This is a genomic window from Brevibacillus sp. SYP-B805, assembly GCF_011059135.1.
Taxonomy (GTDB): domain Bacteria; phylum Bacillota; class Bacilli; order Brevibacillales; family Brevibacillaceae; genus Brevibacillus_F.
Map to the genome: position 1 here is coordinate 286371 of NZ_JAALGD010000001.1, position 112712 is coordinate 399082.

The following is a 112712-nucleotide window of genomic DNA, read 5'->3' on the forward strand; positions in this document are numbered from 1 at the left end:
ACCTGATCGGCGGCTATGTCGTTCACCCGGTGCAGCTGCTGCTGGACTATCCGCTTGCGTTTGCCGCCTTGGGGCTGGCAGGGGTGGCGCGCCTCTCCCGCATGGACCGGCAGGGAAAGCGCATCGCTGCCTTGTGGGGCGGGCTGCTGCTTGCGGTAGGGGTTCGCTTCGCGTGCCATTTCATTTCCGGTGTGGTCTGGTTTGGCGAATATGCGCCGGCCGGCATGCCCGTTCCGCTCTATTCTTTCCTCTATAACATCACGTACCTGCTGCCGGAGATGATCATCACCGGCGTTGTGCTCACCTTTATGGTGACGAGCGCGCCGCAGCTTTTCTTCCTGAATCGGGCGGCCCAAAGCCGGTTCTCCTGATATTCCGGCGGTTCCATAGAGAAACAGGAACATCAGAATAAGAGGCACATATACTATTCAGGTAGCAACACGGCTGCCTGATTTTTTTTACTCGACATCCAGACACATGTTTGACCCTCCTGAGAATAAGATGTAATACCGACGTTTCACGGAACTTTCCTGGAGGAGGTGCATGATGAGATGGCTTTGCGCTCCTTTCGCATGAGGCAGGGAGCGGCCTTCAGGCGTGCGCTCGGAATCGGACTGGCGGTTGGAGGGGTCACCATTCTCCTGTACACGGCACCTCCATGGGTGTGGAGCACTCTGTTAGGAATTGCGCTTGCGGGGGCTGGCTGGTATTTGTTCCATCTAAAGTAATTCCGGTGAGGAGGGGTCGAAATGCGTTTTTATACCATAAAGCTGCCAAAATTCCTGGGTGGCATGGTTCGCGCGGTCATTGAGGCATTCAATCGGAAAAAATAAATAAAAAAAGCACCTGAGCGGGTGCTTTTTTTCGCGTGAACAGGGAAAAATGACGTTACACGCGGGTGACGAGACCGGACTTCAGTGCTCTTGTGCTGACGTATACACGTTTCGGTTTGCCATCCACCAGGATGCGCACTTTTTGTACGTTAACACCCCATTTGCGGCGAGTAGCGCGCATGGAGTGGGAGCGAGCATTGCCTGCTTTCCCTTGCTTGCCGGTTACAAAGCAGCGACGTGCCATGATCAATCCACCTCCCTTGCTGCTTGTCAGACGTTTAACCCAATCGGATAATCAAACACTTGACTATATTAGCATACCCCCTTGTCAATTGCAACACTTGACAGCAATTTCAGCCCTGCGTTCGACAAAACGCTTCAATTTCCCCCAGCGTTAGTGTAGAATGGTGTGCAGCATGGTAGTACGATGAACGGTCCAAGACGTTTTGACTAAGGAGGAGTCCTGCATGTCAGTGGTAATGAGCACACCTCTTGGGAAAATCGACGTGGCGGAGGAAGTGATTGCGCGAATCGCAGGCGGCGCTGCGATGGAAGTGTTCGGCCTGGTCGGAATGGCTTCGCGGAAAGCTTTGAAAGACGGGATCGCCGAGCTGCTGGGACGGGAAAATCTGAGCAAGGGCGTTGTCGTACATAACCAGAATGGAGAGGTCAGCTTGGATATGCACATCATCGTTAGCTACGGAACCAAAATCTCCGAAGTGGCTGGAAATGTGCAGCGGCGCGTTCGTTATACCGTTGAACAGATGGTGGGCATTGATCTGGCTGGCATCAATATCTATGTACAGGGAGTCCGTACAGACAGAGAAACGTAACATAAGGGGGAACATCAGTGGTACATACGCGTCTCGATGGCTTGTTGTTCAGCCAGATGATTTACCTGGGCGCCAAACAGCTACATAACAATGTGAGAGCGGTGGACGCTCTCAATGTCTTTCCCGTGCCGGACGGCGATACAGGCACCAATATGAATCTTACGCTCACATCGGGCGTGGAAGAACTGACCCGCATGGAATCGGTCAAAATCAGCGACTCGGCTGCCGCGCTGGCCAAAGGGCTGCTGATGGGCGCGCGCGGCAATTCGGGCGTGATTCTCTCCCAACTGTTTCGCGGATTCAGCAAAGCGGTAGCGGGCAAGGAGAGCATCAATGCCCGCCAGTTCGCCCACGCGCTGAAAGCGGGAGTGGAGTCCGCTTACCAGGCCGTCATGAAGCCGGTGGAGGGGACCATTTTGACGGTTGCCCGCGAGGCGGCGGAAATGGCGGTGCGGGTCGCCCGCGCGACGGATGACCTCGTGCAGCTGATGGAAAAAACCTATGAACAGGCCAGGGCATCCCTGCAGCGAACCCCCGAACTGCTGCCCGTGCTGAAAGAAGTGGGTGTGGTCGATTCGGGTGGACAAGGATTGGTCTTTATCTATGAAGGCTTCCTGCGTGCCCTGCGCGGGGAGGCAGCAGCCGAGCGGGAAGAAAGGCTGGCCTCAACCGCTGCACGGGTGGATCTCGACGCCATGGTGCAGGAGCATCACCAGGCGCAGCTGCATTTGAAGACGGAGGATATTCGCTATGGCTACTGTACGGAGTTCATGATTCGCCTCAAGAACAGCACGGAGCCAAACAAGAAAGCGTTTTCCGAGGCGGTATTCCGCAATCAGCTGGATCAGATGGGCGATTCGCTGCTGGTGATCTCTGACGATGAACTGGTGAAGGTGCACATCCATGCGGAAGAACCGGGAAACGTGCTCAATTACGCCCAGCAGTTCGGCAGTCTCCACCGCCTGAAAATCGAGAACATGCGCGAGCAGCACGCCAACATCCTGCAGGAAGGCGGGCACAAGGCGGAGACAGACGCATCCTCTGCCGCGCCCAAACGGGTTCCGTACGGGCTGATCGCGGTGGCGGCTGGCGAAGGGATCGCGGAGATTTTCCGCAGCCTGGGCGTGCAGGCGATCGTGGAAGGCGGCCAAACGATGAATCCCAGCACGGAAGATTTCGTCAACACCATCGCGGAGCTTCCTGCGGACAACATCATCATCCTGCCGAACAACAGCAACATTATCATGGCGGCACAGCAGGCGGCCATGCTCGCGGACAAACCGGTGGCGGTGATTCCGACGAAGAGCGTGCCGCAGGGGATGGCCGCGCTGGTGGCATTCAACGGCGGTGAAGATCTGGAAAACAACCGGCAAACCATGACCGAGGCGATCGCCGCGGTGAAAACGGGGCTTGTCACCTGCGCCGTGCGCGATACGAAAATGAACGATGTCGAGATCAAGGAAGGAGATTACATCGGCATCGCAGAAAAAGAGATTGTCACGTCCCAGGCGGACATGATGGGGGCAGCCAAAACTCTCCTGCGCCAGCTCGTGGACGACGAGACGGGCATCGTCACCATCATTTACGGAGAAGGCGCGACGGAGGAGCAGGCAAAAGCCTTGGCCCTGCTGCTTTCCGCCGACTATCCCGACACGGACGTGGAAGTGTTGAACGGCGGACAGCCTCTCTACCCGTTTATTTTTGCCGTTGAATAGATTTGCAGGAGAGGAGGAATGAAGATTGCCACCCATTGTCATAGTCACGGACAGCGCGTCGGATATCGATGCCTCCTTGCGGCAGTCGCTGGACATCATCGCTGTGCCGCTGAAGGTGATGTTCGGATCGGAAACGTTTGTGGATGGCGTAAACCTGACGTCTCGCGCTTTTTTTGAGAAGCTGGAACATTCGGACGTGCTGCCCACCACCTCCCAGCCGTCTCCCCTGGATTTCGCGGAAGCGTACAAGATGATCGTGGAAAAACACGGCAAGGATGTGCAGATCATCGCCATCATCCTGTCGGCAGCCTTGTCGGGCACCTACCAATCCGCCCTCATCGCCAAATCGATGATGGAGGAAGAGATCGACATCACGGTGATCGACTCCCGCAAAGCCTCGTTCGTCCATGGCTTTGTCGCCGTCGAAGCGGCCCGTGCGGCCAGGGAAGGACAGTCCAAGCAGCAAATCCTCGATCTGATCGAGCGGCTGTTGAATGAGGTGCAGGTCTATTTTATCGTCGATACGCTAACCTACCTGCAAAAAGGGGGGCGGATCGGCAAGGCCGCTGCGCTGGTGGGATCGCTGCTCAACATCAAACCGATCCTCACCCTGGAGCAGAGCGGGATGATTGCGCCCTTTGACAAGGTGCGCGGGACCAAAAAGGCGCTCGCTCGCGTGCTGGAAGCGTTGAAGGAATATGCCGGCAGCGCACCGGTGAAGGTGGCCGTGCTGCACAGCAATGTTCCCGATGATGCCGCCGCCTTGCTGGCACAGGTAAAAGCGGATTTCAACGTGGTCGAGGAGTATCTGGAAGAGATCGGCCCGGTGATCGGGGCCCATGCCGGCCCAGGACTGCTCGGCATCATGATGGTAAAAGCATAGCGATGAGGAAAAACTCCCTTTGCCGGGGAGTTTTTTGCGTATTCATACTGCGCCCATCGCTGCCCCACTTTCTGCCGACGTATCCTGTATGCCTTGGCTTCGGGAGAAAATGCTACGTCGTAATGGATATACCCCTCTGCCGTACGGGCGATCAGTTCATACGACATGTCCAGCAGCTGACCATTTTTTTCATATTCGGCCCTGAAATCTTCGAGATGCGCATCCGGTTCGATCTGCATCTCCTCCCGCATCCTGCTCCAATCCTCCGTGAATCGCAGCTGATAGATGTTGTCGCTTGATACGGGGAGTTCATGTGTTCGCTCGTACAGATACTTCTCTGCCGCCGGAACGATCAGCTGGATGAAAAAGACGGCCAAGCCGAGAAAGGCGGCGCGATGCTTGGCAGTCACGTTCCGGGTCGGGCGCAAAAAAAGGAGAAACAACAGAAAGCCGGCAGGCAGCGGAAAGATTGGCTCTCACCATCCGATCTGGTTGCTTTCATGATACCACAATCTTCCATGCTTGTTGTCCCTATTAGCAGCGTGGAAATGGTGTAGCGCTTTCATCATGCGTGCGTTACAATAAAGGGTAGCGCTTTTTTGCCATCGTCCAAGGCTCGGCGCTCGCCGAGTTTGCTAAACACGAGGAGGAACACCGGATGAAATACAAGAGCGTGTTCGATATCATCGGTCCCGTCATGGTGGGGCCCTCCAGTTCGCATACGGCCGGGGCAGCCCGCATCGGCCGCGTCGCACGCATGCTGTTGGGGGGACAGCCGACCAGAGCGGAGATCACCTTCTATGGCTCCTTTGCCAAAACCTATAAAGGGCACGGTTCCGATGTCGCCACAGTAGCCGGCATTCTCGATTTCGACACGCATGACCTGCGGCTGAAGGATTCGCTCCGCATCGCCAAGGATCTGGGGATCGAGGTGGTGCTGCGCACGTCCGAGCAGGTTACCGAACACCCCAATACCTCCCGCATCTGCCTGTCCGACGGGGAGAAGACCGTGGAAGTGGTAGGCGTCTCCATCGGGGGCGGAAAAATCGAGATCATTGAGATCAACGGTTTCGATTTCCAGCTGGCGTTTCACGCTCCGACGCTGATGGTACTGCACGAAGACCGCTTCGGCATGATTGCCGGCGTGGCCGAGGTGCTGACCCGGCATCGGATCAATGTGGGCCACATGGAGGTGTCCCGCCGCGTGCGCGGGGCGGAGGCGCTGATGGCGATCGAGACGGATGCCGAGATTTCTCCGCAGGTGCTTGAAGAGATACGGCAAATCCCGCATATTATGAATGTGGCGTTGATTTCGCCAGCGTAAGAGAACCCTCGCAAGGAGTGGACATCATGTTTCGCAATGTGGCAGAACTGGTTGAACGGGCAGAGTCACAGGGGAAGAAAATCTCCCAGGTGATGATCGAAGCGGAAATAGAGGTATCCGGGCGCACGCGCGAACAAATCATGGCCGAGATGCATCGCAATCTCGACGTGATGGAAAAAGCGGTGCGGCGTGGCTTGACAGAAGATATCCAATCGCACAGTGGCTTGACCGGCGGCGATGCCAAAAAGCTGCAAACCTACATGAACGAAAAACCGTTTCTCTCCGGCGCGACGCTGTTGAATGCGGTCAGCATGTCCATCGCTGTCAATGAAGTGAACGCCGCGATGGGCACCATCGTGGCCACCCCGACCGCCGGGGCGTGCGGCATCGTGCCGGGTACGCTGTTTGCCATGGCGGACAAGTTGCAGCCGACGCGGGAAGAGATGGTGAATTATCTGTTTACCGCCGGCGCGATCGGATACTGCATTGCCAACAACGCCTTCATTTCCGGGGCTGCCGGCGGGTGCCAGGCAGAGGTGGGTTCCGCCACAGCCATGGCAGCGGCAGCGATCGTGGAGATGGCCGGGGGCACCCCGGAGCAATCTTCGCAGGCGGTCGGCATTGCCTTGAAAAACATGCTTGGTCTGGTCTGTGACCCCGTGGCCGGACTGGTGGAAGTCCCCTGTGTGAAACGCAACGCGATGGGGGCGGCGATCGCGACGGTGGCGGCCGACATGGCTCTGGCCGGGATCCGCAGCGTCATTCCGACGGACGAAGTGATCGAAGCGATGTACCGGATTGGCTGCGCGATGCCGAACACGTTGAAAGAAACCGCGCAGGGAGGCTTGGCGGCAACGCGGACGGGACGCCAGATCGAGGCGAAAGTGTTCGGCGTGCCGCTGACGTAATCGATGCAGGATGTATGGAACGCGCCCGTCTCCCAAGTGTACGGGGTTGGAGAAGAGCGGGCGAAAGATTTGGCAGCGGTCGGGATCACCACGGTTGGCGACCTGCTGGAATACTTTCCCATTCGTTATGAGGATTACCGCGTACGCGACCTGACGGAAGTGCGGGACGGAGAGAGGGTGACGCTGGCAGGAACGGTCTACGGCGAACCCTCTGTCCGTTTTTACGGCAAGCGCAAATCCCGCATTGCCGTGCGCATGGTGATTGACCGCGTGGTGGTCACGGCCGTCTGGTTCAACCAGCCGTATATCCGAAAGCAGCTGGCTCCCGGCAAGGAGATCCTCGTCACGGGCAAATGGGACAAGCACAAGCTGCAGATCGTGGTCAGCGAAATGACGGAGGTGGATTCCGCCCGTGCCCGGAACCGGGGAGAGCTTGTTCCCGTCTATCCGCTGGGCGGCGACTTGACGCATGCGTTTCTGCGCAAAACGATCGAGCGCGCCCTGCAGCAGTTCGGCCAGCATCTCGGGGAGCTGCTGCCGGAGGAACTGGTGGCGCGCTATCGGCTGATGCCCCGGGCGGAAGCGATCCGCACCATCCACTTTCCGGACAATGCGGAGGCGGGGAAGCAGGCGCGCAGGCGGATCATGTTTGAAGAGCTGTTTTTGTTCCAGCTGAAGATGCAGGCGTATCGCAGGATCAGCCGCCAGCAGATCAAAGGGGTGGCGCAGGAGGTGCCGCTGGAGGAGGTGCGCCGCTTCGTCCGATCCCTGCCGTATCCCCTGACCGGTGCGCAAAAGCGCGTGGTAAAGGAGATTCTGGATGATCTGCAGGCGCCGTATGCCATGAACCGTCTGCTGCAGGGGGATGTGGGTTCCGGCAAGACCGTGGTGGCGGCCATTGCGCTCTTTGCGACGGTCAAGGCGGGGTTTCAGGGAGCGCTGATGGTGCCGACGGAGATTCTGGCGGAACAGCACGTGCAGTCCCTTGCGGCCATGTTGGAGCCGCATGGGATACAGGTGGCGCTGCTGTCCGGGTCCTTGACCGCGAAAAAGCGGCGGGAGATGATCGGGGCGCTGCAGATGGGCCTGATCGACGTGGTGGTCGGGACGCACGCCCTGATCCAGGAGGACGTCTTTTTCCGCCGTCTCGGGCTGGTCATCACGGACGAGCAGCACCGGTTCGGCGTGGAGCAGCGGCGCATCCTGCGCAGCAAAGGCTTGTCGCCCGACGTGCTCTTCATGACGGCCACGCCGATCCCGCGCACCCTGGCCATCACCGCGTTCGGCGATATGGACGTCTCCACCATCGACGAGATGCCCGCCGGCCGCAAGCCGGTGGAGACGAGCTGGGCGAAGCATGAACAGTTCCACCATGTGCTGGAACGCATGCGGGTGGAGCTGCGCAAGGGTCGCCAGGCCTATGTTATCTGTCCGTTAATCGAGGAGTCGGACAAGCTGGATGTGCAGAATGCGATCGATGTCCACGCCCAGCTCACCCAGTACTTCCCGGAGTATCGGGTAGGGCTGATGCACGGACGCCTCTCCCCCAAAGAGAAGGATGACGTGATGCAGGCGTTCAGCAGGGGAGAGGTCCATGTGCTGGTGTCCACGACGGTGGTCGAAGTGGGCGTCAACGTGCCCAACGCTACGTTCATGGTGATTTATGACGCGGAGCGCTTCGGCCTCGCGCAGCTGCATCAGCTGCGCGGCCGGGTGGGGCGCGGGGCGGAGCAGTCGTACTGCGTGCTGATCGCCGATCCCAAGACGGAGATCGGCAGGGAGCGGATGCGCATCATGTGCGAGACCAACGACGGCTTCGAGCTGTCCCGGCGCGATCTGGAACTGCGGGGGCCCGGCGACTTTTTCGGCACGAAGCAGAGCGGCCTGCCCGAATTCAAGGTGGCCGACCTGCTGAGCGACTACAAGGCGCTGGAAGTGGCCAGACAGGAAGCCGCCAGCCTGGTGGCCCAGGAGGCCTTCTGGCAGGAAGCGCGCTTTGCGCCGCTGCGCGACTATTTGCGGCGTGAGGGCATCCTTGACGGCGTGGTGTTTGACTAGCGAATGGAAAAAGCAAGGGGGAGATCCCTTGCTTTTTTGTTCGAGCATGCGCATCTATCTCATGGACGGGGCGGCATGTTCAGATCCGCATAGCTTTTTACATAGATCCACTTCCCATCCGGGCTGGTGCCGATGAGGCTGGTATCCTGATACAGCTTGGCCGCGAGGGTGCGCGTGGTCCGGCGGTCAGCGTCGTACAACCTGATTTGCTCTTTGTATCTGGACGTGTCCGGCGCTTGCCGGTCGTAATCGTGATATACGAAAGCATGGGTGCCGTTTAACCAGCAACCAAAGCTGGGCTGACCGTCGACCTGCTGTGTCCCTTTGTACAGTCCGCCGTTGGTATAAAGCTGATACACCCCGTCGCTGGAAGACGTGAAACTCGCCCAGGCTTCCGCCGGAACCGGCGGGGTCCAGGTCGTCACGGTTTTCGTCTCCCATGAATATTTGTAACGCAGCTCCTTGTATGCGTTTTTATCCCGCATCTGGAAGTATACATAGCGGCCATCATCGTCAAAGCTTACCGGAATTCTGCCGGTGCTTACTTCGCTGTAGGGCGCACCGCCGCGCAGCGCTTGCCTGATCCGCTGCTCCTCGCCAGTAGCAAGCCTGCGGATCACCAGGTCAAAGTCGCCCTCCTGCCCTTCCGTCCCCACTGCCATGATCAGGTAAGCGTGATCCTTGCTAAAGTTCGCCCCATGGACATACCCGTCCGTTTGAACCTTCACGACCGTTTCGCCTGTCGGCTTCTGTTCGTCGGTCCCGGGTCCCTTGTAGAAAAAGCCGCGCTTGTCGGCATAAAACGTTCCCGCTCCCATGTAGGTTGTCGTCAACGGAACCGGATAGGGGATCAGACGCTTTTCCTGCATGTCAAACAGGGCGTACAGCATCTCGTAATCGGCATCGCACTCGCAGTATTTCTGATAGCGGCCGAGCAGCAGATAGCGATTGTCGCCGCCCAGGGACTCAAAGGAAACGTAAGGTTTGTCAAACGCGTAGATGCGCTCCCTTTCCTTGCCATCCGCTGAGATGCGCCAAATCTGCGGCGGCGCATGGACGACCGCCGTGAAGGTGGGCGGATCCTGCAGCTGTGTGCCTGCTGCCGTTGTCGCGCCATTGACGTCCAGCAGATAGGAACGCCCGGCTGTATCAGGAGTGTCTGCCTCCGGGATTGTCACGGTAAGATGAAGCTGGCGGTCGTTCACCCACTTGAAGGCAAAGTGCGGAACGACGGCGCGCTCCTCTTCCCTGGCCCGTTCTGCGGCACGGCGTGCCAGCGCCTGTTCCACCGAAGCGCGGTCCATCGCTTCGCGGAAAAACAGCGTATACGCCTGCGGGGCGGGGGTGACCACGGTGGCAATCGGGGAGTGCAGCTGCGGCTCTTCGTCCAATCGGATCAGCACCGGTTCGGTCACCGCCTCATTGGCAGCGGACGGCTTCGTTGGGGGTTCGCTGCTGGCAGGGAGCAATGGCGGTTCGGTCGGCTGAACGGCAGACAGCGGTTGGGTTTCGGCAGGTTTCGGTTGAACGGCAGACAGCGGTTGGGTTTCGACAGGTTTCGGCCGAGCGGTTGTTGTCTCTTGGGGAGGTGCTTCTTCAGAAGTGCAAGCGGCAAGAGAAAGGGCAAGCAGTATCCAGCAAACAATCATGAACCTCCGTTTCATTCCCACGTTCCCCTTACGATATGGATTTATCTGTAAGACGCGCTTTTCCTCCCTGTCGTTTCTTTCTACGGCTCAAACGTAATGGTCAGGTTGCTTCCCGTGTGTTTCAGCCACTCATCCAGAGCTGGTTTCGGGAACAGATGGGAGTTGTTGATGGTGATATACGGGATATCCGTCTTTTCCATCAGCGCTTGCAGACCGCGTTCGGTAATGCCCAGATACACCATCGTTTCCCCGAATGTCAGCAGCTGTTTCTGCTGCCCAATGTTCCCGTTTGGTTCCTCGCTTTTGGCGGGCAGTTCCCGGATGGCGTTCCCGCTCGCGGCGGTATTGACGGAAGGCGCCTGTTCGGCAATCTTGCTCAACCCGTGATAGATGAATACAGAGCCGGCCAGTATGCAGGCTCCCAGGACCAGCAACGCTCGGCTTGTTTGGTCGGCTAACACCCTATCCCTCCTGTTTGATTGGAATTCCACGAAAATTTTACCAGATGCATTTTTGGTGCTCAAGGGTATAAACGGGAACATATGTTCTGTATAATATATAAGAGAACAAATGTTCTTGTTCAGGAGGATGCCCATGAAGAGCAAGCGAATCGTTTTCCTTGCCGACATGCAGAGTTTCTTTGCCAGCATTGAAAAGGCGGCCAATCCTTCTCTTCGCGACAAGCCCGTCGTGGTCGCGGGCGATCCCGAGCGGCGCAGCGGGGTGGTGCTCGCCGCCTGCCCGCTTGCCAAAGCGTACGGCGTCACGACGGCGGAAGCGCTGTGGCAGGCGCAGCAGAAATGTCGGCATCTGGTTGTGGTGAAGCCGCGCATGGAGACTTATTTGCGGGCCTCCCTGCAGATTACGCGCATTTTCGAATCCTTTACCGACCTGGTGGAGCCGTATTCGATTGACGAACAGTTTCTCGACGTGACCGGCAGCGTATCGCTGTTTGGCGATGCCTGGCGGATGGCGGAAGCGATCCGGGAGAGGGTGCGGCTGGAGACGGGAGTGATCTGTCGCATCGGCATCGGCGAGAACAAGGTGCTGGCCAAGATGGCCTGCGACAACTTCGCAAAAAAGCGGGAGCAGGGCATTTTTTGGCTGAAAACAGAGGAGCTGGGCGAGACGCTGTGGCCGCTGCCGGTGGAAAAGCTGTTCGGCGTCGGCTCGCGCATGAAACGGCACCTGCACCTGATGGGCATTTACCGGATCGGCCAGCTGGCCCAGATGCCCCCAGCTGTCCTGACGCGCCGCTGGGGAGTGAACGGCGAAATCCTGTGGCGAACGGCCCGGGGCATCGACGATTCCCCCGTCTCGCCGAAAACCCATGACATGCAGAAAGGAATCGGCCACCATATGACCCTGCCCCGCGATTTTCATACGGCCAGGGAGATCAAGGTGGTGCTGTTGGAGCTGTGCGAAGAGGTATGCCGCCGCAGCCGCAGCAAAGGGTTGATGGGCTCCGTCGCCTCCGTGGGCTGCCGGGGAGCGGACCTGGATGCGGCCTCCGGATTCTGGCGGCAACTGAAGCTGGCGGAGCCGACCAACGACGCCATGACCCTCTATCAAGCCGTTTGCCGGCTGTTTGAGCGCCACTGGCAGCATACGCCCGTGCGCAGCGTGGGGGTTCACCTGGGGCAGCTCGTGGAGGACAGCGTCTGCCAGCTGAACCTCTTCGAAGACAAGGAGAGACAGCGCTCGCTTGCCTATGTGATGGATCACATCCGGGCCAAATACGGCAATGATGCGATTCTGCGGGCCGTCTCGCTGCTGCCGGCGGGGCAGGCCCGCGAGCGGGCGCGTAAAATCGGAGGGCATTACAAGTGAGCGGCAGGGAAAGCGCCATTTCGGCCGAGACCGGCGATTGCCCCGAGCTGCTGCGGGAATGCATCCTGTACGGCATCCTGTTCAAGGCGATCATGAAGGATGCGGGGGAAATGGAGCAGCAGGTGTTGAAAATGTCCTACCACCGCGTGCTGGAAGGGCTGTCCCGCCGGGCGGAGCGGGAGCATTACCGGCTGCGGCAGCTGCTGCGGCAGCACGGCTGTGAGCTTTTGTCCAGCGAGAAGGAGGGAAGCATGTACATCGTCCGCTACCGCCAGCGCGGCTACTACCGGGAAGCGATTTATTCGATCGAGGTGCTGCGGGCGGAATGCCAGCAGCGCCTGGACAAATGGGCAGAACAGCAAGGAGAGGGATGATTTGATGCGCAATCGATCGGTGTCCAAGAAAGAGAATTTGTTTGCAGCCAGCCGCTTCGTCCTGCCCGAACATCGGGAGCTTTATCTGCGGCTGAAGGAAGAGCAGCGTCGGTATGTACCGCCCGTGTTGGATGAGGAGCAGCGGGCGGAGCTGAGCGAACGGTTATGGAGGGCCCTGCAGGAGAAGCGGGAAGCCATCCTGACCTATTACGACGGCGTGGCCGCCCGCCGGCAAAAAGGGCTCATCCTGCATGTGGATCAGGCCGCCCGCCGGTTCAAGCTGAAGACGGAAAGCGATACCCTGTGGATCGCGTTCGCCGCCGTGCTGGATGTCCAACCGGCATGATCAGCAGCACAGAGGGCGTCTGCCGGCAAACGCAAGCGGCAAAAAAAGAAGCCCAGCGGTGAAAAGCGATGAGCCGTCACGTGCGGCAGCCAGGAGCGCGATCGCGATGGGGGAATTCACTGTTTTTCGCGGATTCCGGCGAAAATTGCTTTTTGCTTGAAAAGGATGTTTCGCTGTAATGTAAGGGTATCGTTCGGCGCTGCCGCAGAACGGGGAGAAGAGACAAAAAGGGGAACCATACATGTTGGCACAAGAAATGGGCGCAATCTTGACGAAGCATGCGGAGCTGATGACCGCCAAGCACTGGACGGACATTGTGCAGCAGCTGGAGAACAAAGGCTTGTATGTGGTGATCGAAACGGATACGAACGGCCGGATGATGAGCCCGCTGGGAGGATTGATGCCGATGCCGTGCAAGAGCGAAACCTTTGCCATCCTGACCGCCGAGGAATTGGCGGCGCGGGGCTTGCCGGTCGGGCACCACATCCTTTGCAAAACCAAAGCAAAAACAGCCATGGCGTAAGCAGCGGCAAAAGCGGAGCCCTTTCCCGCAAACAGCGGGATCGGGCTTTTTCCATGAAATGGCAAGCGTTTTTTGCTTTCTATTTTTTGCTTTATAATGAAGAGCGTGTAAGTACAATTTGGAAACAGGAGGTTCTGACATGCTGAAAACGCCGCTTGGGCGTCTGCGGGCCGCCGGTCTGATGGAGGGCATCTCGTATCTGGCCCTGCTTGGCATCGCCATGCCCTTGAAGTACTGGGCCGATCTTCCGGGTGCCGTCAAGATCGTCGGCTCTCTGCACGGCCTGTTTTTTATCCTTTACCTGTTCGCGCTTGCCCATGTGACCATCGCGCTGCGCTGGTCCATCGTGCGCGTGTTGGGAGCCTTCGTCGCTTCCTTGATTCCGTTCGGCACCCTGATCCTCGATGCCCGCTTGCGCCGCGAGCAGGAAGAGGATTCCAGCCGCCGCGCAGCATAGTTCATGGCCCGCCCCAACGCACCCACAGGCTTGCTTTCGGGCGGGCGATCAAGGCGCATTGGCATTCAGGGATGCGGATAAGATTCTTCCTCCAGACGGATCAGTTCTTTTACAGCCTTGTACTGCCGCAGCCGCAAATGCGGAAACACGATCGCCAATTCCCCTTCCCGAAGCGGCAGTTCGTCGCCGGGAGCTTCAATCGCATAGGGAATCTCCATCGCGCCCAGCACCCGGCTGTAATCGGCGGCGTCATCCCAGTTCGTCACGAAATAAAAGGATTTGTTATCCATTCTCACCACTCCTCCCAAGTAGTATGACCAGACGGGGCGGGAGACATGAACAGAAGCGGGGAGAACGGACCCGGACGGATGGCGGGAAGATGAAATTGGAATTCACAGAATTTTAACAATAAACTATACAAAAGAGGGGAGTCTAATGATATACTGGTTCTTGCAAGTGTGATTTTTTGGACATTTGGGGTGAGAGAGATGAACCTTGTACTGACAGACAAAACATGCAAGGTATGTCAGGCAAAATTGACGGAATACGAAGAGAAGAACCATGACGGCCTATGCATGGAATGCTACAAGGAAGAAAAAGAGAAAAACCATTGAGACGAACCAAAAACGTCACGGCAAACGCTTCCGTTCATGATGACGGAGGCGTTTCGTTTGATGCGGCCAGCCGGTACAAAACGGGTTGGCCCTTTTTTATTTCTCCCGGCCATTTCATTCAATAATTTTGAACCTTAGCATCATTTATTCAAATATGCAAATACTCCTCTCACAGGTACAATGAGTTTACAGGAGGGGGTACTTGCATTGGCAGAGCTACCTCGGTCATTACCTGCTGCATCAAGGAGACCCCGGAAAAACGAGCGCCTTTCTGGTTAACCGGACGATTGCAGACAAGACGCTCTCACACAAATAGGAAAGAAGGAATGCTTGTGTCTCGTTCGCTATATTTCGTGCTGTTTTTGCTGAGCCTCATCTGGGGTGGTTCCTTTTTCTTTATCAAGGTGCTGCTGGGGGATTTTGGCCCGTGGACGATCGCTTTTCTTCGGTCTTCCTTCGGATTGGCGGCCATCGTGATCATTATGCTGGTGATGAGGAAGCCGTTTGAACTGAAAAAAATTCCTTGGGTGCCGATGGCTGCGGTCGCTTTGGTCAATACGGCGATTCCCTGGGCATTCATCGGATTCAGCGAGACGAGAATCACGAGCAGCATGGCATCCGTGTTGAACGCGACAACGCCGCTGTGGACGATGATTGTGGGAATGCTGTTCTTTCGGACGGTAACGAACAGGATGCAATGGCTGGGCATGGGGATTGCTTTCATGGGGCTGATCGTGCTGTTGGGCGTAAATCCTGTTTCGATCATATCCGTGGATCTGTCGGGGTTCATCGGGATGCTGGCAGCCACCTTCTGCTACGCGGTTGGCTCTCAGCTGTCCAAACATCTGCTCAAGGGACTGTCGATGTATCAGATTACCTTTGGCACACTGCTCTGCTGCATGGTGGGCAGCGGCGTGGCTGCTTGTGCGATGGAGCCGCTCTCGCTTGCGCCGCTTGTCTCTCCGGTAAATATCGCCATGCTGATTGGGTTGGGCGTATTTGGTTCGGGCGTCGCCTACATTCTCTTTTATTTCCTGATTCAAAAAGGGAGCCCTGAATTTGCCACCATGGTTACCTACCTGGTGCCGGCAACCGCCATATGCTGGGGATATCTCCTGCTGCATGAGACGATCGGATGGAAGCTGCTGGCGGGTCTGGCGCTCATTCTGGGAGGCGTATACCTGGCAGGCAAAAGTCACAACACGTCCCATGAAAAGCTGGAACGCCATGCATGACGGCCAGCGCCTCGCCGGGTGGGGGGAGCGTTCGCTTTAAGTCGGCAGGGGTTTCTTTCATGAACAAGAAGCGGCAGGAATTTTATAAAAATACAGGCAAATGGTGTATAATATCAGGTGATTCAAAAAACGAGTGGAGGTTTCCTGCATGATGGCGTGGCCGCAAAAGCCGATGAGTGTGGGCCAGATCCTGGACCGCACCTTCAGCGTTTACCGCAAGCATTTTGGCAAGCTTTTTCTGTTAACCCTGATCTTGTTTGCTCCCTTGTACCTGATTCAGGAGGTAGCCTTGAATGATGCGGGCAATATGCCGTTTTGGCCGACGTTTGATACGGATGTGCCGTTTTCCGAGCGGTTCCTCGAATCATACAGCGAGTCCGGGGAGGAACCGAGCGTCGGGCTGCTGATCCTGTTTTTCGTCGTGGCTCTCCTCACGGGACTGGTCAGCACGCCGATATCCATGGCGGCGGTTGTGTTCATGGTTCAGTCCGTCATGAGGGGAGAGACGGTTGAACTGGGAAAAGCCCTGAAGCAATCATTTCGCCGGTATTGGCCGCTGTTGGGCAGCTGCCTGGTCTACGGTCTGATCGTGTTTTTGATGTGCATCGGCTTCTTCATGGTGCTGATGCTGGTTATCTTTGGGGTTGCTGCCATCGGATCAGGAGGCGATGAGAGCATTCAGCAGTTTTTTGCCAATCCCCTCTCCGCGCTCCTGGGGGGAGTCTCCGTTTTGCTCTTTTTCCTGGTGCTGCTCGTCCCCTTCTGTTATTTCCTGCTGCGCTGGGGCTTTTTCCTGCCGGCCGTGGCGGTGGAAAAGGTGGCGCCCGGTATCGACAAGAGCTGGAAGCTCACGAAAGGCAATTTTTGGCGCATTCTGGGCGTCTATCTGGTCATGATGACCATCGCCGTCGTATTCACCATGATGATTGAGCTGCTGGTTCTGGTATCGCTTGGGCAATCGATCCTGGGGCTGCTGGTGCAGAATCTTCTCACCCTCATGCTGATGCCGCTGTCATCGGTCGCCTATGCCGTCACCTTCTTCGATCTGCGCATCCGCACGGAAGGAACGGATCTGGAAGCGCTGCTGGCGGAACCGGCGAGGGAGCACGCGGCAGGGGAGCCGGAAGCGACCAATGAATAATCCTGCCACCATCACGGAAGAGAGACAGAAGCTGGAAGAGATTCTCTCCAGCGAGGAATTTGCCCGCTACCATCGGCAGGGGGGAAATCCACTGTCCGAACTGCTCGACCGGTTTTTCGACTGGTTGAGCCGCCGGTTCGATTGGCCCGAGATGCCGAGTGGAACCAGCAGCGTCATTTCCTATGCGATCATCGGGGCGGGGATTATCGCCCTGCTCCTGCTGATCATCTGGTTGTCCCGCCAGGCTGTCCGCGTGCAGAAACAGAAGGCTGTGCTGCCCGGGAACGTGGAGCCAAACGGCACGGTGGCGGATTATCTGGAGCGGGCCCGGCGCTTGGGCGACCAGGGCAACTGGAAGGAAGGCATCCGCCAGGCGTTTTTGGCGCTCCTTTTTTTTCTGCAGGAAAAGGAATGGATCCGGGTGGAAAAGTGGAAAACCAACTGGGAGTATCTGGATGAGCTGACGGACAGCAGCCCGGCGTGGGTTCCGTTTTTCCGCCGCCAGGCCCTGCTGTTTGAGCGGGTCTGGTATGGGAAGCGAATGGTCGATGAGGCCGGTTTCCGGGAGTACCTGGAGGCCACGGAGAAGATATTGCGCGGGGGGACAAGCGATGTATCGACGGAATAGCTGGCTGCTTGCCCTCATGGGAGCGATTCTGCTGTTTCTCGCATTGGGGTATGTGCTGGTGAAGCCGCAGGCGCCCAACTATCCGCCGTACCTGTCCTTTTCGCCCGATGTGGATGGCGTGAAAGGAATCGTGCAGCTGCTGAAGGAGAACGGCAGGCCGGTGAAGGAGTGGCGGCAATCGTGGCGGTTTCTGCCGCAGCAGGAGAAGCAGGCCCTGCTCGTGATTGAACCCGGAGGTCTGCAGCCCGGAGAGCGGAAAGCGATACAGGAATGGGTGGAGCAAGGCAACGATCTGCTGCTTTTCCAAAAGGTTCCGGAGGATTGGGATGACCTTCGTGTGCGGGAGGTCGACCAGCGCAAGCCGGGAGAAACACGGATCGAACAGGCCGACTTGCCGGAGGCTGCGGCGCTCACGGGATATGTGGATGCCGCGTACCGGCTTAGGGAGGCACCGGGAGTGACCGCGCTGCTGCGGGATGAACTGGGAATCCTGGCGGCCCGTAAGAAGCTGGGAAAAGGGAGCATCAGCGTGTTTCTGACGCCCGAATGGCTGACGAACGGGCAGATCCTGTCCCACTCCCATTTCGAGCTGCTCTGGCCCTATCTGCAGAAAAACTGGCAGGCCATCTGGTTCGACGAATACCATCATGGCATCGAGCAGCGGCCCGGGCTGTTGGCGGTCTATCCGGAGTGGCTGACCACGCTTGTCCTGCAGTTGGCCTTGGCCGCGCTGCTGTGGCTGTGGTGGAAAGGGAAGCGTTTTGGCCCGGTCTACACCCTGCGGGAATGGGTGGTGCGGCGCGGCGACGAGAGCCTGCTGGCGGTGGCCGGCTGGTATGAGCACCGGCGGTTGGCCAGGGAGGCCCTCCTGCATCAGGAACGGTATCTGCGCCGGCTTCTCCAGGAACGGTGGGGGCTTCATCCGATGGCCTCCGACCGGGAGATTGCCGCCATGGCCAGGGCCAAGTGGACGGCAGCGGAAGCGGAGCGGCTGCTTCAGCTGCTGCAGCATCTGCAGGCAGTGAAAGAGGCAAGACGCTATACGCCGAAACAACTGCTGCAAGACAGCGCGCGCATCGACGAGATGATCGCACGCATGGAGAAGGAGTGACAGAGATGGAACAATTGCTGGTGGAGATGGAAAAGCATGTGCTTGGTCAGGGACGGAACATTCGCCTGCTCGTCACGGCGCTGCTTGCGGGCGGACACGTCCTGCTGGAGGGAGTGCCCGGCATCGGCAAGACCAAGATGGTGCGCACGCTGGCGGCGCTCATCGACGGCGAATACCGAAGGATCCAGTTTACCCCCGACCTGATGCCGAGCGATATTACCGGCAACGTGGTGTTTAACATGAAGCAGCAGGAGTTCGAGACGATCAAAGGGCCGGTCTTTGCCAACCTGCTGCTGGCGGATGAGATCAACCGCACCCCTCCGCGGACGCAGGCGGCCCTGCTGGAAGCCATGGAGGAAAGACAGGTGACGATCCACGACAAAACCTATCCGCTGCCCGATCCGTTTTTTGTGATCGCCACCCAGAACCCGGTGGATTACGAAGGGACCTATCCGCTGCCCGAAGCACAGCTGGACCGTTTTTTGTTCAAATTGAACCTTACCTATCCGAGTCATGAAGAGGAACGGAACGTGATGAAAGCGCACAGCCCGTTTTTTGCGGGAGAGGCGGAAATCCTGCAGCCGGTTCTGACGCTGCAGCAGCTGCGCGAGAAGCGGAGGCAGCTGGCGGATGTGGTGATCGACGACGCGATCATCGACTATATCACGACGCTGATCCGGAAGACGAGAGAGACGAAGCGGCTGCAGCTGGGCGCAAGCACCCGTGCCGGCATCGCCATCATGATGGCCTCCAAGGCGTGGGCGCTGCTGGAAGGCAGGCAGTATGTAACCCCGGACGATGTGAAGGTGGTGGCGGGACCGGCGCTGCGGCACCGGCTGATCCTCGCGCCGCAGGTGGAATTGGAGGGGGGAACCAGTGACCACATCATCCAGGAAACGTTGGCCGCTGTTCCGGTTCCTCGCTGACAAACTGATCAGGGACGGCGTGCTGCCCACCCCGAGGCTGATCCGCTGGGCGCTGTACGGGTCCGGGGTGATCGCGGCCGGCTGTTTTGCCGGTCTCGGCGCTTTTTTCCTGTGGACGGTAAACGGACTCCTGCTGCTTCTCAGCCTCATTGACTGGATCACCCTGCCGAAACGCAGACAGCTGGAAGTGATCCGCCATCTGCCGGAAGAGGCCGACATCCGTCAACCCTTTGAGGTGCGGATCGAACTGCGCAATCGCAGCGGCCACCCCATCCGGTTTGCGGTGACGGATGATCTGCCGCTGTCGTTTGAACCGATCGAGCCGATCACCGGGCGGTCAGAGGGAGCGGGAACTTTCGTCACCTATGTCACGGCCGGCAGGGAACGGGGGAAATACCGTTTCTCCACACTGTACCTGCGCTATTCCGGCTGGCTCGGGCTGTGGCAGAAACAAGCGACCATCCCCGCCGAACAGGAGATCAAGATCCTGCCCGATCTCTCGGCCGTCAGGGGATACCTGTCGTCGCTGCAGGACAGCCTGGTGCTGGACGGGCAGCGCATCCACAAGCGGCGTGCTTCCGGCTCGGAGTTTCACGCGATCCGGGAGTACATGCCGGACGATGATCCCCGCCGCATCAACTGGCAGGCAACCGCGCGGACGGGGAAACTGATGACCAATCTGTATTGCCCCGAACGGGGGAAGATCGTCACCCTGCTTCTGGATTGCGGCCGGATGATGGGCGTCGAGCAGGACAACCGGACCAGGCTGGATCTGTCGCTGGAAGCCGGGCTGCTGCTGGCCGCGGTCGCTTTGCGGCAGGGGGATCAGGTGGCGGTCCTCGCCTATTCCAGCGGCATCAAGGTGTATGTGCCGCCGGGCAGAGGGCTTGCGCATCTGCAGACGATCATCGAGGCCGTCTATGATCTCCAGAGCGATTTCGCAGAGTCCAATCACGGCGTGGCGCTGACATTTCTGCACCGCAGCCTGAAGAAAAGAAGCCTGGTGGTGCTCTTTTCCGACATGGAGAGCTATCTGCTGGAGGATCAGCTTCAGGCGTATCTCATGCGGCTGCGCCGCAGCCATGTCCTGCTGCTGCTGTCACTGGAGGACCCGCTGCTGTTTGCCTGGAACCGGGTGAGCGTGACGGACAGCAAGCGGGCCTATATCAAGAGCATCGCGCGCAAAACGCTGCAGGAGCGGACAGCCTATCGGCAAAAAATGATCGGCCAGGGCATCCAGGTGCTGGACGTGCCGGCCGATCGTCTGGCGTTGACGGCGGTAAATGCCTATTTGGAGATGAAAGCAAGGGACGTCTTGTGAGAGCCGCGCAGCAGACCGTACAGGTAAGCGGCGAGCAGCAGCAGGAGGGTGAGGAGCGCCACGCCATACTTCGCCCAGAACGGCAGCGCGGACGGCGTGACATATCCCTCGATGATCCCGGCGACGACGAAAAGGGGCAGGGTGCCCAAAAGGAGTTGGGCCGACTCCTTGGCGGCGAGAAGCAGCTGAAATTTTCGCGAATACCGGCCCGGCACCAGCATGCGGTACCCCATGTAGAGCCCGGCGCCGCCCGCGATAAAGATTGCGGTCAGCTCAATGACGCCGTGGGGCAGGATGTATGCCCAGAAGGCAGCGCTTTTGTCGGCCTGCCAAAACACGGCGGCGAGGGCGCCGATGATCAGCCCGTTGTACACCAGCAGATAAATGGTCCACGTGCCAAAGGTGATGCCGCTGACGAAGGCCAGCATGGCCACCTTGATGTTGTTGGTCATGATCATGGCCGAAACGATGGCGCTGTCCTGATCCGCATGCCCTTCGCCCAGCCTGGACGGATCGACGTTCTCCGCGATCTGGGGCGGCAGAATCACGTAGAGGTTGAGCGGATCGCTCATCACCGAGGCGAAGCCGAACAGGCCCCCCAGCAGGAAGAGGAGGCAGGCGATCCCGATAAAGGGGAGGCGTGCGCGGATGAGCGCCGTAAAATACGTGTAAAAGAAGCGGGAGAGCTGATGGCCGCTGGCAAACTGCTTCTTGTACGTCACGTTGTGCGCGCGTGCCACCAGTTGGTTCAGATATTGGGTGATGTCGTCCTGCGGGTGGTAGGTGCGCATGTAGGCAAGATGGGCGGACGCCTTCTTGTACAGCAGGACGATCCGGTCGATCTCTTCTGCGCGGATTCGGTTCGGATGTTTGCGGAAGCGCTCCAGAAGCTGCTCCAGCTCGCTCCATGCCGCGCGGTTTTCTTTCAGAAACGAAGCGATTTCCATGCCAGGTCTCCTTTCAGGCCAACATCAATCAAGAAAGTGGGGGTATTGCATGAACGAAACGATCGATCGGCAGGTTTCCGTCGTGACACCCGAACAGGTGCGGCTGCAGTTTCAAACGGCGGGCCTGGGCAGCAGGGCGGCCGCCCAACTGATCGACGGCGTTATCCTTCTTGTGGTTAATATTACGTTATTGGTCCTGTTTCGTATAGTCGCTTTTGGCGCTCCCGATCCATTGCGGGAGGCAGGCGGCTTTGCGCTGGCCGTACTGATCATTCTCTTTTTTCTGTTGAATTCCGCCTACTATATTGTACTGGAATACTGGCTGGGCGGCCAAACCCTCGGCAAACGGTGGATGGGCATCAGGGTGATCCAAGAAAACGGGCAGGGGATCACCTTCTTGGCCGCGCTGATTCGCAATCTGTTTCGCATCATCGATAACCTGCCGGCTGGGTATTTTCTGGGGGCGCTGGTCTGCTTCTTCCATCCCCGCGACAAGCGGCTCGGCGACATGGTGGCTGGCACCATCGTGGTGCAGGAGAGCGGCTCTGCAGGCCGGGCGGGGAAAAAACGTCTGGAGAAGGAACTGCAGCGCTGGAATCCGCAGCAGTTGGGAATCCGGCTGCATGTGGAGGAAAAGGGGCGGATGGATCGGAAGGATTGGCACATGCTCGCGGCGTTCATCGAGCGTCTGCCGTTGTTGGCGGATGAGCGCAAGCGGGAATTGGGGAGACGGCTTGCGACCCATCTAGTGGAGAAAGGCATCATCCGCGACAGGGAGCTGGCCGCGCGCGAGCCTGTCCGCCTGCTGATCGCCGTGTATGAAGAGGTAAAAGAAGAGTGGCAGTTGTAGCTTTATCCCCGTCGGTGGCGGGGATTTTGTTTTTTGGCGCGGGCTGCGCGAACGCCCCCCTTCAATCGACGCGGTCGATAAACAATTTGGTCACCGGGGTGTAGTCGCCGCGCGCGATTTCTTCCTCGGTTGCGGGCTCATCCAGTTCATCCATGTCGAGACCGGGGGCGATGCTGGGGGCGGGATGATGCGCCGGTTGATTGTTCTGCTCTCGTTTCGCCACAAAGACAGCCTCCCTTGTCAATGTATTATGTATAGCATGCATGGTTCCCGCGCATTTATGCATACGGGATCTCTCTGATCAGAAAACGAACCGGCAAAAAAATCTGTTTACAAAACGAACCGGTTGGGCGTATGATGAAGCCAGAGAATTTTGCCTGTGTGCAAAAAAATGTCGTCAGGCAAACATGCTTTTTTTTAACCTTAAAAGTTGTATTAGAGAAACAAATATAACTTTATGCAAATCTGTTGGAGGAGGGAATTATGGATGGCGAACGAGAAAATCCAGCGCCGTGAAATTCTCAAAATGGGCATGCTTGGTACGCTGGGCGCATTAGGGGCCGGCATTTTGGCCCCGTTGGAGCGCGTATTTGGTTCGGAGCAGCAAGCGGCTGCTGCCGTCCAAACCACCATGAACCATGCGCGGATGGGGCATGGGTATGATCCGGGGAACGAGATAACGGAAGGGTTGAAGATGGCGCATCGGGTTCTGACCGAATTCGATTACGGGAAGGCATCCGTGCTGCCGAACGGGCAAACCCTGCGTGAATACGAATTGGTCGCCGCGGAACAAACGGTTGAGGTAGCAAAAGGGTTGATGTTCCCGGGGTGGGCGTATAACGGGCGCATCCCCGGACCGACCATCCGCTGCACGGAAGGAGACATCATTCGCGTCACGTTCAAAAACTATACGAGCCATCCGCACTCCATTCACTTTCACGGCATGCATCCCACGAACATGGATGGATTGGAACCGGTTCAACCGGGCGGGACATTTGTCTACGAATTTGAGGCAAAACCGCATGGGGTACACGTGTACCACTGCCACGTGCCGCCTTTGGCGAAACACATCCACAAAGGGATGTACGGAAACCTGATCGTAGATCCCCGGAAGCCGAGGGAGAAAGCGCTTGAGCTCAACATGGTGATGAACGGCTTCGATCTTGACCTGGATGGGGAAAACGACGTGTATACGGTAAACGGCTACGCCTTTGCCTACCATAACCATCCGATCCAGGTAAAAGCGGGCGAGCTGGTGCGCATTTATGTCAGCAACATGACGGAGTTTGACCTGTTAAACTCGTTTCATCTTCACGCCAACTTCTTCCATTACACGCCGAACGGACACGACTCCAATCCCCGCATATTTACCGACACCATCTCCCAGATCCAGGGAGAGCGCGGCATGCTGGAAATCGTGTTTCCGCAGCCGGGGCGATATATGTTTCACGCCCATCAAAGCGAGTTTGCCGAGTTGGGCTGGATGGGATTTTTTGAGGCGAAATAAGGGGAGGGAGAACGATGAGCCAGCTTCAGATGGAAGCAAAAACAAAGCCGAAAAGCCGCATGTTATGGACGGCACTGCTGCCTGCGGGGTTATTGATCGGCGTTCTGCTGCTGTTTTTCACGGCAGGGATCGGGATTGAACAACAGCCTGCAGCGCCGATTGAAAACCTGGCGATTAATCGGGTGGAGGTTACGGACAACGGCTTCGTGCTGGACGTAAGGAACGTGGGGCCGGAAGAACTGACCATTGCCATGGTTACCGTGGATGATGCCATTTGGAACGCCTCGTTTGAACCTTCCGCCACCTTAGCGAGATTTGCGTCCGGGAAAGTGTACATTCCGTATCCCTGGTTGTACGGGGAGCCGCATACGATCAAGCTGATGACGGCCAATGCCATCGCCTTTGAAGCGGAGGTTCCGGCTGCGCAGAAGACACCGGCTCCAACCTTCGAATTATTTGCAAAATATGCGATGATCGGACTGTATGTCGGCGTCATTCCGGTTGGATTAGGTCTCATGTGGTACCCGTTCATGCGCCGCTTTCACCGGAAAGGAATACATGCCATGCTGGCCCTGACGATCGGGCTGCTGCTATTCCTGGTGGTGGACACGTTCGAAGAAGGACTGGAGCTTGCCGGTGAGGCGGCCGGCATCTATCAAGGCGTCAGTATCGTCTTCCTCGGAGCGCTCATGAGCTTTTTGGCTTTGGTTGCGTTTGACCAATACAGCGCAAGCAAGCAGCGAGGACGCAGCAATGGCATCAGGACATCATTTCTGCTGGCTGCGGGCATCGGCCTTCACAACCTGGGGGAAGGGCTGGCCATTGGCTCGGCGTTCGCCCTGGGGGAAGGGGCGCTGGGAACATTTCTTGTCATCGGATTTACCCTGCACAATATGACAGAAGGGATTGGTATCGCCGCGCCGCTGCTTGGTGAAAAGCCAAAGGCAGGCACGTTCCTGTCGTTGGCTGCGATTGCCGGGGCACCGGCGATTGTGGGAACATGGATTGGCGGATTCGCTTTTTCGCCTGTTTTGTCCACCCTGTTCCTGGGGATCGGTGCCGGAGCGATACTGCAAGTGGTCTACGTCATCGCGAAACACTTGTTGCAGGAAAGCCAGGAGAATCGCCTTCCCGCCGTATCATGGCTCAATGTGGGAAGCATGTTTGCGGGGATCGTCATCATGTACGCGACAGCCTTCCTCATACAAATCTAAGGAGGAGAATGACATGATATCCGGTATCGGCATACCCGGGTTGATTCTGATTCTGCTGATCGCACTGGTGGTATTCGGGCCGAGCAAGCTCCCGCAAATCGGGAAAGCGATTGGGGATTCCATCCGGGAGTTTAAAAAATCGACGAAAGACGTTTTCGAAGAGGGAACAAAATAGGGAAAAGCTTCCTCCACTGGCGGAGGAAGCTTTTCCCGCTATTTGGTGTCGATATACTGCGACAGCAGGGCAAAAACGTCAGCGAGGCCTTGAATTCCCTCAAACGTTTGAAAGGCGATCAGCGGCAAACTGATGGCGAACAGCAGCGTTTCCCCGATCCAGGTAAAGACGTGCATGCCAATTCCTCCCCATGAATGGAATCTGTTGTCTGTTCATGAAAGCGGGAGGAAAGGTTCTTCCTGATCGGTGTTTGCTATTTTCATCCTGCGTCCCAACACGGATCGACGGCGCGGAATAACCCCGATCGGGTACGTTTCCAGCAGCAGGCCATCGCTGCACGGCACACGGAGCTGACCGGCGGCCGCGCACGTTGTGAAGACCGCGGGCGGTTTGGCCGGCACCAGGTACAGACAGGCGCCAACCAGCCCGGTGAGCAGATAGAACAGGGGTGAGAGATCGTCAATTTGCATAAACAGCAAGTCTTCCATCAACGAGCCTTCCCCCTTTCCAAAGAAAAACGGGTGGTAGATGAAGCATAGCCGCGGACAAGCTATGATGTCAACAACAGATAGGGCGTTAGCAGAAAAAGGTAGCACACCAGCGTCAAACCGCCGATCAGCAGGGCGGCCTTCGTCCAACGCCACAGTGCCTGTTTGATCCGTGCAGTGCGTACATCTTTCTGCATCATGAACCTCCGGCTGCCATCCTCTTTAAAAGTTATACGGATGACAAGAGGAAAGAGTTTCATCCATCCTGCCTCCCCATAAAAACAGCTCTTGACATGATCGGCTTCCTCCCTTATTATCAGGGCACATTTTCCAAGGCTTTTCCAACTTATCCATTCTGTTGAACGAGGAGGAACGGCAATTGAAGGCGGATCGGGAGCAGAAACCTTTGAACCAGTGTTATATCTGCGCCAAACATCGCGGTGACATTGCTTTCCCAGGCGACACCATTTATGAGGATGAGTTTGTCAAAGTGGTGCATGCCTCCATGCTCGATGGAGCCGACACCATGTATCTGGGATATCTCATGGTAGAGACGAAGCGACATGCGCTTGGATGGGCGGAGCTGAGCGTAGAGGAAGCGCAGGCGGTGGGACGGGCAACGGCGCTGCTCGGTCGGGCGCTGAAGGCGGTTGCGCCGGTCGAGCATGTGTATTCGTTTGTATTGGGCCACCATGTTCCCCATTTTCATCTGCAAATCGTTCCCCGATACGAGGGTGCGCCGCGGGAATATTGGGGCGTGAAGGTGACGGACTGGCCGGAAGCGCCGCAGGGAAATGAGGAGGATATCCGGCGATTGTGCGAAAGATTGCGGGAGTTTTTGGCGGATCACGCATGTGAGTGACGAGCGGGCCCCTCAACCTGCTTTGCATCGGCTGACGGGTCGGGCGCATGCCAAAAACCGCTGGCTAAAAACGGCAAGGCAAGCGCATACTAAGAAAACCCCGCCGACTTGAGCTATGCTTACCCCCAAAAAGTGACGCTGACCTTCGAAGCTTAATCCGAGTACTTTTTGGGGACCCCTAAACATGCTGTTGTCGGCTGGGCCCCCAACCTTTCTTGCTTCGCTTTATCGCTTTAAAGAAACTAAACTTTCCAATATACAATTTAGGAAAGAAAGGAGGGCTCCTCTTGGACAGGCATGGGCAGCGATCAAACACGGACCCACAAGAAACGGATCTCCCCGACTTTTTTACCCAGGGCGTAGCGCTTACCCGGCAGCAGGTAAGCGATGCCTACGGAATGGGGACGGTGGATGACAGAATGAACCGGCGGGCGGACGATCAGGAAGCGGACACAACCGGCTGAAATACCCGAAGGGCCCCTCTCCGTCAGAAACGATGGAGAGGCGTTTTTATTAAAAAATTTTTATTGACTGAATTGTATTGAAAGCGGAAAATGAAATGGAATGATATTCAGATTCAGAATATTTCGGCTGATTGGAGGCATGCCTATGAAAGATCCGCGTTTGCAAAAGCTGGCGAATCTTCTTGTCACCTATTCGACCCGGGTGCAGCCCGGAGAAAACGTCCTGATCAAAGTGGTGGGCCGGGTGCCGCACTTTGTAAATACGCTTATCCGGGAAGTGTATCAAGCAGGCGGAAGACCGTATGTGCAGGCGGTTGACCCGCTTATCCTGCGGGGGGTGGAAAAGGAGCAGCTTGATTTGATGCGGGAATCGGAGATCGCCTTCATGCAGCAGATGGATTGTTTTATCGAAATCTCTGCCGAGGAGAACATCAACGAGCTGGCGGATGTGCCGGATGACAAGCGCAAAATGTACAGCCAGCTTTTGCGTGGACCTGTCACCGATGTGCGCGTAAGGGGGACGAAATGGGTGGTGCTCAATTATCCCAATCCGTCCCTGGCGCAGCTCGCCAACATGAGTACGGAAAGCTTTGAAAACTTCTACTTCCAGGTGTGCACGATGGATTACTCGAAAATGTCAAAAGCGATGGATCGCCTGGTGGAGCTGATGAATCAGACGGATCAGGTGCGAATCACCGGGCCTGGAACCGACTTGACCTTCTCCATCAAAGGCATCCCGGCCGTGAAATGCGACGGGCTCTTCAACATTCCGGACGGCGAAGTATATACGGCTCCTGTGCGGGATTCGGTGAACGGCGTCATCACCTTCAACACCCCGTCCCCCTACGAAGGCTTTACGTATGACAATGTGCGGCTGACGTTCAAGGACGGCAAAATCGTGGAGGCTTCCGCCAATGACACGGCTCGCATCAACGGGGTGTTCGACACGGATGAAGGGGCCCGCTACATCGGCGAATTCTCGCTTGGCTTGAATCCGTACATCCAGCATCCGATGAAAGACATTCTGTTCGACGAGAAGATCGACGGCAGCTTCCATTTCACCCCCGGCTCCTGCTACGAGGATGCCGACAACGGCAACCATTCCTCCATCCATTGGGACATGGTCTGCATCCAGCGGAAAGAGTGGGGAGGCGGCGAGATTTTCTTTGACGGGCGCCTGATCCGCAAAGACGGCCGCTTCGTTATTCCCGAGCTGGCCTGTCTGAATCCGGAGAATCTGCGCTAAGCCTGCTGTACGCCTGGGCAAGTGCCTGTTCTTCGGAGGGAATGCGCAGGCGCAGAAGCAGCCACGCGTTCAGGCAGGAAAAGAGGCAGGCGGTCGCGTAGGCGCCGAACGTAAGCGGCAGGGTGAGCAGCTCCACCGCGACAATGAGGTAATTGGGGTGGCGCAGGAAGCGGTATGGCCCGCGTTTTACCAGGGAGGCTCCCGGCAACAGGTAGATCCGGGTATTCCAGAAGCGGCCGAGACTGCGGATGCACCAATAGCGGCCGGCCTGCGCGAGCAGAAAGAGGCCGAAGGGAAACCACCACCACCCGGGAAGCGTCCGTCTCGTCAGCAGGACTTCAAGCGTCAGGCTGAGCAAAAAGAGGACGTGAAGCATCACGATATACTTGTAATGTTCCTGTCCCGCTTCATATCCCCCTTGTGCGCGGAGATAACGGCTGTTCCGGCTGGCAAGGCGCAGTTCCAGGAGACGCTGCAGCAGCACGGCGGCAAGAACGATGGGAAAGAACAGCGTCAAGGCGGATCACTCCTGCTCCAACAGAATCAATTCACAGCTGAATCCGGGGCCCAGTGCAGCCGCCAATCCGCGCTCACTGGGCTGCCATGCGTGTTGCAGGCTGCGCTCCAGCACAAAGAGAACGGTGGGGGAAGACATGTTGCCATACTCCGCCAGCACCTCTTCCGAAGGCTTCAGCTGATCCGCCGCCATCCCCAGCGCGTCCTGATAGGCCGTCAGCACTTTCGCACCGCCGGGATGGAGGATGAACCGGCTGAGCTGCGGCAGTTCCGTCCGGTGCTGCGTCAAAAAAGTGTCGACACACCCGCGCATCCGCTGCTTCACAAGCGTCGGAATATCCCGGGAGAAAATCACCTTCAGCCCGTCATTGGTGACCTCCCAGCCCATCACATCCAGGGAGTCCTTCCAGGTGACGGTGCGCGTGCCAAGCACCCGGGGGGCAGTGCGCGTCACGCCATGGGTCTGCGCGTATGCGTCTCCCGCAATCAGCACGGCTGCCGCGCCGTCGCCAAACAGCGAAGTGGCGATCAAATTGCTCTTCGACATGTCCTGCCGGATAAACGTCAGGCCGCACAGCTCCACCGCCAGCATCAGCACGAGCGCATGCGGATAAGCCCGGGCATATTCGGCGGCACGTGCGAGCCCCATCGCTCCGCCGGCACAACCCAGCCCCCAGAGCGGAATGCGGGTAATCTCTTCCCGAAATGGCAGCCGGTTCAACAGCCGGGCATCGATGCTGGGCGTGGCGAGGCCGGTGCTGGAAACAAAAAGGAGGCAATCGATGTCGGCGGGGGAGAGGTTCACCTTTTGCAGACACGCGCCGATGGCTTCAGCCCCCAACGCGCAGGCATGTTCCACATACAATCGATTTTTTTCTGCGGGGGTGTGGTCGGATTCAAACCAGGAGAGAGGGACGCAGAAGTGGCGTTTGGTCACCCGGCTGTTGGCAAAGACATCGAGAAGACGGTCAATATCGGCAAACGCCTCCTGAAAAAACAATCTGGACAGATGTCTGGAGGTCTCCTGGGAAACGGTGAAGGGAGGAACGGCGGTACCAACGGAAAGGATATACGGCATCCAAAACCCCTCCGGCATGGCTGACATTATTTGTATGATGCCCCCGCCTTCATGCGATCATGTATAATGGAGAAGAAAATGAAAAGACGCGGAGGGACAGGAATGACGGAAGATCAAACGCCGGTGATACCGGAATTGGAAGGATTGGTGGAAAAGTTTACCGAGCTGTTGACCGGGGAAGCGACACCGGAAAGAATCGAAATGGTGAAGATCTGGTGCCTGTACAGCCACATGCAAAAAGTGATGCCGCCCCTTGTCCAGCACTGGGGAAGTGAACCGGAGCATCAGGAGGCCAAGGAAAAGATCAGACAGATCATCGACCAGTTGAAGCGGTGGAATCAGGAAAAAAACGCGAAATAACCGCGGCGAGCACCATAATACGCTGCGCTGACGGGTGACAAGCCTGCTTGCCGGCGGATCAAACGCATGCAGCCTGCTTCGGCAGGATGCGAGGCTGCATGCATGATGGGCCGTCAGGATTGCAGGTGGAAACGAATCCACCTTCCAGAAACGAGCCGGCTCTCCCGATCAGACAGCCGAGGTTTCCGCAGGCTGCGCTTCCCCTTGAAGCGGCTGCTCCCTGCGCATGGCGATGGAGACAAGCCGATACTGGAAGAGACCCGCGAAGAACAGGAGCAACCCGACGACGGAAAACCAGTAGCTGCCGCCGATATGCGTAAACGCGAAGGCGCCCAGGGGAGGCCCAAAGGTGCCGGTGATGCCCCAGTTGGCTCCGAAGATGGAGAAGTAACGGCCCCGGTACTCAGGCGGTGCAAGCACCGACACGGCTTTTTGGATCTGCGGGCCATACAGCATCTCGCCACAGGTAAAGATCGCTTCGGTGACAACCAGGAGGAGAAAGCTGGGTGCCCATCCATAGCCGAAGCCGACACAGGCAAAAAAGGCGTAGGCGAGCAGAATCACTTTCTGGGCCGCAAAACGCTCCGCGAAGCGGGCAAGCAGCATCTGGCAGCTGACAACCAGAATCCCGTTGATCGTCAGGAGCGTCGCATAAACGGTCAGAAAATCGGCAAAGCGCGTCTTCAGCTGCTGCGGCAAAATCACTTCCACCTGCGAGTACAAGAGGGAAACGGGGATGGCCGCCAGCGTGATCAGGAAGATCGTGGGGTGCTCGCGCAGGGCCAGTTTGGGCTGCCGCTCCTTCGGTGAGGCGGCTGCTTTTGCATCACGGCTCGCGTGCGGAAGGGTTTCCGGCACTTTCCAGATGATCAGCAGACAGTACAGGAAAAGCGCATACGAACAGAACGCAAAGACGATGTCCGGGTTGATCCTGTAGATGGCAACCCCGATCAGCGGTCCTGCCGCCGCTCCGATATTCAGCGCGGTATGCAGGAGCGCAAACACCTCGCTTCGCCTCTCTTCGGGCACCACATCCGTCACCTGCGCACTGGCGGCGGGCCAGAACAGCGATGCCCCGATGCCGTTCAGCACCGTCAACAGCGCGAATGAATAAAGAGAATCCGCCCACAGATAGCCAAGCATGGAAACGGATTCGATCAGCAGGGCGGCGATCATCATCGGTTTGCGCCCGTAGCGATCCGACAATCCGCCCGAAAACAGGCCGGAGATCATGCCCGTCAGCGGCTGCAGTCCAACGACCACGGCGGAGAGAAGCAGGTCGCCCTCCAGTTTGTTGTACAGGTAGATGGCCAGAAACGGCCGGAGCATGAAGCCGGCAAACGTGGTCAGAATCGTGCCGATCACCCGGATCCAGATAGCCGTATCATAACGGGCGATGATGTTTTGCAGCCAAAGCATGCAACGATCCTCTCTCTTTCATACGAATATATGTTCTGAAGTATACAGCAAAAAATTTTTAAATAAAAGAGGGTTTATAAAAATCGTAATTATCAGTCTGGATAAAATCCGGCAAGCAGCACACCAGATTTCGGGAAGAGATGTACAAAGGAGGGCTTGTATTGGAAGTAGCGTCGACGGCCAAGCACGGCCAGACGAACCAGGAGATGATCAACGCCCTCAAAAAGAGATACCGGGTCTATGACAGCGATATTGAGCTGATCGAGGGATATGCCAGCCAATGCAAGCGGTTCCGCGTCACCTTGCGCGAATAGCATGTCCATTCAAAATCATTTTACTTGAAGAGCGTCTTTTCGGTATGTACAATGTCCTTATAGGTAACTTACAAATGTTGTAAACCACACCAAAAGTGAGAAATATTACAAGGAAAGTCTCTGCGGCTGCGATATGGACAAGGAATCATCGAGCGTTTGGGTGGCTGGAAATACCGGAGGGGAAAACGATTGGGATACCGGTGGATCGGGTTGGGTACTTCGATGTTGCTATCCATTTTGTGGCTGAAGCTGTTCGATGCAGCGTTCACATTGGATGCCCTGCACAAGACGATTTTCATGTTCTGCCTGCAATCGGCGGCAGGATATTGGGTGGGTGAACGCATGGACAAGCTGCGGTCGCTCGCTTTCCTCGACTCGCTGACGGGCGTGTTGGTGAACCGCCGTTTTTGTGAAAAATTGGAAAAAGAGATTGAACGGGCGCGGCGCAACCGCTACGAGGTGACCCTGATGTTTATTGATCTGGACAATTTTAAAAAATACAACGATCAGCATGGTCACCTTGCAGGCGATCGGGTGCTGTGTCAGTTTGCCCTTCTGCTGCAGAGAGCGGTGCGCGCGCATGATATCGTGGGCCGTTGGGGAGGGGAAGAGTTCGTTGTGCTGCTCCCCCACACCGGCACGGCGCAGGGCATGGCGGTTGGGGAGCGGATCCAGACAGAGGTTCGGCGGGAATTGAAAGGCGTGACGGTCAGCATCGGATTGGCAACCTTCCCGTATCATGCCGGTTCGGCGCTCGACTTGACAGCGAGGGCAGATGCGCTGATGTATGAAGCAAAAAAGAAACGGGATTGCATGCTGACCGCGATGCATTAAGAAAAACGTTCGGGAAAACGATCACACTCGTATCCCCTGACAGGGGAGGCGAGTGTTTTTTATATGATCTTTACAAAAACTTAATAATTTCTTTACCAAAAAAACATACAATAACCCTGCCACTTAAATTTACCTTTACAAAGATGTTCGGTATAATCGGTGAGGCGCATAATTCCTGAAGGAGTGACCTGACAGATGTTTAAGTCCAAAAAGAACATCTTCTTTGATCTGTTTGAACAGCAAGTGGCGATCGTCCACAAGGGGTCTCATCTTTTTTTTGAAATGATCGGCAATTATCAGGATTTGGAATCCAAAGTGGCGGAGATCAAAGCGGTGGAAAAAGAAGGAGACGAAATCGTTCGCCGCATCATGAACGAATTGAACTCCACCTTCATCACCCCGCTCGAGCGGGAGGACATCCATGCGCTTGCCCATACCCTGGATTCGGTGATCGATTATATCGACGGTGTGGCTGACCGCATGTTCTTGTATCAAGTCAAGCAACCCGATCCGCGCGTGCTCGCGCAGGCCAACATCATCATGAAATGCACGGCCAAATTGACTGAGCTGATCCGCACCCTGCGCAAGCTGGATCACAAGGTTGTCGCCGAAATCGCCCGCGATATCAAGGAGCTGGAGCGGGAATCGGATGCCAACTACCGGAAGATGGTGTCGGATTTGTTGAATGCGCCGGACGCCAATCCGATTGAGGCCATCAAATTGAAGGAACTCTATGACAAACTGGAAGACTGTGCGGACTTTGCGGAGGACGTATCCAATCTGGTGGAAGGGATTGTGCTGAAAAATGCTTAATGTTTCGCCGGATTTGATCGTCCTGATCCTCGTGGTCATCATGGCTCTCAGCTTTGACTTCATCAACGGTTTCCACGATACGGCCAATGCCATCGCCACATCCGTCTCGACCCGGGCGCTGAGCCCCCGTACGGCGGTGCTGATGGCAGCCTTTTTCAACCTGATCGGCGCCCTTACCTATACGGGCGTGGCGAAAACCATCGGAGGCAAAATCGCCGATCCGTTCCAGCTGCAGAATGGGTTGATCATTGTGTTGGCAGCGCTGACATCCGCGATTTTGTGGAACATCATTACCTGGTGGTTCGGGATTCCAAGTTCTTCGTCCCATGCCCTGATCGGCGGGGTGAGTGGGGCGGTTGTCGGGGCGGCTGGCTTCGGCGCGATTAATCTGGAAGGGTTTGTCAGCATCGTGCAGGCGCTGATCATCTCTCCGCTCGTTGCATTCGGCGTTGGCTTCATCGTGATCAAGGTGATTTCCGCGCTTGTGGCCAATTTCAGCTATCACCGGACCAACCGGACATTCCGCGGCATGCAGGTGCTGGCGGCTGCCTGGCAATCGTTCAGCCACGGGGCCAATGACGCGCAGAAAACCATGGGGATCATCTCCTTTGCGCTGATCTCCGGCGGCTTTATGCATTCCACGACAGGCGAGATCACCATCCCGCTGTGGGTAAAGCTCTCCGCCGCACTGGCGATGGCGCTCGGCACGGCTGTCGGGGGATGGCGCATTATTGCGACGATGGGACGCAAAATCATGAAGATCAAGCCGCTGAGCGGATTCTCGGCTGACCTCTCCTCCGCGCTGATTATCACCCTGTTTACGATGTTCAAGCTGCCGGTCAGCACGACCCATGTGATTACCTCATCCATTCTGGGTGTCGGGGCTTCCCAGAAGTTCTCGGCGGTAAAATGGGGAGTGGCCGGCCGCATTGTCGTCACCTGGATCATTACCCTGCCTGCCACGGCATTGTTGGCGGCGGCATGCTATGTGGTGTTTGATGTGATCTTGTAGTGGGCAGGCTGTTTCCGGCTTGCCGGTGATAGGGTTCGGACCTGTGGGAGGGTTGAGACCCCCGCTGACTCGAGCAAGGGCCCTACTCGGCGCAGCGATCGCGATCGCCGAGTGGGTGGCGTTCGCTGATGTCGGCGGGGGTTTAAATCGTTCCCGTCAAGCGCTGCCACAAGGTGGGCTTCGGTTGGATGCGAATCGAACGGACAGCCGCCATCGGGATAAAGAGACGGGCGCCGCCGTCCTGTTCCAGGATGACGCCGGACGGTCCGCAATCGAAGAGCTTCCCTTCCTCCGTCGCGTGCAGACCGGCTGAGGACGGCACCAGAAACACCTCTACCTCCCGTTCGAGATAATCCGCTAACAGCTCATGCTCCATGCAATCACCTCCCGGACCGGCATGTTATTATCCAGCATCGCCAGAATTTCAATCTTTCAATCTTTCCAAATAGCGAAGCCCCTTCTGCGCGGAAGCAGAAGGGGCTTTTTCCGCATTAGATGTTGCGTCTGCGGGCGGTGATGATCATCAGGATGACCCCCGCTGCAGCAAGGGTGAGGCTCACCAGCTGGGCGACGCGAATGCTGCCCAGGTAGAGGCTGTCCGTCCGCAGTCCTTCAATGAAGAATCGGCCGATGGAGTACAGGATCATGTAGCTGAACAGGACTTGTCCGTCAAACTTCTTGAAGCGGTACAGCATCGTCAGCAACACGATGAAGACAACCAGATTCCACAGCGATTCATAGAGAAATGTCGGGTGATAATATTGGCCGTTGATCAGCATTTGATCCCGGATGAAGGCGGGGAAATGGGACATGAATGCCGCCGAAACAGGGCCGCCGTGCGCTTCCTGGTTGATGAAATTTCCCCAGCGGCCAATGGCCTGTCCCAGAATAACGCTGGGCATCAGCACATCGCCCATCAGCAAAAAGGGCAAGCCGTGTTTTCGGACGTACAGCGTACCGGCGAGCACGCCGCCGATCAGGCCGCCGTGGATGGCGAGACCGCCTTTCCAGACGGCAAAGATATCCCACAGGTTATTCTGGTAGCTTTCCCACTCGAAGATGACATAATAGGCCCGGGCGCAGACGATGGCGGAGGGGATGATCCATACCACCATGTTCAGGATATGGTCCGGATCAATCCCCACCCGTTTGCTGTGATAGCGGGCCAGGTAGGTCCCCACAAAAAAGGCGAGTCCCATGATGATGCCGTACCAGTGCACCTGCAGCGGACCGATTGATAGCGCGATCGGATCGATCAAGATCAGCTCCTCCTCTGAAGTATTTGTTTGGGGACAGTATAGCATATCTTCCGGTTACTTTCCTGTGTTTACCGGGATTTCGCCTTCAGAAAGGAGAGTATCGGATCAAGCGAAGCGCGATCGTCTGCGGAAAGGAGGGGACGGAACAGATCCCCCCGCTCTTGCAGCCTGGCCGGCAGATGATGCACGGTAAACTGGGTGGGATGGATCTGCGGCACTTCCTCCCAGGTGAGCGGCGTGGAGACGGTCGCTTCCGGTTTGGCGCGGGTGGAGTAGGGAGCCGGCAAGGTTTTGCCCCGCCAGTGCTGGAGATAATCGATGTACAGCTTGGTCCCCCTGTTTTTGATCAGGCGCTCGATGGTCAGTTCCCGGGGATATCGCGCCGTCAGGTATCGGGCAACGAATTCCCCCACCAGGCGGGTCTGCGCAAACGAATAGCGCCGCTCGATCGGGACATACACTTGCAAACCGCTTGCGCCGGACGTTTTGACGTAAGAAGGCAGTTGCAGTTCGTCCAGCAGTTCTTTCAGCCGCAGGGCCGCCTGCTGGACCGGACCGAACTCGGGCGTGGAAGGGTCAAGGTCAAAGACAAGCTCGGTGGGGATTTCATTGCCCGCTTCGTGAAAGGAGACATGCCATTCCAGCGCCGCTTGATTGGCCAGCCAGACCAGTGTCGGCAGATCATTCAGCAGGGGATAGCGGGTGGATTCCCATGTATGGGTAGGGATCCATTCCGGCGCATATGCCGGCAAATTTTTTTGGTAAAAGGATTTGTCATGGATGCCGTGGGGATAGCGAATCACGGTCAGCAGCCGGTTGCGGGTATAGGGAAGAAGAACCGGCGCCACCGTCATCAGGTATTGAATGTAAGCCAGCTTGGTCACACCCGCTTCCGGCCACAGCGGTTTGTCCGGATTGCTGATCGACAGCTGTTTGTCCTCCACGGTAAGCGTGTACTCGTGTACAGCCGTTCCCAAAGCGTTCACCCTCTTTTCCGGCATGTCGTTCTTCCGGTATCCTTACTATGCCCAAGGGAAGCGCCGACTTATCGTCTCATACCTATAGTAACTAGACAAAAGTAAGTTGCGGGTTGTATAATGCTTGCGAAAGGCAAGCGCGATATCGAAAGCGGGGAGATCCGGCATGAGCAAGGCAGCGAAACAGCAGCGCGGCATTCGCCGTGTGTGGAACGTTTCCCACAGAACCGGGGAGGGAACGCACCTCCGCATGGGCTTCGTTCTGGAACCGGGGCATTGGGAAGAGTTTGATCCGTTTCTGGCCATGATGGAAGACTGGTTTCAAAAGGGCACATTCGATTTCCACCCTCATCGCGGCCTGGAGACCGTCACCTATGTGATTGAAGGCAGGCTGGAACATCAGGACAATCACGGGGGAAAAGGACTCCTGCAGCCGGGGGATGTGCAGTGGATGACGGCGGGCCGCGGCATCATACACGCCGAGGAGCCGCTGGAAGGAGAGACCGTGCACAGCTTGCAGCTTTGGCTCAACCTTCCCCGTTCCAAGAAAATGACCGAGCCCCGCTATCAGGATCTGCACGCGGCAGACGTGCCGGTGCGCCGTGAACCGGGAGCCCTGATCAAGGTTTTTTCCGGTTCGTCTGCGGGGATCACCGCCAAGACGCTGAATCATGTGCCGGTCACCATGGTGGAGATCCAATTGGAACCGGGGACTTCCGTTGTTCAGGATCTGCCGGGCAGCTATAACGGGTTTTGCTATGTGCTGGAGGGGAGCGGCTATTTTGGCGCAGAGGAAACGCCCGGACAGAAGCAGCAGGTGCTGTGGCTCGGGCCGGCGGACGGCTCCCCGGAAAGTGAAGTCACGATAAGGGCGGATCAGGCGCTGCGTGTCCTGCTGTACGCGGGAGAGCCTGTGCGCGAACCGGTAGTGGCACGCGGCCCGTTCGTGATGAATACGGAAGACGAGATACGGCAGGCTTATGCCGACTACTTTGCAGGGAAATTCAACCCTTGAGCATGCTCTTTGTTTTTGCGCGGACCCGGGTAGATCGCCGGGCCGCTGTTTTTTTGGTTCAAACAAGCGCCCCACCGCTCAACTTTCATGGCTGCATCGTGCATTCCTCGGGAGGCACGTCGACGAACGCCTGGATGCTAGGCTGGCGCAGGGTATGTCCCTCGGTCCATTCGGCGAACTTGATTTTCACCGTATGCGTCGGCTTTACCCAGAAGGCATCGCGATGCCGGGCGGGCAGCTGAACGAACGGGCATGCTGTGGTTACGAGCGGATGCAATTTCTCTGTCAATTCCCGCCATTCCGCCGTCGTCAATCTGCCGGTTCCGGCGTGGCCGATATACCACAGCTTCCCTGCCTGGTCATACAGCCCGAGCAAGATGGCATTGACGATGCCTCCGCTTAGTGTGAAACCGCCGATGACCGCGATGAGGTCCCGGTAATTTTTGCACTTTTGCCACCGTCTGTCTTTTCCGTTGATGATGTACCTGCTGGTCAGGTCTTTCATGACGATTCCTTCCATGCCATGCTGTTTGATGACTTCGAACAGCGCCCGGCCGTCCGGATGGGAAGAAACCAGTTGCACGCGCTCGTTGGGCGTGATGATGCGGGAAAGCGCGTCAATCCGATCGGCGAGAGGCTGATTGTTCAGCCACAGGCCGTCCTGGTAGATGCAGTCGAAAATCATGTACGTCACTGGCACCTCATTCCGGATGTGCGCCACTTTCTCCATTCTCCGGAGCCCGTCTCTGCGCATCACCTCATGAAAGGAAGGTTTTCCGTCCTCGCCAAGGGCGATGATCTCGCCGTCCAATATGACGGATCCGGCATGGCAGTAGGAATGAAGATCGGTGATTTCAGGGTAGTGATGCGTCCGTTCGTTGCCTTTCCGATTATACAGCCGGACTTCCTTGCCGTCGTAATAGGTTAACACCCGCACCCCATCCCATTTCACTTGGGCGATCCATTCGCGCCCGGACGGAATCAGTTCGGTGCTTACCGGCTCCATGGGAATGATCGGTTTCATGGGCGACCTCCGCAGCAGAAATGGCGTCTCTTCTGGGTTATTATCGACATTCATAGACGGGGAAATTCTGCAGATAGTAAGGAGAGCGAATGGCTGGGAGGAGGGAAAGGGTTATGAAGCGTCTCGGCTTGGCATGCCTGCTGCTGCTGGCAAGCGTCTGCGGACTTCCTCGCGCATCCGCAAGCGGGAGCATCTGGATGCCCATTCACGTGCTGATCGATGCCGGTCACGGTGGAGTGGACGGGGGAGCCAGCTATGGCAGCCTGCTTGAAAAAGAGGTGAATCTGCAGATCGCCCGGATCCTGTACCGGCAGCTTACCGAAAAGGGATACCGGGTCATTTTGAACCGGACGGGCGACTATGCGCTGAGCGATGAGAACAAGTGGCTGAACAGCCCATCCCGCCATCTGCGGGATTTGGCGCAGCGCAAGCATCTTGCGGCGGAATTGCCCGTGGAGATGATGATCAGCATTCATGCGAACTGGTCGAAGAATGCTTCCAAGCACGGGCCGCTTGTGCTGTACCAGCGGAACAACCAGAGCTTCATGCTGGCCGATCTGATCCAGCATGCCTTGAATCAGCTGTATCACACCTCGGCAGAGCCGAGAGCTGCCGGGAGCTATTATTTGCTGAAGCACTCCCTGTGCCCGACGATCATTGTGGAAGTGGGGTTTTTGAGCAACCGGGAAGACCGCGAGCGCATGACGGATCCGAACGGGCAGGAAAAGATCGCACAGGCGATTGCAACGGCCGTCCACGAATATCTCCTGTTGGTCGGAGAGATGCAGGAGATGTCCGAGTGACTGACGAAATAAGAGGGGCCGCAAGCACGGCTCCTCTTATTTCGTAAAGATATGCTGCCCGATTTTCTTGATTTGCGGACGCGACCAGATCCAGGAGGACGTCGCCGTCTTTGGATTGAAATAGTACAGGGCGCCTCCGCTCGGGTCCCAGCCGCGGGCGGCATCCCAGGCGGCCTGATAAGCCGTTTTATCGGGAGTCATCCAATACTGGCCATCAGCCAAGGATGTGAACGCGCCCGGTTGGAAGATCGTACCCTTTACCGTTTTGGGGAAGCCCGCCGTCTGCAGCCGGTTCATGACGACAGCGGCGACAGCCACTTTTCCGATGTAGGGTTCACCGCGCGCCTCCGAATGCACCACTTTCGCCAGCATGGTGAGTTCGTTAGCGTTGACGGAAAACTTGCGCAGCGTATTCCACGTCTTGGTTCCTGCGATCCCATCGGCAGGAAGACCGTAATCACGCTGGAACGACGCAACCGCTTTGGTGGTTCTCCACCCGTAGATGCCGTCTATTTTGGAGGGATAGTACCCCAGCAGTTGCAGGCGGTATTGCAGATCCCACACGTCTCCGCTGACCGCTCCGGGCTTTAGTACGGCAGCAGCTTGCGCCTGCAAGGGGGGCAGCATGAATGAGACGGCCAGCAGCGCCACCAGGATGGCGTACATACTCCATTTCTTCATGATGCGGTACCTCCTTTCTCCCAGCCATTGTAAAAGGCAGAATAGGGAGGTTCAATGCCAGTTTTCTGGAAATGGAAGAGAATGATGGAAGGTTATTCCGCTTTCTTCCTTTTCAGCTTTCTGGTCGTTGTACGCGTGGCGGCCTTCTCTTCCGTCTCAGGTTCCACGGCTGTTGACACAGCCGGTGTGCGTTCCGGCTCAGCCTTGACGGGTACGCCTACCTCCGCCGAAGTGGCCGCCAGACTTTCCTTCAGGGCTTGCATCAGATCGATGACGTTGGCGCGCGGAGCGGCCGGGGAGACGGCCACTTCCTTGCCTTCCAGCTTCCGCTCGATCAGCTCCTGCAGGTCGGCCCGGTACCGGTCGGTATATTTGGCGGGATCAAAGGGGGAGGACATGCGGGAGATCAGCTCCTCCGCCATTTTCCGCTCATTCTCCGTCAGCTTGAGGGTCTCGGCGGGAAGGTCGGGTACGAGTGATACAGAACGCACCTCATCGGGATAATAGAGGGTGGCCAGCATGATGCAGTTTTCATGGATGCGCACCGCCGCCAGGCTCTGCCGGTTGCGCATGGTGATGCGGGCGATGGCGATTTTGCCGGTTTCGTGCATGGCGGCGCGCAGCAGGGCATAGGCTTTCTCCCCGGTTTCCTGGGGCGCGAGATAGTAGCTTTTGTCAAAATAGACCGGATCTATCTCCGACAGATCGACGAAGTCCAGAATTTCAATGGCGCGGCGGGTTTCTGGGGCAATGCTTTCCAGCTCTTCATCCTGGATGATGACAAAATTGCCTTTCTCATACTCGAAGCCGCGAACGATCTCGCTTGCCTCCACCTCGCGATCGCAGTGGGGGCACATTTTGGCGTAGCGGATCGGGGTGTTGCACGCCTTGTGCAGCTGCCGGAAGCGAATGTCGCGCTCCTCCGTTGCCGTAAACATGCGCACGGGTATATTGACAAGGCCAAAGCTGATGGAGCCTTTCCATACGGTATGCATGACTGAAACCTCCTGTCCGGCATGCGTTTTGCTTCGTATCCGCGGAGTTCGTTTGGCCCCATCGCGCCTTGACTCCAGCGGAAGTTCGCCATCATGTTAAAACCGGTCCCCATGGACAGACCGGTTACCGACCGTGCTTGGTGATATCCTTCTGATCCGCATCCGACTGCATCTCGCGGGCCAGCTCGACAGCTTGGCCGGTGCGGTCAGCCAGCGACTGCATGGCGGCCGCCGCCTGCTTGCGTTGGGAAGGGCGTTTCTTCGCCATAAGTACCTCCTTGCCTTGCGTGTTACTGGCTAGTTTCTCCCGCGCCGCCCGATCCATGCGCAAAAAAAAGCCCCACTGTTTCCAGTGAGGCAGCGGTTTCATGCGTTCCCGCGCGGGGAACCATCGGCACGCATGCTCCTATCAGACATGTCGTGCGCCACCCAAAACCGCCTTTCAATTATGGGAGAGGAGAAACCGGAGGAAGAGCTTATGGGGAAACGTAAGTCTTCTCCGCGGTTGTCAGCGACACCCTTGCGTCGCTAGTCCTATTCTTTGCCAAATGTTTCTGGTTTATACACGCAGGGATGCAAAATTTGCTCCGCTGTTTTACGTTTCTTTCCGGATTGTGTTAGTATGAAATCATCATTGGGTATCGACAGGTGAGGATATGCGCGTTATCGCGGGAGAGCTCAAGGGGCGGCCCCTGTCCGCCGTACCGGGCAAAGGGACGAGGCCGACCACCGATAAAGTGAAAGAATCCATTTTCAATATGATTGGCCCCTATTTCGACGGGGGAGTTGCCCTCGATCTGTACGCCGGAACCGGTGGTTTGGGGATTGAGGCGCTGAGCCGGGGAATGGAAAAGGCGATTTTCGTCGAGGTGGACAGCCGGGCTTTCGCCGTGGTCAAGGAGAACATCGAGAGGCTGGGGTTGGCGGATCGGGCCGAACTGTACCGCAATGATGCGGCACGTGCGTTAAAGGCGCTGGCGAAGCGGGGAATCCCGTTCGATGCCGTCTTTCTGGATCCGCCGTACGCCAAGCAGAAAATCGCTGACGAAATCGCTTACCTGCAAGAGGCCAACCTGCTTGCGGATGAGGCATGGATCGTGGCGGAGCATGCGGCCGCCGATTCCCTGCCGACGGCGGTGGGACGCTGTACCGTGGACCGGACCGCCACCTATGGCGATACGACCGTTACCATTTATCGGCACAGGAGAGAGGGAGGAACCTGATATGCACATTGCAGTTTGTCCAGGCAGCTTTGACCCGGTTACATACGGACATCTTGACATTATTACACGGGGGGCGAAGATTTTTGACAAAGTGATCGTCGCCGTCCTGATCAATTCCAAGAAAAATTCGCTGTTCAGCGTGGAAGAGCGGGTGGAACTGCTGCGGCAGGTGACAGCCGAGCTGCCCAACGTCGAGGTGGATTCCTTCAACGGCCTCCTGATCGACTACATGACCGAACGGCAGGCCAAGGTCGTGATCCGGGGGCTGCGAGCCGTCTCCGATTTTGAGTATGAGATGCAGGTGGCCTCCATTAACAAAAAATTAAAGGACGATGTGGAAACGTTCTTTATGATGACCAACAACCAATACTCCTTTCTGAGTTCCAGCATCGTGAAGGAAGTGGCGAAATACAAGGCGAGCGTCGGTGATCTTGTGCCGCCTGTCGTGGAAAAGGCGCTGCGCGAAAAATTCGCCGCGCTGTAAAGCTTACCGGTATGATTTGCGCCAGGTGCCGACGACAAGCATCCGCACCAGGAAGCAGAGGGCCCCGAGACCCAGCGCGGTGATCCAGGACTGCCCAAACAGATGCCACCAATGGGCCGTCGGGCTCGCCAGCTCCTGCGCCGAAAAGACGGGAACGCTGTCGGTGATGCCTGCAGCCAGCATCGTCAAGGGCTGCCACAGCACGAACGTGCTCAGCAGGGCCAGGACGGCATGGAGGGCGCGGGCAAAAAGATAGGGTGTCACCCGGATATCCGTTTGGCTCAGGATGCTCGCCACCTGCGCATGGACGCTGAAGCCTCCCCAGGAGACGAGCGCGCTGGCGATCGCCGCTTTCCAGATCAGCGGGATATCGTTCGGCATCTCGCTGACCGCCTGGGCGCCGAGGGTTACTTCAAACGTCCCCGCCACCAATGCTTTCGCAAACGCCGTCGGGAGGCCGAGCGGACCCAGCAGGACGGACAGCGCACCGCTGAGAAACCGGGTCACGTGGATGGCGGAAAGAAGCTGGATCACGACGGAAAAGACGACGAGAAATCCGCCGATCATCAACTGCATTTGCAGGGCCGACTGAACCGCTTCCCCCATCAGCTTGCCGAAGGGGCGCCCGTCCCTGATCCGCGCCCGGTGCATGGCCTGGAGCGCGCGGATGGCAAGCGGCAGTTGGTTGTTCGGCAGCTTCTTGCTGGACGGGTCGAACGCCGCGTGGAACCGGTAGACGATGCCAAGCAAGAGGGCGGACAGATAGTGGGTGACGGCCAGCACGAAGCCAAGCTCCTCGCTGTGAAAAAAACCGACGGCAACCGCGCCGATCACAAAGAGCGGATCGCCCGTCGTGGCAAAGGAGACCAACCGCTCTCCTTCCGCGCGGGTGAGACTTCCGTTCTCCCGCAGCCGCGTCGTCAGTTTGGCCGCCACGGGATAGCCGGATGAGAACCCCATGGTCAGCACAAAGCCGCCCGTGCCCGGGACGTTAAACAAGGGCCTCATCAACGGCTCCAATAATACCCCGACGAAATGGACCACGCCGACGCCCATCAAAATCTCGGAGACGACAATAAATGGCAGCAGGGCCGGGAAGACGACCTCCCACCAGATGTCCAATCCTTTGATGGCTGCGCGAAACGATATCTCCGGATGGGAGACGAGCGTGATGACCAGGCCAATGGAAAAAAGGGCAAGGAGCAGTGTCAAGAGTGGAGAACGACGTGTCATAGGTTCCTCCTGGGCATGCAGGTTAGTACATGTCTACGTCCGACCAAAGAAAACTATGCGCCCAAGCTTGCAGCCGGACGCATGCGAGCGGCGGGGACGGATGCAGCGTTTTGGAGGGGAGGGAGCGCGTTGAAAACGACAGTGAAGCCAAAGGTGGGGCTGGCCCTGGGAGCGGGCGGTGCCAGAGGGCTTGCGCACATCGGCGTGTTAAAAGCGTTTGAGTCCCACGGCATCGAGGTGGATCTGCTGGCGGGCAGCAGCATGGGCAGCCTGATCGCCGCCCTCTATGCCAACGGGATTGAACCCCGCATGATGGAAAAGCTGGCGGTCAATTTGAAGCGGAAGCATTGGCTGGATGTGATCGTGCCCAACCTGGGATTTGTCGCCGGGGAGAAAATCAAGGAGCTGATCCGGCTGCTTACGCACGGCAAGCATATCGAACAGCTGAACAAGGAACTGGCGATCGTCGCGACCGATATCGAAACCGGGGAACGGGTTGTTTTCCGCGAAGGGCCGATTGACAGGGCGGTGCGGGCCAGCATCTCCATTCCCGGCATATTCGTGCCGGAGCGCGTCGACGGCCGCCTCCTGGTGGACGGCGGGGTGATCGACCGGGTGCCGATCACGGTGACCAGGGAGATGGGGGCGGACATCGTGATTGCGGTGGATGTCGCCCAGTTTGACACCCGGATGAAGGTAACGTCCATTTTCGATGTGATCGCCCAGACCATCGATGTCATGGAGCGGGAAATCCTGCGCCATCGGATGCTGGCGGCCGATCTGGTAATCCGTCCGAATGTTGGACATTATAGCAGTATCGCCTACGCCGCCATCGAGGAGATCATCGCCGAGGGCGAGAGAACGGCGCTTGCATACGTGGAACAGGTGAAAGAATTGATTGACAAGTGGGAGGCAACGACATGACGGAGGAGTACCGGACCCCTCAGAACCGCGCAGCCAGACGCATCCGGCTGCTGCTGTGGCTGTTTGTCCTGCTGATGGCGTTGATGCTTGCGGGGTTCTATCTGCCGACACCCTATTATGTCGAACGGCCGGGCTCGGCCGTCGAACTGGCCCCCATCGTCGAGGTGGAGGGGGGCAAAAAGGATGCGGCCGGGGTGTTTATGCTGACGACGGTCCGGATGGGAGAAGCCACGCCGGCTTGGGTGTTGTATGCCAAGCTGTTTCCGGATGCCGAGTTGATCGACAAGGATCTGGTGCTCAATCAGGGGGAATCGGACGAGGATTTCACGAGGCGCGAGCAGGCCGTGATGCAGAACTCGCAGAAAATTGCAGAAGCGGTTGCTTTCCGTCTGGCAGGCTACGAGGTGAAAATCGAAAACCACGGCGTGATCGTGATGGGCACCATTCCCGGCATGCCGGCCAAAAACATCTTTCAGGTCGGGGATATCATCACCGCCGTCGATCATCATGCGACGCCGGAACAGCAGGCGCTGCGGAACTACCTGGCGAAAAAGAAGGTGGGAGATACCGTACAGATCACCTTCCAGCGCGACGGCGAGGAGCGGACGGTTCCCGTCACGTTGGGCGAACTGCCCGGAGAGGAAGCGCATCGGCCGGGACTCGGCATCAGCCTGGACAACAACCAGGTGATCGAGGTACCCGAAGAGGTTACCATCACGGCGCGCAATATCGGCGGGCCGTCTGCCGGACTGATGTTTACGCTGGAGATCTACAATCAGCTGCGCAAGGACCTGGACCTGACGCGCGGCTACCGGATCGCAGGCACCGGGACGATCAACGCGGACGGGACGGTGGGGCGCATCGGCGGAATCAATCACAAGGTGGTAGCGGCCGACAAGGCAGGCGCCGAAATCTTTTTTGCGCCGGATGACGCCGGATCGGAATCCTCCAATTATGAGGAAGCGGTCGCCACGGCGAAACGCATCGGGACAAAAATGAAAATCGTGCCGGTGAAAACCGTTGACGACGCGATCGCCTTCTTGACATCCCTGCCGCCCAAGCGCTCCTAAACTTCAGGGAAGGCTGTCAAGGAAAATAGGTTGACAAAGGTGTATGGCTACCGCTATAATCATCCTTGTTGCGCTTGAGGTGATAGAACGTTGAATATCAAACTTGTTGATTTGGATCACCGCAAAGGAGAGCCGCTCGCTTTCCAGGTCACGCTTGATCCGGCCGAGCTGAAAGAGAGGCATCAGGAGATCAGGGGCTTGACGACGGTGGAGACGAAGGGCGAGGCGGCCAAATTGGGCAACCTGTATCACGTGAAAGGCGCCATGGAGGCGAATGTCGATTTCGTCTGCGCGCGCTGCCTCAAGCCGTTCACCGAGCACATGATCGTCCCGTTTGCCGAGACCTTTGCCACCCCCGAAGCCGGGAGCGAGGTGGATGAGGAGAGCGATATCCATCTTTTGGAGGGGGAAGTGATCGAGCTCAATCCCCTTTTGCAGGAAGATTTTCTCCTGGCCATGCCCTCCTTTCCGCTGTGTGCGGAAGATTGCGAGGGGCTGTGCCCGGTATGCGGCATCAACCGCAATGAAGGGAGATGCAGCTGCGATACCCGGCGCATCGATCCGCGGTTGGCGGCGCTGGCCGATTTCTTCGGCAAGGACGAAGAGTAACGAGAATTGTTTTCAAGATGGAGCTTCACATCAGCTTCATTTTTGAACGGATGGCCGAAGCGGTTTCCCCTTCCCATCCGGATACACAAGGGATGTTAAACCTCTTTCTCATAGAGGCCCTAACAGACACAGAACCAGTTGAAGGAGGTGTAAGCAAGATGGCAGTACCTCAGCGGAGAACTTCCAAAACCCGTAAAAGAATGCGCCGTACGCACTTCAAATTAGAGATCCCCGGCATGGTAAAATGCGATCATTGTGGCGAACACAAACTCGCACACCGCGTTTGCCCAAGCTGCGGACACTATAAAGGGGTAAAAGTAGCGAAGTAAGAAAAAGCAGGGTGAGTCTTTCACCTTGCTTTTTCTTATTTCGGAAGACCGGTTGACGGGGCTGGAAAAAATTGTGTACAATGATGCTCCGATTTGTTTGCCGGAAGAGAGGTAGCGGCATGGTTTATTGGGAAATCATCCGGAAAAGTTATCGTCAGAATCTTCAATATCGTTTGTCTCATCTGATCAGCAATGGGGCCAGCGCCATATTCGGCCTGATCTATATCGCGATCTGGTTCGGGGTGATGAGCGGCAAAGAAGGGACAAGCCCCTACGCCATGCGGGAGATGGGCCACTATTTAACCTTCACGCAATGCACGCTCTGGATCACCACCTTTCTGACGCCGGGTCTCGGCATTTCCAACAGCGTCCGAACCGGAGCGGTCAGCTTCGACCTCATGCGGCCAGTCAATTATTTTCTCTATGTGATCAGCCATGAAATCGGACGCATCGCCTACAATCTGCTTCATCGTTCCGTGCCGATCGGCATCACCCTTTCCCTCCTGGTCGGACTGGCCCTGCCGGCCAACCCCGCGACATTCGTGTGGACGCTCCTCTCCCTGGCGCTCGCCGTCTATCTCGGCCTGCTGCTGTTTTACCTGGTGGGCATCTCTTCCTTCTGGACGACGGAGATTCGTTGGGCCCACCAAACAATCGTCGCCATGATGCTGGGATTGGGCGGACAGATGATTCCGGTAAACCTGCTGCCGGACATGTTGGGAAAGATCGCGGCGGCTCTGCCGTTTGCCTGCATTCTGTATGATCCCGCCGCCATCTACATGGAGAAAATCCCGCCAACGGCCATCGGGCTGCAGGCGGGATGGGCATTGGTGCTCACCGCAGCCGCCCTGACCGTCACACGGCTGGCGCGCCAAAAAGTGGAGATTCAGGGAGGGTAGCATGTTTTTCTTGTATCGCAAGCTGCTTGCGGCCAGCATCCGGGCGCAGATGCAGTACAAGCTCAATTTCATCGCCACGGCCGTAACCACCGCCATGCTGTCGTCCATCGATTTTCTGATCCTCTCGGCCATCCTGCACCGCTTCGACCATGTGAAAGGGTGGAATCTGTACGAAGTGGGGCTCCTTTACGGCCTGGCCTCCATCGCCGTCTCCCTCTACCGGGTGCTGGCCCCGGAGATCCATGATTTTGAACGGTATATCGTGTTCGGGGAGCTTGACCAGCTGCTGACGCGGCCCGTCTCCCCGCTCCTCCTGCTTTTGACCCGCAACCTGGAGCTGTCCCGGATCGGCGGGGCGGTGCAGGGTCTTGTCATTCTCATCGTCTCTCTTGGAGGACTGGCCGGGCAGGGGCGGGTCACCTGGCTCCTCCTGTCCTATCTGCCGATTGCCGTGCTGACGGGGCTGATGATCTTTTTTGCGATCGGGCTGGCGACCGCGACGACCGCTTTCTGGACGGGGCAGTTGAAGGAGCTGCAAACCTTTACGATATTTGCACCGGCCACGGCCGCCAACTTTCCGATCAGCCTCTATCCGGGGTGGCTGAAGCTGCTGTTCTACTCCGTTGTTCCGGTCGCGTTTCTCAATTATGTCCCCATGCTGTACCTGCTGGACAAAGGGGGAGCGTGGCCCCTGCTGCTGGTCGCGCCGCTTGTGGGCGGCGTGTTCTGCTGGCTTTCCATCCGGTTTTGGCAGTTCGGCATCCGCCATTATCACAGTACGGGCAGTTAAGGAGGAATTTCCATGATCGAAGCATCGGGGCTGGTCAAGACGTTTCGCCTGGCAAGGGGCGGAAATGGGACCCTGGGTGCCCTGAAGGGGCTGTTCACCCGCGCGTATACGGAGGTACAGGCCGTCAAAGGGATTTCGTTTACCATCCGGGAAGGAGAATTTGTCGGTTATATCGGCCCCAACGGCGCGGGGAAATCGACGACGATCAAGATGCTTGCAGGCATCCTTCATCCGACCGAAGGGGAAGTGACGGTCGCCGGCTGCAGTCCGCAAAGGGAGCGGAAAGAAGTGGCGAAGCGCATCGGGGTGGTTTTCGGACAGCGGACCCAGCTCTGGTGGGATCTGCCCGTGCGCGACTCCATGGAAATCCTGCAGGCGATGTACAAGATCGATGACCGGTCGTTCCGGGACGCGATGGAACGGTTCAATGCGCTGCTGGACCTGCATGAATTCCTGGACATCCCCGTGCGCAAGCTCTCGCTCGGGCAGCGGATGCGCGCGGATTTGGCGGCAGCGCTGCTGCATGACCCGCCGGTGCTGTTTCTGGATGAACCGACGATCGGCCTCGATGTTGTGGCCAAAAACAAGATCCGGCAGTTCCTCCGGGAGATCAACCGGACCGATCGAAAAACCATCCTCCTGACCACCCATGACATGGATGATATCGAACAGCTGTGCAGCCGGATCATCCTGATCAACCACGGGCAGGTGATGTTGGACGGCACGCTCGACCAACTGCGGGCCCAAATCGGGCTGCCCAGCGTGATCGTGGCCGAATACCGGGAACCGCCTGCGATCACGGGGGTGTTGGACGGGGTGGAACAGGTGGAGCAGATCGGCAACCGGCTGGTGATCCACTATGACAAGCGAAAAACCCCCACTCCCCGGCTGCTGGCGGAAATCGGGCGTTGGGGCGAACCGGTTGACATCCAGATGAAGGAACCCGATATTGAAGAAATCATCCGACTCCTGTACGGAAGGGTTGCCAATCCGGCACGGTTATCCTATACTAGCTTTAGTACCTGGTATTAAAAACTACCCGCAAACATACATATGGTAGCAAGGCTTTTGCGGCAATTGGGGGGTGCCCGCTATCGCCCGTTTAGCAAAAAGGGAACGCCAGTCCCGTCTCGTCCAGACGCTGACGGACAACCCGTTTACCACCGACGAGGATCTGGCTGAGCTGTTTGACGTCAGTATACAAACCATCCGCTTGGACCGACTGGAATTGGGAATTCCGGAATTGCGCGAGCGGATCAAATCGGTTGCAGAACGCAGCTTCGACACCGTGAAATCGCTCGGGATCGACGAGGTGATCGGGGAGATCATCGACCTGCAGCTGGATGCCCAAGCCATCTCCGTCCTGGAAATAAAAGAAGAGCATGTGTTTGCCCGGACGCAGATTGCCCGCGGCCACTACATCTTTGCCCAGGCCAACTCCCTGGCTGTCGCGGTGATTGACGCGGACGTGGCGCTGACGGCAACGGCCCGCATCCGCTTCATCCGCCCGGTGCGCCTTGGCGAAAAACTGGTTGCCAAAGCCACGGTGCGCAGTCAGGATCGGGAGTCATGCAAGGTGCGGGTAGAGACGAAGGTGCAGGGAGAACCCGTATTTACCGCAACGTTCCGGGTATACCGGATGTCGGAAGCGAAGGATGCGAAAAAACGCCCTGACGGAAGAGAGAACGCACCATCTTAGAGGAGGAAAAACCTTGCGTATAGCGATCGATGCAATGGGAGGGGATCATGCGCCGGCCAGCACCGTGGCCGGGGCGCTGGAAGCAGTCAAATCGGACCCCTCTCTTACTGTTGTCTTGGTTGGGGATGAGAACGAGATCAGGCGGCATCTTCCTCCCCAGGTTCCCGCGGGCATAGAGATCTACCACGCGTCCGATGTGATCGGACCGGAGGAAGAGCCGGTCAAGGCTGTCCGCCGCAAAAAAGATGCCTCCTTGGTCGTGGCTGTGCGGCTGGCGCGGGACGAACAGGTGGCGGCTGCCATCTCGGCAGGCAACACGGGCGCGCTGATGACGGCCGGGCTGCTGGTCGCCGGCCGGATGAAGGGCATTGAGCGGCCGGCGTTGGCCGCGTTTATCCCCACCATGAAGGGGAAGGTTACCCTTGCGCTCGATGTGGGGGCCAACATGGACGCCAAGCCGGTCCATCTGCTGCAGTATGCGATCATGGGCAGCATGTACGTGGAGAAGGTGCTCGGCTTTGAGCAGCCAACCGTCGGGCTGTTGAATGTAGGCACCGAGGAGGCGAAGGGGAACGAGCTGACCAAACTGGCCTTCCCGCTGCTTGCCAAAGCCAACATCCGTTTTGCCGGCAATGTGGAGGCGCGGGATATTTTGCAAGGGGTCAGCGATGTGGTGGTTTGTGACGGTTTCGTCGGCAATGTCATGCTGAAATCGATGGAAGGCGCGGTCGCCACGATATTTGGTCAATTGAAGCAGGAGTTTACTTCCAGCTTCTTGAATAAGTTGGCAGCGGCTGTTCTCAAGCCAAGCATGCTCCGTTTCAAGAGACGGATGGATTACGAAGAGTACGGCGGGGCGCCGCTGTTGGGTTTGCAGGTTCCGATATTTAAAGCACACGGTTCCTCCGATGCCCGGGCCATCAAGAATGCGATTCTGGCGGCAGGCCGCTTCGTGAGACAGGATGTGAACCGTTTTATCCAGGACGAACTGGAAAAAGAGATCTATCAGGAAAGCGAGTGAGACCGATGAAGGGAATGCGTTCGGTAGGAATCTTGGCCACGGGTTCGTATACTCCCGAGAAAGTGCTGACCAACGCCGATCTGGAAAAAATGGTGGAGACGTCCGACGAATGGATCGTGACGCGGACAGGGATTCGGGAGCGGCGCATCAGTTCGGAGGAACAGGCGTCGTCCGATCTGGCCTATGAAGCGGCGAAGAAGGCGCTGGCCAAGGCGAACATCAGCGCGGATCAGCTGGATATGATCATCGTGGCGACCGTGACGCCCGATAACATGTTCCCTTCCACCGCCTGCCTGCTGCAGGAGAAGCTGGGCGCGACCAAGGCGGCCGCGCTGGACGTATCGGCGGCCTGCACCGGCTTTCTTTACGGCATTGCGGTCGGCAGCCAATTCATTGCCAACGGGATGTATCGGTACGTCCTGGTCATCGGGGTGGAGACACTCTCCAAAATCACCAACTACGAAGACCGCAACACCTGCGTGCTGTTCGGGGACGGAGCGGGCGCGGCGCTGCTCGGCCCGGTGGCGGACGGCTTCGGGTTCCTGGCGTTTGAACTGGGGGCGGACGGCTCCGGCGGCCCGCTGCTCTCCCTGCCGGCCGGCGGTTCGCGCATTCCGGCGAGCCGCGAATCGGTGGAGCAAAAGCTGCATTACATCTCCATGGCGGGCAGCGAAGTGTTCAAGTTCGCCGTGCGCGTGATGAATACCGCAACGGAAACCGTGCTGGAAAAAGCGGGGCTGGCCAAGGAGCAGATCGACCTGCTGGTGCCGCATCAGGCCAACCTGCGGATCATTGATTCGGCGATCAAGCGCTTTGGCTTGTCGGAAGAGAAAGTGGTGGTCAACCTGGACCGCTACGGCAACATGTCTTCGGCCTCCATTCCGGTTGCCCTGGATGAAGCGCTGGCGGAAGGCCGCCTGAAGGAAGGGGACAATGTGGTTCTCGTCGGCTTCGGGGGCGGCCTGACATGGGGGGCTACCTTGCTGCGCTGGAGCACCCGAGAGGCATAAGTTTTTCGAGAGGGGTTATGGAACCAATGGGTAAAATCGCTTTTGTCTTCCCGGGACAAGGATCGCAATTCGTGGGGATGGGCGCAGAGTTGGCCCAAACGCACGCGGCCGCCCGCGAGATTTTTGCCAAGGCGGACAGCGCGCTGGGCTTCCCGTTGTCCACGCTGTGCTTTGAAGGCCCGGAAGAAGAACTGCGCCTGACTGCCAATACGCAGCCGGCCATTCTGACAGCCAGCATGGCGGTCTATGCGGTGCTGAAAGAGAAGCTTCCGGCGTTTCAACCCGATTTTGTGGCGGGACACAGCTTGGGCGAGTATTCCGCGCTGTGTGCGGCGGGCGCGCTGTCGTTTGAAGACGCGGTCAAAACCGTGCGGGCGCGCGGGCAGTTCATGGAAGAAGCCGTCCCGGCGGGCCGCGGCGCGATGGCGGCGGTGCTGGGGATGGACCGTTCCCTGCTGCAGCGGGTATGCGAAGAGGTAAGCGCCTCCGGCCATCCGGTCCAGCTGGCCAATCTGAACTCTCCGGGACAGATCGTCATCTCCGGCAGCGCGGAAGGGGTTCGGCTGGCGGGGGAAAAGGCCAAGGCGGAGGGCGCGAAGCGGGTGATGCCGCTGAATGTGAGCGGTCCGTTCCATTCGGCCCTCATGAAGCCGGCGGCCGACAAGCTGCAGCCTGTGCTGGCCGGCATCGCGGTGCAGGACGCGGCGGTGCCGGTTGTCGCCAATGTGAGCGCCCGTCCGGTGACGAAGGCGGACGAGATCGTCGCGAGCCTGGTGCAGCAGGTGGCTTCCCCCGTGCTTTGGGAAGATTCCGTTCAGTGGATGGTAGCCGAGGGCGTGACCACGTTCGTCGAGATCGGCCCGGGCAAGGTGCTTTCCGGCCTGATCAAGAAGATTGCGCCCTCAGAGACGCAGATCTATGCGGTGCAGGACAGCCAATCGCTGGAAGAACTGGTGAACGGAGGGGTATTATGCTGACAGGCAAAGTGGCGCTGGTCACCGGCGCATCCCGCGGGATCGGGCGGGCGATCGCCCTGCGCCTGGCGGAAGCGGGAGCGGATGTGATCGTCAACTATTCCGGCAGTGAGGCTGCGGCTGCGGAGACGGTGGCCAAGGTGAAGGAATTGGGCCGGCGCGCCATCATGATTCGGGCCAACGTGGGCAGCAGCGAAGAAGTGGAAGCGATGTTCAAAACCGCCCTGGACGAGTTCGGCCGCATCGATATTCTGGTGAACAACGCGGGGATCACGCGCGACAACCTGATCATGCGGATGAAGGAAGAAGAATGGGACGACGTGCTGGCGGTCAATCTGAAAGGCGTGTTCAACTGCATCAAGGCCGCGACGCGCCCCATGATGAAACAGCGCTCGGGCCGGATCATCAACATCACGTCCGTGGTCGGCGTCCTGGGCAATCCGGGACAGGCCAACTACGTGGCGGCCAAGGCAGGGGTGATCGGGCTGACCAAAACGACGGCGCGTGAGCTTGCCTCCCGCAACATCACGGTCAATGCCGTTGCCCCCGGCTTTATCGATACCGACATGACGGCGGGTCTGCCGGAAGAGGTCAAGGCGTCCATGCTGGCGCAAATCCCGCTCGGCCGCCTGGGGCAGGCGGACGAGATCGCCAAGGTGGTCGTGTTCCTCGCCTCCGATGCGGCCAGCTACATGACCGGCCAGACCCTGCACGTCGACGGCGGCATGTACATGTAACGGAACGATTTCGTCCAAAACTGGTTTTTGTCAGGGTCATCCACTATAATACTGGAGAGGGGGTGAAGCAAGATGGCAGATACGTTTGAACGTGTGAAGAAAATCATCGTCGACCGTCTGGGTGTTGACGAATCCAAAATCACGCTGGATGCTTCCTTCAAGGAAGATCTGGGCGCTGATTCGCTGGATGTCGTTGAACTCGTGATGGAGCTCGAGGACGAGTTCGATATGGAGATTTCCGACGAAGACGCTGAAAAAATCTCGACTGTGGGGGAAGTAGTCAATTACATAGATTCCCACAAATAAACATGTGCACGATGGCTGCAGGAGTCCCGTACCCTACGGGACTCCTCCCTTCACATGGAAACATCCTGCCGTGCCCACACGCCCTTATCTGTTTTTCATCCCGCAAGGAACGGAAGCGCAAAGCTGATTTCACATAGAGGTGATCGATCATGAAAAGACGAGTGGTGATTACCGGTGTGGGAGTAATCTCCCCGGTCGGAAACGATGCCGACACGTTCTGGAAAAACTTGCTCGAAGGCAAATCCGGGATCGGGAAAATTACCGCCTTTGACGCATCGGAGTATCCGACGCAGATCGCGGGGGAAGTGAAAAACTTCGATCCGGAACAGTTTATGGATAAAAAAGAGGTGCGCCGGACCGACCGTTATGTCCAGTTTGCCCTGGCGGCCGCGAAGATGGCTGTTGCCCAGTCCAAGCTGGAGATCACGGAGGGGAATGCCGAGCGCGTCGGGGTGTATATCGGTTCGGGGATCGGTGGCCTTGCCACATGGGAGGAGCAGCATTCGCTGCTGCTGGAGAAAGGGCCTCGCCGCGTCAGCCCGTTCTTCATTCCGATGATGATCGCCAACATGGCGTCCGGCCTCATCTCCATCGAGTTCGGGGCCAAAGGGCCGACGTCCAGCGCCATTACCGCCTGCGCCACCGGGACCAATGCCATCGGGGATGCTTTCCGCCTGATCCGGTACGGGGACGCCGATGTGATGATTACCGGCGGCGCCGAAGCTACCATCCGCCCCATGGCGATGGCGGGCTTCTGTGCCATGAAAGCCATGTCCACCCGCAATGATGAGCCCGAAAAGGCAAGCCGTCCGTTTGACAAGGACCGCGACGGTTTCGTGATGGGCGAAGGGGCGGGCATACTGGTGCTCGAGGAACTGGAGCACGCCAAGAAACGGGGGGCCACCATCCTCGCCGAAGTGATCGGGTACGGGATGAGCGCCGATGCCCATCATATCACCGCGCCGGCGCCCGGCGGCGAAGGAGCGGCCCGCTGCATGAAAAACGCGTTGCGCGACGCCGGTGTGGAACCGGATGAAGTGGGTTACATCAATGCGCACGGAACCTCCACGGATCTGGGGGACATCGCCGAGACGCTGGCGATCAAGCAGGTCTTTGGCGACCACGCTTACAAGCTCGCGGTCAGCTCGACCAAATCGATGACCGGCCATCTGCTGGGCGCAACCGGCGGCATTGAAGCGATTGCGACGGCCTTTGCGCTGCGCGATCAAATGCTGCCGCCCACCATCAATCTGGAGAATCCTGATCCGGAATGCGATCTCGATTATGTGCCCAATGTTGCGCGGCCGGCACATGTCCAGGTGGCGATTTCCAATACCTTCGGGTTCGGCGGACACAATGCCACCATTGTGCTGAAACGGTACGAGGCATAATTTTTTTCTGCTGACCGATGATAAAGGACGTAGGAAGTATGGAGAATGGTGGTGAGGGTGTTGGATTTTGCGGAGCTGCAAGAGACGATCGGTGTGCGCTTTCGCGACGAAAGCGTTTTGCGGCAGGCATTCACCCATTCCTCCTATGTGAACGAGCAAAAAGGGAAACGCATGCAGGATAACGAACGGCTTGAGTTCCTGGGAGATGCCGTCCTCGAGCTGACGGTGTCCCAATTTCTGTACAAGATGTTTCCCAAGATGAGCGAAGGGGAGATGACCAAGCTGCGCGCCGCCATCGTATGCGAACCGTCGCTGGTCAAATTTGCGGAACTCCTTCATTTTGGAGATCTGGTGCTATTGGGAAAAGGGGAAGAGCTGACGGGGGGCAGACAGCGGCCCGCCCTTCTTGCCGACGTGTTTGAAGCGTTCATCGGCGCCCTTTACCTGGATCAGGGGCTTGAGGCGGTGTTTTCCTTCATGGAAAAATACGTATACCCCCGCATTGACAAGGGAGAGTTTGCGCAGGTCACCGACTTCAAGAGCCAGCTCCAGGAGTTTGTCCAACAGGATAATCTTGGCGAGCTTCAGTACCGGATCGTACAGGAGAAGGGACCCGCCCACAATCGGGAATTCGTCTCTGAAGTGCTGTTGAACAACCGCTCACTGGGAATAGGCTCCGGCCGCTCCAAGAAAGAAGCCGAGCAGCAGGCGGCTGCCCGTGCCCTGATCAGTCTGGGAGCCATGTAAACGATAGATGGAAGCGAGAGGAAGATAGGTTTCTCTCGCTTTTTTCTTTTCACCCAGTGCGGATGTGCAGCCATGGCGCCAGGTGAGATGAAACGGCAGCGGATCCGGGTGTATAATGAAAGATACATGTACAGGCTTCATTGTTTGCTCTTTTCGTCAGCAACGCATGCAGATTGGGAGGGATAAACAATGAAACGCTATATTACATTGTTAAATTTTGACGGGACATTGACGCAGCAGAAGCTGCTCTCGCGTTATCCCGGCGAATGGATCGATCTGTCCGACATCCGGGGTTCACAAGGGTACTGCGAGATGCCTTCCCTGCAAACGATCAAAAAAAGGTTGCAGTCCAGAAAATACAAAGGCATTACGCTGATCGGAAACGGCAATTACCACTACGTTTCCTATCTGCTGCTCTCTGAATTGAAACAGCCATTCTCCCTCGTGCTGTTCGACCATCACACCGATCTTGCGCTGCATGAGGATGGATCCATGATCTCGTGCGGATCCTGGGTGACATTCGCGCTGAACACATATCCGCTGCTGCAGCATGTCGTCATTATTGGAGCCAACACGTCGAACGGCCGTTTCGACGCAGGGAAAATGCCCGGGAATGTGACGGTGATTTCCGAAAACGAAGTGAAACAATCCTCCGTGATCAGGATGGAGGCGAAGCTTCGGGCCCTTCTGAAGGACCAACCGGTTTATATCAGTGTGGATAAGGATGTTCTCGACAAGAACCATGCAACCACCAATTGGGATCAGGGAAGCATGACCTTGTTGCAGCTGCTGGAACTGATTCGGGATTTGAAACAGAGCAACCCCGTTCTGGGGGTGGATATCTGCGGTGAACTGCCCCTCTCGCCGGTTGATGTGTTATCGCCTGAGCTGGTCCGGCATATGAAAAAGAACGAAAAGGCCAACAGAGCCATCGTCGATGTTGTCTCCGCCAGCTAATATCGAAAAAAGCAAATGCAGCCTGCTTCATAAGGAGCAAGGCTGCATTTTTTGATGCCGCCGGCAACAAAAGAGCACCATTGCAGGGGTCAGGCTATTTTTGGGGGCAACCGGGCGTCATCAGATTGACGGAAGCATTTGCGTATGGTAATTTACATCTAAACGATATATATCGATTCGATGTAAAAAGGAGAATCATACCATGCGGAAACGATTGCAGACAGTTCCACCTTCCGTGCTGATGCTGGCGGCAGGCGCGATGATCAACATGATGGGTTTTTCCTTCGTCTGGCCGCTTACCATGATTTATATTACCCGGGGATGGCACGAGTCGGCGACGACAGCCGGCTGGGTCATGATGCTGGAGGCGGGAGCAGGCGCGCTAGGCAGCATGTCCGGCGGGCTGATTTATGATAAAATAGGGGGAAAACGGACCATTGCGGCGGGGGCGCTGCTTGCTTCTGCTACGGCGTTTGTGCTGGCCTTCTCACCTGGCTGGGCGGTTTTCGTCCTCGCGCTGTCGCTGCTGCATCTCTTTCTGGGTATGATCCTTCCGGGGATCATGGCGATGGCTGGTGCGATGTGGCCCGACGGAGGCCGCCGACCGTTCAATCTGATCTATCTCGCCCAGAATGTTGGGGTGGCGGCAGGGACCGCCCTGGGCGGCATGCTTGCTGCCGTTTCGTTTTCCTGCTCGTTTTTGGCCAATGGCGCGACGTTTTTCCTGTTTGCCCTGCTCTTGCTCGTTGCTCTGCCAAGGGTGAAGGCGGCGGAGACAAACACCGCGTCAATGAAGAGAGATTCCCCCCCAACCGTGAATGAAAATCCGGGCAATGTGCCTGCGCTTCTTCTCCTGTGTGCGGGGATGATGTGCAGCATCATTCCCTATACGCAGTGGCAGGTCAGCATTCCCGCCCACATGCTTCGGCATGGCTACAGCTTGTCGGCGTACAGCGTGCTCTGGACGCTGAACGGCCTGCTGATCCTCCTCCTCCAGCCTGTCGGCTCACGCATGATCAACCGCTATCTCCCGGATGTATCCAGCCAATTGCGGACTGGGGCGGCGATTTATGCAGGCAGTTTCCTCCTGCTTCTTTTTTACCCGCAGTATGCGGGTTTCGTGGCCGCCATGATTCTTTTGACCGTCGGGGAGGTGCTGGTCTGGCCGGGGATTCCCGCTGCCGCACATTCCGTTTCTCCGGAGGGGCGCAGAGGTTTTTACCAGGGCCTGGTGACCGCAAGCAATTATATGGGCCGTATAATCTCACCGCTCATGGGGGGCATGCTGTCAGACCGCTTCTCCCCTTTTCAGATGATGCTTGTCTTCCTGCTTTTTTGCCTGGCCGCCTGGGGCTGTTTCAGCCTGTTCGCGATTGTGAGGAAAAGGGAGCGGGGGAGCTGGCGGAAAGCCCATACCGTTTCATGGGAGTGAATCGAGATGCTGGAACTGGCGATCCTTGGCTTTTTGCGCGAGGAACCGATGCACGGATACGAGTTGAAACAAAGACTGACGATGCTGACCGGCCATTTTCGGCCTGTCAGCGACGGCGCCCTTTATCCGGCGATTGCCCGTCTGGAAAAGCACGGATGGGTGGTCAAGCGGCAGGAGCAGGGAAAAGCCGCCTCGGTCCGACTGGTGCTTACGCTGACGGAGAGCGGCGAAAAGGAACTGCTCGACCGTTTGGCTCATCCCGATGACGTCGATATCTCGGACCGAAACCGTTTTTTTACCTTTTTGGCCTTTTTGAAATATCTGCCCAAGGATCAGCAGCGTAACATCCTGGCGCGGCGCCTCTCGTTCCTCGAAGCGGGGCGCAGCTTTTTTTCCGCGGGCGGCAATCCTGTCGGCATGAGGCAGGAGGAAGATCCTTTCCGCCGCGGCATGCTCCACATTGCCCGGGAGACGAGCCGGGTGGAGAAGGAATGGCTGCGCGCGCAGATCGCCCTGCTTGCGGACGAGGCACTGCAGTGACAGAGCCTTCGCCAATCGGCGCGGCTGTGGTAAGATAGAACAGTTAGGGTTGACGTGGCGGACCGGAATGTGCAGCTGTTTTCCGAAGACATAGGGGGTCGACGTTAACGCCTCGTCCTGAGGCATTGTCGACACTAGCACATCCTGTGCGTCGCAGCTGCGGCTCCGCCTTCGCCCATCGGCGCTCGCCGTGTTTTCTAAGGAGGAACGCATACATGTATTTGAAACGCTTGGAGTTGGCCGGCTTTAAATCGTTTGCCGATCGCACGGAGATGGAGTTTGTCCCCGGCGTTACCGCGGTTGTGGGACCGAACGGCAGCGGCAAAAGCAACGTCTCCGATTCGATCCGTTGGGTGCTTGGCGAACAGAGCGCCAAGTCGCTGCGCGGGGCGAAGATGGAAGACGTGATCTTCGCGGGAAGCGATACCCGCAAGCCCGTCAATTTCGCGGAAGTAACCCTGACGCTGGACAACAGCGACCGGGCGCTCAATCTGGAATACAGCGAGGTATCCGTTACCCGTCGGGTCTACCGGTCCGGCGAGAGCGAATACTTTATCAATAAACGGCCCTGCCGCCTGAAAGACATCACCGAGCTGTTCATGGATACGGGGCTGGGAAAAGAAGCCTATTCCATTATTGGACAGGGAAAAATCGAGGAGATCCTCAGCACCAAGGCGGAGGATCGCCGCGGCATTTTCGAAGAGGCGGCCGGCATCGTCAAATACAAGACCCGCAAGCGGGAAGCGGAGAAAAAGCTGGAAGAAACCGAGCAGAATCTGGTGCGCATCCACGATATCGTGAATGAAATCAACGAACAGATCGGCCCGCTGCGCGAACAGGCCGAAACCGCCAGAACCTACAAGGAATTGCGCCGGCAGCTTACGGAACACGAGGTGGCGCTCTACGTGCAGCAGATCGAAACGACGCATGCCAAATGGGGAGAAGCAAGCCGCCAGGTGGAACTGCTGCGGGAAGAGCTGCTGCGCTACGGGACGGAGGCGAGCAAGCGCGAAGCCGACCTGGAGCAGGCCAAACACCGCGTCAACGAGATCGATCAGTCGATCGAAGAGCTGCAGCAGGTGCTGCTTTCCGTCAGCGAAGAAGTGGAAAAAATGGAAGGGCAGCGCGAGGTTTGGAAGGAGCGGATGCGCAACCTGGCGGCCAACCGGCAGCAGACCATGGAGCAGATGCACCGGATCACCGAGAAGCAGCATGCGACGGACGCGCAGTTGGCGGAAGAGATGCGCCGCGCGGAAGAGACGAAACGGCGCATGGAGGAGGCGCAGTCGGCGCTGGCCGCCGCCGAAAACCAATTCGCCGCTGCCGTCCAGACCTTGACCGACGATGTGGACCGGCTGAAAGGCGACTACTTTGAAAAATTGAACGAGATGGCCAATCTGCGCAACGAGATGCGCCATCACGAGCAGCAGATCCAAACCAACCAGGCGCGGCTTGCGCGCCTGACGCAGGAGAAGGAGCGGCTCGATGCGGAGGAGGCCGCCCGTCAGGAGAAGCTGGCCGGGTACCATGCGGCGCTGCAGGAGATCGACGCTGCCATCCAGGCCGCGCTGGATGAGTACAAGCAGCTGCTGGAAGCCGTCAAGGACGGACAAGCCCGGCTGGAGGCGGCCCGCCAGGAGCAGCGCCGGCTCGAGCAGAAGCGGGAAGCCTGCAAATCGCGCCTGGATCTGCTTAGGGAGATGCAGCACGAGTTTGCCGGATTCCAGCAGGGGGTCAAAGAGATCCTGAAAGCCCGGGAAAACGGTTTTCACGGGATTCACGGGGCGGTAGCCGAACTGGTGACGGTGCCGGAAAAATATGAGACCGCCGTGGAAGTGGCGCTGGGCGGAGCCCTGCAAAACGTGGTCGTGGAAAACGAAGCCGCCGGCCGGGACGCCATCGCGTATCTGAAGAAGCACAACGCCGGGCGCGCCACCTTTCTGCCCCTCGACGTGATCCGGCCCCGTCAGCTTCAGCCGGAGGACCGCCGGCTGATCGAACGGGAAGCCGGTGTCGTCGGGGTAGCCAGCGCGCTGGTCAGCTTCGAGGAGCGGTATCGGTCCATCATCGAATCGCTCCTCGGCAACGTGATCGTGACGGAGAACCTGGAGCAGGCGAACAAGGTGGCGCGGGCATGCGGCTACCGCTATCGGGTGGTGACACTGGAAGGGGATATCGTCAATGCCGGCGGCTCCATGACAGGGGGGGCCCTGAAGAAAAATACGGCCAATCTGCTGGGACGCGGCCGGCAGGCGGAAGAGCTGGAGGCGGAAATGGCCTCCCTCGAGGAGCAGATCGCGGCCATCAGCGATGCGCTCGTCCGCATGCAGGCGGAACTGCGGGAGCAGGAGCAGAAGCAGGATGGACTCCGCACGCAGGGGGAGACGCTGCGGTTGAAGGAACAGGAGATAAAAGGCCATCTCCAGCAGGCGGAAGCGGAAGGGCGCTCCCTCGCCGACCGGCTGCAGCTGGTCAGCCAGGATATGGATGGCCTGGCCCGGGAGATCGAAGAAGCGAACGGCAAGCTGTCCGAACTGGCTGAACGGCTGGTGGAGCTGGAAGCGGAGGAGAAGGGACTGCATGATGCCATTGCAGCCGCAGAAGCCAGACGGCAGGAGCAGCTCACCCACAAGGAAGAGATCAACGAACGGATCACCAGCCTGAAGGTGCTGGATGCCCAGACGACCCAAGAACATCAGTCGCGCCTCGAACAGATCGAGCGGCTGAAGGAACAGCGGCAGGCCCTGCAGCGGGAATGGGAAGAGCTGAACAGCACGCTGACAGAGTTGGATCAGCTGGAGGCCGGCAATGATTCGGTCGGCCAGCAGCTGGAGGCCAAGATCAATGAGCTGCGGCAGGACAAGGAGCGCGTGGCCGGGCTGATCCAGGAACGCCGCGTCGACCGGGCCCATTTGTACAACCAGCAGGAACAGGCGGAGCTGGAAACCAAGGAGATCCGCAGGCAGGTCAAAATGGTGGAAGAGAAGCTGCATCAGGAAGAAGTGAAGGTGAACCGCTTCGATGTCGAGCTGGACAACCTGCTCAACAAGCTCTCCGAGGAATACGAGTTGAGCTACGACCTGGCGAAAGCCAAATATCCGCCCAAAGGGGAGATCGCCAGCGAGCAGCAGATCGTCGCCAGCCTGAAAAGGGAGATCGTCGCCCTCGGCACGGTCAACCTGGGCGCGATTGAGGAATATGAACGCCTGGCGGAGCGGCAGCAGTTTCTAAGCAGTCAGGAAGCCGACCTGAATGAAGCCAAGGCCATGCTTTACCAGGTGATCGCGGAGATGGACGTGGAGATGTCCCGCCGCTTCAAGGAGACGTTTGAGCAGATCCAGGTGCAGTTCCGGGATGTGTTTGTCCAGCTGTTCGGCGGCGGACGGGCCGATCTGATCCTGACCGATCCCGACAAGCTGCTGGAGACGGGAATCGAGATCGTCGCCCAGCCGCCCGGCAAGAAGCTGCAAAACCTGGCTCTGCTGTCCGGCGGCGAACGGGCGCTGACCGCGATGGCGCTGTTGTTTGCCATTCTGCGGGTCAAGCCGGTGCCGTTTTGCGTGCTGGACGAGGTGGAGGCGGCGCTGGACGAGGCCAATGTCGTCCGCTTTGCGGAATACATGCGCGCCTTCAGCAAGGAGACGCAGTTCATCTGCGTCACCCACCGCAAAGGAACCATGGAAAGCGCGGACGTGTTGTACGGGATTACCATGCAGGAAGGCGGCGTCTCGAAAATCGTGTCCGTCCGCCTGGAAGATACGCATAAACTGATCGAAAATGCATCGTAGCAAGCAGGAGGGAGCACCCCCATGAGTTTTTTCAAAAAGCTGCGCGAGGCCATCGTGCAGAAATCCGAAGCGGTTACCCAGAAATTTACCCAGGGGCTGACCAAGACACGGGATCTCCTGGTGGAAAAAGTGGAAGATCTGGTGCGCCGTTACAAGAAGATCGACGAATCGTTTTTTGAAGAGCTGGAAGAGATCCTGATTGCAGCCGACGTGGGCGTAAACACCGTCATGGAGCTGATCGACGAGCTGCGCGGGGAAGTGCGCAAGCATAAGATCGAGAATGCCCTCGACCTGCAGCCGATCCTGTCCGAGAAGCTGGTCGGGCTGCTGAAGAACGACGAGGCGGCCGACACCGCGCTGCGCGTGGAGGACGGCCGGTTAAACGTCATTCTGTTCGTCGGCGTCAACGGCGTCGGGAAGACGACCACCATCGGGAAAATGGCCCATATGTTCAAACAGCAGGGGAAAAAGGTGCTGCTGGCGGCGGGGGATACGTTCCGCGCGGCGGCCATCGAACAGCTGGAAGTATGGGGCCAGCGCGTGGGCGTTGAGGTGATCAAGCATCAGCAGGGGGCTGATCCGGCTGCGGTGATCTTCGACGCCATCCAGGCGGCCAAGTCGCGGGGCGTCGACGTCCTGCTCTGCGATACGGCAGGCCGGCTGCAGAACAAAGTGAACCTGATGGAAGAACTGAACAAGGTATACCGCGTCGTCCAGCGGGAGGTTCCCGACGGCCCGCACGAGGTGCTGCTGGTGCTCGACGCCACCACCGGGCAAAATGCGCTGTCGCAGGCGCGCACCTTCAGCCAGTCGGCGGGGGTGACGGGCATCGTGCTGACCAAGCTGGACGGTACGGCCAAAGGCGGCATCGTGATCGCGATCCGCAACGAACTGCGCATTCCGGTCAAGTACGTGGGACTGGGAGAGAAGATGGATGATCTGCAGCCATTTGATCCCGAGCAGTTTGTCCATGCGCTGTTTGCCGGCCTGATCGAGAAAGAGGCGGCCGAGGAGAAGGCGGAGTAGAAGGGAACCGTCGGACAGCCGTCGCGCCTTGTCCACAGTACGTTTTTGAGACACGAAAAACCCTGCAGCTCTTGGGGAGCCGCAGGGTTTCTATCAGTTGCGGGAGCGGATTTCCTGCCGCATGAACAGGATATAGGACAGCGCGAAGCAGACAGCCGTTGCGGCAAGCAAGCCGACGGACTGCGGCCAGATGAGCAGCAGGCTTTGGCCGAGCGGCAGCGGGCTCGGGATCGCCCCGTAGATCTGCTCCATGGTCAGCGGACCGAGGCTGCGCACGGACGGCGTCAGCATGGTGGTCGTCGCCTCGCTGAACAGCTGGCTGGGCGACAGACGCGTCAATGCCTGCACGAACTGCTGGTGAGACAGCACGCTGTCGGGCGTAACCGCCTCTTTGGGAAACGTCGCATTGGCGATCAGGTTGACGATCAGCGGATAAAAGACGCTGAAAAACAGCCAGACCGCGATGGCGGCAAGGGCGGAGGTGGACGCCTGCCGGAAGCGGGTGGAGAAAAGAATGGCCATGTTCAGCCAGAAGGACACATACAGGACGCTGACGATCAGGAAGAAGACCAGGCGGCCGAACTCCTCCGGCGTCGGCGGAATCCCGATGGCGATCAGGCCCATGCCCATGACCAGGAAGCCCAGGGCAAACAGCAGGGCGCTGATCACGATCAGCGCCGCTACGAATTTGGCGTTGATCACATAATCCCGGTAAATGGGCTGGGACAGCAGACGGCTCAGCGTCCCCTTGTTCCGTTCCGCATTGATGGCGTCAAAGCCCATGGCGATGCCAAAGAGCGGCCCCAGAAAGCCGACGAAGGTGATGAAGGGAGGCAGCGTGCCGTCCGAGACGGTGAACAGTTTCAGGAACAGAAACGCGGCCTGTGCGTCATCTTTGGAGACGGCTTCGCGCAGGGTGGACATCGCCGTGTACAGCGAGCCGATGCAGGTCAGAAACAACAGCGCCACCAGAATCAGAAAGCGCCAGCTGCGCAGGTGGTCGGCAATCTCTTTTTGCACGATGACCCAAAACGGATGCATTTACATCCCCCCTTCGAAATAGCGGTGATAGATCTCGTCCAGGCCGTACTCCTGCTGCGCCAGGTAGTGCAGGGATTCCCCGGCGGAGACGGCCAGTCTGGCGATGTCGGCGCTGACATCCCGCCGGGCATGGATCTTGAGCGTATTGGCTGTTTTGTCCACCCCCGTCACCCCGTCCATGGCGGCGAGGCTCTCCAGAAACGAATCGCTGCAAGGGGAGACCCTGGTTTCAATCAGGACGGCTTCCTGGCCGAATAACTGGCGTGACAGGCCGGGCACATCGCCCACCGCGAGGAGCCGGCCGGCAACGAACAGGCCGACCCGATCGCAAATTTGCTGAACCTGGTGCAGATGATGAGAAGAGAGAAGAACGGTGAGCCCCTCTTCCTTGCTCAGCTGCCGGATCAGCTTGAGAAATTCGCGCACCCCTTCTGGGTCAATGCCCAGCGTCGGTTCATCCAGAATGATCACTTCCGGCTCCTTGATCAGCACATCGGCCAGACCCAACCGCTGCCGCATCCCGCGGGAATAGGTCCCCGCCTTTTTGCCGGCGTGTTCCTCAAGGCCAACCCGCGCTAACAGGGCTTGTGCCCGGGCTGTGCCTTCCTCTCTCGACAGGCCGTTCAGCCGGGCGGTAAACAGCAGGTTTTCCAGACCGGTCAAATCATCGTAGAACCCGACGTCATCGGGAAGGTAACCCACCTTCCGTTTGACTTCAATCGCTTCCCGCGTCGAGTTGTGCCCGCAGACATGGACGCTGCCGGAGGTTGGTTCGGTCAGACCCAGCATCATCAGAATGGTGGTCGACTTGCCGGCTCCGTTGGGTCCCAGCAGGCCGAATATTTCCCCGCGCGGGATGGTGAGCGACAGATGGTCAACGGCGACATGATCGCCGTACTGCTTGGTCAGTTCCTCCAGGACGATCACTGGCTCACGCATTCCTTACCTCCTCCCGTACTGCCGGAACAGGTAATAGACGCCTCCGATAACGGCGAGAATGATGATGACGCCCAGCCACCCCCACAGCACCGATGTTTTCACAGCCACGCGGAATTCGGCATCGGCGGACTTTTCCGGAGCGCTGGCGCTCATGCTGACCACGTAGTCGCCGGCGATCGCCTTGCTGTCGGCCTTGATGGTGGCGGTCACCTCAGCGGATTTGCCGGCGTCCAGCTTGGTGATTTTCTTCGGGTCGAAGGTAACTTCCCAGTTGACCGGCGTGTTGGCGGACAGCTCGATGTCATGCAGGGGAGCCGTCCCCGTGTTGGTTACTTTCAGCTGCACCGTTTTCTGGTCGCCGGCGGTGATATCTGTACTCAGCAGGCCGCTTGGCGTGCTTAACTCCAGGTCATAGGAGCCGGTGATCACCACTTCCAGCTCCATCTGGGAGGAGGTGGAGCCGGACGAGGCTTTTACCGGGATTTTATACGTCCCCGATTTCACTTTTTCCGCCGGGTGGATCTCAATATCGATATCCTTGGTGGCATTGGCATCCACGCTGACGGACGTGACGCTCTTGCCATCCGCCTTGAACTGCACATCCCAGCCCTGCGGCGCTTCCGCCGTCATCGCGTACAGCTGCTTTTCCGCCGTGCGGTTGCGCAGCGTCGCTCGATACTGGAAGGTGGAATCGGCGTGTCCCTCCATGTTCGGCTGCTCGGAAGTCAGCTCCGTCTTGAACGTGCCCTGCTCCGAGACCGTCACGGTAAGTGGAAGCGATCCTTTGCCCTTCGCGGTCAGCTGGAAGCGGTACGTCCCTTTGTTGGCGTCCAGCGGGACATCCACCTGCAGGGAGATGTTGCGGGAATCGTTTGGTTTCACCGCCACCTGCTGCACGCTCATGCCGTCAGCCGTCAGCTTGGCTTCCCATTTGGGCGGCAGGTTGGTGACGGCCAGATCGGCCACGTCGATGGCGCCGCCCTGGTTGATGATGTCGACGGAATACTGGATCGATTCTCCCGGGGTTACCGAGACCGTGGGATAAGGAGTGTACAAGGACAATCCTGCGGCGTAGACGCTGCCGCCGCCAAAGGAGGCCAGGCAGATCAGCAGCGCCAACAGCCAGATGATGCGTCTGTTTCCTGCGTTCATGAGATTTCCCCCTCGTGTTGGTGATTTTTTCATTGGGTGATACGCAGCAGAGGGATGGATCGGATTTATGCCCCGCGAAAAGTGCATCCGATTTTTCAGGGGAGCAATTGCAAGAAACGGTGGTTTTTGTTACTTGTAAAGATAGAAAGCATACAGGAGCGGGGAGGGGCAGAGAGTGACGGACCATCATGAGCAGTCGCTGCGCTTGCTGCGCGAGATCGGGCAGGGCTCCGCAGCTGCCTTTGAACAGTTTTACGAGCAATATGCGGCGCTTGTGTACCAGATCGCCCAGCGAATGATGGGCGATCCGATGGAGGCGGAAGATCTTTGCCACGATATTTTTCTGGAAGTGTACCGCACGGCCGGCCAGTATGACCCCGCTCGGGGGAGCATCGAAGCGTGGCTGGCCGTCAAGACGAGATCCCGCTGCCTGGATCGGCTGCGCCGGATGAAGCGGGACCGTTTGCACGATTGGGATGCCGCCGGGCTGCCGTGGACGGCTTCGGAGAGCAGCCCGGAGGAGCAGGTGCTGAAGAAGCTGGAGCGGGAAACGGTGCGAGAAGTGCTCGACACCATCCCGCAGGCCCAGCGGGAGGCCGTCTATGGCATGTACTTTCAGGCGAAATCGCACCGTGAGCTGGCAGAGAAGCTGGAGAGGCCGCTCGGCACGGTGAAATCGCTGATCCGGTACGGGTTGATCAATGTGCGCAAACAGCTGAATCAACTGGGCTGGCTCGCCCCTTCGGGAGGTGCAAAGGAACGTGAATAAGGCTGTCTGCGGCTGGCTGGAAGAGGATGCCGTCGATTTTGCGCAGGGCAGATTGGCGGAAGGGAAGCGGCTTGCCTACCGTCAACATCTGGAAGAATGCGGCCGCTGCGCCTCCCTGGTGGCGGAATGGCGAGCGATCCTGGGGGAGAATGAGGCCCGGCCTGTCCCCCATCCGCGCGTCAAGCGGCGCCTGCTCCGGCGCTACCGGCTCATGGCGGCGCTGGCGTTCGCGGCACGCCGTTTCCGTCCTGCAATCGCGCTTCCGGCTGCAATCGCCGCGGCCTCCCTTCTGCTTGCGGTGACGATGGTTCCGGAGGCGATCCCGGAGCAGCAGCTACGGGAGGAACTGTTCAACCAGAACGCCATGGTTAATCACCCGCGCACCATCATGCATCAGATGGTGCCGGTGGCTTCCACGCCCATCAAGGGGTATGTCTGGACGAACGATGAATCCAACGAAATGTTTATCCTGACCGAAGGGTTGGAGAAACTGGCGGAAAAGGATTACCAGGTCTGGTTCGTTGCGGGCCATACCCGGTCGAACGTGGGTGTGCTGCAGTGGAGAGGGCGGATGGCCCATCTTTATTTTCACGGGATGGAGATGCGGCGGGTGGAAAACATTGCGGTCAGCATCGAACCGAAGGGCGGCAGCCTGTTTCCGACGGGCCCCGACGCGATCGTCGTGAAAATCCGGCACAATCCCCCGCAATCCCCGCTGTCCGAGCAGTGATTCATGTCAACAAAAAAGCTTGACAGTGAGGTGCGAATTGGGTAGTATAGTTATCGTGCTGTAAAGGAAAATGCTTTACAGGGTGGAGCCGAGTACCTCAGCAAAGGATTGGTTCAATGCTCGAAAAAACCAATCAGGTCAATCTCTTGTTTGATTTCTACGCACCGCTTCTGAAAGGCAAGCAGCGCGAATATCTCGAGCTGTACTACCTGGATGATCTGTCGCTCGGCGAGATTGCGGAAATGCATGAGGTCAGCCGTCAGGCCGTTTACGATCATATCAAACGTGCGGAGAAACAGCTTTTCGAGTATGAAGAGAAGCTCCAGTTGGCCAAGAAGCATGAAGAACGGCAGGCGATCTTCACGCAGATGGGCGGTTTGCTTGCGAAGCTTGAGCCAAGCGAGACAAGCCGGACGCTGCAGGCGATGCTGAAGCAATTGACAGAGATGGATTAGGAGGGCTCGCATGGCATTTGAAAGTCTGGCAAGTCGGCTCCAGAACGCTTTCGACAAGCTGCGCGGACGCGGCAAGATCGACGAAACCGCGGTCAACGAAGCGATGCGTGAAGTGCGCCTGGCGCTGTTGGAAGCCGACGTTAACTTTAAGGTAGTCAAAGATTTCATCGCGCGCGTCAAGGAGCGGGCCATTGGCCAGGAGGTGCTGAAAAGCCTCACGCCGGGCCAGATGGTGATCAAGATCGTCAACGAAGAGCTGACCGAGCTGATGGGCGGCAATGTCGCCAGGCTCGCTGCCTCCAACCGGCCGCCTACCGTCGTCATGATGGTCGGTCTGCAGGGGGCGGGGAAAACCACGACGACCGGCAAACTGGCCAAATTTCTGCAGAAGCAGAACCGCAAGCCGCTCCTGGTGGCTGCCGACATTTACCGTCCTGCCGCGATCAAACAGCTGCAGGTCCTGGGCGAACAGGTGAAGGCGCCTGTCTTTACCCTCGGCGACCAGGTCAGTCCGGTCGAGATCGCGCAAAAAGCGATTGAGCACGCCAAGGAAAACCACCTGGACTACGTGCTGATCGACACCGCCGGCCGCCTGCACATCGACGAGGCGCTGATGGAAGAGCTGAAGCAGATCCGCGATGCGGTCAAGCCCGACGAGATTCTGCTGGTGGTGGACGCGATGACCGGTCAGGATGCCGTCAACGTGGCGGAGAACTTCAACGGTCAGCTGGAACTCACCGGCGTGATCCTCACCAAGCTGGACGGCGATACCCGCGGCGGTGCCGCGCTCTCCGTCAAGGCCGTGACGGGCAAGCCGATCAAGTTCGCGGCCATGGGCGAGAAGCTGGACGCGCTGGAGCCGTTCCATCCGGACCGCATGGCGTCGCGCATTCTCGGCATGGGCGATGTGCTGAGCCTCATCGAGAAGGCGCAGGAAGCGGTTGACGAGGAAAAGGCCAAGCAGATGGAGAAGCAGATGCGTCAAGGGGAGTTTACCTTTGACATGTTTCTCGACTCCATGCAGCAGATGCGCAAGCTGGGACCTTTCCAGGACATCCTCGGCATGCTGCCCGGCATGAACAAGATGAAGGACAAGATCCAGATCGACGAGAAGCAGATCGCCCGCGTGGAAGCGATTGTCAAGTCGATGACGAAGGCGGAGCGCGCCAATCCCGATATCCTGAATGCCAGCCGCCGCAGACGGATCGCGGCCGGAAGCGGGACGACGATCCAGGAAGTGAACCGGTTCATCAAGCAGTTTGAAGAGATGAAGAAAATGATGAAGCAGTTCAGCGGCATGGCAAACAAGATGCAGAAGAAACAAAAGAAAAAAGGGATAGGCTTTCCTTTCATGGGAAAGGGCAATCCGGGCGGGAACAACTTCCCGTTTAACTTCAAACCGCCCTTCAAGTGATCCAACCATGTTGAACTCTCTTCGCGCCCGGCTTTCCCGCCGGCTGCGCGATGGTTCAGATATAGCAACAAGCTTCTGCTTTGCATAAATAGGAGGTGAACAAGATGGCAGTGAAAATTCGCTTGAAACGCATGGGGTCCAAAAAAGCACCGTTCTATCGCGTGGTTGTTGCTGACTCCCGTTCTCCGCGTGACGGACGTTTCATTGAGGAAATCGGCTACTACAATCCGGTAGCACAGCCGGCTGTGGTCAACATCGACACAGAAAAAGCGGTAAAATGGATGCTGAACGGTGCGGCTCCGACCGATACGGTCCGCAATCTGCTCTCTTCCGTTGGCGTTCTCGCCAAAGTGAACGAAGCCAAATTCGGCAAGTAAGCTTCTCATCGGGGGGCAATCACATGAAAGCGCTGGTCGAAACGATCGCAAAAGCTCTCGTTGATCATCCTGATGAGGTACGCGTGAACGCGGTGGAGCATGAGCGGGCGCTCGTCTATGAATTGTCGGTGCATCCCGATGATATGGGGAAGATCATCGGCAAGCAGGGACGCATCGCCAAAGCGCTGCGCACCGTGGTGACAGCCGCTTCGGGGGAAACCGGCAAGCGGGTCACGGTTGAAATTGTGTAAAAAAGGCTGGGAGCTGTCCCGGCCTTTTTCGCTTGGAGCGTTGGCTTAGGTTGTCTGGGCTTGGTTGGAGGTCCCACGCGGCACGGCAAGGGCACCGCTCCGCTCGGCGTTAGCAAACGCTGTGCCGAGTGGGCGGAGCTCCGAGCGGGTTTTCACGAAGGGATGTGAGCGGATGCTGACCATTCATCGTCCGGTGAAGGTCAAGGTGATCTTGACCGAGGCTTCGCGCGAGACGCTGCTTGCCGACTACCGGGAACAGGCGAGACGCCTTGCCCTGGAACTGAAGCAGTGGCAGTTTGAAGGCAGGAAGCTGCTGGCGGAAGCCCGCAAAAAATCAGGCGATGCCGAGAAGCTGGTGCGGGAGCGGGTCGCCCGGGAAGAGCGGCTGCGCAAAGAGAAGCTGGAAATGCTCGAGTTTCAGATCAGGCAGGTCGAGAATCTGCCAGACGGCAGCGAGATCTATCACACCACCGTCGAAAGCAGCATCCAGGTCAAAGTAGGCGATGTCTGGGATGAAATCATGACGGGAACGGAAATCATTCTAAAAGACGGTGTGATCCACGAGATTCGGCAGGGAGGAACATAAAGTGGGCCAAAAATTTTACACGGTAGGCAAAGTGGTCAACACGCAGGGTCTGCGCGGCGAATTGCGCATTGTCTCCACCACCGACTTCCCGGATGAGCGCTTTCGGGTGGGGAACCAATTGTATCTGTTTCATCCGACCCTACCGGCGCCCATCAAGATGGAGATCGCGTCCCGACGGAGCCACAAAGGCTTCGAACTGCTGTCGTTCAAGGGATATCCCACGATCAATGACGTGGAGAAGTTTAAGGGCGGCGAGCTGAAGATCTCGGAGGACGAGCTGATGGAGCTGGAAGAGGATGAGTTTTACATCCATCAGCTGGTCGGCTGCGAAGTGGTGACCGACGAAGGGGAAGAGCTGGGCAGGATCGTGGAGGTTTTGCAGCCGGGGGCCAACGACGTCTGGGTGGTCAAAGGGAAACGCGGCGAAATTTTGCTGCCGTTTATCGATGACTGCATCAAGCATGTGGACGTCAAAAACAAGCGCGTCGTCTGCCATCTGATGGAAGGATTGGTGGAATGATGCGGATTGATATCCTGACGCTGTTTCCGGAGATGTTTCCCGGCGTGCTCGGCTCCAGCATCCTGGGGAAGGCTGCGGAAAAAGGGATCGTGGAATTTCATGTGACCAATTTTCGCGAATACTCCGAGAGCAAGCACGGCACTGTTGATGATACCCCGTACGGAGGCGGAGGCGGCATGGTGTTGAAGCCGGAGCCGCTGTTCCGGGCAGTGGAAGCCATTGCGGGCGACACCAGGCCGCGTGTCATCCTGATGTGTCCGCAGGGCAGGCCCTATACCCAAAAGATCGCGGAGGAGCTGGCGAAGGAAGAGCATCTGGTCTTGATCTGCGGCCATTACGAAGGATACGATGAGCGCATCCGCCAGCATCTTGCGACCGATGAGATTTCGATCGGGGACTATGTGCTGACCGGCGGCGAGCTGGCGGCGATGGTGGTGATCGACAGCATCGTCCGGCTGCAGCCGGGGGCGCTCGGCAACGAAACGTCGGCGGTGACCGACTCGTACACCACCGGCCTGCTGGAACATCCCCACTATACCCGACCGGCGGAGTTCCGCGGCTGGAAAGTGCCGGATGTTCTGCTGTCCGGCCATCATGCCAACATCGAGCGGTGGCGGTTGAAGGAATCGCTCCGCCGCACGCTGGAGCGGCGGCCGGAGCTGCTGGCGCGGATCGAGCTGACGGAGGAGATGCGCAGGCTGCTGCAGGAGATCGAACAGGAAAAAAACACGGGCGGTCACCCGGATTGACTCTTGTAGTCAGGCTGCCATTGTGTTAATATACATCTTGTGGCATTTTTGCCTGCTGACTAAGGCGGTCCGCTACCCGCATATCGGCGATTCGCAGCCGACGCTGCCAAGAGGCGGGTATGAACGTCTGATCGGAAGGAGGGAATTGAGATGAACCAAGTGATCCGTGAATTGGAAAAGGAACAAATGAGACAGGATATTCCTGCATTCCGTCCCGGGGATACGGTACGCGTACACGTAAAGGTTATCGAGGGTCAGCGCGAACGGATTCAGCTGTTTGAAGGCATTGTGATCCGCCGCCGCGGTACCGGTGTCAGCGAGACCTTTACCGTGCGTAAAGTGTCTTACGGTGTAGGGGTGGAGCGTACGTTCCTGCTTCACTCTCCGAAGTTTGACAAGATCGAAGTGGTGCGCCATGGTCGCGTACGCCGTGCGAAGCTGTACTATCTGCGTGAGCGCGTTGGCAAAGCTGCACGTATCAAGGAAATTCGTCGCTAATCAACCGATGAAGATAGAAGAAGGGGGCCTGGATTCCAGTCCTCCTTTTTTCAAATCCATCGGTTTTTCCGGGATAACAGCGCACGAAGCGGGAGGAAAATAGGGATGAGCGAAGAGGTAACCGCGCGCCAGGGCAAGAACGAAGCCTGGGAATGGATCAAAGCCCTGGGGATCGCCATCGTCTTGGCCGTTTTGATTCGCAGCTTTTTATTCGCCCCCTTCATCGTGGAAGGAGAGTCAATGGAGACCACCTTACATAACGCAGAGAAACTGGTCGTCAACAAGGCGATCTATTACTTGGAAAAACCAAAGCGCGGCGATATCATCGTCTTTCACGCGGAACCCAAGAAAGATTACATCAAGCGTGTGATCGGGGTGGGCGGAGATACGATCCAGGTGAAAGATGACGTGCTGTACATAAACGGGAAGCGGGTGGATGAGCCGTACCTGGCCCAGAACCGGGAAGAGGCGAAAGCGCAGGGCGTCCCGCTGACAGAGGATTTCGGGCCGGTCACCGTTCCGGAAGGGCAGCTCTTTGTGATGGGGGACAACCGCCTGAACAGCCACGACAGCCGGGCGATCGGGCCGGTCAGCCTCGACAAGGTGGTGGGCCGTTCCGAATTCGTTTTCTGGCCGTACGATCACATCCGCATGACACGCTGACCGATTCGGACATGCATGTGCGCAACATTCGAACCGGAAGACCAAAGGCAGGTGATTGAGATGAACATCCAGTGGTTTCCGGGGCATATGGCAAAAGCCCGCCGGCAGGTCACGGAGAAGCTGAAGCAGATCGACGTGGTGATCGAGCTGTTGGATGCCAGGCTGCCGCTCTCCAGCCGCAACCCGATGATCGATGACATCGTTTCCGGCAAGCCGAGGCTGATTCTGCTGAACAAGGCGGACCTGGCCGATGTCGAGGTAACGGAGCAGTGGATCCGTTATTTTAAAGAGAGCGGCATGCGCACCCTGCCGATCGATGCCCTGAGCGGCAAGGGGGTAAACAAGCTGCCGGCATACTGTCAGGAGCTTGCCGCAGACATGCTGAACAAACGGAAAGAGAAGGGCATGCAGGCAAGAGCCGTCCGCGTGATGATCCTCGGGATTCCCAATGTGGGCAAATCCTCCCTGATCAACCGGCTGGCCAAACGCGCGGTGGCGCAAACCGGCGACCGCCCGGCCGTCACGAAGGCGCAGCAATGGGTGAAAATGGGGGACAGCCTGGAGCTGTTGGATACGCCGGGGATTTTGTGGCCCAAGTTTGAGGATCAGATGGTGGGACTGCGCCTGGCCGCGAGCGGCGCCATCAAGGATGAGCTGCTCGATTTTACGGAAGTGGCGCTGTATGCCTTGAGCTATCTGATGCACTATTACCCGGACCGGCTGCTGGAGCGCTACAAGCTCGCCTCGCTGCCGGCAGATCGCGTGGAAATGCTGGAAGAGGTGGCGAAGAAGCGCGGCTGTGTGATGGGCCGGGGAGAGATCGACTACGACAAGGCGGCGGAGCTGTTCCTGCGCGAACTGCGCTCCGGCAAGCTCGGCCCCATCTCGTTGGAAAGACCGGTTGACTGGGAGATGGAACACCCGATCGGGAAGCCGGTAAGCCTCTCAGAGACTGAATAACCAGGAAATCCGTCTGTCTGTCCGGATAGGCGGGTTTTTTTCCATAAGGAGAGAAAACGGTCAATGAATATCGCCGGAATGTCGATAACGGAAATACGGGAACTGATCGAAAAATTGGACGACATCCCCAAAGATTTTTTAGAATGTTTACGAAAGGATACCCGCAAAGGGGTTATGGCGCTGACGCGGCAGCTTCAGGCGCGGCAGGAGCGGCAGGCGAGGCTTACCGCCATGTGGGACGAGATGAGCCGGACGGAGCTGATGCTGTATGCACAAGGGAAACGGCATCTGTTCGGGATAGACGAGGTGGGCCGGGGGCCGCTGGCGGGTCCTGTGGTGGCCGCTGCCGTATGCCTGCCGCCTGATTTCCGGCTGCTCGGGCTGAACGACTCCAAAAAGCTGCCGCCAGACGTCCGGGAAGCGTATTACGACGTGATCATGCGCGATGCGCTGGCCGTCGGGATCGGCATGGTGGACGCACCGCGCATCGATGAGATCAACATCCTGGAAGCGACGCGCGAAGCGATGCGGCAAGCGGTGGAAGCGGCCGGGATCACGCCCGATGTCTGCCTGATCGATGCCGTCCATGTGCCGGGGCTTGCCTGCGAGCAGCTCCCGATTATCGGCGGAGACGGGAAAAGCGTCTCCATCGCGGCCGCCTCCGTCATAGCCAAAGTGACCCGCGACCGGCTGATGGCCGAATACGCCCGCATCTACCCGGAATACGGCTTCGAGAAACATGCAGGCTACGCGACGGAAGAACATTTGCAGGCGTTGGAGAGATTCGGCCCGACGCCCATTCATCGCCTGACCTTCGGCAGAGTGAAGGAGCGGGCATAAACGGACCCAGAAAGGGGATGGGAAACGTGTTGCAAACCACACCGTTGATGAGCGCGCTGCTGAACCGCAATGTTGCTTCTTCGCCCAGACAGGTGGAGCTGTCGCCGGGACAGGTGTTTAAGGGAACCGTTCTGAAGCTGTATCCGGACAAGATGGCGCTTGTCCAGATCGGTGGCATGCAGGTGCACGCCAGGCTGGAAACCAGCCTGGAAGAAGGGCAGCAGGCATGGCTGCAGGTGCAGCCCTCAGACGGCGCGGTCACGCTGAAAGTGATCAGCGCCCATCCCCAGGAAACGGCGGATGCCTCCTGGCAGGGGCTCCTCCGTTCGCTTGGGCTGCCGGATACGCCGGAGAACAGAAGCCTGGTCAAAGCGTTGGTGAATCAGAACCTGCCTGTCACCAAAGACGTGCTGCAGGCATTTGCCTCCATCTCCAAGGAGCTGGGAGGAAGCGATGGCACCATCGACGCATTTATCCTGGCCATGCGGCGCCATCTGCCGCTGACCCCGGAGACGGTGGGCGCGCTGAAAACATTTCTCTCCGATCAGCCGCTTACATGGGCAATCCGCCGCTTCCTGACCGAAGCGGAGCGGTTTTTGCAGCAATCGGCTCCCCAACCCGGGAACGGACAGAAGCCGCACAGTTCGCAGGCCGTGCCCGCCAACGTCAGGGATGCCGTTCTGGCGCTGACCAAGGAAGTGAGCAGATTGCCGCTTGCCTTCGGTGACGAAGTATCGGGCGAGCTTACTCCGCAGCCATCCTGGGGAGGCCCCCCTGTGCAGGAAGACGGGCAGCCTCTCCCTCCAGGAGCGGGACAGGCGGGAAGTCCGCAGGCCGATACCCGGACGCTCCTGCAGCCGCCCCGACCGGCGGACGGGCAGCCGCAGCCCGGACAGCCGGCAGCCACAGCCGCTCGGCCTGCGCAATCAACCGATGGACAAAGCCATCCAGCAGGATTTGGAACGCGGCCGATGCCGACTGCCCCCTCCGCCTTCCCCGATGTACAGGGCGATGCCGGGACGCCATCCCCGGACAACACTGGAACGGCATCCGGGAGACATGTGCCGCAGCCAAGCCCGGGACAGGGCGGGGAGCGGATGGCATGGGCCGTGACGAACCATCCGGCAGCGGCTGTGGTTCAGGGGATGAGCGGAGGCCCCGTCACGCCTGCGGAAGGGACCACCACACACGCGGAAGGCACGACCGCGCCCGCCGACAGCTTCGCTGCCCCTGCCGACGCCCCTGCTGCTCCCGCCGACGCAATCGCGAAGAAAGAGAGCGTTTCTCCACAAGGGCGGGAGCAGGGAGAAGAGCAGGCGGCCGCTCGCCCGGTGATGCAGGAGCGACAGGAACCGGTGAAATCCGCTGCAGGCGATCGGCAGCAGGCAGCTGTCCCTTCTGTATCGCCTGAGTCCGGCAGCAAAGGCGATCTGCTGAAAGAGCTTTTTCATCGCCTGGGCGTCTCGCATGAACGTGAACTGATCGCACAAAACATAAGGGCAGCATCCGCCGACGCCAGGGCAGGCGCCCATCTGGACAGCATCAAGCCGCTTCTCTTGCAGCTTGCGCAGGAATATGCAGACTCCCTTCCCGCCAGCCTGAAGGAAGCGGCGGAAACGCTGGTCAAGCAGATAACGGGTCAGCAGTTGATGATGCTCCAACCGCCGGCCCAGGTGCTGTCCCAAGTCGTGATGCAGATTCCTGTCCGGATGGAGAACGGGGAAGATACGGCCTATGTGCAGATCGAGGCCAAAAAAAGGGAAGACGGGCAGCTTGATCCGGACAACTGCCGCCTCTTTTTCCATCTGGATTTGGATCGGTTGGGCATCACCATGATAGACGTAAGCATCGTCAACCGGATCATCAACCTCCAGATTTACAATGACCAGCCCTGGCTGGAAGGGCTTGTGCAGCAGAGCAGGGATCAGGTAGCCGGATCGCTTCGTGAAGCCGGCTACCATCTCTCCGGATTGCGCGTCCAGCCCATCCCTGAGCTGAAAGCCGGCACGCCAGCGCTCTCCGCGAGGGAAGGCCTGTACACTCCCTACAAAGGAGTGGATATCCGCATATGAAAAAAACGGATGGACAAAAAGAGAACAAACGCAAGCAGGCTGTCGCCCTCCGCTATCGCGCGGGTGCGGAGGAAGCGCCCCGTGTCGTGGCCAAAGGATCAGGATATGTGGCGGAAACCATTATCAAACAGGCGAAAGAGCACTGCATCCCCATCCAGGAAGATCCCTCCCTGGTGGAGGTGTTGGGCAAGCTTGATCTGAACCAGCAGATTCCCCCTGAGCTGTATCAGGTGGTTGCGGAGATTCTTGCGTTTGTTTATCGCCTGGACAAGGCGGGCAGATCGCGGTGAGCCATGCCAGAAAGGCGTTGGGCAAATGGGGGGAGGATCAGGCGGTGATGTACCTGCAGCGGAAAGGACTTGAGATCATCGCCCGCAACTGGAGAACGGCACAGGGGGAGATCGACCTGGTTGCCCGCGACGGACGGACACTGGTCTTTGTTGAGGTGCGGACGCGGTCCGGACAAGCGTTTGGATTGCCGGCAGAATCCGTGGACTGGCGGAAACGGCGCAAGCTCAGGGAGATGGCGCTTTGTTACCTGCAGAAGGAAGGGGTGCGATCGTCTTCCATCCGCTTTGACGTGATTGGCGTCTTGTGTCAGAAAGGAAAGAACTCCGCAGAGATCATCCATGTTGAGCAGGCATTCTGACCCGAATCACCCTCAACTTTTAGGCTGCCCATTGGGGATACGTCTACAGCAGAGCGGCATCCGTACGCGTAGTATGTTAGTGTACTCGGCGCGATGAAACTCCTCCAAACATCATCATTGAGCCTTCCTTGCTCCAAGGGAAGGCTGTTTTTTTTGCGTCCCCCGCTGTCTTTTCCTATCGTAATGGGTAGAGAGGAGAGAGGGAGATGTACGCACAGACGTTCTCGGGCACGGTTCACGGCATTGACGGCATGGTGGTAACCGTGGAGGTGGATATCGCCAACGGCCTGCCCCAATTTGACATCGTCGGGCTTGGCGGTTCGGCGATCAAGGAAGCGCGGGATCGCGTGCGCGCCTCCCTGCGCAACAGCGGCTTTGATTTTCCCATGCAGCGGATCACGGTCAATCTGGCCCCTGCCGATCTGCGCAAGGAAGGCTCCGGCTTTGACTTATCCATAGCCCTGGGGGTGCTGCTCGCTTCCGGCCAACTGGAACGGAGGAAGGAGCAGATCCTGATTCTGGGCGAAATGGCGCTGGACGGCACCCTCAGGCCCGTATCGGGCGTGCTGCCGATCTTGTTGGAAGCGCAAAAACAAGGGTTTACCCATGTGATTCTGCCGGAGCAGAACAGGGAAGAAGCCGCGCTGGTCGATCTCTCCGTCCTGCCGGCCAGGAGCCTGCAGGATGTGGTGCGATGCTGGTCGGGGAAAGAACTGCCTGCTTCAGCTGACGCCGACACGGAGAAAACCCGCACGGTGACGTTGGCCGAACTGGATGGGAAGCGGAAGGCTGCCCATGATTTTGCCGATGTCATAGGCCAGGCCTATGTGAAACGGGGACTGGAGGTGGCGGCGGCCGGCTTTCACAACGTACTGCTGGTCGGCCCGCCCGGATCCGGCAAGACGCTGCTGGCCCATTGTCTGCCCACGATCATGCCGGAAATGAGTATGGCTGAATCTTACGAGGTGACCAAAATTTACAGCATCGCCGGTCACCTGACCAAAAGGAGCGGTTTGATCCGCGAGCGGCCGTTTCGCGCTCCGCACCATACCGTTACGGCCGCAGCGCTGGCGGGAGGAGGAGCGCAGATTCCGCGCCCCGGTGAATGCAGTCTGGCACATGGCGGCATTCTCTTCCTGGACGAGATGCCGGAATTCTCCCGCCATGCGCTCGAAGTGCTCCGGCAGCCGCTGGAGTCAGGGCAGGTGACGATCGCCCGGGCGAAGCAGGTGTTTACCTACCCGGCTCGTTTCTTGCTGGTTGGCAGCATGAATCCATGTCCCTGCGGCTTCTACGGCTCCCGCGACCAGCGCGAATGCACCTGCACGCCGCAGCAGATCCAAAAGTATCGGTCGAAATTGTCCGGCCCGCTGCTTGACCGGATCGACCTGCATTTGGAAGTTCCCCGGGTGCCGGTAACGCTGCTGCAGGAGCGGCCGCAGGCGGAATCGTCCGAAGAGATCCGCTGCAGAGTAGAAGCGGCGAGGGCTATTCAATGCGAGCGTTACCGGCACCGCCCCGGCGCTCCTTTCAACAGCGCGATGAACGGAGAGGAGCTGCGCCGGTATGCCGGCCTGGACAGAGAGGGGCAGAAGCTGCTGCAGCTCGCTTTTGAAACGCTCGGCCTGAGCGCCCGCGCCTACAACCGGATCGTCAAGGTGGCCCGCACCATCGCCGACCTGGGGGGAGCGGAGCAGATCGAGGCCGCCCATGTGGCGGAAGCGATCCGGTATCGGGCGCTGGATCGTGGGGTGGTGGGATGAGAATGGTGCAGAGATTGCGGTAGGGAAGAATTCAACACGAATGTGAAGTGACTGTCTGGCCGAACGGTGTTTTTGACCCCTCCAGCTTTACAATTATTGATTTGACCCGACAACTGGATCATACGGATTTCGCCATTTTTGTGTTCCATCCCGACAACGAAATGAATAGTAGAGGGGAGCAATCTACGGCGGTAAGGGACAACGTTCTGTTTGAATTTTGATTGTTCATCGGTCGTCTGGGGGTGGAAAGGGTATTTTATGTTCTTCCGCGGAGTAAAAGGAACAGAATCCACATACCGACTGATTTAATTGGAGTTACATCGGGCATCTACGAAGATGACTGACGAGACGGTAACCTGGTCTCAGCAGTCAATACATTTTGTAACCAGTTCCGTAGGATTGCAGATCGACTTGGGCCATTGAACAATGTTCATTTGACGGAAAGAGTAAATAAACTCGAATCTCATGCACGTTTTCTGTATTATTTGTTGCAATGGTCGAAGAGATCCGACATACAATACAATCAGATCATGTCTGCTTTTAAAGGCGAGTTTGAAACGGTTCCGCCGTTCAACAAAAAGAAGGCTGTGACGTTATTCCGTCTTACGGATGACGAAAAGGGACTGGAGCAGATCGGGTGTGCGGGAATGGTTAGAGACGAGAAGGTTTTCTTTTCTCTGGACCATAACGAGAACCACCCGGAAAACCAAAGTAAAGAGTTTGGATGCAAGATGAATTCATCTATACTCGACGGATTGCTGATCGATATGTAATTTATTTCCATCTACTGGCGGACCAAACCGTTATTTGTAGGCTTCGATGAAGAGTTTTATAATGTAAATGAGGACATTTTGAGCTCACTTCATTAGTTCTTAAAAGGAGAGGCGATTGTATGAATAGAGCCGAGATCGCCAAAAAAGCGGTGGAAAAACGCAGAAACTCGGGGAAACTTATGTAAATGTTCGCTTTGTCGGTCCTTCCGTAACAGGCTCCCCTTACTTTAGAATCGTGGCATCGGGTAACGGAAAAGTGGAGTATGGTCCTCCGAGCTATGTAAAAAAGCGTTAAGTCGTAACAATTCAGCCCATCTTGTAAGGAGATGGGCTTTCTTATGTTCGACGGGTAGTCGCGTCCTCACGCGTAAGTGCGTGAGGCACTATTATATACAGGAGTCACGTTATGTCAACTCCGACTTATATTGCCCACAATCGCTGGTTTAAAATTGACCCACTCCGGCGATTATTTGTTTTGGTAACAAGGGGGGCGCCATAGGCATCTGTTCTCTTCTTGACATGAAGTCGGCAACTGTTTTATTTTCTCACGCGAAAAACTGCTCTACATCGATGTGGGCGTGGAGCTTGGGTACCCCAGGACGGCCGGTCACGAGAAGAGTGGACGGAGGAGAAGCGGCAGCGCCACTCTAATACTGGATGGACAGGACGAGTAGTAGCCGGATTGAGATTGAACGAAAAAACAGTTCTGGAACCGGTGGCCGGACGCTTCCCGGACATATTGGAGGATGAGGACGAGATCGCTCTCTCTGAAATGGCTTGTTCACAAGTGATCGCGTCAGAAGCAGCGATTGATTACTAACTGGTTTGCAGTGGAGGCAGTGGACGGGGAAAGAGCATTGTTTTTGTTTTGATTCGCCATTCGGAAATGATCCTGATGGGATTTTTTCATCACATAGGTACTCGTATAAGCAGCTTCCATCCACTGTCTCAAAATTAATTTAGGAGGTAGACTGTATGAAAGGATTGGCGAAGTCAGTTTTAACAATTGTATCACTCATTTGTCTTGTGTTAGGAGGTGGTATGGCTCAAGCTTCTACGTCACCAGAAGAAGAAGTCCTTTTTCAAGCAAAAATAAAATCTGAGAAAGAATCGGGATAGGACGGAAGGGTAGCTTTGAGACGACTATGAAATCCAACCTGTTTTGGCGCAAATCGGTGGCCCACCGAACGGCCCGACGTCACCTGCTCCTATCTGTCGAGGGAAACGTGGCGGTTTGATCGAAGGGGCGTCGCATGCGGCTGCTTCTGCCGATCACGTTCTTTCAACTGCTGTGATTGGACGGATATGCTGGTTCGAATTCCAATGAAAAAGCTGCAAACCGTTTGATCTGAAGCCGCGGTTCAATATCGCCCCTGGCCAGCAGATCCCGGACATTCTTGCTGACGGCGGGCACCGCAGAATCGGCCAATTGCGCTGGGGCTTGGTTCCATCGTGGGCACAGGACGAGAAGATCGGCTACAAGATGATCAACGTCCGCGCCGATATGCTGCAGAAGAAGCCAGCCTTTCGGCGAATCAATGAAAATTACCATACACCTTCCCCTGCCTCTTCGACGCTTTGACAACGTCCGGCCGCCAGAAACTTCACAGTTGCACGATTATTACACACCTGGCCGAACGAGGTTGTCGCAAACATCCATTACATAGATACTTCGGCAAGAGGATAATCAAATATTGCTTGATCGAGAGAAATTAAACCCATTTATAGCGTGATCGATTTTTTACTACCATGCACTTCTTTTCATAAAATTTGTATCTAAAAATAACCCCTCTTGCCGGGAATTTTTTAGGAGGGTATTCATTTGAGCGAATTCACGTTTGCCATTCTTGTCAAGGAAGTAAACAAAAGGAAGATAAACAGCGCAGTCCGTAAATGGAAAGCACCTTCTTGCCTGTTTCCCGCCAACGAAACATGGTATGCGGTTGTCACGGAAGATGGAGCGGAAAACGGATCGGAACAGGCGCGACAATTATCGGCTGAGCTGAACACCCATTCGTTTTCCTTCGTCCATGCAGAGGATTACGGATGGCACTATGAGCTGTATGAAAATGGCGAGCCAAAAGGAACGCTGGAGATCAACTATGAAACGTACGATCACAGCAGCATCGACGATGCGAATGTTCCCCTTTTAAAGAAACTGGCCATTGATGAAGTAGCGCTGGGACGCCTGGAGCGCGTTCTTGGCGCCAGAACTCCTCAGGCGGAAGATCTGTTGCACAGCGTTGAGCATTTCAAGCAGGCGTTGGGATTTGAAAAGATTTCCTGGATTTCGTATGAGTACGTGTCCACGATGTCCAAACGCCAGCTTGACGAAATAGGGGCTACCTTCATCAAACCAGTCACAAAGAGATTCTTGGCAGACAAAATTATTGTAGAGGTGTTGGATGAACCATTACGTCACATGGGGTATGTCTATGAAGAACGGCCAGAAATGGGTGACCGGCTGTACTTTGTCAAACGTGAAAACGGCTTTGATTACGGATTGATGATCGATATGACGCAAAAGAATACAATCGAGCCCAGACTCTTTACTCCTCGCAACACTGGGGCAAACATGTTCTACATAGCTATGAGGGGATTAAAAAGCTTCGAGTATGCGAATGAACATGAACTGCGTCAGCACCTTGAGGAAATCGTGCGGGTGTTTCAGCAAACAGGTGATTCGTGGCTGAAAAAGAACAGGATCGGGATCTTTGATGCCAACCCCCTTTATGCAGAGATGGCTGATCGATTCATGGCGGAATACTCGTTTCAACGCATACACATGGATGAGCGTATTCTGTTTGGCGGCAAGGCGATCTACCAAGGCAATCGGATGCAGATTGAATTTACACATTTTCCCCAGATAGCCAGTATCGTTACGTATCTGGTCGAGGAGACAGGGAAAAGGTCCTTACAAGACTTTTTGGTGGAACACAGAGACATACTGCCGGTCGATATCAGAACGATTCATTTCTCATTTAAAAGCCAGGATGAATTTGTACAGGCGCTGGAGCGTACCTTTGATTTTCTGCGTTTTTATTTCAAACAAATACAGGCAGATTGACGGATTTATCGTCAGTCATCGGCGCTGTTGCAGGATGTTGGTCCAGACCAACATCCTGCGCGGGCAACGTAATGCCTGTAAAACCTTTTGGGACGATTTACAAAAAATTTATGACAACTTGATGGAAAATCATTTTCTTTTTTTGCAGGATATGGTATATAGTGTAATTAGTTGGTTGAATGACTAACTCCATAATATGTCTTCCATACATAATCATTCGGGGTGGAGTAAGGAAACGCACTGGAATACACGCAAGGGACTGAGATGAATGGCAAAACCGAACGTCGTTTCCAAACAGGAACTGATTGAAGCAGCCAAGGCGTGCATCGTGGAAAGTGGCTTGGAAAAGCTCACGCTGAAAATGGTGGCTGACAAGGCAAATGTATCGCAGGGGACCGTCTACTACCATTTTCACACCAAAAACCAACTGATGTTGGACGTGGTAAAAGATGTGTGCCTTCGTTCCTGGGAGGAGATGTCGCATACGCAATCCGTCGAATTCGCCGTCCCGGAGGCTTTGAATGCCGCCAAGGAACGGTGCCGACCGGACTCCTTTTTCCACCGGCTGTTTTTGTCGCTGGTTGTGTTTAGTTTCAACAATGAAGAAATCAGACGGGAATTGGGCCAGCTGCTCGCGTTTGAAAACAAGGTGCTTTCGGAAAAGATCCTGGAGCTGATCGCAGACAACCACGCCGATTCCAGCGTAGAGGGGACTGCTGTTCAGACTGGCCGGGAAAAACGGCTGATGGGGGTTTCCACCGAGATCTGGGCGGTCCTCATCAATGCGTTGATTGACGGCCTGGCCGTACAATGCCTGGTCTCTCCCGAATTTGACCGGGATAAAGTGTTTGCCGAATTGGGGGTATTCATTCAGAATCTGTTGGAAAACAAATCTGATTGAGCAGCCAAATCAAGTCTTGGGGGCTGGCTTCATCGTGTGTTCTTCCACACTTCCCTCCAAAGACTTTTTTCCAATATATCTACTCATATTTAGAAAAGGAGATGAGGGTATGTTCTCAGAAAAACTGGGCCTGACCTTGCTGTTCTCGATCCTGGTCTGGTTGGGAGCGACGTTGTTCTTCGTGTTTTTCGGCAGCATGGTGTTGGTCGACCCGTATCAACAAGACTTTTTCATGAGGTTCCTGTTGTTGGAGATCGCGACAGCAGTGGTCTTGTACATCGTCTTTGTGATCTTTCGCAAGCTGGACCCCAGTCCGTATTCCGTGGTGAAGCTGGGGCTGATCGGCAGTGCAGTCGGCTTGATCATCGATGCCTTCGTGTTGTGGAACCGCGACGTGTTTTTTTCGGGATTGTCCAGTGAACAGCTGCTCGCCTTTACGATCTGGATGTCATTTGCCTATGGACTCTACTTGCTGATCCCGCTATTCATGCGAAAAGAGAACAAGTAATTCCAAGTAATTCATTTTAGATAAATCTTGGAGGAGCGTTGAAATTCATCAGCAGGATGAGCGTGATGGAGATTGCTACAAGTTTCATCATTCCACCTCCTCATCGTCACGTTTAGACGCTATAGATTTCCTTTTTGTTACATTCCATCTAAAGAAAAATCGAGTGGTATGTCCACTCGATTCTCTTACCCCGCAACCTGGCGATGCCAACAACTGACGTAACGACGAGGCATCTATGCGATAAGGAGAGGTATCTTCGTGCCGTGGATCACCTTGTAAACGACGCTGCCCAGCAGGATACCGGCGAGCCGGTTGAGGCCGCGATGGCCCATGGCGATCAAGTCTGAGCCGGTTTCTTCGGCAAACGCTTGGATCAGGTGGCCAGGATCCCCGACAGCCACATGGGTCGTATAGGGCAATTGATGAGAGATGAACCGCTGCTCGTATTTCTCGACAACGGATTTGCCGCTCTCCAACAGTTCTGCATCGCTCGTCCATTCCAGGTTTTCCAGGCCGGTGTTCACGATGGGAGGAACAACCACGTGCAAAAGGGAGAAGTGTGCTCCTGTTCTGCGGCCGAGGTTGATGGCTGCCTCGGCCGCCTTCCATGCGTATTCCGACCCATCGACAGCGATGAGGATCTTCCGGAAGGGCCGGGGGTTCATCTTTGCTTCCGTGATCAGTTCCGGTATCAGCACGACGGGAATGGTGAGGCGCTGCAGGGTCGGGTAGCTGACGCTGTGGTGCAGGAAGCTGGAGACGGCACCGTATCCATGCGTCCCCATGATGACAAAGTCATGGTTGTTTTCTGCATAGCGGCAGATGAGCTCATCGGGAACGCCGTACGCGATATGCATGCTGTACGGGATGCCCTTCTTCTCCACCTGCTGCAGGATGGGGGCCATCGTCTTCATCGCATCCTGGTTTTGAATCTCTTTGATCCGCTCGGCACTCAGGTAGTGAACGGTGTGCTGGGCGGGAAAAGGCTGTAACACGTGAAGGAGTGTCAGATGATCTGCTTGTGTGGTCAGCGCCAGGGCGTATTCCAAGGCGCGCTTGGATGGTTCGGAACCATCGATGGGCAGCAAGAAGCGTGTCATGATCACATCCCCTCTCCCCAGTCTAGCGAACGACCAGCACAGCGCATTTGGCATGATGGAGTACTTTGCCGCTGACGCTGCCAAGGAAGACCGATGATACCAGGCCATGGCCGCGGCTGCCCACGACAATCAGATCATACCCTTCTTCCGCAGCTTTTTTACAGATCACCTCCGCAGGATTGCTGCCAGTCTCCGTAGCGTAATCCACACGCGAAGTGTCGGGAAACCCCTTCCACGCCGCGTATGCAGGGGATTCTTCCGGAGGCAGATCAATCTCGGCCGGTTCATACACGACAGGCATATAACCGGTCCCGATTGCCAGCGGGATGTATGGCTGGTGTACATAGAGAAAGGTAAAATGGGTTTGCGGCAGTGCCTGAAAGGCTTCGTGTGTCCACTGCACCGCTATATCCGAAGCGTCCGACCCGTCGACGGCAACCAGTACTTTTTTAAACATTTCTATCAATTCCTCCTCGTACTGAAATCATTCATTTGTGGCTGTTTTCCCGTTTTTCAGGCTGCCGGTTTGCTGGAGGGCTTATGAAACCAGCGGTCGAAAAGCGGGAACAGATAGCGGTCAATCCCGATGGCACCCGTATTGCGTCCGCCGACCAACAGGAAGATCCCGAACAAAATCATCCATGGATTGGAGGAGACGGTTCCGGCCAGCAGAAAGGCGAAGTTCATCACCATTCCAAAGAATCCGGCAGCAGTGGTCAAGCAGCCGAGAATCAAACCAAGCCCCACCAGAAACTCACCCCACGGAATCAGGAAATTGAACAGTTCGACATTCGGCAGGGCAAAGTTTTGCAGAAACGCTGAGTAGATTGGATACACCACTTCATTATGACTGGTGACGGGATGTGCGACAGCGTTCTGCAGGAATTTGGCGGCGCTAAATCCTTCTGCACCAGTCAACTTTCCCCAGCCAGCGGTGAGCCATTCCCACCCAATGTATAAACGGGCGAGTAACAGCAGGACAGAAGCATACACACTGTTTCGTAGCCAATTGACGATCATAGCGGTCATCTCCATCACTTGATTTGATTGGGTCCCTCAATCAAACGCGGTCGTGTTGACCGAGGGCTCACTTTCATTGTAGGAGCGACCGGAGGGCGTTGTATGTAGGGGAGCTCCCTGAAACCCAGGAAAATGTTCCCTGATTTCGGTGGAAAGAAATACCGGGAAAACGGGAAGGCGGCTCAGCCTGGGCAAAAAACGGCCGGGCGTCACGGACGCATTGTTTTAAAGTACGGGAACAGTAATGATAAAATCAGGAGAATTTCCCTTAAGGATAGGGAGTTTCCCGACATACATGTTCGGGGAACTGTTCTATACTTATGCTATTGCGTGAAGAAAGCGGGGCATCTGCAAAACGAACAATCTGGAGGCACGCATGTGACAAACGAGGAAATAGTAACCTTTTTGGAAAGAGCAAGAGTGGAGACACGATCCGACTACGCAGCGTTGGCATATGCGAATGAAAACGGAGAAGTCAAATGGCTGCAAGCTGTGGGGAATCGAAGCAACCGATACAAACGGATGACAACATCCATGCGGCAAGGGATTTTCGGCCGGGTAATCAAGCTTGACAGGCCTCTTGTGATGAATCATCTGTCCATCAGAACCTATCAGGAGATTCAAGATTATGCGATTATCCTGACCGAACAACTGAAATCCTTCATCGCCATACCGCATTATCAGGAGGAGCGTGCCGGTCTTTTCCTGATCGGGAGAAGGACGGATGACATCTACACCGATGAAATATTGAATAAAGCGATTGATCTGGCCAAGACATTTCTGTCATAAAATTGCAACGTCTTTGCAGAGCAGAATGATTTATAGTAAAGGTAATACGGTGTAAAGGGGAAAATCTATGCCATGGCTGTTGGATCTTAACGACCCGTCTAAGGCATCGTCGTTTTTTCAGTCTGTTTTTCAACATGTAACCGATGCTATTTTTGTTATCGACAAGCATGGCATCATCGTGGAAGCCAACCCGTCCGCGATGCGAATGATCCGTTGGAATGCGGAAGATTTGATTGGCAAAGTCCATTTTTGTGAAGTTTGCCGTGGAATGGCTACCTGTGACTTTGAAGTAACGTGTACAGAATGTTTTGCGAAAAAACTGCGCATGCCTTCTTTCGAGATGACCATTCGGACGAAAGACGGCAAAGAGTTTTCGGTGGAAGCCAGTTCAACCAGCGTCCCCGTAGAAGAGGATGCTGCGCTGGTGGTGATCCTCAGGGATTTGTCTGAACAGATCCGAGCGGAAAAAGCACGTCAGCAGAAAATGATGACCAAACATGTTTTTCGAGCCCAGGAGGAAGAACGCAAACGGCTTTCCAGAGAATTGCATGATGGCATCGGCCAGTCGTTGTACAGCATCCTGGTAGGCCTGCAGGTCTTGAACCAACAGGAAATGGAGCATGATGTAAAAACGCTGATCCAGGATTTAACCAACATGACTTCCCACACACTGGACGATGTGAAAAACCTGGCGGTAGATCTGAGGCCAGCCGCGCTGGATGATCTTGGCCTCATTCCTGCCCTGCGATCTTATTTAAGGAATTTCGAGAAAATGTTCGGTATTGAAACTTCTTTCGACATCAAGGCACCCCATCGCAGATTGCATCCTGATGTCGAGACAGCCGTTTATCGGATCTGTCAGGAGGCAACCATTAACGCGGCCAAATATGCGGATACGGATAAAATCGTCATCGCCTTTGAGGATAAAGGAGAATGGCTCAAGCTGACCATTCAGGACTTTGGAGTGGGCTTTGACACGACGCAGATCCAGATACAGGGGACGGGTTTGGGATTATATGGCATGAGAGAACGAGCGGAGATGCTGGGGGGAGAGGTCTTCATCCATTCTGAACCAAATCAGGGGACGACGATCACGGTGAGGATTCCAGTCAGTGACAAAGGGGAATAGCTTATGACCATAAAAGTATTGATCGCGGATGACCATTCGATCGTCAGAACAGGCTTATCGATGCTGATTAACGCCCAGGACGACATGGAGGTTATCGCGACGGCTGCAGATGGCAAAGAGGCCTATCAGAAAGCGCTCGAGTGCAGCCCGGATGTAGTCCTGATGGATATCAGCATGCCTCCTGGAGAAAGCGGTCTTTCAGCAACGGAACGGATCAAGAAAGCGCTGCCGGATTGCAACGTTCTCATTTTGACCATGCATGATGATGAAGAATATGTTTTCCGTGTCTTGCAGGGCGGTGCGTCAGGATACATCTTAAAAAGCGCCGCCGACATGGATGTAATTTCTGCGATTCGTACGGTGTATAATGGATCAGCCTATTTGTACCCGTCAGCCGCAAAGTTGTTAATCACGAACTTTTTGAACAGGGTAAAAAGCGGTGAGGAATCTTCCAGATTTGAAATCTTGTCAGAACGTGAAAAAGAAGTCGTCAGTCTGATTGCCAAAGGCTTCACGAACAAAGAGATTGCGGAGCAGCTCTTTATCTCGGTAAAAACAGTTGAATCCCATAAACAAAGAGCGATGGAGAAACTAAACCTAAAAAGCCGCGCCGAACTGGTGAAATACGCGTTGAAAAAAGGCCTTTTAGATTTCGAATAATAGAGGAGACATAAAACCATTCGAGCATGCCGATGAATGTAAGTTGCACCAGCACCTTGCGGAAATCCTACGGGAACTATATAATAAGTAGCATCTTTTATGATTCGTAAGGAGGATTATTAAAAAATGTTTTTTATCAGATTGCGTTTCCGTACTTTGAACAAGTAATTAAATACTGTTCAAAGGCTCTGCTTGTGTAGGCAGAGTAAACGGGACCAGTCTGCCCTTTTTTAATAATCTTCTTTTCGCATAGAACAATGATGAAATGTGGAGAAAGGCGGATAGATCAGCCTTTCTTTCTTTTTGTATATTTTCCTTTCTTCCCCTCTTTCACATCAGGATGGGGCTGCTTCCCTTTACTCTGAATCACAGGCAAAACGCCTGTGATTTTTTATTTTCGAAAGGAAGAGATCGCATGACCAACATCATCAAAAAAGCAGAACTCGTGAGTAGATTTGAATCAGCATTTACGTGTCCACACTGTGAGAGTTCGATGAAAGTCGTTGATTGGAAAAGCCTGATATGTGCGAACAAGCACACGTTTGATATCACCAAACAGGGATACCTCAACATGATGATCCGACCCTCTCACAGTCATTACAACAAAGAATTGTTTGAAGCAAGGCATAAAACGATCAGCGAAAGCAGCTTGTATGCTCCCATGCATAAATGGATTGCCAAAGCCATCAAGCAGCATGTGGAAGTTTCTACTGATCCTGTTATGGTGTTGGACGCGGGCTGCGGAGAAGGGTCACATCTGCAGAAGATTTTGGACGATTGCATGTGTCCAACGATCACAGGGTTCGGAATCGATATTTCCAAGGAAGGCATCGCCATGGCAGCAAAGAGATACAAAAACTCGCTTTGGATGGTAGGCGACCTGGCAAGAACCCCATTCAAAGATAGGTCGTTTCAGGTGATTCTTTCGATCTTATCTCCTTCCAATTACACGGAGTTCAAGCGGATTCTCATTCAAGATGGACTGGTCATTAAAGTGCTCCCGCGTCCCAATTATCTAAAAGAACTGCGGGAAGAGCTTTTCGATACCAACAGCAAAAAAGTCTACCAAAATGAGAAAACGGTGTCGCTTTTCAAAGAGCATTTACAGCTGCTTGAGGCTTTTCAGTTACGTTATACCCAGAACCTGAGTCAGTCAGAGCTTCCCCACATTGTTCAAATGACCCCGCTTGCCTGGTCTGCGGACAGAGAACGAATCAAAACGTATCTGAAAAAAGATTCGGCTGAGATCACCGTGGATTTGGAAATTCTGGTTGGGATGAAGAAACAAACGGAGAAACGGAGGTAGGGAATGATGGGACAAGTATGTTTGGAATTAAAAAATATTGAAATAACGTTTTTGGATCAATTGGTATTAGACATCCCCCAACTGGCCGTGCATCAGTTTGATCGCATTGGGATTGTCGGAAAAAACGGTGCTGGAAAAAGTACGTTGTTGAAATTGATGGCTGGGCAAGTCACGCCGGATAAAGGGCATGTAAACCGATTCGTGGATTTTGCCTATTTTGAACAATTGTCAAAGCCAGGTGATAGTGAGACTGATTATGAGTGGTTAGGCAAGTTTGCTGTACCTCAAACAGAAATGGAGCATTTAAGTGGTGGTGAGCAGACGCGGATGAAGTTGGCCCAATTATTCTCCACCTATCATGAGGGCTTATTGTTGGATGAGCCGACGACTCATCTGGACGCAGCTGGCATACAGCTTTTCATCGAGGAATTGACGTATTATGTTGGCGCACTCGTACTTGTGAGTCATGACCGTTATGTATTAGATAAGCTCGTCACGAAAATTTGGGAAGTAGAGGACGGTCAGGTAACGGAATATACAGGAAACTATTCAGATTACGTCGCACAAAAAGAGCTCAAACGAAAGCAGCAGCAGGAACAGCACGACAAGTATGTAAAAGAAAAAACTCGGCTGTTAAAGGCCGCAGAGGAGAAAATGAGAAAGGCTGAAAAGATTACTCAGGCAAATAATCATATGTCAAAAAAGGAAACCAAAGCAAAGGCAAACAAAATGTTTATGACGAAATCTAAAGATACCAGCCAAAAGGCGGTTCAACGTGCAGCTAAAGCGATTGAGCAGCGAGTGGAACAACTCGAAGCAGTGGAGGCGCCGGAGAAGGAACAAATCCTTTATTTTCCTCAACCAACAGCGCTCAAGCTGCACAATCCCTTTCCGATTATGGCGGATCGCTTAACGTTAAAGGCAGGGAAGAAAACCCTGCTCAAGGAAGCTAGTTTCCAATTCCCATTAGGCAACACCATCGCGATTACAGGAAAAAACGGTTCAGGGAAAACCACACTCCTTCGTCATATCATACAACAGGGAGAAGGGATGATCATATCGCCCAAAGCTGTCATCGGATCATATGAACAAATGGGTTATCACTTTGAGAAAGATGAGTCCGTACTTGCATTTATGAAAGAACGAAGCGACTATGAGGAAAGCAAGATCCGTGCAGTCCTCCACGCAATGAACTTTACCGGAAATGATATAAGAAAGAATGTGCGCGATTTAAGTGGTGGAGAAGCGATCCGTTTGGTCTTGTGTCAACTGTTTTTGGGAAGATATAATGTGCTGGTTTTGGATGAGCCGACAAATTTTTTGGATGTGTTTTGTATGGAAGCGTTAGAACGCTTTATAAAAGGGTATGAAGGCACTGTCCTTCTCGTATCCCATGATCGCATGTTTATTGATCGCGTAGCAGATCGTATCTATGTCATTGAACAACAACAGCTAAGATTATTAACGTAATCAGGAAAAGAAGCGGGGAAGGCATCTCTGCTTCACGGTTATAGGAAGGCAGCCATGATAAAATCCGGCTGCCCAGAAGCCGTTACGTTCAGCCATGCATTGCGGAACAGCTGCGGGAGCACGACATCACGGACACGTGGATGCATCAGCAAGCAGGGAGGAGGCAGAAGAGAGCAGCGGGAACAATTTCACAGCTATCTTCAGCAGGCGGACACCTTGTCGCGTTTGGCGAAATGGTGTAGCCGTGGATATCCGGCGTGGCATGGAAATTTTATCCCACCAATTTTTACTGGTGGGTGAACAAAGGGGCCGATCTGGTGGAGCATTTTTTCGATGCCTACGCGATCCGGTACCGTTCGTTCGAGACCGCAGGATGGCGGGGGAATGGCATGATATATTAAAATGATATCGAAGCTTCTCGAGGATGGACAGTAACATGCGGAAGGTTGTAAGGACTCGGCCAGGAAAGGAGCAACAATATGAATTTGACCTATGAAGTTATACCAGATGAGAAAATTGAGTGCTGCAGGGAGCTGTGCAATGAGCTCATGGCTTTTCAAAAGTCGAAAGCATACATAAAACCGGAATTGTTTGACAGCATGAATTTTGAGACACGGATGATCCCTTCGATTAAAAAAGCGATCTGCAATTACACCGTGGTCGTGAAAGATGATGATAAAATAGTCGGGTATGTCTATTCAAACATCTCTCCCAAGGAAACGTATGACAATGAATTCGCCACTTTTTTTGACCTCTCTTCCGTCAGCAGAGAGAATGTGGGGTGTTTGTCCCAATTTTATTTGAAAGAAGCGTACAGACAGTCCGGGATTGGCTCCAAGTTGTTCGATCTGTCAATGAAGTGGCTGAAACAATTTGATGATGTGGATGATTTTTTTATCTTTGTCTCCAATGGCAATCATAACGCCCTGGAATTTTATAAACGGAAAGGATTTTCCGTCAGCCATGAGATATTGGACGGTTTTATCACCGTGTTGCGCAGTCACCGCCGGGATTTGTTCGAGCAGGGGTCGCCGGAATCAAAGTGACCCGCCATTCGGGAATCGTTTCCCTTCGAACATAGCCGGCCGTGGCAGCTTGATAGACAGTGAAAAGGCGTACCCTGGTACACGCAGGGTACGCCTTCATTTTTTTATTCGTCCGGACTCCGAAGCTTATGGATGAAACTTAATAACAGAAAAGAGAGCGCCATAATGGAAAGAACCCAATAAGTCGCAAGCTGCATGTTTCCGGACTCAACAGCCATGAAAATCGCGGTGGGAATGGTTTCCGTTTTGCCAGGAATCACGCCGGCAAACATCAACGTTGCGCCAAATTCTCCAATCCCTCTGGCAAATCCGAACATATACCCCGATAACAAGAATCTCCACGCCAGGGGGAAGGTTACGTACCAGAATACTTGCCATTCATTGGCCCCCATCGAGCGGGCCGCATCTTCCAAATCCTTGTCGACCGATTCAAACCCTGTCTTCAGCGTCTGATAAACAAGCGGAAATGCCACAACAGCGGCTGCCACCACTGCTGCCCACCAGGTAAACACGATGGATTTGCCAAAAAGCCACTCAATCAAGCGGCCAAGCCAGCTGTTTTTGCCCATCAGAAAAAGAAGGCCAAATCCCACCACCGTAGGGGGAAGAACAAGGGGAAGCAAAAAGAATGTCTCGATAAGCAGCTTCCCTCTGAATTTTCGGCGAGCCATCCGCCATGCGCAAATGATAGCCAAAATAAATGTGATAACACTGGCGATAAGCGTTACCTGTACGGAGATTACGACCGGTGACCAGAAATTCATTCATTCTTCACTGCCGTCTCAAAACCATATTTCGTAAAAATGGCTTTGGCCTCCGGCTCCTGCAGCCAGCTGTACAGCGTCTGGGCTTCTTTTGCATGCTTGGAATTGGTGGTGATCCCGATCGGATAAACAATCGGGGAGTGGGTTTTCTCATCGGCGACGGCCGCGATTTTTACGTTGTCTGACGAAGCGGCATCCGTCTGATAGACGATTCCGGCGTCAACATTTCCGGTCTCGACATAGGTGAGCACCTGTCGAACGTCTTTGGTAAAAATGAATTTGGGCTGTAAGGCATCCCAGATTCCCAGGTTTGTGAGCGACTGTTTCGCATAAGTTCCTGCGGGGACAGACTCAGGTTGTCCAATGGCAATTTTTTCGATTGCCGGTTTTTGGAGATCCGCGAAAGCATGTACTTGAGCTTGAGAATCTTTGGGGATGATGAGCACAAGCCGATTGGTTACCAAATCGGCGGTATTCTTTGCATCGATCAGTCCTTTCTCCACCAGTTCCTTCATCTGCTTTGTGGCGGCAGATATGAAAAGATCTGCAGGTGCACCTTGTTCAATCTGCTGCTGGAGGGTTCCCGAAGAACCGTAGCTGATCACCAGTTTTTGGTCAGGGTGGGTGGATTCATACAGCGGTGTCAACTCTTTCATGACATCCGTCAGACTGGCCGCTGCCAGGACGTACAGCTCAACAGGGGAAGAAGCTTGTTGGGCGGGAGCCTGTTGGGGAGCAGCTTGCTGATTGTTCGAAGAGCTGCAGCCGACAGCGGAAAGCAGGAGCGCAAGCATAACGAACATGGATGTGAAACGAGAAAACCGTTTCATTTCCAACATCCCTCTCTTTCAATTGTATTAGATATAACAAAATATAACTAAATTATACTAGTTATAATCTATGTCTATCAATCGATATTTTGATATAATGGACATGTGCTTGGAATACGGAGGTCATCCATATGCAGGAAATCTCTTATACACCGGAAGAAGTGGCAAAGTTGTTACGCGTGTCCAAATTGACCGTGTATGACCTGATCAAGAAAGGGAATCTTCCAGCCTACCGGGTCGGCAAGCAGATGCGTATCGATGCGGCTGATTTGGAAGCCTACAAATCAAGAACCAAGGAAGGTCACGCCGCTTTTTCCAGATCCATGACGGAATCGCCATTGAAACAGAGCTTTTCCGCAACCGGAGTCAGGCCCATGGTGATTACCGGACAAGACGTCAGCCTGGATATCCTGACGAAATATATTGAAAAAACCACAAAAACCGTACGTCCGCTGCGCTCTTATGTTGGCAGCCTGGACAGTCTCATCTCGATGTATCAGGGGCAGTCCGATGTGGTCAGTACCCATCTTCTTGACGGTGACACCGGAGAGTATAACCTCTCTTACATTCGCAAAATTCTGGTGGGATTTCCTTATCTTGTGATCAATCTTTGTTTCCGGACCGCCGGTTTTTATGTGCAAAAGGGCAATCCGAAACAGATTCGTTCATGGGAAGACTTGAAAAAGCCCGGGCTGACCATCGTCAACCGTGAAAAAGGCTCGGGTGCCCGCGTCCTGCTTGATGAGCAGCTGCGGCTTCATGGGATCTCCCCTGAGCAGTTGAAAGGCTATGAAACAGAGGAATCGAACCATCTTGGCGTTGCCGGAAAAGTTGCGGAGGGACAGGCAGATGTCGGGGTTGGTATCGAGAAAGCAGCTTATATCGTGGGGGTCGATTTTGTTCCGCTCATTCAGGAACGGTATGATCTTGTAATGCTAAAAACCCCTCAAAACAGGGAGTGGATTGAAATCATCATGGAGATTCTCCAGTCTGAAGCTTTTCGCAATGAGTTGAAATCCATCCGCGGCTATGATTTGTCGCGAACGGGGGAAATCATGTTGGAAGCTTAGGAACATGCGGGATATAAACGTTGGCGGTATCGCTGTGAAAACCGGCTCCTCTTCACTCGTCAGGGCCGGTTATTTTTATGCCTGCATGCTGTCTTCGAGTACAATGTCACGATGAGTACATTCGGACAGAATTGGTGAGAATGAAGAAGAGGATGGCGGCTTTTCCTGCTGACTTGGGGAGAAAGCAAATGTAATGTTCACATAAACGTAGGGGGAATCTGGATATGAAAGCATTAGTATTTTGTGGGCCAGGAAAGTACGAGTGGGTAGAGAAGGACAAACCGACGATTCAGAAACCGACGGATGCGATCGTAAGAATCACCAGAACGACGATTTGCGGCACGGATTTGCATATCTTGGGCGGTGATGTACCGGCGGTAACCGACGGCCGAACCCTGGGGCACGAAGGTGTCGGAATCGTAGAAGAAGTAGGAGCAGCTGTAAACAATTTCAAACCCGGGGACAGGGTGCTGATTTCTTGTGTCACTGCCTGCGGAAAATGCGATTACTGCAAAAAAGCGATGTACGCCCACTGTGAAGAGGGTGGTTGGATTTTGGGGCACCTGATCGACGGAACCCAGGCGGAATACGTTCGTATCCCTTATGCCGACACCAGCTTGTACCACATTCCTCCGGGAAGCGATGAGGAAGCGCTTGTCATGTTGAGCGACATTTTGCCGACGGCCATGGAAATCGGGGTAATCAACAGCGGCGTTCAGCCTGGGGATGTGGTCGCGATCGTCGGGGCAGGGCCGGTCGGGATGTCGGCACTCTTGACAGCGCAGCTTTATTCGCCGGCGGAAATCATCATGGTCGACCTTGACGATAATCGTTTGGAGCAGTCCAAAAGGTTCGGGGCCACCAAGACCATTAACAGCTCCGCGGGAAATGCGGTTGAGCAAGTAATGGAAGCAACGGATGGAAAGGGTGTCGACGTAGCGATTGAGGCCGTCGGGTTCCCTGTAACCTTCGACATCTGTCAGCAAATCCTGAAGCCCGGCGGACGGCTGGCTAACGTCGGTGTGCACGGCAAACCGGTCGAACTGCACTTGGAGCGGTTGTGGCTGCGCAATGTCAGGATCACGACCGGACTGGTCAGCACGAGCACGACTCCGATGCTGTTAAAGACCGTACAGTCGGGAAGGATCAAACCAGAACAACTGATCACTCACCGTTTTCCGCTGGACCAGATCATGCAGGCGTACGAAGTGTTTCGAAATGCTGCCAAAGAAAAAGCGATGAAAGTCATTTTATACAACGATTGACTTGCAAGCAAAGGAACGGCTCAAACCGTTCCTTTGCTTGTTTCCGCTGAGAAGGGGCGGCCCGTCGTTAATTCATACTTGACTCATAGGAATTATGGGAATAAAATAAATGGCACAGATACAATATAGAGAATTTATTATCAAATAGTGATAAATTCGAGGTGTTGTGATGGAACGGATCAGAGCAGCCCGCGGCTCTGCCCTTCGCTGCAAAGGGTGGAGACAGGAAGCGTTACTTCGGATGCTGGAAAACGTGCTGGAAAACGGCGAAAATCAACAGGAACTGGTGGTTTACGCTGCATTGGCAAAAGCGGCGCGAGACTGGAAGTCGTTTCATGCCATCGTCGACAGTTTGAAAACTCTCAACGATGATGAAACCCTGGTGATTCAGTCCGGCAAACCGATCGGCATTTTTAAAACGCATGTTTTTGCCCCGATCGTGATCATGGCGAACTGCAATCTTGTAGGCAGATGGGCAACCAGCGAGCACTTTTATCAACTGCAGGAAAAAGGGCTGATCATCTGGGGCGGACTTACCGCAGCGGCATGGCAGTACATTGGGTCGCAGGGGGTGATTCAAGGCACCTACGAAATTTTTTCCGCCATCGCCAGAAAACACTTTAACGGAAATCTGGCCGGCCGCTTTATTCTTACCGCCGGTCTGGGGGGAATGGGAGGAGCCCAACCGTTGGCCGGTGTGATGGCGAATGCGGCGATTCTCTGCGTGGAAGTGGATGAAGCGCGCGTGGACAAGCGGATGCAAGTCGGTTACCTGCAGAGAAAAACAGCCGACCTCGACGAAGCGCTGGCGTGGATCGCGGAAGCGCAGGCCCGAAAGTCGAGTATTTCCATTGGATTGCTTGGCAATGCGGCGGAAATCTATCCGGAAATCCTCAGAAGAGGGATCGTGCCTGACATCGTCACCGACCAAACCTCTGCCCACGATCTGCTGTACGGTTATGTCCCGGCCGGCTACAGCCTGAAGGACGTGCGGCGGATGAGAGAGGAAAACCCGGAGAAACTGCAGGGGGACGCAAGAGCCTCCATTGCCCGGGAAGTAGAGGCGATGCTGGAATTTAAACGGCGCGGTTCGATCGTCTTTGATAACGGCAACAACATCCGGACGCAGGCCTACCAACATGGTGTGAAAGAGGCATTTGACATCGATATTTTCACGGAGGCGTTCCTGCGGCCGCTCTTCTGCAGGGCAATCGGTCCGTTCCGCTGGGTGGCGCTGTCGGGTGACCCGCAAGACATCCAGGCGATCGATCAGTTTATCCTGCAGGAATTTTCCGACAATGAGATCGCAACCAACTGGATTCGCTTGGCCAGCAAGTACGTGCCGTTTGAAGGGCTGCCGGCCCGGATCGGCTGGTTCGGCCACGGGGAAAGGACCAGGCTGGCGTTGGCGGTTAACCGGATGGTTCGCGAAGGCAAGCTGAGCGGTCCGATCGCGTTTTCCCGCGATCATCTGGACGCCGGAGCGATGGCACATCCCAACATCATGACCGAGCGGATGAAAGACGGGAGCGACGCGATCGCCGATTGGCCGCTGTTGAATGCGATGCTCAACTGCAGTTCGATGGCGGATCTGGTGACGATTCATTCCGGCGGCGGGGGTTACTCCGGGTATATGACCAGCGCAGGCGTGACGATTGTGGCCGATGGTACAGCCGAGGCGGACATGCGCTTGAAGCATACCTTGGACAACGATACGGGCATCGGCGTGCTGCGCTATGCCGATGCCGGTTACGAAGAAGCGCTGGACGAAGTGAACAAAAAAGGCATTCGCCGGGTGTTGACCTGACTGCACCCGTCCAACGCTGAATGACGAGGAGGAGAAAAATCATGCGTGTACTAACCATGGACGACGTAATTGCGGCAGTGAAGGGAGGCTCCGTGTTTGCTTCCGGCGGAGGCGGCTGGGTGGATCACGGATTGGAGATCGGCGGGGCGGCCGTGACGATCGGGCAGCCGAAGCTGGTTTCCGTGGATGAACTGCCGGACGATGCCATCATTGTGACCGCCACCGCGATCGGCGCCCCCGCAGGAGATCAATGGCAGATGCTGGGCAGCGACTATATCAAAGCAGTCAAACTCTTGATGGAACACTACGACGGCAAGGTAGTCGGCCTGATGACACCGCAGAACGGCATGTCAAGCACGATTAACGGCTGGCTGCCCGCAGCCGCTCTCGACCTGGTGGTGGTGGACGCCACGGGAGATATCCGGGCTCATCCGACCGGCAAAATGGGATCATTGGGACTGGCCGGGCGCCTTGATTTTGAAACGATCCAGGTTGTGGTCGGCGGAAGAAGAGACACCGGTTCCTACCTTGAGCTCGTCGTCAAGGGGACGCCGGCGAAAACCTCCACGATCCTGCGCACGGCGGCCGACATGTCCGGCGGCTTTATCGCGGCGGCGAGACACCCTCTGCCCGCCAGCTACATCAAGAAACACGCCGCGATTGGCGGGGTTTCCTTGGCGATTGATCTGGGAAAAGCGATCCTCGAGGCGGAACCCAACGGCGCAGAGGCCGTGATCGAGGCGATCTGCAGGAAAACCAACGGCGAAATTCTCGGCAGGGGCCGGGTGGCGCACTCCACGGTTACCTATTCCGGTGCATTTGATATCGGGAAAGTCTACGTCGATGTGCCGGGGAACCGTCTTACCCTGCACGTGATGAATGAATACATGGCCGTGGATGACGCTGAAGGCAACCGCCTCACCACGTATCCGGACGTGATTACGACGATCTCCACGGAAACAGGGAAGCCGGTAAGCGTCGGCCATCTGAAGGAAGGGATGGAGATCGCGGTGTTCCGTATCCACAAACGTTACATTCCGCTCAGCTCCAGTGTCCGCGACGCTTCCGTCTATCCCGAGGTGGAACAGGCGTTGGGCATTCAGATCGCCGACTATGCGCTGGCCGAGTAGCGTGTCCGGCTTCCATGCTTCAGCATGTCCGCCCTGGGGATCGGCGGGGCCATCAGCGGTGCAGCGAAAAGGGGGAGTTTGATGGAAGTAGCCGCGAAAGCCTTTCAGTATATTTGGGAAAATCAGGAGCGCTTTCTCACAGCGGTTCAGGTTCATTTGACGATAAGCGTTACAGCCCTGCTGGTCAGCCTGCTGGTTTGCATACCGCTCGGCATCGTTTGTGCCAAAAGCCAAAAGATCGCTGCCACGGTAATGAATTCGATCAATACCTTTCGCGTGATCCCCAGCCTGGCCATTCTGGTGATCATCCTGCCGATTCTCGGGACCGGCTTTGTCCCGGCCCTGGTGGCCTTGATTCTGCTCGCCTGCCCGCCCATCTTGATCAATACATATCTCGGATTTCGCGGCATTGATCCGGCCGTGATCGAAGCAGCGTCGGGCATGGGCATGGATGAACGTCAGATCTTGCGCAAGGTGGAATTTCCGTTAGCCATGCCGCTGGTGATTGCCGGCGGCAGGACAGCGGCTGTGGAAGTGATCGCAAGCGCGACGCTGGCAGCTTTTATCGGAGGGGGGGGATTGGGCACTTTTATCGTAAACGGCTTGGGCATGTACAACTTCCCGATGCTGTTGGTCGGGGCGGTTCCGGTCGCCATCCTGGCCATTCTGTCGGAAGTGTGTTTTGCAGGCATCGAACGGTGGGTTACCAGGTATCAAAGAGACTAATAAAAAAATAGGGGGATTTTCATGAGAAAAGTATCTTTTCTGTCGTTGGCCGTCACAATGATCGTATCGCTGCTCTTGACCGCCTGCGCCAGCAGCGGCGGGTCGGGGAAACCCAAGATTACCGTCGGGTCGAAGAACTTCACCGAATCGTTGATTCTGGGCGAAATGTATTCCCTGGCACTGGAACAAGCCGGGTACCAGGTAGAGCGCAAACTGAATCTGGGAGGAACGATGGTCGCCCACGAAGCGTTGAAAAACGGCGAGATCGATATGTATCCCGAGTATACGGGTACCGGCCTGATCAATATCCTGCAGCAGTCGCCAAAATCGGATCCGAAAGAAGTGTACAACATCGTGGCGCAAAACTACAAAGAAAAATTTCATTTGGTATGGCTGGAACCTACCAATATCAACGATTCACAAGGGCTCGTAACGACGCGCAAAGTGGCGGAAAAGTACAACTTGTACACGATTTCCAAACTGGCGGAGCTGGCGCCGCAGTTGAGACTGGCGGCGGTACCCGAGTTTGAGGAACGCGAGGATGGCTTGAAAGGCTTGCAGAAACATTACGGTGGAATGAATTTCAACAGCGTGAAACTGTATGACTACGGCGTCAAGTATCGCGTCATTTTAAATGATGAAGCCGATGTTACCGTCGGCTTTACCACCGACGGGGATTTGACCAACAAGGATCTGGTGCTGCTGGAAGACGACAAGAAATTCTGGCCCCCCTACTTTGTCGCCCCGGTGATCAGAGAAGACGTTCTGCAGAAAGATCAGGAGATCGGCAAGGTGTTAAATGCCGTTTCCGCCAAGCTGAACAGCGAAGTGATGCAGACGCTGAATGCAGAAGTGGATATCAAGAAACGGGAATATGCCGAAGTGGCAAAAGAGTTTCTGCAAAAAGAGGGGATTCTCCCCAAACAATGATACCGGTTCCTTGGCTTCCTTTCCGTGAGAAGGGAAGCCAAGTGCCCCTTGGAAAAGGGAGTTGGGCAAACGTGGCAAACCATTCCATCGTGTTTGACAAGGTGACGAAACGATTTCCGAAGGCGGACAAGCCTTCGGTGAATGAAGTTAGCCTGCAGATCGAAGAGGGAAGCTTTGTAACCATCTTGGGCGCATCCGGCTGCGGGAAAACCACGCTGCTCAAAATGGTGAACCGCATTTACGAACCGACATCGGGACGCATCTTCGTAGAGGGAGAAGATGTCGCCACGGTGCCGGTCACGCAGCTGAGGCGAAAGATCGGCTATGTGATTCAACAAGTCGGATTGTTTCCGCATATGACGATTGAGGAAAACATCGCCACGGTTCCGCGCATTTTGGGGTGGGACAACAAGCAGATTGATGAGCGAATCGATGAATTGCTTGAATTGGTTCATCTGCCGCCCAAGGATTTTCGCAAACGGTATCCGCGCCAGCTTTCCGGCGGACAGCAGCAGAGAGTCGGGTTGGCGCGGGCGATGGCAGGGAATCCCGCGATCATGCTCATGGATGAACCGTTCGGCGCAATCGATGCCATCACGCGGGCAAGTCTGCAGGATGAGTTGATCCAAATTCAGCGGCGATTGCACAAGACGATTCTCTTCGTCACCCATGACATCGAGGAAGCGCTGAAGCTGGGGGACAAGATCGTGATCATGAACAACGGCGAGATTCAACAGTATGATACGCCGTTCCACATCATCACCCAACCGGCCAATGCGTTTGTCAGCCGCCTGGTACACTCCGAAGACGTGCTCAAGCGGTTGAGCGTCATGAAAGCGGAGAGCGTGATGACGGAGATAGAAGGAACCGTTCATCCCAATGAAATCAGGGTATCCAAGGAAGAAAACTGCAAAACGATTCTGATGCACATTTTAAAAAGCGAGCATGATTCCGTCATTGTGGAGGACGGCAACCAAACGCCCGTGGGCCGGGTGACGCTTGCGCATCTGAAGATTCATGAGGCGCTGAGCCAATCCCTGTCTGCTTCCTGACCGAAGAAGTAGGTGAACGCCGATGCTTGACTATTTGTTAAAGTATTATGACCAGATTCTCATCCAGTTTCTTCAACATCTCGTGTTAACGGTGAGCACGCTGGTTCTCGCCTTGCTGTTTGCCCTGCCTGTCGGTTTCCTGCTCTCGCGGGTCAAGTGGCTGTCGGTTCCGGTGCTGTCCGTCCTGGGCATTATTTACGCCATACCGAGCCTCGCCCTGTTTGCGATGCTGATTCCGCTGGTCGGGTTAGGCGTGAAACCGGCGATTATCGCGCTCGTCGCTTACAGCCAGCTGATCCTTGTGCGCAACGTGATGGTCGGCTTTCAGTCCGTCGATGCTTCGATCATCGAGGCAGGCAAAGGCATGGGGCTCAGTCCGGCCCAGCTGTTTTGGAAAATTGAATGGCCGCTGGCTTTGCCCGTCATCCTCGGAGGAGTGCGCATTGCCGCCACCTCCACGATTGGCATCGCGACCATTGCCGCGTGGATTAACGCTGGAGGACTGGGGAAGATCTTGTTTGAAGGGCTGTACCAGAATTCCATCCCGAAAATCGTTTGGGGAACCGTGTTTGTCTCCCTGTTGGCGATAGCCGCCAATCAGCTGCTGCTCTGGCTGGAAAAGCGTTCGGCGTTAAGGGCGAGAGGCGAATTGTCCTAAGTCATGAAGAACAAATGAGGGGTGATATGGATGCCTGTGGAAACAAAGCAAATTATCATCGATGGTGAAACGCTCTCGCTGCAGCAGATGACGTCATTTCTCGAAGATCCCTCCATTCAGGTGGCCTTGTCGCCCCAAGCGAGAGAAAGGGTGCAGAAGTCGCGCCGCCAAGTGGAAAGATGGTTGACGGCAGAACGCAAAGTGATATACGGTATTACCACAGGTTTGGGAAAATTGAAAGATTATGTCGTCGCCGAACGGGATCAGGCGAACTTTCAACAAAACATCTTGTACTCCCACGCCGTTGGACTGGGTCCTTGTTTTCCAGATGATGTTGTCCGCCTGGCGATGCTGCTGCGCGCCAACGTGTTGAGCCGGGGGCATTCCGGGGTGAGGCCGGAGCTGATCGAACGGATTTTGATGTTCTTGAACAAGGGAATCATTCCATTAATCCCGCAAATTGGTTCTTTGGGGGTTGGCGATCTGCAGCCGATGGCCCATCTTGGCTTATGTCTGGTGGGAGCGCCGGAGGGAGAGGCGCGATATCAGGGAGAAGCGGGGAGCGCTGTTCAGCAGCTGCAGAAAGCAGGCATCTCCCCGGTCCCGTTTCCGCTGGCTGCCCGGGAAGCGCTGGCGTTGATGAGCGGCAGTACGATGGTGCTGGCCAATGCGATCTACGCCTGTCACAAAGCCAAGCAGCTAAGCCAGCTTGCTGATATCGCACTTGCGCTCAATCTGGAAGCGATGCGCGGGGAGATCAACGCCTTTGACGAGCGCATCCAGAACGCCCGCGGGATTCCGGCGCAGATTGAGACCGCACGGCAGGTAAGAGCGCTGCTGGAGGGGAGCGGGTGGGTCACCGACGCCGGGAGAAGCAGACTCGGTGAAACAAAGCCCCGGGTGCAGGATGCGGTCAGCTTTCGCTCTTCCCCGCAGGTGCATGGGGCTGTCAAGGATGTTCTGCACTATGTGGAAACGGTTATTTCCAGAGAGATCAATGCTTCTACCGACAATCCCCTGCTTTTTTCCGGTGAGTCCGGCTACGAAAGCCTGAGCGGCGGTAATTTTCACGGGGCGATCTTGGGTTATGCGCTGGATTTCCTCGGGATCGTGCTGACCGATCTGGCCGTCTTGTCAGAGCGCCGGTCGGCGAGATTGCTTGACCCGACGGCAAGCTACGGATTGCCGGCCAATCTGGTCGGCGGCTTGATCGGGCTCAATACGGGGTTCGCGCTGGTGCAAGCGAATGCCATCGCGTTGGTGGGAGAGATGAGAACGCTTGCCGCCCCTGCCAGCATCGGCTCGATCCCGGCCAAGAGCAATCAGGAAGATCACAACAGCATGGCGATGGGGGCTGTGCGGAAGACGATGCAGATCCTCGAGCATTTGCAAAAGGTGCTGGCGATCGAACTGCTGTGCGCCGCCCAGGCGATCGACTTGATCAAAGACAAAATGAGCGGCTTGCCGCTGGGTAAAGGAACAGCGCTCGTCTATCAGCTGATCCGTAAATCCGTTCCACCGATGTGGGAAGATTCATATGTAAAAGCGGATTTGGAAAAAATGATACGGTTGGTGGAGGATGATACCATCTTGCGCGAAGTGAAACATGTGCTTACATAAGCGGGAGGTCAAATGGTGAACGGCACGCAAACATTGGGACGGGCCTTGGATATTTTGTTTGTCTTGGCGGAAGCGGAATCCACCCTTTCCGTCAATGAAATCGCGGAAAGGGTCTCGATTCCGGAAAGCACAACCTACCGATTGCTGCAAACGCTGGAAAAGAACGGGATTGTGGAAAGAAGAGCCAAAGGGCAGATCGGCCTCGGTCTCCGCATCCTGGATTTGGCGAGGAGCTTGTACCAGCAGATTGACCGTGAATTGTTTGTCATCGCCCGTCCGATCATGGAAACGCTTACCGAGAATACCAATGAAACCACGATTTTGATGGTGCGGACGGGAACCAATGTGATCTGCATCCAACATGTGGAAAGCCGCCGGTTGATTCGTTTTGCGATTGAAAACGGCAGAATCCTGCCGCTTCATTTGGGCGCTTCCGGCAAAGCAATCCTGGCTTATGAGACCAAGCGGGTAGTGGATCAGATCTTGCAGCGGCTGGAAGACCAGCAGAAAAAGGAGAAGCTGCTGGCAGACCTGGCGCAGATTCGGCAGCAGGGGTACTGTTTGACGGTGGGGGAAGTCGACCGGGACGTGTTTGGCATCGCTGCACCCATCTTTGACAGTTACCAGCGGATTGTTGCCAGTCTGACCATCGCCGGTCCAGCGGAACGCCTGTCCCCTGAGACGAGTGAAAGGATGGTCAGGTCTGTCATGGAGGCAACCCATACGATCTCCCAGAAGCTGGCCAGAGTCTCACAGGTCACGATCGAGTAAAGAGAGGGAATCCCATGAAGCAAGATATGTACGATTTGGTGGTCAAGGGCAACGCAGTGCTGCCGGACGAGATCGTGTACGGTGCCGCCATCGCCATCTCGGACGGCAAAATCAAGGAGATTTTGCGGGAGAACGAACCCGTATCGGCCGCGAAAACGATCGATGCGGGAGATTGCTACATCCTGCCCGGTGCCATCGATGCCCATGTCCACTGCTACAGTTCCCTGGAGGAGGGGTTTGCGACGGCCAGCCGTTCGGCAGCGGCCGGCGGGGTGACCACGATCATTGAAATGCCCTATGACGCCACCGGGATGATCTGTACGGAGGAGCTGTTTCTGGAGAAAGCAGAAAAGCTGAAACGCGAGTCCATTGTGGACGTTGCGCTGCTGGCCACCATTTTCAAAGAGGGCGGATTGGATGAAATCCCCAAACTCGCACGCGCCGGCGCATGCGGTTTTAAAGTTTCGATGTTTAATACGGATTCCTTTCGCTTTCCCCGCATTGACGACGGACAGCTGCTGGAGGCGTTTGCCACAATCGCGGAAACGGGCTGTCCGGTTGGTGTGCACGCGGAGATTGACGAGATTGTCAGAAGGTATATCACCAAATTTGAAAGCCAGGGCCTGCAGGATCCGCGGGCCCATTGCTGGAGCAGGCCGAAGGCGGCGGAATCGACGGCGGCGGTAACGGCGATGGAGCTGGCCTACTATACGGGAGTGAAGCTGCATCTTTACCATTCCACCTTCCCGCGTGTCTTTGAGTTGGTTCAGTATTACCGCTCGCAGGGGACAAAAGTGACGGCGGAAACGTGCGCGCATTACCTGACCTTAAGCGAGGACGATATGCTGACGCTGGGAGCAAAAGCGAAGATTAATCCACCGCTCCGTTCCAAACAGGATGTGGAGGCGCTTTGGCAGTTGATAGCCAAAGGGCATGTGGACATGATCACCTCCGATCACGCCCCGTGGACGATGGAACGAAAGGGAAATCCCGATATTTTCCAAAACGCGTCCGGCGCGCCAGGCGTGGAAACCCTGCTGCCGTTGATGTACAGCGAGGGCGTGGCGAAAGGGAGAATCACCCTGCTTGAGCTCGTCCGGCTGCTCAGCCAAACACCGGCAGCTACCTTCGGGCTGGATGATTGCAAGGGAGCGATATCAGCAGGCAAGGATGCCGACCTGGTCGTGCTCGATCCCAGGCAAAGCTATGTGCTGGATGAAAGCACGCTTCACTCCAGCGCCGGCTGGAGCCCCTACCACGGCAGGCTGCTGCACGGAAAAATTGTGTATACCTTTGTCAGAGGGAAGATGGTATATGACGGACAGGTGACCGGTCAGCCGGGAGACGGCCGGTTTGTTCGGGCAAAACATCACTGACAGGGGTGTTTTTTCATGGATCACTTTCCACTGAAGCCGAATCCGAAGCGAATCCAACAGGATATCGAAACAATGGCCACCTTTGTCGATCGGACAAAACCCGGGTGGACGAGAAGGCCTTTCACGACGTGGTACGAGCAGGGGAGAAACTGGCTGCGGCAGCAAATGCTCGCATGCGGCATGGAAGTGGAAATCGACGCGGCTGCCAACCTGATCGGCAGGATCGCCGGCAGTGAATCGAACTTACCGCCGATCATGATTGGTTCCCATACGGATACGGTAACAGGCGGCGGCCGATTTGACGGAATTGTCGGTGTTTTGGCCGGCTTGGAAATTGTCCGGAGGATAAAAGAAACAGGAACTCTGCTCCGCCATCCGCTGGAGATCGTTGATTTCACGGCGGAAGAACCGAGTGAGTTTGGCATTTCCACCATCGGCAGCAGAGGCATGGTGAACAATCTGACGGAGGAGATGCTGGCAAGGCAGGATATGACCGGTCTTTCCCTGCGGGACGCGATCAAGATGGCGGGCGGCGATCCGGAACGGCTTGCCGCGCGGGCGCGCAAAAAGGGAGAGGTGGCCCTCTACCTGGAGCTTCATATTGAACAGGGGCCGGTGCTGGAACAGACCCACAACCAACTGGGCGTGGTGACAGGGATCGTGGGGATACACCGCTATCGGGTGGTGGTGGAAGGAAAGGCCAACCACGCCGGCACCACTCCGATGGACATGCGGTTTGACGCGTTGACCGGGGCTTCGCAGCTGATTCTGGAGTTGGAAGCCATCTGCCGGGAGCCGCATGTGGAACCGGTCGTGGGGACCGTGGGCAAACTGCACGTGGAGCCAAACGCAGCCAATGTGATTCCGGGCAGCGTGATGTTTGAGCTGGAAGTGCGCTCGCTCGATACCGGCCTGTTGGAACAAATCATGCGCCGCTTTCAGAAGAGGGCCGCTGAAATTGGCAAGTCGCGAACATTGAACATCAGCATCGACAGTTTGTCCAAATCAGAGGCGATCCGTGTGGATGAAACAATCCGGCAAGTGATCGCCGAAGCATGTCAAAATACGGCCAAGACGGCTTATCTGCCCAGCGGAGCGGGCCACGATGCCAATCAGCTGGCAAAGATCGCACCGATCGGGATGATTTTTGTTCCCAGCAAGGATGGCAGAAGCCATTGTTCGGAGGAATGGACGGATTACGCAGACGTGGCACGGGGCGTGGAAGCTTTGGCCCGGGCCGTGATGAGCTTTGATCAACAGCTTTAGCGTGGCCGCGTTTCACACGCGCGCTGCTCATGAAACAAACGGGAAACGCCCTTTTCGACGCCATCCGTCGGGAAGGGCGTTTTGACATGCCGGAGCCGCGGGTCGGGAAGGAGCGGCAGCAGAAGAAAACGTGCACTCCCGCATGTTCAGGAGTGCACGCATAACGCCCGGTCTCAGATTTTGAACCGGCCAACCAATTCCTTTAAGCTTTCCGACATGCTGCTGAGGTAAGCCGCCGACGCCGTCACCTCTTCAACGGAAGCAAGCTGTTCCTGCGCTGCCGCCGACAGCTCCTGCGAAAAGTTGAACGACTGCTCCGTAACCTCTGACACCTCTTCGATCGATTTCGATACCTGGTCGGTGAAGGCTGCCATATGCCTGGAAGCCGTGGCGACCTCTTCAATCTGGCTGACAACCGTTTGAACGGAAGATTGAATCGCCTCAAAGGATTGCCCTGCGAGCAGAACCATTTCCATCCCGTCTTGAACCTCCTTCATGGCCGTTTCCATCGCTTCGGAGGTTTGCTTGATTTCGTTGCGAATCGCCAGCAGATCTTCCTCGATTTGCTCGGAAGAGACAGCCGACTGCTCCGCCAGCTTCCGCACTTCGGAGGCTACCACGGCAAAGCCGCGTCCCTGTTCTCCGGCTCTGGCCGCTTCTATCGCGGCATTCAGGGCGAGCAATTTGGTCTGGGAAGAGATATCCCCGATGATCCCGATAATTTCCGTTACCTTTTGCGACCTGCTGCCCAATTCCCGGACGGATTCCGACAATCTGCTCACCGTTTGCTGGATCGAGTTCATTTGCTGCGAAACGGATTGCAGGACGGTAGCCCCTTCTAACGCCTTGTCGGAAGAAAATTTGGAGCTTTCCGAAGCCGAGGTGACATTGGACATAATTTGCTGCGAACTGGACAAAATCTCGGCGATCGCTTTCGTGCTTTCTTCCACCGATCGGACCTGCTTCTCGGAACCGGCTGCCAGCGTCTGCGCTGCCTCCGCGATTTGCTCGGAAACCTTGTTGTTTTGCAGGGAGTTGGCCGACAGCTGGGCGGAGGAGTCGGAAAGCCGGGTGGCGTTGTCGCGAACGTCCTTAATAATCGCATGCAGCGAATCCGCCATTTGGTTGAAACTGAGGGCCGTTTTGCCGATCTCGTCTTCGCGTTTGATTTCCACGCGCTGCGTCAAGTCACCCTGGCTGATTTTTCCGGATGCTTCCACCAACTTGTTCAGCGGCCTGATGATCGACATGATGATGAAATAGATCATGATCGCCCCGATCAGCAGCGCCACGGCGACCACAAGCAGGGTGCGGTTCAGAATCGGTTTGGCCAAGTCCGAAATCTCGCTGCTCGACATGTTCCCGGCCACTTTCCAGCCGGTAATCGGATTCGTCACATAAATCATTTTCTTCGGTTCGCCCTTGAAAATGTATTCATAAGAGCCGGAAGCGTTCGGTTCCCGGTACATTACTTCGTTATGCGCCGACGTTGGAGTACCGATCTTGTTCGTAGGATGTATCAAAAATTGCTTGTTCTTCGTGTAAATGACGATGTAGCCGTTTTGTCCGATATGGACATCTTTCACCAGGCTGCGAAGCTCCTCCAGGTTGATGTTGAAGCCGACGACAGCCGGCTGCCCGGGTACCGCTTTGGCTGCCGTGATCACCAACTGGCCGCCGCTGATCGGGTCAGCATAAGGGTCGGTCAGAATAACCTTATCGTTGTTCACCGCTTCATTGTACCAAGGCATTTCCCTGGCGTTGTAGTCGGCGGGGATGTTGACATCCTTCGAGGCGTGGATGTACGTCCCGTTGTCCATCGCGATGAAAGGCGCGCTCGCTCCGGGATGTTCGTCCAGAAATTGCTGCAAAAATGCCTGCAAATTCAGGTTGGGATTTTGCTTCATGCTGTCGGCGATCTGCTTGGATAAGGAGTCGAGCTCCTGCTCTCTTGTACTGATCCAATTGTCGATGTATCGGTTGGTTAAAGCCACGTTTTCCGTGGCGCTGTTCATCAGCAGTTCTTCGATTTGCGCTTGCGATTTGGCGTAGGTCAGCCAGCCGATCACAATCCCCGGAATCAACAAGATGAGGAAGGAGAACAGGAACAGTTTGCCGCGTACACTGGCGAACGGGGACAGGATATTTTTCCATTTCCAAGACTTGAAGGAGGATGGTTTGTTGTTCCTTTCTGCTTTTCGTATCATCGCTGCATACACTCTCCACATGTTATCTTTCTCTCAATTCTCAGTTGTGTGAATGGGTTGGGTACTCTTCGTTTTTCCTGCCAGCAAATAATTGCTGAGCAGGGCCAGAACGATGATGCATGTCGTGGTCACGACCAAACCGTTCCATGCGTAACGTGACCATAATAATCCCGGAATGTAGGCGCCGAGACTTCCGCCGACATAGAAGAAGAAGAGATACAGGGAAGAAGCGGCGCCTCTGGACCCATTTGCGATATCGGTCACGTAGGCTGTCGTAGCCGACTGGGACGCG

The 112712-nt window shown here is 56.2% G+C and carries 127 protein-coding genes (2 of these 127 cut by a window edge); 97 read left to right on the forward strand and 30 right to left on the reverse strand.

Annotated elements, in window-relative coordinates; genetic code table 11:
- On the forward strand, window positions 1–371 hold the 3' portion of the coding sequence (thiT, locus tag G3578_RS01390; protein WP_165207889.1) for an energy-coupled thiamine transporter ThiT. Its footprint begins 199 nt before the window's first position; only the last 371 of its 570 coding nucleotides appear in the window; its start codon lies beyond the left edge, outside the window; it ends in the stop codon at window positions 369–371.
- 378 nt (window positions 372–749) lie between these two features.
- Window positions 750–833: a stage V sporulation protein SpoVM gene (gene spoVM / locus G3578_RS01395; protein WP_165208391.1), complete on the forward strand. Its 84-nt coding sequence runs from the start codon at window positions 750–752 to the stop codon at window positions 831–833.
- A gap of 55 nt (window positions 834–888) precedes the next feature.
- Here the strand turns inward: spoVM and rpmB are convergent, their stop codons facing one another.
- Complete coding sequence (gene rpmB / locus G3578_RS01400) at window positions 889–1077, reverse strand: 50S ribosomal protein L28 (protein WP_165207891.1); 189 nt, start codon at window positions 1075–1077, stop codon at window positions 889–891.
- Window positions 1078–1300: 223 nt separating this feature from the next.
- On the opposite strand from rpmB, the gene G3578_RS01405 reads away from it, so the two are divergent.
- The 6 genes from G3578_RS01405 to recG all read left to right on the forward strand — a co-directional run bounded on the left by G3578_RS01405 (window position 1301) and on the right by recG (window position 8554).
- The gene (locus G3578_RS01405; RefSeq protein ID WP_165207893.1) at window positions 1301–1666 is read left to right on the forward strand and encodes an Asp23/Gls24 family envelope stress response protein; all 366 of its coding nucleotides are present in this window, start codon (window positions 1301–1303) and stop codon (window positions 1664–1666) included.
- A gap of 17 nt (window positions 1667–1683) precedes the next feature.
- Entirely contained in the window at window positions 1684–3381 is a 1698-nt protein-coding gene (locus tag G3578_RS01410; protein ID WP_165207895.1) for a DAK2 domain-containing protein, read from the forward strand.
- Between the two features lie 25 nt (window positions 3382–3406).
- Window positions 3407–4264: a DegV family protein gene (locus tag G3578_RS01415; protein WP_165207897.1), complete on the forward strand. Its 858-nt coding sequence runs from the start codon at window positions 3407–3409 to the stop codon at window positions 4262–4264.
- A gap of 658 nt (window positions 4265–4922) precedes the next feature.
- Window positions 4923–5588, forward strand: a complete 666-nt coding sequence (sdaAB, locus tag G3578_RS01420) for an L-serine ammonia-lyase, iron-sulfur-dependent subunit beta (RefSeq protein WP_165207899.1) — start codon at window positions 4923–4925, stop codon at window positions 5586–5588.
- 26 nt (window positions 5589–5614) lie between these two features.
- Entirely contained in the window at window positions 5615–6496 is an 882-nt protein-coding gene (gene sdaAA, locus G3578_RS01425; protein ID WP_165207901.1) for an L-serine ammonia-lyase, iron-sulfur-dependent, subunit alpha, read from the forward strand.
- 3 nt (window positions 6497–6499) lie between these two features.
- Entirely contained in the window at window positions 6500–8554 is a 2055-nt protein-coding gene (gene recG, locus G3578_RS01430; protein ID WP_165207903.1) for an ATP-dependent DNA helicase RecG, read from the forward strand.
- Between the two features lie 59 nt (window positions 8555–8613).
- Here the strand turns inward: recG and G3578_RS01435 are convergent, their stop codons facing one another.
- Together G3578_RS01435 and G3578_RS01440 are read right to left on the reverse strand one after the other, a co-directional pair.
- Window positions 8614–10218: a hypothetical protein gene (locus G3578_RS01435; RefSeq protein WP_165207905.1), complete on the reverse strand. Its 1605-nt coding sequence runs from the start codon at window positions 10216–10218 to the stop codon at window positions 8614–8616.
- A 65-nt stretch (window positions 10219–10283) separates the two neighbouring features.
- Window positions 10284–10664, reverse strand: coding sequence for a helix-turn-helix domain-containing protein (locus tag G3578_RS01440; protein ID WP_165207907.1), 381 nt, complete (start codon window positions 10662–10664; stop codon window positions 10284–10286).
- Window positions 10665–10791: 127 nt separating this feature from the next.
- On the opposite strand from G3578_RS01440, the gene G3578_RS01445 reads away from it, so the two are divergent.
- The 5 genes from G3578_RS01445 to G3578_RS01465 all read left to right on the forward strand — a co-directional run bounded on the left by G3578_RS01445 (window position 10792) and on the right by G3578_RS01465 (window position 13733).
- Complete coding sequence (locus tag G3578_RS01445) at window positions 10792–12033, forward strand: DNA polymerase IV (protein WP_206529398.1); 1242 nt, start codon at window positions 10792–10794, stop codon at window positions 12031–12033.
- The gene (locus G3578_RS01450) at window positions 12030–12407 is read left to right on the forward strand and encodes a YhjD family protein (protein WP_346773936.1); all 378 of its coding nucleotides are present in this window, start codon (window positions 12030–12032) and stop codon (window positions 12405–12407) included. Before G3578_RS01445 ends, G3578_RS01450 begins: the two co-directional genes overlap by 4 nt.
- Window positions 12408–12411: 4 nt before the next feature.
- Complete coding sequence (locus G3578_RS01455) at window positions 12412–12753, forward strand: YolD-like family protein (protein WP_165207911.1); 342 nt, start codon at window positions 12412–12414, stop codon at window positions 12751–12753.
- Window positions 12754–12994: 241 nt separating this feature from the next.
- Complete coding sequence (locus tag G3578_RS01460) at window positions 12995–13276, forward strand: hypothetical protein (RefSeq protein WP_165207913.1); 282 nt, start codon at window positions 12995–12997, stop codon at window positions 13274–13276.
- 139 nt (window positions 13277–13415) lie between these two features.
- Window positions 13416–13733 (forward strand): DUF3817 domain-containing protein, encoded by a 318-nt coding sequence (locus G3578_RS01465; protein WP_165207915.1) that lies wholly within the window; start codon window positions 13416–13418, stop codon window positions 13731–13733.
- Between the two features lie 65 nt (window positions 13734–13798).
- On the opposite strand, the gene G3578_RS01470 is transcribed toward G3578_RS01465, so the two are convergent.
- A complete protein-coding gene (locus G3578_RS01470) occupies window positions 13799–14023 on the reverse strand; it encodes a hypothetical protein (protein ID WP_206529399.1) in 225 nt (74 codons plus the stop codon).
- 656 nt (window positions 14024–14679) lie between these two features.
- Here G3578_RS01470 and G3578_RS01475 point away from each other — a divergent pair.
- The 6 genes from G3578_RS01475 to G3578_RS01500 all read left to right on the forward strand — a co-directional run bounded on the left by G3578_RS01475 (window position 14680) and on the right by G3578_RS01500 (window position 20709).
- Window positions 14680–15582 carry an EamA family transporter gene (locus G3578_RS01475; RefSeq protein ID WP_165207917.1) on the forward strand — a complete coding sequence of 301 codons (903 nt, stop codon included), beginning with the start codon at window positions 14680–14682 and terminating at the stop codon, window positions 15580–15582.
- Between the two features lie 148 nt (window positions 15583–15730).
- Entirely contained in the window at window positions 15731–16723 is a 993-nt protein-coding gene (locus G3578_RS01480) for a DUF7847 domain-containing protein (RefSeq protein ID WP_165207919.1), read from the forward strand.
- Window positions 16716–17351 (forward strand): DUF4129 domain-containing protein, encoded by a 636-nt coding sequence (locus tag G3578_RS01485; RefSeq protein WP_165207921.1) that lies wholly within the window; start codon window positions 16716–16718, stop codon window positions 17349–17351. The genes G3578_RS01480 and G3578_RS01485 overlap by 8 nt, the downstream gene beginning before the upstream one ends.
- Window positions 17335–18462, forward strand: coding sequence for a DUF4350 domain-containing protein (locus G3578_RS01490; protein WP_165207923.1), 1128 nt, complete (start codon window positions 17335–17337; stop codon window positions 18460–18462). The genes G3578_RS01485 and G3578_RS01490 overlap by 17 nt, the downstream gene beginning before the upstream one ends.
- Window positions 18463–18467: 5 nt before the next feature.
- Window positions 18468–19388: an AAA family ATPase gene (locus G3578_RS01495; RefSeq protein ID WP_165207925.1), complete on the forward strand. Its 921-nt coding sequence runs from the start codon at window positions 18468–18470 to the stop codon at window positions 19386–19388.
- The gene (locus G3578_RS01500; RefSeq protein WP_165207927.1) at window positions 19339–20709 is read left to right on the forward strand and encodes a DUF58 domain-containing protein; all 1371 of its coding nucleotides are present in this window, start codon (window positions 19339–19341) and stop codon (window positions 20707–20709) included. The genes G3578_RS01495 and G3578_RS01500 overlap by 50 nt, the downstream gene beginning before the upstream one ends.
- Here G3578_RS01500 and G3578_RS01505 read toward each other — a convergent pair.
- Window positions 20676–21656 (reverse strand): stage II sporulation protein M, encoded by a 981-nt coding sequence (locus G3578_RS01505; RefSeq protein ID WP_165207929.1) that lies wholly within the window; start codon window positions 21654–21656, stop codon window positions 20676–20678. The two genes, G3578_RS01500 and G3578_RS01505, sit on opposite strands and share 34 nt — an antisense overlap.
- Before the next feature lie 49 nt (window positions 21657–21705).
- Here G3578_RS01505 and G3578_RS01510 point away from each other — a divergent pair, with 49 nt between their 5' ends.
- Entirely contained in the window at window positions 21706–22506 is an 801-nt protein-coding gene (locus G3578_RS01510; protein ID WP_165207931.1) for an RDD family protein, read from the forward strand.
- A 61-nt stretch (window positions 22507–22567) separates the two neighbouring features.
- On the opposite strand, the gene G3578_RS01515 is transcribed toward G3578_RS01510, so the two are convergent.
- Window positions 22568–22729 (reverse strand): hypothetical protein, encoded by a 162-nt coding sequence (locus tag G3578_RS01515; RefSeq protein WP_165207455.1) that lies wholly within the window; start codon window positions 22727–22729, stop codon window positions 22568–22570.
- Window positions 22730–23137: 408 nt separating this feature from the next.
- Here G3578_RS01515 and G3578_RS01520 point away from each other — a divergent pair, with 408 nt between their 5' ends.
- From G3578_RS01520 to tatA, 3 genes are read left to right on the forward strand one after another with little or no spacing between them, the layout of a single operon-like run.
- Window positions 23138–24013, forward strand: coding sequence for a multicopper oxidase domain-containing protein (locus tag G3578_RS01520; protein WP_481752712.1), 876 nt, complete (start codon window positions 23138–23140; stop codon window positions 24011–24013).
- Between the two features lie 14 nt (window positions 24014–24027).
- Entirely contained in the window at window positions 24028–25227 is a 1200-nt protein-coding gene (locus G3578_RS01525) for a ZIP family metal transporter (RefSeq protein ID WP_241254395.1), read from the forward strand.
- A gap of 13 nt (window positions 25228–25240) precedes the next feature.
- Window positions 25241–25402 (forward strand): twin-arginine translocase TatA/TatE family subunit, encoded by a 162-nt coding sequence (tatA, locus tag G3578_RS01530; RefSeq protein WP_165207935.1) that lies wholly within the window; start codon window positions 25241–25243, stop codon window positions 25400–25402.
- Between the two features lie 38 nt (window positions 25403–25440).
- Here the strand turns inward: tatA and G3578_RS01535 are convergent, their stop codons facing one another.
- The 3 genes from G3578_RS01535 to G3578_RS01545 are packed head-to-tail and all read right to left on the reverse strand — an operon-like array spanning window position 25441 to window position 26150.
- Window positions 25441–25578, reverse strand: coding sequence for a hypothetical protein (locus tag G3578_RS01535; protein ID WP_165207937.1), 138 nt, complete (start codon window positions 25576–25578; stop codon window positions 25441–25443).
- 36 nt (window positions 25579–25614) lie between these two features.
- Window positions 25615–25893 carry a hypothetical protein gene (locus tag G3578_RS01540; RefSeq protein ID WP_165207939.1) on the reverse strand — a complete coding sequence of 93 codons (279 nt, stop codon included), beginning with the start codon at window positions 25891–25893 and terminating at the stop codon, window positions 25615–25617.
- Window positions 25894–25952: 59 nt separating this feature from the next.
- On the reverse strand, window positions 25953–26150 hold the full coding sequence (locus tag G3578_RS01545; RefSeq protein WP_165207941.1) for a hypothetical protein: 198 nt from the start codon (window positions 26148–26150) through the stop codon (window positions 25953–25955).
- A 119-nt stretch (window positions 26151–26269) separates the two neighbouring features.
- Between G3578_RS01545 and G3578_RS01550 the strand changes: the two genes are divergently transcribed.
- The 3 genes from G3578_RS01550 (at window position 26270) to G3578_RS01560 (ending at window position 28462) form a co-directional block, all read left to right on the forward strand.
- Window positions 26270–26752: an HIT family protein gene (locus G3578_RS01550; RefSeq protein WP_165207943.1), complete on the forward strand. Its 483-nt coding sequence runs from the start codon at window positions 26270–26272 to the stop codon at window positions 26750–26752.
- 287 nt (window positions 26753–27039) lie between these two features.
- On the forward strand, window positions 27040–27216 hold the full coding sequence (locus tag G3578_RS01555; RefSeq protein ID WP_165207945.1) for a DUF4025 domain-containing protein: 177 nt from the start codon (window positions 27040–27042) through the stop codon (window positions 27214–27216).
- Between the two features lie 145 nt (window positions 27217–27361).
- Window positions 27362–28462, forward strand: coding sequence for an aminopeptidase (locus tag G3578_RS01560; RefSeq protein ID WP_165207947.1), 1101 nt, complete (start codon window positions 27362–27364; stop codon window positions 28460–28462).
- On the opposite strand, the gene G3578_RS01565 is transcribed toward G3578_RS01560, so the two are convergent.
- Window positions 28419–28979, reverse strand: coding sequence for an isoprenylcysteine carboxyl methyltransferase family protein (locus G3578_RS01565; RefSeq protein ID WP_165207949.1), 561 nt, complete (start codon window positions 28977–28979; stop codon window positions 28419–28421). The genes G3578_RS01560 and G3578_RS01565 overlap by 44 nt on opposite strands.
- Before the next feature lie 6 nt (window positions 28980–28985).
- Entirely contained in the window at window positions 28986–30056 is a 1071-nt protein-coding gene (locus tag G3578_RS01570; RefSeq protein WP_165207951.1) for a type III polyketide synthase, read from the reverse strand.
- 102 nt (window positions 30057–30158) lie between these two features.
- Here G3578_RS01570 and G3578_RS01575 point away from each other — a divergent pair, with 102 nt between their 5' ends.
- A complete protein-coding gene (locus G3578_RS01575) occupies window positions 30159–30416 on the forward strand; it encodes a DUF2573 family protein (protein ID WP_165207953.1) in 258 nt (85 codons plus the stop codon).
- A 168-nt stretch (window positions 30417–30584) separates the two neighbouring features.
- Here the strand turns inward: G3578_RS01575 and G3578_RS01580 are convergent, their stop codons facing one another.
- Window positions 30585–31835, reverse strand: a complete 1251-nt coding sequence (locus G3578_RS01580; protein WP_165207955.1) for an MDR family MFS transporter — start codon at window positions 31833–31835, stop codon at window positions 30585–30587.
- A gap of 101 nt (window positions 31836–31936) precedes the next feature.
- Between G3578_RS01580 and G3578_RS01585 the strand changes: the two genes are divergently transcribed.
- The 4 genes from G3578_RS01585 (at window position 31937) to G3578_RS01600 (ending at window position 34808) form a co-directional block, all read left to right on the forward strand.
- Complete coding sequence (locus tag G3578_RS01585) at window positions 31937–32149, forward strand: DUF167 family protein (protein WP_346773946.1); 213 nt, start codon at window positions 31937–31939, stop codon at window positions 32147–32149.
- Window positions 32150–32371: 222 nt separating this feature from the next.
- Window positions 32372–32983, forward strand: a complete 612-nt coding sequence (locus G3578_RS01590) for a GGDEF domain-containing protein (RefSeq protein WP_241254396.1) — start codon at window positions 32372–32374, stop codon at window positions 32981–32983.
- Between the two features lie 195 nt (window positions 32984–33178).
- A complete protein-coding gene (locus G3578_RS01595) occupies window positions 33179–33796 on the forward strand; it encodes a DUF47 domain-containing protein (protein WP_165207959.1) in 618 nt (205 codons plus the stop codon).
- Window positions 33789–34808 carry an inorganic phosphate transporter gene (locus tag G3578_RS01600; protein WP_165207961.1) on the forward strand — a complete coding sequence of 340 codons (1020 nt, stop codon included), beginning with the start codon at window positions 33789–33791 and terminating at the stop codon, window positions 34806–34808. The genes G3578_RS01595 and G3578_RS01600 overlap by 8 nt, the downstream gene beginning before the upstream one ends.
- A gap of 142 nt (window positions 34809–34950) precedes the next feature.
- On the opposite strand, the gene G3578_RS01605 is transcribed toward G3578_RS01600, so the two are convergent.
- The 3 genes from G3578_RS01605 to ligD form a co-directional block, all read right to left on the reverse strand.
- A complete protein-coding gene (locus G3578_RS01605) occupies window positions 34951–35184 on the reverse strand; it encodes a hypothetical protein (RefSeq protein WP_165207963.1) in 234 nt (77 codons plus the stop codon).
- Window positions 35185–35299: 115 nt separating this feature from the next.
- Window positions 35300–36067, reverse strand: coding sequence for a prolipoprotein diacylglyceryl transferase (lgt, locus tag G3578_RS01610; RefSeq protein ID WP_165207965.1), 768 nt, complete (start codon window positions 36065–36067; stop codon window positions 35300–35302).
- Between the two features lie 68 nt (window positions 36068–36135).
- Window positions 36136–37044 carry a non-homologous end-joining DNA ligase gene (ligD, locus tag G3578_RS01615; RefSeq protein WP_481752713.1) on the reverse strand — a complete coding sequence of 303 codons (909 nt, stop codon included), beginning with the start codon at window positions 37042–37044 and terminating at the stop codon, window positions 36136–36138.
- A gap of 166 nt (window positions 37045–37210) precedes the next feature.
- On the opposite strand from ligD, the gene G3578_RS01620 reads away from it, so the two are divergent.
- Complete coding sequence (locus G3578_RS01620) at window positions 37211–38059, forward strand: pirin family protein (protein WP_165207969.1); 849 nt, start codon at window positions 37211–37213, stop codon at window positions 38057–38059.
- A gap of 85 nt (window positions 38060–38144) precedes the next feature.
- Here G3578_RS01620 and G3578_RS01625 read toward each other — a convergent pair whose 3' ends face one another.
- A complete protein-coding gene (locus G3578_RS01625; RefSeq protein ID WP_165207971.1) occupies window positions 38145–39083 on the reverse strand; it encodes an ATP-dependent DNA ligase in 939 nt (312 codons plus the stop codon).
- A 113-nt stretch (window positions 39084–39196) separates the two neighbouring features.
- Between G3578_RS01625 and G3578_RS01630 the strand changes: the two genes are divergently transcribed.
- Window positions 39197–39886, forward strand: a complete 690-nt coding sequence (locus G3578_RS01630) for an N-acetylmuramoyl-L-alanine amidase family protein (protein WP_165207973.1) — start codon at window positions 39197–39199, stop codon at window positions 39884–39886.
- Window positions 39887–39922: 36 nt separating this feature from the next.
- Here G3578_RS01630 and sleB read toward each other — a convergent pair whose 3' ends face one another.
- From sleB to G3578_RS01645, 3 genes are all read right to left on the reverse strand, one after another.
- Window positions 39923–40567: a spore cortex-lytic enzyme gene (gene sleB / locus G3578_RS01635; protein ID WP_165207975.1), complete on the reverse strand. Its 645-nt coding sequence runs from the start codon at window positions 40565–40567 to the stop codon at window positions 39923–39925.
- A 92-nt stretch (window positions 40568–40659) separates the two neighbouring features.
- Window positions 40660–41562, reverse strand: a complete 903-nt coding sequence (gene ku / locus G3578_RS01640; protein WP_165207977.1) for a non-homologous end joining protein Ku — start codon at window positions 41560–41562, stop codon at window positions 40660–40662.
- Between the two features lie 124 nt (window positions 41563–41686).
- On the reverse strand, window positions 41687–41830 hold the full coding sequence (locus tag G3578_RS01645; protein WP_165207979.1) for a hypothetical protein: 144 nt from the start codon (window positions 41828–41830) through the stop codon (window positions 41687–41689).
- Between the two features lie 388 nt (window positions 41831–42218).
- Here G3578_RS01645 and rsmD point away from each other — a divergent pair, with 388 nt between their 5' ends.
- Window positions 42219–42785, forward strand: a complete 567-nt coding sequence (rsmD, locus tag G3578_RS01650; protein ID WP_165207981.1) for a 16S rRNA (guanine(966)-N(2))-methyltransferase RsmD — start codon at window positions 42219–42221, stop codon at window positions 42783–42785.
- A 1-nt stretch (window position 42786) separates the two neighbouring features.
- Window positions 42787–43269 (forward strand): pantetheine-phosphate adenylyltransferase, encoded by a 483-nt coding sequence (gene coaD, locus G3578_RS01655; protein WP_165207983.1) that lies wholly within the window; start codon window positions 42787–42789, stop codon window positions 43267–43269.
- A 3-nt stretch (window positions 43270–43272) separates the two neighbouring features.
- On the opposite strand, the gene ylbJ is transcribed toward coaD, so the two are convergent.
- Entirely contained in the window at window positions 43273–44502 is a 1230-nt protein-coding gene (gene ylbJ / locus G3578_RS01660; protein ID WP_165207985.1) for a sporulation integral membrane protein YlbJ, read from the reverse strand.
- Window positions 44503–44631: 129 nt separating this feature from the next.
- Between ylbJ and G3578_RS01665 the strand changes: the two genes are divergently transcribed.
- The 20 genes from G3578_RS01665 (at window position 44632) to ftsY (ending at window position 64751) form a co-directional block, all read left to right on the forward strand.
- Window positions 44632–45426: a patatin-like phospholipase family protein gene (locus G3578_RS01665; RefSeq protein ID WP_241254397.1), complete on the forward strand. Its 795-nt coding sequence runs from the start codon at window positions 44632–44634 to the stop codon at window positions 45424–45426.
- On the forward strand, window positions 45423–46496 hold the full coding sequence (locus tag G3578_RS01670; RefSeq protein WP_165207987.1) for a SepM family pheromone-processing serine protease: 1074 nt from the start codon (window positions 45423–45425) through the stop codon (window positions 46494–46496). The genes G3578_RS01665 and G3578_RS01670 overlap by 4 nt, the downstream gene beginning before the upstream one ends.
- Window positions 46497–46586: 90 nt before the next feature.
- Window positions 46587–47105 (forward strand): YceD family protein, encoded by a 519-nt coding sequence (locus G3578_RS01675; protein WP_165207989.1) that lies wholly within the window; start codon window positions 46587–46589, stop codon window positions 47103–47105.
- Window positions 47106–47263: 158 nt separating this feature from the next.
- Window positions 47264–47434 carry a 50S ribosomal protein L32 gene (gene rpmF / locus G3578_RS01680; RefSeq protein WP_165207991.1) on the forward strand — a complete coding sequence of 57 codons (171 nt, stop codon included), beginning with the start codon at window positions 47264–47266 and terminating at the stop codon, window positions 47432–47434.
- Between the two features lie 119 nt (window positions 47435–47553).
- Window positions 47554–48333: an ABC transporter permease gene (locus G3578_RS01685; protein WP_165207993.1), complete on the forward strand. Its 780-nt coding sequence runs from the start codon at window positions 47554–47556 to the stop codon at window positions 48331–48333.
- Between the two features lies 1 nt (window position 48334).
- Window positions 48335–49123 carry an ABC transporter permease gene (locus G3578_RS01690; protein ID WP_165207995.1) on the forward strand — a complete coding sequence of 263 codons (789 nt, stop codon included), beginning with the start codon at window positions 48335–48337 and terminating at the stop codon, window positions 49121–49123.
- 12 nt (window positions 49124–49135) lie between these two features.
- Window positions 49136–50155 (forward strand): ABC transporter ATP-binding protein, encoded by a 1020-nt coding sequence (locus G3578_RS01695; RefSeq protein ID WP_165207997.1) that lies wholly within the window; start codon window positions 49136–49138, stop codon window positions 50153–50155.
- Between the two features lie 52 nt (window positions 50156–50207).
- Window positions 50208–50822, forward strand: a complete 615-nt coding sequence (gene fapR, locus G3578_RS01700; protein WP_165207999.1) for a transcription factor FapR — start codon at window positions 50208–50210, stop codon at window positions 50820–50822.
- A 13-nt stretch (window positions 50823–50835) separates the two neighbouring features.
- Window positions 50836–51843: a phosphate acyltransferase PlsX gene (gene plsX / locus G3578_RS01705; RefSeq protein ID WP_165208001.1), complete on the forward strand. Its 1008-nt coding sequence runs from the start codon at window positions 50836–50838 to the stop codon at window positions 51841–51843.
- A 5-nt stretch (window positions 51844–51848) separates the two neighbouring features.
- The gene (locus tag G3578_RS01710) at window positions 51849–52853 is read left to right on the forward strand and encodes a beta-ketoacyl-ACP synthase III (protein ID WP_165208003.1); all 1005 of its coding nucleotides are present in this window, start codon (window positions 51849–51851) and stop codon (window positions 52851–52853) included.
- A 26-nt stretch (window positions 52854–52879) separates the two neighbouring features.
- Window positions 52880–53830: an ACP S-malonyltransferase gene (fabD, locus tag G3578_RS01715; protein WP_165208004.1), complete on the forward strand. Its 951-nt coding sequence runs from the start codon at window positions 52880–52882 to the stop codon at window positions 53828–53830.
- Complete coding sequence (gene fabG, locus G3578_RS01720) at window positions 53824–54564, forward strand: 3-oxoacyl-[acyl-carrier-protein] reductase (protein WP_165208005.1); 741 nt, start codon at window positions 53824–53826, stop codon at window positions 54562–54564. The genes fabD and fabG overlap by 7 nt, the downstream gene beginning before the upstream one ends.
- A gap of 72 nt (window positions 54565–54636) precedes the next feature.
- On the forward strand, window positions 54637–54870 hold the full coding sequence (gene acpP, locus G3578_RS01725; protein ID WP_165208006.1) for an acyl carrier protein: 234 nt from the start codon (window positions 54637–54639) through the stop codon (window positions 54868–54870).
- Window positions 54871–55019: 149 nt separating this feature from the next.
- Window positions 55020–56261: a beta-ketoacyl-ACP synthase II gene (gene fabF / locus G3578_RS01730; protein ID WP_165208007.1), complete on the forward strand. Its 1242-nt coding sequence runs from the start codon at window positions 55020–55022 to the stop codon at window positions 56259–56261.
- Window positions 56262–56306: 45 nt separating this feature from the next.
- Complete coding sequence (gene rnc / locus G3578_RS01735; RefSeq protein WP_165208008.1) at window positions 56307–57008, forward strand: ribonuclease III; 702 nt, start codon at window positions 56307–56309, stop codon at window positions 57006–57008.
- Window positions 57009–57197: 189 nt separating this feature from the next.
- Window positions 57198–57965, forward strand: coding sequence for an arginase family protein (locus G3578_RS01740; protein ID WP_165208009.1), 768 nt, complete (start codon window positions 57198–57200; stop codon window positions 57963–57965).
- Window positions 57966–58167: 202 nt separating this feature from the next.
- A complete protein-coding gene (locus tag G3578_RS01745; protein WP_165208010.1) occupies window positions 58168–59397 on the forward strand; it encodes an MFS transporter in 1230 nt (409 codons plus the stop codon).
- A 6-nt stretch (window positions 59398–59403) separates the two neighbouring features.
- Window positions 59404–59937 (forward strand): PadR family transcriptional regulator, encoded by a 534-nt coding sequence (locus G3578_RS01750; RefSeq protein WP_165208011.1) that lies wholly within the window; start codon window positions 59404–59406, stop codon window positions 59935–59937.
- Between the two features lie 215 nt (window positions 59938–60152).
- Window positions 60153–63725: a chromosome segregation protein SMC gene (gene smc / locus G3578_RS01755; protein WP_165208012.1), complete on the forward strand. Its 3573-nt coding sequence runs from the start codon at window positions 60153–60155 to the stop codon at window positions 63723–63725.
- Between the two features lie 21 nt (window positions 63726–63746).
- Window positions 63747–64751, forward strand: a complete 1005-nt coding sequence (gene ftsY / locus G3578_RS01760; protein WP_165208013.1) for a signal recognition particle-docking protein FtsY — start codon at window positions 63747–63749, stop codon at window positions 64749–64751.
- Window positions 64752–64844: 93 nt separating this feature from the next.
- Here ftsY and G3578_RS01765 read toward each other — a convergent pair whose 3' ends face one another.
- From G3578_RS01765 to G3578_RS01775, 3 genes are read right to left on the reverse strand one after another with little or no spacing between them, the layout of a single operon-like run.
- Window positions 64845–65792 (reverse strand): ABC transporter permease, encoded by a 948-nt coding sequence (locus tag G3578_RS01765; protein ID WP_165208015.1) that lies wholly within the window; start codon window positions 65790–65792, stop codon window positions 64845–64847.
- Window positions 65793–66731, reverse strand: coding sequence for an ABC transporter ATP-binding protein (locus tag G3578_RS01770; protein WP_165208017.1), 939 nt, complete (start codon window positions 66729–66731; stop codon window positions 65793–65795).
- Window positions 66732–66734: 3 nt separating this feature from the next.
- Window positions 66735–67883: a COG1470 family protein gene (locus tag G3578_RS01775; RefSeq protein ID WP_165208019.1), complete on the reverse strand. Its 1149-nt coding sequence runs from the start codon at window positions 67881–67883 to the stop codon at window positions 66735–66737.
- Between the two features lie 175 nt (window positions 67884–68058).
- Between G3578_RS01775 and G3578_RS01780 the strand changes: the two genes are divergently transcribed.
- From G3578_RS01780 to G3578_RS01890, 23 genes are all read left to right on the forward strand, one after another.
- Window positions 68059–68652: an RNA polymerase sigma factor gene (locus G3578_RS01780; RefSeq protein WP_346773937.1), complete on the forward strand. Its 594-nt coding sequence runs from the start codon at window positions 68059–68061 to the stop codon at window positions 68650–68652.
- The gene (locus G3578_RS01785; protein ID WP_165208021.1) at window positions 68645–69382 is read left to right on the forward strand and encodes an anti-sigma factor domain-containing protein; all 738 of its coding nucleotides are present in this window, start codon (window positions 68645–68647) and stop codon (window positions 69380–69382) included. Before G3578_RS01780 ends, G3578_RS01785 begins: the two co-directional genes overlap by 8 nt.
- 116 nt (window positions 69383–69498) lie before the next feature.
- Window positions 69499–69837 (forward strand): putative DNA-binding protein, encoded by a 339-nt coding sequence (locus G3578_RS01790; RefSeq protein ID WP_165208023.1) that lies wholly within the window; start codon window positions 69499–69501, stop codon window positions 69835–69837.
- A 10-nt stretch (window positions 69838–69847) separates the two neighbouring features.
- Window positions 69848–71251, forward strand: a complete 1404-nt coding sequence (gene ffh / locus G3578_RS01795; RefSeq protein ID WP_165208025.1) for a signal recognition particle protein — start codon at window positions 69848–69850, stop codon at window positions 71249–71251.
- A 104-nt stretch (window positions 71252–71355) separates the two neighbouring features.
- On the forward strand, window positions 71356–71628 hold the full coding sequence (rpsP, locus tag G3578_RS01800; protein WP_165208027.1) for a 30S ribosomal protein S16: 273 nt from the start codon (window positions 71356–71358) through the stop codon (window positions 71626–71628).
- 23 nt (window positions 71629–71651) lie between these two features.
- Window positions 71652–71879: a KH domain-containing protein gene (locus G3578_RS01805; protein WP_165208029.1), complete on the forward strand. Its 228-nt coding sequence runs from the start codon at window positions 71652–71654 to the stop codon at window positions 71877–71879.
- A 172-nt stretch (window positions 71880–72051) separates the two neighbouring features.
- Complete coding sequence (locus tag G3578_RS01810) at window positions 72052–72465, forward strand: YlqD family protein (protein WP_165208031.1); 414 nt, start codon at window positions 72052–72054, stop codon at window positions 72463–72465.
- Window position 72466: 1 nt separating this feature from the next.
- Window positions 72467–72985 carry a ribosome maturation factor RimM gene (gene rimM / locus G3578_RS01815; RefSeq protein ID WP_165208033.1) on the forward strand — a complete coding sequence of 173 codons (519 nt, stop codon included), beginning with the start codon at window positions 72467–72469 and terminating at the stop codon, window positions 72983–72985.
- On the forward strand, window positions 72985–73734 hold the full coding sequence (gene trmD, locus G3578_RS01820) for a tRNA (guanosine(37)-N1)-methyltransferase TrmD (RefSeq protein ID WP_165208405.1): 750 nt from the start codon (window positions 72985–72987) through the stop codon (window positions 73732–73734). The genes rimM and trmD overlap by 1 nt, the downstream gene beginning before the upstream one ends.
- A gap of 150 nt (window positions 73735–73884) precedes the next feature.
- Window positions 73885–74232, forward strand: coding sequence for a 50S ribosomal protein L19 (gene rplS, locus G3578_RS01825; RefSeq protein ID WP_165208035.1), 348 nt, complete (start codon window positions 73885–73887; stop codon window positions 74230–74232).
- Window positions 74233–74337: 105 nt separating this feature from the next.
- Window positions 74338–74895 (forward strand): signal peptidase I, encoded by a 558-nt coding sequence (gene lepB / locus G3578_RS01830; protein ID WP_165208037.1) that lies wholly within the window; start codon window positions 74338–74340, stop codon window positions 74893–74895.
- Between the two features lie 60 nt (window positions 74896–74955).
- The gene (ylqF, locus tag G3578_RS01835) at window positions 74956–75855 is read left to right on the forward strand and encodes a ribosome biogenesis GTPase YlqF (RefSeq protein WP_165208039.1); all 900 of its coding nucleotides are present in this window, start codon (window positions 74956–74958) and stop codon (window positions 75853–75855) included.
- Between the two features lie 63 nt (window positions 75856–75918).
- Window positions 75919–76695: a ribonuclease HII gene (locus G3578_RS01840; protein ID WP_165208041.1), complete on the forward strand. Its 777-nt coding sequence runs from the start codon at window positions 75919–75921 to the stop codon at window positions 76693–76695.
- Window positions 76696–76721: 26 nt separating this feature from the next.
- On the forward strand, window positions 76722–78767 hold the full coding sequence (locus G3578_RS01845; RefSeq protein WP_165208043.1) for a hypothetical protein: 2046 nt from the start codon (window positions 76722–76724) through the stop codon (window positions 78765–78767).
- Window positions 78764–79057, forward strand: a complete 294-nt coding sequence (locus tag G3578_RS01850) for an EscU/YscU/HrcU family type III secretion system export apparatus switch protein (RefSeq protein ID WP_165208045.1) — start codon at window positions 78764–78766, stop codon at window positions 79055–79057. Before G3578_RS01845 ends, G3578_RS01850 begins: the two co-directional genes overlap by 4 nt.
- Window positions 79054–79416, forward strand: coding sequence for a YraN family protein (locus G3578_RS01855; RefSeq protein ID WP_165208047.1), 363 nt, complete (start codon window positions 79054–79056; stop codon window positions 79414–79416). Before G3578_RS01850 ends, G3578_RS01855 begins: the two co-directional genes overlap by 4 nt.
- Window positions 79417–79622: 206 nt before the next feature.
- On the forward strand, window positions 79623–81179 hold the full coding sequence (locus tag G3578_RS01860; RefSeq protein ID WP_165208049.1) for a YifB family Mg chelatase-like AAA ATPase: 1557 nt from the start codon (window positions 79623–79625) through the stop codon (window positions 81177–81179).
- 47 nt (window positions 81180–81226) lie between these two features.
- Window positions 81227–81400 carry a TIR domain-containing protein gene (locus G3578_RS21340; protein WP_165208051.1) on the forward strand — a complete coding sequence of 58 codons (174 nt, stop codon included), beginning with the start codon at window positions 81227–81229 and terminating at the stop codon, window positions 81398–81400.
- Between the two features lie 1527 nt (window positions 81401–82927).
- Window positions 82928–83071: a hypothetical protein gene (locus tag G3578_RS01870; protein WP_165208053.1), complete on the forward strand. Its 144-nt coding sequence runs from the start codon at window positions 82928–82930 to the stop codon at window positions 83069–83071.
- 274 nt (window positions 83072–83345) lie between these two features.
- On the forward strand, window positions 83346–83534 hold the full coding sequence (locus G3578_RS01875; RefSeq protein WP_481752714.1) for an SOS response-associated peptidase family protein: 189 nt from the start codon (window positions 83346–83348) through the stop codon (window positions 83532–83534).
- Window positions 83535–83774: 240 nt separating this feature from the next.
- On the forward strand, window positions 83775–85019 hold the full coding sequence (locus G3578_RS01880) for an mRNA cleavage and polyadenylation factor CLP1 (protein ID WP_165208055.1): 1245 nt from the start codon (window positions 83775–83777) through the stop codon (window positions 85017–85019).
- 268 nt (window positions 85020–85287) lie between these two features.
- Window positions 85288–85920, forward strand: coding sequence for a TetR/AcrR family transcriptional regulator (locus G3578_RS01885; RefSeq protein ID WP_165208056.1), 633 nt, complete (start codon window positions 85288–85290; stop codon window positions 85918–85920).
- A gap of 109 nt (window positions 85921–86029) precedes the next feature.
- A complete protein-coding gene (locus G3578_RS01890) occupies window positions 86030–86428 on the forward strand; it encodes a hypothetical protein (RefSeq protein WP_165208057.1) in 399 nt (132 codons plus the stop codon).
- Between the two features lie 233 nt (window positions 86429–86661).
- Here the strand turns inward: G3578_RS01890 and G3578_RS01895 are convergent, their stop codons facing one another.
- Genes G3578_RS01895 through G3578_RS01905 form a run of 3 tightly spaced genes read right to left on the reverse strand, consistent with a single transcriptional unit; the run spans window position 86662 to window position 88548 of the window.
- A complete protein-coding gene (locus G3578_RS01895) occupies window positions 86662–87528 on the reverse strand; it encodes a universal stress protein (RefSeq protein ID WP_165208058.1) in 867 nt (288 codons plus the stop codon).
- A gap of 22 nt (window positions 87529–87550) precedes the next feature.
- A complete protein-coding gene (locus G3578_RS01900; RefSeq protein WP_165208059.1) occupies window positions 87551–87985 on the reverse strand; it encodes a universal stress protein in 435 nt (144 codons plus the stop codon).
- A gap of 56 nt (window positions 87986–88041) precedes the next feature.
- The gene (locus G3578_RS01905) at window positions 88042–88548 is read right to left on the reverse strand and encodes a DoxX family protein (protein ID WP_165208060.1); all 507 of its coding nucleotides are present in this window, start codon (window positions 88546–88548) and stop codon (window positions 88042–88044) included.
- 378 nt (window positions 88549–88926) lie between these two features.
- Between G3578_RS01905 and G3578_RS01910 the strand changes: the two genes are divergently transcribed.
- The 7 genes from G3578_RS01910 (at window position 88927) to G3578_RS01940 (ending at window position 94948) form a co-directional block, all read left to right on the forward strand.
- Window positions 88927–89337, forward strand: coding sequence for a GAF domain-containing protein (locus tag G3578_RS01910; RefSeq protein ID WP_165208061.1), 411 nt, complete (start codon window positions 88927–88929; stop codon window positions 89335–89337).
- A 67-nt stretch (window positions 89338–89404) separates the two neighbouring features.
- Window positions 89405–90466 (forward strand): PAS domain-containing sensor histidine kinase, encoded by a 1062-nt coding sequence (locus tag G3578_RS01915; RefSeq protein ID WP_165208062.1) that lies wholly within the window; start codon window positions 89405–89407, stop codon window positions 90464–90466.
- A gap of 3 nt (window positions 90467–90469) precedes the next feature.
- Window positions 90470–91126: a response regulator transcription factor gene (locus tag G3578_RS01920; protein WP_165208063.1), complete on the forward strand. Its 657-nt coding sequence runs from the start codon at window positions 90470–90472 to the stop codon at window positions 91124–91126.
- A gap of 415 nt (window positions 91127–91541) precedes the next feature.
- Window positions 91542–92432: a methyltransferase domain-containing protein gene (locus G3578_RS01925; protein ID WP_165208065.1), complete on the forward strand. Its 891-nt coding sequence runs from the start codon at window positions 91542–91544 to the stop codon at window positions 92430–92432.
- A 6-nt stretch (window positions 92433–92438) separates the two neighbouring features.
- Window positions 92439–93902, forward strand: coding sequence for an Msr family ABC-F type ribosomal protection protein (locus G3578_RS01930; protein ID WP_165208409.1), 1464 nt, complete (start codon window positions 92439–92441; stop codon window positions 93900–93902).
- A gap of 257 nt (window positions 93903–94159) precedes the next feature.
- On the forward strand, window positions 94160–94303 hold the full coding sequence (locus tag G3578_RS01935; RefSeq protein WP_165208067.1) for a hypothetical protein: 144 nt from the start codon (window positions 94160–94162) through the stop codon (window positions 94301–94303).
- A gap of 198 nt (window positions 94304–94501) precedes the next feature.
- A complete protein-coding gene (locus G3578_RS01940; protein WP_241254398.1) occupies window positions 94502–94948 on the forward strand; it encodes a GNAT family N-acetyltransferase in 447 nt (148 codons plus the stop codon).
- A gap of 104 nt (window positions 94949–95052) precedes the next feature.
- Here G3578_RS01940 and modB read toward each other — a convergent pair whose 3' ends face one another.
- Both modB and modA read right to left on the reverse strand, forming a co-directional pair.
- Window positions 95053–95712, reverse strand: coding sequence for a molybdate ABC transporter permease subunit (gene modB, locus G3578_RS01945; protein ID WP_165208071.1), 660 nt, complete (start codon window positions 95710–95712; stop codon window positions 95053–95055).
- Window positions 95709–96551, reverse strand: a complete 843-nt coding sequence (gene modA, locus G3578_RS01950; protein WP_346773938.1) for a molybdate ABC transporter substrate-binding protein — start codon at window positions 96549–96551, stop codon at window positions 95709–95711. The genes modB and modA overlap by 4 nt, the downstream gene beginning before the upstream one ends.
- 122 nt (window positions 96552–96673) lie before the next feature.
- Between modA and G3578_RS01955 the strand changes: the two genes are divergently transcribed.
- The 12 genes from G3578_RS01955 (at window position 96674) to G3578_RS02010 (ending at window position 110213) form a co-directional block, all read left to right on the forward strand.
- On the forward strand, window positions 96674–97612 hold the full coding sequence (locus tag G3578_RS01955; RefSeq protein WP_165208075.1) for a helix-turn-helix transcriptional regulator: 939 nt from the start codon (window positions 96674–96676) through the stop codon (window positions 97610–97612).
- Between the two features lie 224 nt (window positions 97613–97836).
- Window positions 97837–98877, forward strand: a complete 1041-nt coding sequence (locus G3578_RS01960; protein WP_165208077.1) for a zinc-dependent alcohol dehydrogenase family protein — start codon at window positions 97837–97839, stop codon at window positions 98875–98877.
- A gap of 169 nt (window positions 98878–99046) precedes the next feature.
- On the forward strand, window positions 99047–100684 hold the full coding sequence (locus tag G3578_RS01965; RefSeq protein WP_165208079.1) for a urocanate hydratase: 1638 nt from the start codon (window positions 99047–99049) through the stop codon (window positions 100682–100684).
- Window positions 100685–100725: 41 nt separating this feature from the next.
- Window positions 100726–101814, forward strand: a complete 1089-nt coding sequence (locus G3578_RS01970) for a DUF917 domain-containing protein (protein ID WP_206529402.1) — start codon at window positions 100726–100728, stop codon at window positions 101812–101814.
- An 81-nt stretch (window positions 101815–101895) separates the two neighbouring features.
- The gene (locus tag G3578_RS01975; RefSeq protein WP_165208081.1) at window positions 101896–102540 is read left to right on the forward strand and encodes an ABC transporter permease; all 645 of its coding nucleotides are present in this window, start codon (window positions 101896–101898) and stop codon (window positions 102538–102540) included.
- A 21-nt stretch (window positions 102541–102561) separates the two neighbouring features.
- A complete protein-coding gene (locus tag G3578_RS01980) occupies window positions 102562–103470 on the forward strand; it encodes an ABC transporter substrate-binding protein (RefSeq protein ID WP_165208083.1) in 909 nt (302 codons plus the stop codon).
- A 71-nt stretch (window positions 103471–103541) separates the two neighbouring features.
- Entirely contained in the window at window positions 103542–104522 is a 981-nt protein-coding gene (locus G3578_RS01985) for an ABC transporter ATP-binding protein (protein WP_346773939.1), read from the forward strand.
- Window positions 104523–104544: 22 nt separating this feature from the next.
- The gene (locus G3578_RS01990) at window positions 104545–105180 is read left to right on the forward strand and encodes an ABC transporter permease (protein WP_165208087.1); all 636 of its coding nucleotides are present in this window, start codon (window positions 104545–104547) and stop codon (window positions 105178–105180) included.
- A gap of 30 nt (window positions 105181–105210) precedes the next feature.
- Window positions 105211–106800 (forward strand): HAL/PAL/TAL family ammonia-lyase, encoded by a 1590-nt coding sequence (locus G3578_RS01995; protein WP_165208089.1) that lies wholly within the window; start codon window positions 105211–105213, stop codon window positions 106798–106800.
- Window positions 106801–106815: 15 nt separating this feature from the next.
- Window positions 106816–107571 (forward strand): IclR family transcriptional regulator domain-containing protein, encoded by a 756-nt coding sequence (locus G3578_RS02000; protein WP_165208091.1) that lies wholly within the window; start codon window positions 106816–106818, stop codon window positions 107569–107571.
- Window positions 107572–107585: 14 nt separating this feature from the next.
- Window positions 107586–108947: a dihydroorotase gene (locus tag G3578_RS02005; protein ID WP_241254399.1), complete on the forward strand. Its 1362-nt coding sequence runs from the start codon at window positions 107586–107588 to the stop codon at window positions 108945–108947.
- 15 nt (window positions 108948–108962) lie between these two features.
- Complete coding sequence (locus tag G3578_RS02010; RefSeq protein ID WP_165208093.1) at window positions 108963–110213, forward strand: Zn-dependent hydrolase; 1251 nt, start codon at window positions 108963–108965, stop codon at window positions 110211–110213.
- 173 nt (window positions 110214–110386) lie between these two features.
- Here G3578_RS02010 and G3578_RS02015 read toward each other — a convergent pair whose 3' ends face one another.
- Window positions 110387–112420, reverse strand: a complete 2034-nt coding sequence (locus G3578_RS02015) for a methyl-accepting chemotaxis protein (RefSeq protein WP_165208095.1) — start codon at window positions 112418–112420, stop codon at window positions 110387–110389.
- 33 nt (window positions 112421–112453) lie between these two features.
- Window positions 112454–112712: the final stretch of an MFS transporter gene (locus G3578_RS02020; protein WP_165208097.1), read on the reverse strand. 905 nt of this gene lie beyond the right edge of the window; the window shows 259 of its 1164 coding nt (coding positions 906–1164); its start codon lies beyond the right edge, outside the window; the stop codon is at window positions 112454–112456.

Bases quoted from the DNA above. Each gene is read 5' to 3' on its own strand.
- spoVM (WP_165208391.1), top strand. From the start codon at position 750: ATGCGTTTTTATACCATAAAGCTGCCAAAATTCCTGGGTGGCATGGTT.
- rpmB (WP_165207891.1), bottom strand. From the start codon at position 1,077: ATGGCACGTCGCTGCTTTGTAACCGGCAAGCAAGGGAAAGCAGGCAAT.
- G3578_RS01405 (WP_165207893.1), top strand. From the start codon at position 1,301: ATGTCAGTGGTAATGAGCACACCTCTTGGGAAAATCGACGTGGCGGAG.
- sdaAB (WP_165207899.1), top strand. From the start codon at position 4,923: ATGAAATACAAGAGCGTGTTCGATATCATCGGTCCCGTCATGGTGGGG.
- sdaAA (WP_165207901.1), top strand. From the start codon at position 5,615: ATGTTTCGCAATGTGGCAGAACTGGTTGAACGGGCAGAGTCACAGGGG.
- recG (WP_165207903.1), top strand. From the start codon at position 6,500: ATGCAGGATGTATGGAACGCGCCCGTCTCCCAAGTGTACGGGGTTGGA.
- G3578_RS01435 (WP_165207905.1), bottom strand. From the start codon at position 10,218: ATGAAACGGAGGTTCATGATTGTTTGCTGGATACTGCTTGCCCTTTCT.
- G3578_RS01445 (WP_206529398.1), top strand. From the start codon at position 10,792: ATGCCCATGAAGAGCAAGCGAATCGTTTTCCTTGCCGACATGCAGAGT.
- G3578_RS01455 (WP_165207911.1), top strand. From the start codon at position 12,412: ATGCGCAATCGATCGGTGTCCAAGAAAGAGAATTTGTTTGCAGCCAGC.
- G3578_RS01460 (WP_165207913.1), top strand. From the start codon at position 12,995: ATGTTGGCACAAGAAATGGGCGCAATCTTGACGAAGCATGCGGAGCTG.
- G3578_RS01465 (WP_165207915.1), top strand. From the start codon at position 13,416: ATGCTGAAAACGCCGCTTGGGCGTCTGCGGGCCGCCGGTCTGATGGAG.
- G3578_RS01470 (WP_206529399.1), bottom strand. From the start codon at position 14,023: ATGGATAACAAATCCTTTTATTTCGTGACGAACTGGGATGACGCCGCC.
- G3578_RS01480 (WP_165207919.1), top strand. From the start codon at position 15,731: ATGATGGCGTGGCCGCAAAAGCCGATGAGTGTGGGCCAGATCCTGGAC.
- G3578_RS01485 (WP_165207921.1), top strand. From the start codon at position 16,716: ATGAATAATCCTGCCACCATCACGGAAGAGAGACAGAAGCTGGAAGAG.
- G3578_RS01490 (WP_165207923.1), top strand. From the start codon at position 17,335: ATGTATCGACGGAATAGCTGGCTGCTTGCCCTCATGGGAGCGATTCTG.
- G3578_RS01495 (WP_165207925.1), top strand. From the start codon at position 18,468: ATGGAACAATTGCTGGTGGAGATGGAAAAGCATGTGCTTGGTCAGGGA.
- G3578_RS01505 (WP_165207929.1), bottom strand. From the start codon at position 21,656: ATGGAAATCGCTTCGTTTCTGAAAGAAAACCGCGCGGCATGGAGCGAG.
- G3578_RS01510 (WP_165207931.1), top strand. From the start codon at position 21,706: ATGAACGAAACGATCGATCGGCAGGTTTCCGTCGTGACACCCGAACAG.
- G3578_RS01520 (WP_481752712.1), top strand. From the start codon at position 23,138: ATGAACCATGCGCGGATGGGGCATGGGTATGATCCGGGGAACGAGATA.
- G3578_RS01525 (WP_241254395.1), top strand. From the start codon at position 24,028: ATGAGCCAGCTTCAGATGGAAGCAAAAACAAAGCCGAAAAGCCGCATG.
- tatA (WP_165207935.1), top strand. From the start codon at position 25,241: ATGATATCCGGTATCGGCATACCCGGGTTGATTCTGATTCTGCTGATC.
- G3578_RS01535 (WP_165207937.1), bottom strand. From the start codon at position 25,578: ATGCACGTCTTTACCTGGATCGGGGAAACGCTGCTGTTCGCCATCAGT.
- G3578_RS01545 (WP_165207941.1), bottom strand. From the start codon at position 26,150: ATGAAACTCTTTCCTCTTGTCATCCGTATAACTTTTAAAGAGGATGGC.
- G3578_RS01560 (WP_165207947.1), top strand. From the start codon at position 27,362: ATGAAAGATCCGCGTTTGCAAAAGCTGGCGAATCTTCTTGTCACCTAT.
- G3578_RS01570 (WP_165207951.1), bottom strand. From the start codon at position 30,056: ATGCCGTATATCCTTTCCGTTGGTACCGCCGTTCCTCCCTTCACCGTT.
- G3578_RS01575 (WP_165207953.1), top strand. From the start codon at position 30,159: ATGACGGAAGATCAAACGCCGGTGATACCGGAATTGGAAGGATTGGTG.
- G3578_RS01580 (WP_165207955.1), bottom strand. From the start codon at position 31,835: ATGCTTTGGCTGCAAAACATCATCGCCCGTTATGATACGGCTATCTGG.
- G3578_RS01590 (WP_241254396.1), top strand. From the start codon at position 32,372: ATGTTGCTATCCATTTTGTGGCTGAAGCTGTTCGATGCAGCGTTCACA.
- G3578_RS01595 (WP_165207959.1), top strand. From the start codon at position 33,179: ATGTTTAAGTCCAAAAAGAACATCTTCTTTGATCTGTTTGAACAGCAA.
- G3578_RS01600 (WP_165207961.1), top strand. From the start codon at position 33,789: ATGCTTAATGTTTCGCCGGATTTGATCGTCCTGATCCTCGTGGTCATC.
- G3578_RS01605 (WP_165207963.1), bottom strand. From the start codon at position 35,184: ATGGAGCATGAGCTGTTAGCGGATTATCTCGAACGGGAGGTAGAGGTG.
- G3578_RS01620 (WP_165207969.1), top strand. From the start codon at position 37,211: ATGAGCAAGGCAGCGAAACAGCAGCGCGGCATTCGCCGTGTGTGGAAC.
- G3578_RS01625 (WP_165207971.1), bottom strand. From the start codon at position 39,083: ATGAAACCGATCATTCCCATGGAGCCGGTAAGCACCGAACTGATTCCG.
- G3578_RS01630 (WP_165207973.1), top strand. From the start codon at position 39,197: ATGAAGCGTCTCGGCTTGGCATGCCTGCTGCTGCTGGCAAGCGTCTGC.
- sleB (WP_165207975.1), bottom strand. From the start codon at position 40,567: ATGAAGAAATGGAGTATGTACGCCATCCTGGTGGCGCTGCTGGCCGTC.
- ku (WP_165207977.1), bottom strand. From the start codon at position 41,562: ATGCATACCGTATGGAAAGGCTCCATCAGCTTTGGCCTTGTCAATATA.
- G3578_RS01645 (WP_165207979.1), bottom strand. From the start codon at position 41,830: ATGGCGAAGAAACGCCCTTCCCAACGCAAGCAGGCGGCGGCCGCCATG.
- rsmD (WP_165207981.1), top strand. From the start codon at position 42,219: ATGCGCGTTATCGCGGGAGAGCTCAAGGGGCGGCCCCTGTCCGCCGTA.
- coaD (WP_165207983.1), top strand. From the start codon at position 42,787: ATGCACATTGCAGTTTGTCCAGGCAGCTTTGACCCGGTTACATACGGA.
- ylbJ (WP_165207985.1), bottom strand. From the start codon at position 44,502: ATGACACGTCGTTCTCCACTCTTGACACTGCTCCTTGCCCTTTTTTCC.
- G3578_RS01670 (WP_165207987.1), top strand. From the start codon at position 45,423: ATGACGGAGGAGTACCGGACCCCTCAGAACCGCGCAGCCAGACGCATC.
- rpmF (WP_165207991.1), top strand. From the start codon at position 47,264: ATGGCAGTACCTCAGCGGAGAACTTCCAAAACCCGTAAAAGAATGCGC.
- G3578_RS01685 (WP_165207993.1), top strand. From the start codon at position 47,554: ATGGTTTATTGGGAAATCATCCGGAAAAGTTATCGTCAGAATCTTCAA.
- G3578_RS01690 (WP_165207995.1), top strand. From the start codon at position 48,335: ATGTTTTTCTTGTATCGCAAGCTGCTTGCGGCCAGCATCCGGGCGCAG.
- G3578_RS01695 (WP_165207997.1), top strand. From the start codon at position 49,136: ATGATCGAAGCATCGGGGCTGGTCAAGACGTTTCGCCTGGCAAGGGGC.
- G3578_RS01710 (WP_165208003.1), top strand. From the start codon at position 51,849: ATGAAGGGAATGCGTTCGGTAGGAATCTTGGCCACGGGTTCGTATACT.
- fabD (WP_165208004.1), top strand. From the start codon at position 52,880: ATGGGTAAAATCGCTTTTGTCTTCCCGGGACAAGGATCGCAATTCGTG.
- fabG (WP_165208005.1), top strand. From the start codon at position 53,824: ATGCTGACAGGCAAAGTGGCGCTGGTCACCGGCGCATCCCGCGGGATC.
- acpP (WP_165208006.1), top strand. From the start codon at position 54,637: ATGGCAGATACGTTTGAACGTGTGAAGAAAATCATCGTCGACCGTCTG.
- fabF (WP_165208007.1), top strand. From the start codon at position 55,020: ATGAAAAGACGAGTGGTGATTACCGGTGTGGGAGTAATCTCCCCGGTC.
- rnc (WP_165208008.1), top strand. From the start codon at position 56,307: ATGGTGGTGAGGGTGTTGGATTTTGCGGAGCTGCAAGAGACGATCGGT.
- G3578_RS01740 (WP_165208009.1), top strand. From the start codon at position 57,198: ATGAAACGCTATATTACATTGTTAAATTTTGACGGGACATTGACGCAG.
- G3578_RS01745 (WP_165208010.1), top strand. From the start codon at position 58,168: ATGCGGAAACGATTGCAGACAGTTCCACCTTCCGTGCTGATGCTGGCG.
- G3578_RS01750 (WP_165208011.1), top strand. From the start codon at position 59,404: ATGCTGGAACTGGCGATCCTTGGCTTTTTGCGCGAGGAACCGATGCAC.
- smc (WP_165208012.1), top strand. From the start codon at position 60,153: ATGTATTTGAAACGCTTGGAGTTGGCCGGCTTTAAATCGTTTGCCGAT.
- ftsY (WP_165208013.1), top strand. From the start codon at position 63,747: ATGAGTTTTTTCAAAAAGCTGCGCGAGGCCATCGTGCAGAAATCCGAA.
- G3578_RS01765 (WP_165208015.1), bottom strand. From the start codon at position 65,792: ATGCATCCGTTTTGGGTCATCGTGCAAAAAGAGATTGCCGACCACCTG.
- G3578_RS01770 (WP_165208017.1), bottom strand. From the start codon at position 66,731: ATGCGTGAGCCAGTGATCGTCCTGGAGGAACTGACCAAGCAGTACGGC.
- G3578_RS01775 (WP_165208019.1), bottom strand. From the start codon at position 67,883: ATGAACGCAGGAAACAGACGCATCATCTGGCTGTTGGCGCTGCTGATC.
- G3578_RS01790 (WP_165208023.1), top strand. From the start codon at position 69,499: ATGCTCGAAAAAACCAATCAGGTCAATCTCTTGTTTGATTTCTACGCA.
- ffh (WP_165208025.1), top strand. From the start codon at position 69,848: ATGGCATTTGAAAGTCTGGCAAGTCGGCTCCAGAACGCTTTCGACAAG.
- rpsP (WP_165208027.1), top strand. From the start codon at position 71,356: ATGGCAGTGAAAATTCGCTTGAAACGCATGGGGTCCAAAAAAGCACCG.
- G3578_RS01805 (WP_165208029.1), top strand. From the start codon at position 71,652: ATGAAAGCGCTGGTCGAAACGATCGCAAAAGCTCTCGTTGATCATCCT.
- G3578_RS01810 (WP_165208031.1), top strand. From the start codon at position 72,052: ATGCTGACCATTCATCGTCCGGTGAAGGTCAAGGTGATCTTGACCGAG.
- trmD (WP_165208405.1), top strand. From the start codon at position 72,985: ATGCGGATTGATATCCTGACGCTGTTTCCGGAGATGTTTCCCGGCGTG.
- rplS (WP_165208035.1), top strand. From the start codon at position 73,885: ATGAACCAAGTGATCCGTGAATTGGAAAAGGAACAAATGAGACAGGAT.
- lepB (WP_165208037.1), top strand. From the start codon at position 74,338: ATGAGCGAAGAGGTAACCGCGCGCCAGGGCAAGAACGAAGCCTGGGAA.
- ylqF (WP_165208039.1), top strand. From the start codon at position 74,956: ATGAACATCCAGTGGTTTCCGGGGCATATGGCAAAAGCCCGCCGGCAG.
- G3578_RS01840 (WP_165208041.1), top strand. From the start codon at position 75,919: ATGAATATCGCCGGAATGTCGATAACGGAAATACGGGAACTGATCGAA.
- G3578_RS01850 (WP_165208045.1), top strand. From the start codon at position 78,764: ATGAAAAAAACGGATGGACAAAAAGAGAACAAACGCAAGCAGGCTGTC.
- G3578_RS01860 (WP_165208049.1), top strand. From the start codon at position 79,623: ATGTACGCACAGACGTTCTCGGGCACGGTTCACGGCATTGACGGCATG.
- G3578_RS01870 (WP_165208053.1), top strand. From the start codon at position 82,928: ATGAAAGGATTGGCGAAGTCAGTTTTAACAATTGTATCACTCATTTGT.
- G3578_RS01885 (WP_165208056.1), top strand. From the start codon at position 85,288: ATGGCAAAACCGAACGTCGTTTCCAAACAGGAACTGATTGAAGCAGCC.
- G3578_RS01890 (WP_165208057.1), top strand. From the start codon at position 86,030: ATGTTCTCAGAAAAACTGGGCCTGACCTTGCTGTTCTCGATCCTGGTC.
- G3578_RS01895 (WP_165208058.1), bottom strand. From the start codon at position 87,528: ATGACACGCTTCTTGCTGCCCATCGATGGTTCCGAACCATCCAAGCGC.
- G3578_RS01900 (WP_165208059.1), bottom strand. From the start codon at position 87,985: ATGTTTAAAAAAGTACTGGTTGCCGTCGACGGGTCGGACGCTTCGGAT.
- G3578_RS01905 (WP_165208060.1), bottom strand. From the start codon at position 88,548: ATGATCGTCAATTGGCTACGAAACAGTGTGTATGCTTCTGTCCTGCTG.
- G3578_RS01915 (WP_165208062.1), top strand. From the start codon at position 89,405: ATGCCATGGCTGTTGGATCTTAACGACCCGTCTAAGGCATCGTCGTTT.
- G3578_RS01920 (WP_165208063.1), top strand. From the start codon at position 90,470: ATGACCATAAAAGTATTGATCGCGGATGACCATTCGATCGTCAGAACA.
- G3578_RS01925 (WP_165208065.1), top strand. From the start codon at position 91,542: ATGACCAACATCATCAAAAAAGCAGAACTCGTGAGTAGATTTGAATCA.
- G3578_RS01930 (WP_165208409.1), top strand. From the start codon at position 92,439: ATGGGACAAGTATGTTTGGAATTAAAAAATATTGAAATAACGTTTTTG.
- G3578_RS01940 (WP_241254398.1), top strand. From the start codon at position 94,502: ATGAATTTTGAGACACGGATGATCCCTTCGATTAAAAAAGCGATCTGC.
- modB (WP_165208071.1), bottom strand. From the start codon at position 95,712: ATGAATTTCTGGTCACCGGTCGTAATCTCCGTACAGGTAACGCTTATC.
- modA (WP_346773938.1), bottom strand. From the start codon at position 96,551: ATGTTGGAAATGAAACGGTTTTCTCGTTTCACATCCATGTTCGTTATG.
- G3578_RS01955 (WP_165208075.1), top strand. From the start codon at position 96,674: ATGCAGGAAATCTCTTATACACCGGAAGAAGTGGCAAAGTTGTTACGC.
- G3578_RS01960 (WP_165208077.1), top strand. From the start codon at position 97,837: ATGAAAGCATTAGTATTTTGTGGGCCAGGAAAGTACGAGTGGGTAGAG.
- G3578_RS01965 (WP_165208079.1), top strand. From the start codon at position 99,047: ATGGAACGGATCAGAGCAGCCCGCGGCTCTGCCCTTCGCTGCAAAGGG.
- G3578_RS01970 (WP_206529402.1), top strand. From the start codon at position 100,726: ATGCGTGTACTAACCATGGACGACGTAATTGCGGCAGTGAAGGGAGGC.
- G3578_RS01975 (WP_165208081.1), top strand. From the start codon at position 101,896: ATGGAAGTAGCCGCGAAAGCCTTTCAGTATATTTGGGAAAATCAGGAG.
- G3578_RS01980 (WP_165208083.1), top strand. From the start codon at position 102,562: ATGAGAAAAGTATCTTTTCTGTCGTTGGCCGTCACAATGATCGTATCG.
- G3578_RS01990 (WP_165208087.1), top strand. From the start codon at position 104,545: ATGCTTGACTATTTGTTAAAGTATTATGACCAGATTCTCATCCAGTTT.
- G3578_RS01995 (WP_165208089.1), top strand. From the start codon at position 105,211: ATGCCTGTGGAAACAAAGCAAATTATCATCGATGGTGAAACGCTCTCG.
- G3578_RS02005 (WP_241254399.1), top strand. From the start codon at position 107,586: ATGAAGCAAGATATGTACGATTTGGTGGTCAAGGGCAACGCAGTGCTG.
- G3578_RS02010 (WP_165208093.1), top strand. From the start codon at position 108,963: ATGGATCACTTTCCACTGAAGCCGAATCCGAAGCGAATCCAACAGGAT.
- G3578_RS02015 (WP_165208095.1), bottom strand. From the start codon at position 112,420: ATGATACGAAAAGCAGAAAGGAACAACAAACCATCCTCCTTCAAGTCT.